Source organism: Mycobacterium szulgai, assembly GCF_002116635.1.
In the GTDB taxonomy this organism is placed as follows: Bacteria; Actinomycetota; Actinomycetes; order Mycobacteriales; family Mycobacteriaceae; genus Mycobacterium; species Mycobacterium szulgai.
Genome location: NZ_LQPW01000010.1, coordinates 57,672 through 151,962, shown reverse-complemented (window position 1 = coordinate 151,962; position 94,291 = coordinate 57,672). Strand labels below are relative to the sequence as shown.

Genomic DNA, 94,291 nt, shown 5'->3' with positions numbered 1-94,291 from the left:
CGGCGGGGTCGGCGGTGTCGGCGGCGCGGCGGCCGGCAAGTTCGGCGGCCACCAGGGCGCCGGTGGTGCCGGCGGAAACGGCGGCGTCGGCGGGCTCGGTGGCGACGGCGGGGTCGGTGCCGTCGGCGACTGGGACGTCAACAACGGCCTCGGCGGCACCGGCGGACACGGTGGTAATCCCGGGACCGGCGGCGTCGGCGGTGCCGGCGGCGCCGGCTTCACGACGGGTGCGGCCGGCGCCGCCGGCGCAGCCCCCACCGGCGGTGGCAATGGCGGCGCCGGTGGGATGGGCGCGGCCGGCGACTGGGATCACAACGGTGGCGTCGGCGGGACCGGCGGGCACGGCGGCGACGGCGGGGTGATCGGCAACGGCGGCGCCGGCGGGGCCGGCGGCCAGGGCGCCACCGGCACCACCGGAGCCGCTGGTGTGAACCAAGGTGACACCGGCGGTACCGGCAACCCCGGTGGCAAAGGCGGCAACGGCGGCGTCGGCGGCAACGGCGGAACGAATGCCGGCGACGGCGGCGCGGGTGGCGCCGGCGGTGTCGGTGGCACCGGCGGAGACGGCGGCAGCGGCGTCGACGGGGCCACCGGCCACGACGGTGGTGTCGACGCCGAGGACCACCCCTTCGCTCCTGGCAACGGCGGCAACGGCAGCGACGGCGGCATGGGCGGCACCGGTGGGATCGGTGGTGACGGCGGTGCCGGTGGATCCGCGACAGCACCCGCCGGCCACGCGGGTGCTCAGGGTGCCGGCGGGGTCGGCGGGACCGGCGGCAGCGGCGGCAAACCTGGTGACGGTGGGGCGGGCGGCGGCGGCCAAATCTCGTCGGACGTGCTTATCAGAAATGGTGGCGACGGCGGAAACGGCGGCAATGCGGGCGCAGCCGGCGGCGGCGGGGCCGGCGGCAGCGGATCGACCAACGGCGCCCTCGGCGCCGCCGGCACCACCAAGTACACCGGCGGCCAGGGCGGCGACGGTGGCGACGGGGCAGACGGATTCAACGAGGCCGGCGGCGTCGGTGGCACCGGCGGTATGGGTGGTCAGGGCGGCACCGGTTTGACCGGTTCGGCCGGCGGCGCGGGCGGCGCCGGCGGCGGCGGCGATATGGGACTGGTTGGCTCGGTTAGCGGATCAGGTGGAAACGGCGGCGTTGGCGGTATCGGCGGGGTCGGCGGCACGAGTATCGCCGGACCGGGCGGCACTGGCGGAAGTGGCGGCGCCGGGGGCGGCGGCGGCGACGTCGGAACCGGTGACGCCGGCGGCGACGGCGGTCTCGGCGGCGCGGGTGGCACCGGCGGCACCAGCATGAACGGACCCGGCGGAACCGGCGGGACCGGCGGGACCGGCGGCGGTGGCGGGATCGGCGATATCAACGAAATCGACCCAGATCAACCGGGCAGCAGCGGCGGTTCTGGCGGTGGCGGCGGCGCCGGCGGCACTGGTGGCAGCGGTTCTGCCGGCCAGGCCGCGGGCAGCGGCGGCACCGGCGGTACCGGCGGCACCGGCGGCTACGGACCCACCGGCCAGCCTGGCGTCGGGGGCATCGGCGGCATCGGCGGGACCGGTGGCACCGGTATCGGCGGCGGCGCGGCCGGGGCCGGCGGCACCGGCGGTGCCGGCGGCGCGGGTGGCGACGGCGGCGTGTTCGCCAGCAACGGCGGCGCCGGCGGTAGCGGCGGCACGGGCGGCACCGCTGGCGGCGATGCCGTCGGTGGCGCCGGTGGTACCGGTGGCGCCGGTGGCACCGGTGGTACGGCGGACGTATATGGGGGAAACCCTGGTGACCCCGGTCAGGCCGGCGCTAGCGGCGGCCCGGGCGTGGGTGGCGGCGGCGGCGCGGGCGGCGCTGGCGGCGGAGCCGGCCAACTCCCGCCGATTCAGCCGATTTAGTCGTACCCGTGCCGCATGTCCTCGACGATGCGGGGATTGTCCAAGGTCGACGGTTCGAGCGGCCGCGGCCGGACGTCGCTGGAGAACACCGTGGCCGCGTCGAGCACCCGCTGGTCCAGAAAGCGCAGCGGGGGAGCGTCAGCGGGCACGGTCGGCGCCGGGGCGGTGTCGCCGCGGCGGGCCAGCACGAAACCCCAGTCACCGAAGGTGGGCACGTGCACGTGGTACGGGGTGACCGCATAGCCGGCGGCCGCGACCGTAGACACCGTGCGCCAAAACGCCGTGGGCGTGGAGAACGGACTTCCCGACTGCACCACCATCAGCCCGCCGGGCGTCAGCGCCCCGGCGACCAAGCCATAGAACTCCGTCGAATACAGCCGGCCCAGTACCGGTGTGTCCGGATCGGGCAGGTCGACGATCACCGCATCGAAAGCGCCCGGCGCGTGCCGGCCGCGCAGCCAGCTCATCGCATCGTCGATCACGACGTGGACGCGCGGGTTGTCCAGCGAACCGCCGTTTGCCGGGCGCATGACGGTGCGGGCCAGCTCGATCACCACGGGATCCAACTCGACTTGGACGACCTGCTGGATCCCATTCTGCCGCAACAACTCTCGGGCGGCCAAGCCGTCGCCGCCGCCCAGCACCAGCACCGAATGCGCGCTTTTCCCGGGGGCGCCGCCGAGCGCGGGATAGACCAGGCTCTCGGTATACCGGAATTCGTCGCGGGTGGAGAACTGCAAACCCCCATCCAGATAGAGGCGCATGTCATTGTCGCGGCGGGTCACCACGATCTCCTGATAGGCCGAATGCCGATAGGCGATGATCGGATCGTTGTAGAGGTTTTGCCTGCTGGTGGTCTCGATGTCGTGGGCCTGCACCAACAGCGTGACAAGCACGGCCAGCGCCGCGCCCAGCGCGCACAACGCGGCGGCGAGCCGGCGGCGGGACACCGCGGGGCGCAACAAGAAGACCGCCACCACCGCCGCCGCCACCAGATTGACGATGCCGGTGGCCGCCGCGCCACGGATCATGCCCAGTTGCGGCAGCAGGACGAACGGCCAGGCCAGCCCGCCGACCAAAGCACCCAGATAGTCGGCTGCATTGAGGTTGGCCAGCGTGCGTCCGGTATCGGCGGCGCCGGATACCCGACCGCGCTGTAACAGCGTCATCAGCAGCGGTACCTCGGCACCGACCAGGCAACCGATCAGGGCGGTACTCAACACCAGCACCAGGGTGGACCCGTCGACGAACGCAAAGGCCACATACAGCGCCGCCGCCGACAAACCGCCGACGATGCCCAGCAGCGCCTCCACCGCGATGAAGGTGATGGCCGCCCGCACCAGCAACGGCTTCACCAGCAACGCGCCCAACCCCAGTGCGGCGATATAGCCTGCGACGATCAACGAGGTGGCCACGATGCCGCCGCCGTTCAAGCTGGTCGACAGGGTCAGCAGCGCCAGCTCATAGACGATGCCGCAGGCCGCACATGCGGCGACCGCGGCCAGCAGCACCGCCCGCCAGCGCCCGGAAGACTCGGTGGCCGGCGCCACCTCGACAGCGGTCACGACAGTGCGGCCGCGGTGACCCCTCCCACGGCCAGCAACATCGCGGCCGTGGCAAACGCGGCCGGATGCAGCTCCGGTTCCCCGACGTGCTCGTGGAAGTTGCCCGGCACCACGATCTGCAAGATGAACAGCGCCGCCCCCTGCAGCATGACGCCCACCGTGCCGTAGATCGCCACCCCGAGCAGACCCTGGCCCAGCTGGCTGGAGCTGGTGTAGATCGCGGCGATGATGACGGTGGCCAGCGCGGCGTACATGGCCGAGGCCAGGACGACGGCATTGGGCCGGCGCTCGATGAACACCAGCCGGCGCAGGTTCCCCGGAGTCAGCACGTCGACCATGAGGAAGCCGGCGATCAGGACCGCGATGCCCACCAGGAAATACAGGACCGTGGCGACCGCCCCGTGCAGAATCGGTGCGACGCTGACGGTGCCGAAATCGATGGCTGCTGTGTACATGGCTGGTCTCCTTTTGCGATACCTATTTGGTCCCGCCGGGTCCGCCGGGACTACCGCCCGAGCCGCCCGACGGGGACCCGGGTGTGAATCCGGGACCGAGGAAGATGAACGAGCCGTGGTTGTATCCCGCGCTCAAGCCTTCGACGCGGACGCTGCACGGATGGCTGCCGTCGGGTCCCACGATGACGATGTTGTCGCTGTAGCGCAGGTATTCGTTGTCGCCGCTGGACGCACGCGCCCGGGGGGCTTGGTATTTGGCCAGCGAGTCGGCCACCTGCTTGGGTGACCCCGTGCAGACGTAGCGTGTCCCGTTCACGTCCTGTGAGTACTCGTGATAGTGGGACGCGACATATGAGCCGATGTCCTTGTGCAGCAACAGCAATCCGGAAACCAACGAGACCAATGCCGCCCCGGCCAGCCCAAGGGCGATCCACAACAACCGGTTGCGGCTCATGGCTGCCACCGGCTCGCGGTATGAACCACCGTCCCACCGGACCCGCCCGCAGGCAGTGGATGGACATGCAGCGGGTAGAGATGCCAGGTCTGCCAGCGCCAGCCGGGGCCGTCGGGCACGGCGAACAGCGCGGTCAATGCGGCGTCATCGCCGGGGAACACGCCGCCGAGCCATCCCTTCTCTTGTGCACAGCGCCAGCGCAAGTGCTGGGCCAGGCGGCGAAACCTCGGCTCGTCACAATGCTCGGTATGAGATTGCAGGTGATAGCCGGGCCCTTCGCGACGCTCGGGCAAGCCCGCGTGACTCCCGACTGCGCAGGACACCTGTTCGGAAAAACATTCCGCGCCGTGCTCGACGGTGATGAGGTGCGATGCGCCCAGCACACCGAGCAACAGGGTGCCGCCGCCGGGGTGGTCCAGCCGGTAGGTGGCCAGTGGCCGCGGCGCGGGCTCGTTGAGTGCTAGTGCGAGCCGGGCTCCGGATACGTCAGCCGGAGTGACGGCAAGCTGATGAAGCGGCACCGGCGGTCCTAGGCAGAGGGCGCAGGGTAGACGGTGAGCTCGCCGGTCGACACCGACTTGCCCGTCGAGATCTCCCAGGGCATGCCGGGCGCCCAGCGTTCGAAGGACAGCAATAAGGACTCGTCGGCATCGGCGTAATCGACGAAGTCCATATCGCCACCGGCCGGCAGCCCCGTTTCGCCTTCGGTGGTGTACCCGGCGTGGCCGCGCTCCTGCTCGTGAAACGTCACGCCGTCCACGACGTGCTGGCCACCGGGCTGCAGCTCACCCAGATCCGTGCGTTTGACCCACATCGCGAGTTCGAGGCGCCCGTCGTCCTCTTCGACGCTGAACCAGAGCGGCTGATCGCCGCCTTCCAGCAGATGCTCCCACCACACGAAGGGCCCCTCGCGGTAGGTGACCGACCCGCGCACCACGTAGTCCACGCCGCCGTAGCTGACGATCGCGCCCGGCCCGAGTTGCCGGGGCCCGAATTGCGGTCCGAATGGCGACGAGGCGCTGGACGACAACGGGTCCTGGCGTCCCGACGGCTGGCCCGGTTGCTTGGGGCGGCGCAGCGCCACGACGAGGACGACGATGGACGCCAAGAACAACGCCAGGGCGGCTATGACCAGCAGTGTTCCCACGCATACCCCTTCGTACCGCGGCGAATGTGCGGTTTAAGGTAACAGCTTTCGATCGCGTGTCGTACCGGCTGCTGGCGGATGCAGCCGCTAGGCTATCGAACAGCTGTTCGGGTACCGGTTGTGAGGTGGGAGCTGCGGTGCGGGTGATGGGCGTTGATCCGGGGTTGACGCGATGCGGGCTGTCGCTGGTCGAGAGCGCGGGCGGGCGGCAGCTCATTGCGCTGGACGTCGACGTGGTGCGCACCCCCTCGGATGCCCCGCTGGCCGAGCGGCTATTGGCGATCAGCAACGCCGTCGACCACTGGCTGGATACTCACCACCCTGACGTGCTGGCCGTCGAGCGGGTGTTCTCCCAGCTCAATGTGACGACGGTGATGGGCACCGCCCAGGCCGGCGGCGTGGTCGCGCTGGCCGCGGCCAAGCGTGGCATCGATGTGCACTTCCATACACCCAGTGAGGTCAAGGCCGCGGTCACCGGCAACGGCGCCGCCGACAAGGCCCAGGTCACCGCGATGGTCACCAGAATCCTTGCGCTGCAAGCCAAACCGACCCCGGCCGACGCCGCCGACGCGCTGGCCCTGGCGATCTGTCACTGCTGGCGGGCGCCGACGATCGCCCGGCTGGCCAAGGCGCAAGCACTGGCGGCCCAGCAACGCCGGGCATACCAGGCCAAGCTCAAGGCCGCGCGATGATCGCCTCGGTCCGCGGTGAGGTGCTCGAGGTGGCCCTCGATCACGTGGTTATCGAGGCCGCCGGGGTCGGCTACCGGGTGAACGCGACGCCGTCGACGCTGGCGACGTTGCGGCAGGGCACCGAAGGCCGGTTGATCACCGCGATGATCGTGCGTGAAGATTCGCAGACGCTGTATGGGTTCTCCGATACCGAAACCCGTGACCTGTTCCTGACCTTGCTGTCGGTGTCCGGCGTCGGGCCGAGATTGGCCATGGCGACGCTGGCTGTACACGACGCCGCGGCGCTGCGTCAGGCGCTGGCCGACGGTGATGTCACCGCGCTGACCAGGGTGCCCGGCATCGGCAAGCGCGGTGCCGAGCGCATGGTCTTGGAGTTGCGCGACAAGGTTGGGGCGGTGGCCGCCGCCGGCGGCACGCCGGTGGTCAACGGGCATGCGGTGCGCAGCCCCGTGGTCGAGGCCCTCGTCGGACTCGGGTTCGCTGCCAAACAGGCCGAGGAGGCCACCGACAAGGTGCTCAGCGGCGACCACCAAAACGGGGAAGTGACGACGTCCAGCGCCCTGCGTGCTGCCCTGTCGTTGCTGGGCAAGTCGAAATGAGCGAGGAGCAACTCGATCGCGAAGTCTCGCCCGCGCTGACCGTCGGCGAGGGCGACATCGACGTCAGCCTGCGGCCCCGCTCGCTGCGCGAGTTCATCGGCCAGCCGCGGGTCCGCGAACAGCTCCAACTGGTCCTCGAGGGCGCGAAGAACCGTGGCAGCACGCCGGACCACATTCTGCTGTCCGGTCCACCTGGTTTGGGCAAGACATCGCTGGCGATGATCATCGCGGCCGAGCTGGGATCTTCGCTGCGGGTGACTTCGGGGCCCGCGTTGGAACGCGCCGGCGACCTGGCGGCGATGCTGTCCAATCTGGTCGAACACGACGTGCTGTTCATCGACGAGATTCACCGCATCGCGCGGCCCGCCGAGGAGATGCTGTACCTGGCGATGGAGGATTTCCGCGTCGACGTGGTCGTCGGCAAAGGCCCTGGGGCAACGTCGATTCCGCTGGAGGTGGCTCCGTTCACGCTGGTCGGCGCGACCACCCGGTCCGGCGCGCTGACCGGCCCGTTGCGCGACCGGTTCGGATTTACCGCGCACATGGATTTCTACGAGCCGGCCGAGCTGGAACGGGTGCTGGCGCGCTCCGCCGGGATCCTGGGCATCGAACTGGGCGCAGAGGCCGGCGCGGAGATCGCCCGGCGCTCACGGGGCACACCGCGAATCGCCAACCGGCTGCTGCGCCGGGTTCGTGACTTCGCCGAGGTGCGCGCCGACGGCATCATCACCCGCGACATCGCCAAGTCCGCGCTGGAGGTCTACGACGTCGACGAACTCGGCCTGGACCGGCTGGACCGGGCGGTGCTGACGGTGCTGACCCGCAGCTTCGGTGGCGGGCCGGTCGGAGTATCGACGCTGGCGGTGGCGGTAGGGGAGGAGGCCACCACCGTCGAGGAGGTGTGCGAACCGTTCCTGGTCCGCGCCGGTATGGTCGCCCGCACCCCCCGCGGCCGGGTGGCCACCGCCCTGGCCTGGACGCACCTGGGCATGACTCCACCCGTCGGAGCCACGCAACCGGGTCTCTTCGAGTAGGAGGACTGATGATCACCGCCGCCCTGGTGTTCGCCGCGCTGGCCGCACTCTTGCACGTCTACATCTTCGTCATGGAGTCGCTGACCTGGACGTCTGCGCGCACCCGCGCGACGTTTGGCACCACGCCCGAAGAGGCCGAGACAACCAAGCTGCTGGCGTTCAACCAGGGCTTTTACAACTTGTTTCTGGCGATCGTCACCGGCGCGGGGATCGTCGCGGTCGCGACGGCGCATCAGGGCGTGGGCGCCGCGCTGCTCTTGGCCGGCGTTGGATCGATGAGCGCGGCCGCGGTGGTCCTGCTGGTTTCCGCGCGGGACAAGGCGCGGGCCGCGATCACGCAGGGCACCTTTCCGGCGATCGCCGTCGTGCTGCTGGTGATCGGCCTGACGTCGTAACTGGCCTCCCCAGTCACACCTGTCACAGCCGTCACGCCGAGCGGGAACCTACTCGAACTGGAAACGCGATATCACCGGCGATATCGCGTCTCACCAAGCAGTCGTACGGAGGCCGTCGGTTACATCACCAGATCGGCCGGGTACCCAAGCCGGTACCAAACAAGGAGATTGCCATGAAACACACTGAAGACCGTCCTGGCCGGTTGCGTATGCCACGCTCCCGCGGCACCGTGATCGGAGTACTCCTCGTGATTCTCGGCGCCTGGGGGGCGCTTATTCCCTTCGTCGGTCCTAACTTCGACTTCGCATACACGCCTGGCCACGCATGGACCACGGCGCGCGGCTGGCTCGAGGTACTGCCCGGCGCCGCGACCGCCGTCGGCGGCCTGCTGCTCATCGTTTCGGGAAACCGCGCCAGCGCGATGCTCGGCGGTTGGCTGGCGGCTCTCGGTGGCGCCTGGTTCGTGGTCGGCGGCACGATCGCACCGCTGCTGAGCATCGGTTCGGTCGGCGACCCGGTCGCTGCCACCGCGCGCAAGCGCGCGGCACTGGAAATCGCTTATTTCTCCGGCCTCGGTGTGTTGATCGCATTCCTGAGTGGGGCGGTCCTGGCGCGGTTGGCCGTCCGGCTGGCGCGTGATGTCCGGGCGGTGGAACCCGCCGACTCGCGGGTGGCGCACGAGCCGGCTCCGCAGCCGTATATGGATGCGGCCGAGCCCGAGCCGGCTGCCGTCTCCTCCCAGGCACTCACTACGCCGCGTGGGGAGCAGTACCCGCCGGCGGCAGAGCCTGAGCCGCGGCACCGGGGCATGCCCTGGCGACACCGCGCCCACGTATAGCGGCGATCGGCGGTGCCGGCCTCGGGTCGGGTTAACCCGACCGACCGGCGCCGCCATTGGAACCGGGGTAGCCGACCAGGGCGAAGCCGCCCTGGCCGCCGGCGCCGGCGCTACCGCCGTTACCGCCATCTTGGCCGCCGAAGGGGTTATGGGCGCCGGGTCCTCCGACGCCGGGATCCGGGGGGAGACCGTTATTGCCGGCATGTCCGTTGGCGGGTATCAGGATGCCCTGTTCGTTAGGACTTACCGCGCCGCCGCCACCTCCGCCGCCGCCAATTCCGCCATCGGCCTCGCCGCTGCCGATGCCGCCGCCCCCGCCGTCGGCACCCGTGAGACCGACCGAGGCATCACCGCCGGCGCCACCCGTCCCGGCGATGGCGCCCGCGCCTCCCGCCGCGCCGCCTCCGCCGCCACCGCCACCATAGGCAGCCGTGGCGGCTGCGGCGCCGGCGCCGCCGCCGCCCCCTCCGCCGCCTCGGCCACCGGTTTCGCCAGAGGCAGCGCCGCCGCCACCGCCTCCACCGCCGTCGCCGCCGGCGGCGAGGGCGCCGGTGGTGGCACTGCCGGCCGGTCCGCCGGTGCCGCCGTCACCGCCTTGGCCGCCTGCGCCGCCGGAGGCACCGCCGCCTCCGCCATTGCCGCCCTGGCCGCCGGCGCCTCCGCCACCACCGCCGCCGCCCAGGCCGAGGGCGCCATCGGTGACGCCGCTCGCATTGGCGGCACCGAAGCCGCCGTTGCCGCCGTGGCCGCCCTGGCCGCCTTCGCCGCCCGTGGTGTTCCCGGCGCCCGGTGCCCCGCCGTCGCCGCCTGTGCCGCCGTTACCGCCCTGGCCGCCGTTCGAGCTGGCTGAGCCCGTGTCCGTATTGACGGCGCCCTTGCCGCCGTCACCGCCGGTCCCGCCGACCCCGCCTTTACCGCCGGCGCCGCCACCGGCCCCATCGATGCCGGCACCGCCGGTGCCGCCCGTGCCGCCGGCTCCGCCCAAGCCGCCTGAGCCACCATTGGTAGGAGTAGCACCGGAGATGAACGTGCCGTCGGCGCCGGTGCCACCCGTTCCGCCGTTGCCGCCGAGGCCGCCGTCGCCGCCGGTGCCGTTGGCGCCGGCTGCGCCGCCGTCGGTGATCGCTCCGGCCGCGCCGGCATCGCCGCCCGTGCCGCCCTGTCCGCCTTTCGCGCCTTGGCCGCCAGGCCGTCGGCGGTGGTGCCGGTGTTCTCGCCACCGGTGCCGCCGGTGCCACCGGTGCCGCCGGCCCCGCCGTCTCCGGCGGCCCCGCCGTGGTGGCCCAGCCCGTCGCCGGCCCCGCCCGTTCCGCCGGTTCCGCCGGCACCGCCGTGGCCGCCCTTATGGCCTTCGGTTGGTGTCGGGTCATTGTTGCCGTTGGCGCCGGTGCCCCCGTTGCCGCCGTCGCCGCCATGCCCGCCGGCGCCGCCCGTGCCATAGCTGCCGGCCGCGCCGCCGTCGGTGATCGCCCCGGCTGCTCCGGCGTCGCCGCCGGTGCCGCCTTGCCCGCCGGCTGCGCCATCGCCGCCGTCGGTGCCGATGTTGTTTCCGCCATTGCCGCCGGTACCGCCGTTGCCGCCGACGCCGCCCTGGCCGGCGGCCCCGCCGTGGTGGCCCAGCCCGTCGCCGGCCCCGCCGGTGCCGCCTTTGCCGCCGGCGCCGCCCTGAGCGCCTTGGCTGGCGTCGGCGGGAGCATCCGAATCGGCGGTGGAGATGCCGTTGCCGCCGTTGCCGCCGTTGCCGCCGTGGCCCCCGGCGCCGCCGGTGCCGTAGCTGCCGGCTGCGCCGCCGTCGGTTGTCGTACCGCCGGCGCCGGCGGCGCCGCCGGTGCCGCCTTGTCCGCCTTTGGCGCCATCGCCGTTGCTGCTGCTCGTGCCGCCGCCGTCGGCGGGGCCGCCCTGGCCACCGCTGCCGAGGTTGTTCCCGCCGTTGCCGCCCGTCCCACCGCTACCGCCGGTGCCGCCGGTACCGGCGGCACCGCCGTGGTGGCCCATGCCGTCGCCGGCCCCGCCGGTTCCGCCTTGGCCGCCGTCGCCGCCCATGCCGCCTTGTCCCGCGTCCATTGGAGCGGTTGAGTCGGGAGTGGAGGTGCCGGTGCCGCCGGTGCCGCCGTTGCCGCCGGTACCGCCGGCGCCGCCGGTGCCGTAGCTACCGGCCGCACCGCCATCGGTTGCGGCACCCGCCGCACCGGCGTCGCCGCCGGTGCCGCCCTGTCCACCTTTAGCGCCGTCGCCGCCGCTGGTGCCGGTGTTGTTGCCGCCGTTGCCGCCGGTGCCGCCCTGGCCGCCGTCTCCGCCCTGGCCGCCCGCACCGCCGTTGTGGCCCAGGCCGTCGCCGACCCCACCCTCGCCGCCTTTGCCGCCGGCTCCGCCCTTGCCGCCAAGATGGCCGCCGTCGGGCGACTTGGAATCACTGGTGCCGTCGATGCCGCTACCACCGGCCCCGCCATGGCCGCCGGTGCCGCCGGTACCGCCGGTGCCCATGGCGCCGGCCGCACCGCCGTCGGTTCCTGTCCCGCCGTGTCCGGCTTTGCCACCCATAGCGCCGTCGCCACCGTCGGCACCGTTGCCACCGCTGGTGCCCGTGTTAGAACCTCCATCGCCGCCGGTCCCGCCCTGGCCGCCCATGCCGCCTTGTCCACCGGCTCCGCCACCGACGCCGCCCACACCGGCTCCACCGGCGCCACCTTGGCCACCGGTGCCGCCTTGGCCGCCCAGCAGACCGTTGGTGGGCGTCACCGGGTCGCTAGTGCCCACCTGGCCGACGCCGCCCTGGCCGCCGGTGCCGCCGGTCCCGCCGACTCCGCCCGTGCCATTGCCGCCGGCATGCCCAGCGGACCCCAGGAAGCCGCCGGCGCCGCCACCGCCGCCGGCGCCGGCCGCCCCGCCGACCCCGCCTACTCCACCGGTCCCACCATCGGCGGCCACAGTCGCGCCGTCAGCGCCGTTGCCGCCATTACCGCCGGTGCCGGCGCCGAACCCGCCGTTTCCGCCGTTGCCGCCGCTCCCGCCGTTACCGGCGTGGTCACCGGAGGCACCGCCATCGCCGCCGTTGCCTCCGGTGCCGCCGCCGATGCCACCGGTGCCGCCTGCGCCGCCGGAGCCGCCGTCGCCGGCCTTGGTGTCCGGTTGCGCGGTGAGGCCGATGCCACCCCCGCCGCCCTGGCCGCCGTTGCCTCCCGTGCCGCCGCCGGAGCCACCGGTGCCGCCGCTGGCGCCATTGCCGCCCCAGCCGTCGAAGTGACCGTCGCCGCCGTCGCCGCCTGCGCCGCCTGCGGCAGCGACCACGCCATCGGTGGGGCCGCCGTTTCCGCCCTTGCCGCCGTTGCCGCCGCTGGAACTTTCGGCGAGGTGTCCGCCGCCCGCATCACCGCCCGCGCCGCCTGGCTGCGCCGCGCCGCCGTTGGCGCCCGCGCCGCCGTCGCTGCCATCGACTCCGTTGGGAGCTCCGCCGTTGACACCGGGGGTCCCTGCTGCCGCGGCCTGCTGCTGTGAGGGCGGTAGCGGCGTGGGGTTGTGAACAGCGGGGGCCGTCGTGCCTTGCCCCCCGGACCCGCCGTTGCCGCCATTGCCGTTGGTGCCGGCATTGCCGCCCGCGCCGCCGGCCCCGCCACTCCCGCCGGAGACGCCGTTGCCGCCGCTGCCGCCGTTGCCGCCATCGCCGTGGGCGGCGCCGTTGCCCCCAGACCCGCCGGACCCGCCAGACCCGCCATCACCGTTGTTGTTGGCAATATCGCCGTTAGCGCCGGTTCCGCCGTTGCCGCCGGCTCCTGCGTTGGCAAGGGCGCCGATAGTGCCGGAGTTGCCGCCGTTTCCGCCGGCCCCGCCGGCCCCGGCGTTGACGCTGCTGGTGCCGTTGACTCCGGCCCCTCCATTGCCACCGTTCCCGCCGGCACCGGCGTTGCCGGCCTTGGAGCTGGCATTGCCGCCGTTGCCGCCATTGCCGCCGTTTCCGCCGCCGGCACCGACTCCGCCGGCGCCGCCGTTACCGCCGTCGGCGGGCGTGTCACCGGTGCCGGCGTTGCCGCCGTTGCCGCCATTCCCGGCGTTCAGATTGTCGATACCGAAGCCACTGTTGCCGCCGGCACCCCCGTTGCCGCCACTGCCAGCGGTGCCGCCGATCGCGTTGCCGCCGTTTCCGCCGTCACCGCCGTTGCCGCTGGCCGCGCCGGCCCCACCGTCGCCGCCACGGCCTGCGGTGCCGCCGGTGCTGGCGTTGCCGCCCCTACCGCCGGTCCCGCCACCGGCGGAATTGCCGGTGAAGCTGGCGCCGTCGCCGCCATTGCCGCCGTTGCCGCCGTGGCCGTCGGTGCCGACGGTGCCGGCGTTGCCGCCATTGCCACCACGACCACCGGGGCCGTCGGCGGAGTGGTTGGTGGCCCCATTTCCGCCGTTGCCCCCGTTGCCGGCGTGACCAAGTAGCGCGGTCGCGGTTCCGCCGGTGCCGATGTTCCCGGCGTTGCCGCCGTTGCCGCCGTCGCCGCCGGCTCCGTTGGCGATGGTCGAGATGCCGTTGGCGCCGTTGCCACCGTTGCCGCCGTTGCCCGAGTTGCCGCCGGCCAGCCCATGAATTCCGGCATTGCCGCCGTTGCCGCCATAGCCGCCGTTAGAACCGTTGGCGCCCGGGACGGTGGCGCTGAGCCCGTTGCCGCCGTTGCCGCCGGTACCGCCGCTGCCCACCGACCCGCCGTTGCCGCCGTTGCCGCCATTGCCGGCGGTGGTGGTCGCTGCGGTGGCGTTGACACCGTTACCGCCGGCACCCCCGTTGCCCCCGCTGCTGGGTGTGTTGCCGTGGCTGCCGTTGGTGCCGCTGGCTCCGCCGCTGCCGCCGCTGCCCGCGCCGCCGCCCTGACCACCGACGCCGACCACTCCGGGGTTCCCGCCGTTGCCGCCGGCCCCACCATCGATGTTGGCGGCATCACCGTGCGCCCCGATCCCGCCGTCACCGGGGGTTCCGGCGTTACCGCCCGTCCCGCCGGCGCCGCCGGTGCCGTTGGTGCCGGCGAATCCCAGGCCTTGGGCGTGGCCGGCGTTGCCGCCGACACCGCCGGCACCACCGGTCCCGCCGTCGCCGCCGTTGCCGCCGATCCCGCCGGAACCGTTGCCGGTGACGTGGCTGCCGGTAGTACCCGTGCCGCCATGCCCGCCGGTCCCGCCAACACCGCCGGCACCACCGACTCCGCCGTCACCCCCGTTGCCGGCGATGGAGCCGCCCAAGCCGCCGGCGCCGCCGTTGCCGCCCAAACCACCGTTACCGCCATGGCCGCCGTCGATGCCGTTCAGTCCGGAATCACCGAGCAGGCCGGCCGCACCGGCACCACCGGCCCCGCCGGTGCCGCCGGTTCCGAAGTATCCGGCGTTGCCGCCGGGGCCTCCGTTGCCGCCGGGGACCAGGGGATTGAACGACGGCGCGCCGGGGGCGCCCGGACCGCCATTGCCCATCAACAATCCGCCATTGCCGCCCGCACCGCCCGTGGCACCGCTGTTGGGCAGAGCGATTCCGCCCGCCCCGCCGTCACCCACCAGCCCGGCGTTGCCACCGCGGCCGGGCGCGGTGGTCAGCGTGCCCGCCGCGCCGGGGCCCCCATTGCCGAACAACCAACCACCGGCACCGCCGGCTCCGTCATTGACCCCGGCCGCGCCGGCCGCGCCGTTTCCGATCAGGGCGCGTCCGGTGAGCGCCACGAACGGCGCATTGGCCACCGGGTTCACCACTGCGCCAACAGGACTGGCGAGCCAGGCCTGACCTAGCTGGTTGACCGGATCCACCAACAGCGACTGCGCCCCGCCGGCCGCCAAGCCGGCCAATGACACGTTGCTGGCTTCGGCGCCGGCGAATGCATTGCCGGCAGCGTTCAGGGTCTGCACAAACCGGCTATGAAAGGCCGCGGCCTGCGCACTGAGCCCTTGATAGTCCTGAGCGTGCGTGCCGAACAGTGCGGCTACCGCCGTCGAGATCTCATCTGCGGCAGCCGCGATCAGCGCAGTGGTCGGGGCCGCGGTCGCCGCGTTGGCCGCCCCGATCGTGGAACCGATCCCCGCCAAATCCGAAGCCGCCACCGCCAGCATCTGCGGGGAAGCGATCACGAAGGACACCGCGCACCTCACTATTCAGTTCGCGGCGACCTACCACCCCAGACCGCCGCGCCTTCCCCCGTGACTCGAAAGCGTATCGCGATTACGGATAAATAAGCGCGCGATTGATTCATGCGTTCGACGGGCGCTAGGTGGTTGTGACGGTTTCCTCCAGCGTCGCCAGTGACGCCGCGAGGTAGTCCTCTCCGAAGATGGGCATCGAGCCCACCCGATCCCGGAACTCCTGCGGCGTCGCGGTCCAGTCGTAGGTGAGGGTGACTTCCGTGCCGTCCCCGTTCGGAGCCAGGTCGTAGCGCCAGAACCAACCACCCGGAGCGTGGTTGCCGGCGTCGTCGAGTTGGCCGGGAATCCAGCCGATGGCCCGGGGCTCGTCGAAGACATTGACGAGGTTGTAGGTGACGTAGTCACCACCGGCCTGGGTGAGATACATGTTCATTGCGAAGATCTGGCCGGCGGCGGTGATCGGTTCGCTCGCAACGGCATCGCGGACCCAGTCGCCGGGCTCGGTGTTTTGATGGTGCACCGGGTCGGCCAGTACGGCGAAAATCGCCTCCGGCGTGGCCGCGATCGCGCGGGTGACGACGTAACGTTCGGGGCTCGTGGTCATGAGTTGCCTTACTTCTGCTGGCTGGCCGCGTAATCGTCGGGACGGTTCTTCTTCATCCAGGCGCGCAACGGCCAGGTCAGCGTCCACAGCACCGCATACACGGTGTAGTACATGGCTGCCGAGAGCAGCACGGCGACCAGCCACGCCGGATAGATCAGGATCAAGCAGAACTGCAGAAACTGTTTGACCACAACCGGATAGCCATCGGCCTCAGCCAGCAGGAAGCGCGGGCTCATGGCGGTCCGCATGCGCCGGCCGGCTGACGGCTCAACGCCGCTGGGGCCGGTGACCGGCGGTTGGCTGGTGCTCATGGGTGCATTCCTCGGCATTCAGCGGCCCGGTTATTCCGGGTGGTCGTCGACCTTGAAATCGAAGTTGACATCGCCGGCGTCGACGCTGGTGACGGTGACATTGACGCCGTACTTCTTGCTGCCGTCGGTGAGCTGGCACCGCAGCGTCGCGCCCTCAACGCCTTTCAAGTTGTCCGGGCAGGTGACCGCGTCGGGCCGTTGGCCTACCTGCTGGGTCAGTTTGTCGCTGATGATGCTCGCGACCTGGTTCTTGTCGACGGTCTCGACCATGTCGAACTTGACGTCGCTGCCGTTGACGCTGGTCACCGTGACGTTGACGTTGTACTTGGCGTCTTTGACCTTCATCTCGCAGTTGAGCTGCGCACCGACCTTTGCCGGCAGGTCACCCGGACACGTCACCGAATCCGGCTTGTTGCCGGCGGCGTCGGTCATCTTGGCGGTGATCTGGCCGATGACGTCGCTCTTGCTCACCGAATGGGCCGACGATCCGATGGAACACGAGCAAGCCCCGGCGCTGGCCATCAGGCCGACAGCGGCGCCGGAGACCAGCAATGTCCGAACGAACGAGTGAGCCATATCGCCTCCCGGGGCTTCCGACAACTGTGAATCGGCTGATAATGGCATGCCAACGGCTTGTTGTGAAAGCGATTCGGCGTAAAAGCGCCAAGGGTTGTCGGATCACCCGATGTTGCCGTAGCGGCGCAGCGCTTCGGCCCGCTCGGCGCCGTGGTCGACCATCGGCGTGGGATATCCGGATGGCTGCGGCCCCTTGCGGAGGTGGACGTCGGCGGCGTCGCGCAGCTCGGGAACCCAGCGGCGAATGTATTCGCCTGTGGGATCGAACTTTTGCCCCTGCGTAACGGGGTTGAATACCCGGAAGTACGGCGCGGCGTCGGTGCCGCACCCGGCCGACCACTGCCAGCCGTGCTGATTGTTGGCCATCTCGCCGTCGACGAGCTGATCGAGAAACCAGCGCGCCCCCCACTGCCACGGCAGGTGCAGGTCTTTGACCAGAAACGAGGCGACGATCATCCGCACCCGGTTGTGCATGAAACCGGTCTCACGGAGCTGACGCATCCCGGCGTCCACCAACGGGTATCCGGTTTCGCCGGCTTTCCAGGATTCGAAGCGGCGTTTGGCCTCGGCGCCCGTGTCGGTTTGGATGGCGTCGAAGTCGTGGTTCCAATTCCGCCACGCGCTGTCCGGCCAGTGATACAGCACCGCGGCGTAGAAATCACGAAAAGCCAACTCGCGCAGGTAATCTGAGTCTCCTTTGCGCCGCAGGTTCAGGTCGGCCACCATGGTTCTGGGGTGGATGGTGCCGAATTTCAAATGCGCCGACATCCGGCTGGTGCCCGCGAGGTCGGGGCGATTGCGGTCTTCGGCGTAGCGCTCGAGCCCGTCGGCGACAAAGCGGGCCCACTGCGAAAGTGCCGCCGCCGCACCGGCAGCCGCATCGAGTGGCACGCCGGGGTCGGGTATCGGGCAGGGTTTGATCTGCACGCCCGCCGGGTCGATCCAGCGGGCGGATTCGGCACTCGATTGTGCCGGTGCGCGCCAACCGGATTCGCGCCAGCGTCGGAAAAACGGAGTGAACACCCGGTAGGGGGTGTCGTCGTCTTTGGTGACGCGACCGGGGGAGACCAGATAGGGCGAGCCAGTAGCCACCAGCGGCACCGAACCCAACGCGGCGCGCACCTGTTCGTCGCGCCGTCGCCCGAACGGTGCGAAATCCTCCGTAATGTGTACCGCAGAGGCCTTAATGTGCTTGGCAATCTGGGGAATCCGGTCGTCCGGCCGGCCATGGGCCACCAACAGCCGGCCACTCAGTTCGTCGTTCAGATGCCGCAGCGAGTCTCCCAGGAATTGCAGCCGGCGCCGCCCCGATGACTCCTCCAGGCGCGGGTCGAGAACAAAGCAGGCCAGCACCTCGTCGCCGTCTGCGGCGGCAGCGGCCAGTGCCGGATGATCTGCCAACCGCAAATCACGCCGAAACCACAACAGGACGGGCATATTTGGGCGCTAGCGGTTGAGTCGCCAGATGTGGGTGGCCAATACAGTGGCAAAGGCGCACCACAAGGGGTACGGCAACAGTGCGCGCCCGGCTCGCGGGTCGGCTTCGGCGGCGCGCCTGGCCAGGTCGGCGCTGCTCACGGTCAGTGCCGCGGCGCCCAGCGCCGAGGCGCCCAATTTGTGAAAGCCGAAGAACAGCCAGCTCCAGCCGGCGTTGAGCACCAGATTTGCGCCCAGCGCCGCCGCGTAGCGGCGTGCCTTCGCGGGTTGTCCGTCGGTGCGAAACCGGTCGATGGTGACCGCGGAGGTGGCCGCGATGTCGGTGTACAGGCTGGTCCAAACCACCGGGAATACCACGCTGGGCGGTTGATACGAAGGCTTGCGAATCCGGCTGAACCAGGAGGCATCGCGCCGCGGGCTGGCTATGCTTCCGGTGCCCGCTGCCGCGGCCACGGCCAGCGCGGTGCCGGCTACCGTTTTGCTATCCATCGGATCCTCCGTTCGTTGAGTGTTCTTGTGGTGAAACCACTCTCGGGTCATTGGGCCACCAGATGCGGTCACCGATCAGGGCGAACAGCGCTGGGATGACCAGAGTGCGCACGACGAAGGTGTCGATCAGGATTCCCAGGCCGACGATGATGCCGAGTTGGGTCATCACGATCAGCGGCAATACTCCCAATACCCAGAACACGGCGGCCAAAACGATTCCGGCACTGGTGATGACGCCGCCGGTGGCCGAGACCGCTCGGACCATGCCCTCGCGGGCGCCCCGGCGGGCCGTCTCCTCGCGGGCACGGGTGACCAGGAAGATCGTGTAGTCCACCCCAAGAGCGGCCAGAAACAGAAATGCGAACAGCACAGTGCTGTTGTCCAGGGCCGGGAATCCGAAGACATGCACGCTGGCCCATCCGCCGAGACCCAGCGCGGCCAGGGCGCCCAGGATCGTGGCGGCCAGCAGGATCGGCGGTGCCAGCGCGGATCGCAGCAGCACATAAAGCACGACCAGGATGACGGCCAGAATCGCCGGGATCAGCAAGTGCCGGTCGTGCGCGGCGGCGTCGCGCACGTCGAGCCCCTGTGCGTCCGGGCCGCCCACCAGCGCGTCTGGGGTCACGCGCTTGGTCGAAAGGCGCAGCGCAGCAATGGTATTGAAGGCACGATCCGACGAGGGCGGGGCGTCGATCACCACCGACCACCTGGTCAGCGCCGCTTTGGACTGACCGGCATCGGTGACTGAGACGACGCCGGGGGTGGCGCCGATGGCCTGTCGCACTTGGACGGCCGCAGCCGTAGGGGCCACGACCAGCGTCGGGTTGGTAAGGCCGGCCGGGAAATGTGCGGCGACCACTTCGAACCCGGAGACCGAGTCGGCTTTGACCCGGAATTGTTCGGTCTGGGACAAGCCGATGCGAGTGCCCAGCAGGCCGCCGGCAAGTACCAGCAGAACCGTGACGGTGACCGCTGCTACCGCGGCCGGCCGGCGGGCCACCCTGGTCGCAATCGCATGCCAGAAGCCCGAATCCAGCGCTGCGCCGTCGCCGGGACGCGGGATGAAGGGCCAGAACAGTCGCCGCCCACACAGCGCCAGCAGCGGTGGCAGCGTGATCAGCACCGACAGGGCGGCGACGATCAGTCCGCACGCCGCAAGCACCCCCAGACTGCGGGTGCTCGGTGTCGAGGCGAAGACCAAAGTCAGCAGGGCCAGCACCACGGTGGCGTTGCTGGCCGCGATCGCCGGTGCGGCCATGCGCACCGCGCGGCGCAACGCTTCCCGGTGCTCGCTATGACGCCGAAGTTCTTGCCGGTAGCGCGAAATCAGCAACAGCGCGTAGTTGGTTCCCGCGCCGAACACCAACACGCTGGTGATCCCGGAAGTCGCGCCGTCGAAGCTCAGGCCCGTCAGCGATGCCACCGCGGTGCCGACCGACGTCGCGACCCGGTCGGCGAACGCGATCACCAACAGCGGAACCAGCCACAGCACGGGTGAGCGGTAGGTGGCGATCAGCAGCAGCGCCACCACCGACGCCGTCACGGCCAGCAAGGTGACGTTGGCGTCGCTGAACGCGTTGGCGATATCGGCGCCGAATGCCGGTCCACCGGTGACGTGTGCGCGCAGGCCGGGCGGCAGACCGGTGTTCGCGGCGCCGCGCAACGCGATGACGGCGTCGCTCAGCGCCAAACCGGACAGGTCGACGTTCAGCGCCACCGGTGCGATCGCGACCTTGCCGTCGGCGGAGACGACGATCGGCGGGGCCGGTGCAGGTGCGTACGCTTGCATCCGGGCGCGGGCTTGTTCGGTGGCGCCGAGATCCGCACTGTCAAGCGCGCCATTGTCACCGCGGCTGACCACCAGCAGCACCGGAGCCTGTGCACCGCCGGGAAACTGAGCGGCCAGCGCCTCGACCCTGGCCGAGTCGGAGTCGGCAGGCAGCGACACCGGCGCCTGGCTTGCCGCCGAATTCGCGCCCACCATCATCATGAAAGCGCCGGCCAGTAAGAATGCACCCAACGTGAGAAGCCAAGAGCGGCGGCCCGTCACCCCGGCGGCGAGTCCCTCCCACACCACCCGCCAAGCATTTCAGTTCCTGAAACATTAATCAACTGAAATGATGAGCCAAACGGGGTTATGCTGCACACCGCATGCACGCCGACGAGCATTCCTCCGGCCGCGAAGCGCTGGAGGCGCTGATATCGGCCGATCTGCGGGAGTTGTCTACAGAGTCCGACCAGATCGGCCGGCTTTTCGCGGTCTCGCATGACTTGCGCCCCACTGACTTTCGAGCGTTGCTGTACATCATGGTGGCTCAGAGTGCTGGGCAACCGATGACATCGGGGGACCTCAGCGAGCGGATGGGGCTGTCCGGAGCGGCTATCACCTATCTGGTGGATCGACTGATCGAGTCCGGCCATATCCGGCGTGATTCGCACCCCGACGACCGCCGCAAAGTCATCTTGCGTTACGCGGATACGGGACTGGCAACGGCCCGATCTTTCTTCACTCCGTTGGGTCGGCACACCCACGGTGCGCTGGCCGATCTCAGCGATGCCGATTTGGCCGCCGCGCACCGCGTGTTCGGCGCCCTCATTGTCGCGATGCGCCACTTCCAGATCGAGTTGGCCCCACCTGCGCCCTGAGTCCGCCCATGTCGTCGAATATTCGATTGTGCCAGCGGGCCAGCGGTTCGGGGGCCCACCAGTTCAGCCTGCCCAGCATATGCATGAAGCTGGGTACCAGCAGCATTCGCACCAGGGTCGCGTCCATCAAAATTGCGATTGTCAACCCTAATCCGAACATTCGCATGAACGAGACCCCGGCGGAGATCAGCGCCGCAAACGAGATCGACATCAGCAGGGCAGCGGCGCTGATCACGCGTCCGGTGCGGGCCAGGCCCAGTGCGATGCTTTCGTCGTTGTCGGCGGACGATCGCGGCGAAGCTAGCCAGTACTCGCGGATGCGGGAGAGCAGGAAAACCTCGTAGTCCATCGACAACCCGAATGCGATGCAGAACATGAGCACCGGGACGTTGGCGGCCAGCGTGCCGGTGGGCGTGGTGCCGGCGGCGTTGAGGTGCCCGTCCTGAAAGATCCACACCAGCGCGCCGAACGAGGCGGTGAGTGAAAGCACATTGAGTACAACGGCTTTGAGTGGTAGGACCACGCTGCCGGTGAGCAGGAAGAGCAGGATCAGCGTCGTCCCGGCGATGAAACCGAACACCCACGGCAGCCGCGAGGTGATGGCGCGGACACAATCGCGATTCGTCTGCGCCATTCCGATCATCAGGACTTCTCGCTGTTCAGGTAGCGCGACGGCATGCAAGCGGTCCAGCTGAAGCTCAGACGCCGCGGTGTACAGCGGCGCGGTGCTTTCCAGGGTCAGATAAGTGCTGCCGTCCTGCGCCGCAGGCTTCGGTTGTGACGGCGGCCCTAGGCGTTCACCGGCGACAAAGGTGCCGCTAGGCGACGACACCGCGGCGACATCTGCCACCCCGGACAGCGCAGCGGCGTATCTGGCGAGATCGGCCGCTGTGAGACCGGAGGTGTCGGGTATGACGATCTTCACCCGGGCTTCCGAGTTCATGCCGAAATCGCTGCGAATTCGATCGTTGACCGTGCGCGCCGAGGCGGATGCCGGCAGCACCCGGTCGTCGGGGTAGCCCCAACGCACACCGAGGAAAGGCAAACCCAGCGTGAGCAATAGGACGACGAGTATGAGAGCCACCGGGATCGCCCGCCGCATAACCTGTTTGGCCAGGCGATACCAGAAAGTATGTGCCGCGTGGCGGCGCGGTGGTCGCGAACGCCAGATGCTGAGCGCATCCAGCCGGTGGCCGAGTAGCACGATGGCGGTGGGCGCCACCGTCACTGCCGCCAGCGCGGCAAGGGCTACCACGGCAATTCCGGCGTAGGCGAAGGATTTTAGAAAGTACATCGGGAACAGTGCCGTCGCGAGCAGCGCCAGGGCCACCGTCATCGCCGAGAACAACACGGTGCGTCCCGCGGTGGTCATGGTCTGAAGCAACGCTTCGTCGGGATGGCTGCCGGCTGCCAGCTCATCGCGGTACCGGCTGATAATCAGCAAGGTGTAGTCGATCGCCAGGGCAAACCCAAGCGCCACCGCCACGTTCAACGCAAAAATGGAGACCGGGGTGAATAACGCGATGGCGCGCAGTAACGCAAGTGAACCCAGAATCGCGAAACCGCCGACGGCCATGGGTACCGCTGCTGCCAACAGCCCCCGGAAAACCCAGACGAGCGCGAGGAAGCTGAGTGGTATCGCGATGACTTCCATTCGCAGCAGATCCTTTTCGGTCTGCTCACTGACTTGGGTATACACCATCGCCGAGCCGCCGGCCACTACCGTGACGCCGTCCCGCTGGCCGACGAGCCGATGCGCCAAAGCCTGCGCACGTTTGGGGGCGGTGTTCTCATCGCCGTTGAGGACCGCGACAATCAGCGCGGATCTGCCATCCTTACTGAGCAATCCGGGAGTTGGTTGCGGCGACCCCCACGGCGCGGCTACCTGCGACACGAACGGGGATTGAGCCAGTTGTTGCACGATGCCGGTACCGACGGCGCGCGCGGTCATGCCCGTGGCGCCGCTGTCGCAACTGAGCAGTAGCATCAGCTCCATGTCGCCCTGATGAAAATTCTCGGCGAGTAGTCTTGCGGCGCGGGCGGATTCGGATGACGGATCCAGAAAACCCCCACCGGACAGACTGGCCGCAGCCGGGATGCCGAAGATCGCCGTGCCGACCATGAACGCGATGGCAATCGACATCATGCGTCGTGGCGCGTTGGTGCAGAGCCGAGCCAATCGCGCTAACATCTGCCCTCTCTGAGGGTGGATTCTCTGTTGCTGCCACTGTTGGACCGCGCGGTGCGGTTCAATCAGTTAAGTAAGTGAAACATTAATACTTTGAACGAAGCTGCGCCAGAGTGTTCGCGCGCAAGGTTCTATGCATCGCCTTTGAGCGCGGCAACCAATCCGTCAGGGTCGGCGACGGTAACGGTGAGCGCGGAGTGGTCCTTGAAACCGATCACTCGATGTATTGGCGGTACGAAATGAATGCACACCCCGGCGTTGGCGTTGGTGCCGAAGGTGAGCCCGTCGTCCACAAAGGACAACCGCGGGCCCACGGCGGTCCACCAGCGGTACGGCCCGGTGATATGTGCATCGGCCACGCTGGACAACGGCGCTTCAACGCGAAATGGTCCATACCGGGCAATGAACCGCCCGTCGGCGGTCAATCGCACGCCCTGCTCGCCCGGCCACCGAAACGGTAGCCACAACGGAGCCATGCGGGCGTCATAGCGATAGGGGAAATTCCTACCTGCCGCGTCTTGAACTCCCATCGCGTGGCTCCCATCCGTTTGTGCTGCCCATAGGAGGTTACCTGCGTGCTCGCCGATGGTTGGTGAAGGGCTTGCCGAAGCGATGGTAGTATATTTAAGTAAATTAAACATTCAAACATTTAACTAAAGCTCGCCGCCGCGCTATGCTGGGAACGCGGTAGGCACTCACGGAAGGAGACGGCGCTGCTTGGTTCGATTGTGTCGTTCATAGGTCATGTTGTCGACGCCGCGGGATCGGTGGTCGGTTACCGGCGGGGGACCGAGGAGCCCGATCACAGTGTCGAGAAGCTCACCGCCGGGGTAGAGATCCGGCATTACGGTGCACGTCTGGCGGCGCAGACGGTGGTCACCGCCGACGAAGAGGCGGCGCGCAACACCGGGTTTCGGCGGTTGGCCCGCTACATTTTCGGCGCCAACCGAAGCGAGGCGAAAATAGCGATGACGGCCCCAGTGGCCCAAGAAGCCGCAGGTGAAGACAAGTGGGTAATCCGGTTTTTCATGCCCTCGAACAAAACGCTGGAAACTTTGCCAGAACCTGTCGACGCAGAGGTCAACTTGGTCAGCGTGCCCGCGCAGACCATCGCGGTGCGCCGATTCAGCGGAAGCCGCAGCCGTCGCGCTGTGTCCGAACAGACTTCGAAACTGCTGAACACACTGCGCGAAACCGGGTTTGAGGTGATTGATAGGCCGGAAGCCTGGTTCTACGATCCGCCATGGACGGTTCCAATGCTGCGCCGCAACGAAATCGCGGTTCCGGTCAAGCCGAATCCGTAATGAGTGCCGCGACGTGGATGTCCGGTAGGCCGTGAGCTAGGAGCGGCACATGGCGGTCATTCTCGCGTACTGCTCGCCCGCGCTGGGGCATGTGTACCCGATGGCAGCCCTATTGTGTGAGCTGGCTACCCGCGGCCACCGGGTCCACGTGCGTACCCAGGCCGGTGAAGTCGCGGCGATGCGCGCAGTAGGGCTTTACGCCGAGGCCGTCGATCCCAGGATCGAGTCCATTACCGGAAGCGATTGGTTGGCGCGCAATGCGTTGGGCGTTCTTGAGATGTCCATCGACGTACTTTGCCGGCGTGCGGTGATCGAGGTGGACGACGTACGGCGCGCGATCGCACAAATTCGCCCCGCTGCGATCGTGGTGGACGCCAACTGTTGGGGCGCGATGTCGATGATCGAGTCGAGCGCCATTCCCTGGCTGGTGTTTTCACCGTTTACGCCGTACTTGCGGTCGCGTTGCGCACCTCCGTTCGGCCCCGGCTTGCGGCCACTTCCCGGCGTGCTCGGCGCGGTACGCGACGCCGCGGTGCGACCTGTCGTGAGGCACCTGTTCGACCGGCCGATGTTGCCCCCTGTCAACAACATTCGTAGCCGCTTGGAGGTGCCGGCGGTTCACTCTGTCGACGAGTTGATGCGCCGGGCACCGCTGCTGTTGGCGGTCGGCGGTGAACCCTTCGAGTACCCGCACCCCGACTGGGGCGACGCCGTGCACTTCATCGGTGCCTGCGTATTCGAACCGGCCGCGTCGACCGTGCCGGGCTGGCTGGACGAGATTGACCGGCCCCTCGTGCTGGTCAGTACGTCATCAATCGCCCAAGCAGACGCCAAACTGGGCCGGATCGCCATGGTTGCGTTGGCCGATGCGCCAGTTCACGTCGTTGCGACATTTCCGGCCGGGGTGCCGGCCGGTCTTCCGCAAACGCGCAATGCCACCGTGTGCCGGTTTCTTCCCCACGGGCCGGTACTTGATCGCGCCATTTGCGCGGTCACCCACGGGGGAATGGGGAGCACGGTCAAGGCACTGGATCGCGGCGTCCCGGTGTGTGTAGTGCCGTTTGCTCGCGATCAGGCCGAGGTCGCCCGCCGGGTGCAGGTCGCCGGTTGCGGAACCCGGTTGCCGGCCAACCGGCTCACGGCGGCGCGACTGCGCGCCGCGGTGCTCAGCTCGGCGGCGAGAGTTGACGGCGCCCGACGCGTCGCAGCCGGATTTGCGGCCACCGGCGGTGTCGGGCACGGCGCGGACCTGATCGAGCAGCGTTTGCTATCGGGGGTGGGTACAGCACTACCCGGTCGTATTCTGCCGCCCTCGCGACCGCGCCCCGTTCGTTGACGGCTTGGCGCCGTCGCTGCACAGCTGGTCTTCGAACGTGCCCATCGCCTCGATCATCGCCATGAACACGCGGTGAGCGGCGACTAGGTCCTTATCGGATAGATCGGCCATAGCCGCGCTGAGATGGCCACCCAACGGCTTGAAGAACGTGTGCGCCAGCGTCATACCGCTATCTTCGTAACGCAGCAGCCACTTGCGACGATCGTCCGGGTCAGGTTCGCGACGGATGTGGCCCGCTTCGATCATCCGGTCCACGAGGTAGGTGATAGCCGCTGGTGAGACGTCCATGCGCTGTCGTAGCTGAGCCAAAGTCAACGGTTCGCCAGCGGTCTCACTCACCATGATGTGCAGCAGGGCGTGAAAGTCGTTGCTGCTTACCTCGTTGAGACGCGCGTAGTGCCGGCCTACGCGATCCGAACGTGCGGTGATCGCCCGTATATCGGCCGACAGCTGCCGTTCAAGTTCCGCACGGGTGGGCGCTGGATCATTACCGCGGCGCTTGCTGACCTTTGGCGCATCCTTCATCAGAAACACCAGCCTATCTGCGCGCCGGCAACAGTCCTAATGCCGCCGGCCGGGTGTTGGTCGCAACACCGCCCCACCGTCGCCGCGCCAGCAGGATCCACGAGACCGCGGCCGCGGCAAAAGCAAGCGTTTGTGCGGTACCGATTCGGTTGGCCGGACAGCACACTCCTTCGACATAGCGACCGATGAATCCGCTTTTCGGCAACGGACCCACTCCGGCTCGAGCGCGTGCCCAGTCCTCCAGCGATGTCAGCGGGCAGGGCCAGTGCAGTGCAACGACACCGATGCCCCAGCACACACTGGGCAGGTGCAGCCAGAACGTACGCGGCCACCGCAACGCCAGGAAGCCGCCGCTGGGCAGATAAATGAGATAGCCGAAGTGGGCGCCGATGCTGGCGGCGACGACGGCGAAATATATCTTCCGCATCGCTGATTCAGGATAGCCGTTCAGGCCTGCCCGAGTCGCGCACACAGCGAACGTCGGCGCGCTCAGCGTCGCGCACGCAAGTGGTAGCGGCGTTCGGCATAGGCCATATCGTCGCGCCACAGCCGACGTGCGGCATAGCGCATCAGTGGTGTCACCAGAGGCGCCGCCTTGAGCGCAGCCCGAAATCCCGGGCGCGGCGAATGCGCGAAAGTCGCCTCGAGCACGGCAACGCTGGGCTTGCCATCCGGTCCGGGACCGATTGGGGTGGCGTGGGTTTCGACGACGCTGCCGCTGCCTTCGCCCTCGACGATTCGCATCACGATGGTGCGTGCGTCGGGGCAGGTGAATTCGGCGATCGTCGGCACTCCCAAGCGCCCGATGCGGAAGGTGACCGAGACCAGGAAGCGGTCATCGTCGGCGGTCGGAGTCGTGAGCACCTCGAGTCGGGTGAATGAGTGCGGGTGGAACCATCCGCCGTGCCAGGGGTCGAGGCGGTTGGCGATGATGTCGCACGGTTCGCAGATTCCGACCATGCGGGTGACGGCCGTCAGTTTGTGCGCGCCCGGGCGCGCCGCGATCACCGGCTTGTCCAGCGGTGCTTCCCCGCCGGCCGAGTCAAGGCGCACCCACGCCAACACGCCGTCGTCGAAACTGGGGAAGGGGCTCCATCCCAATCTGCACGTCTGGCCGTCCAAAGCCAACCCGTGCCAGCGGCAGAACAACACCCCTGCACGCACGACGCCGGTCGCAAGGTCGGCGCCCAGATGGGGGCAACTACCCGGACCCACTACCAGCCGACCGTGCCGGTCGCGCCAGGCGACGAGTTCGACGCCGGCCACTTGCGCGCCGACGGGACCGCTCGCCCGCACATCGCGGCTTGCCGCGAAGGCATACCAGTTCCCGGTGGGCCGGCGCTGTGACCGCTGCAGGGCGGCGTCAATGATGCTCGGCTGTGCGGCGCCGTAGGTGGGGCGCTGCTGCGACCATGATTCCCGCGAAACCACTTGCAGCGGCCAGTCTTTCGGCCAGCGCGCACGGATACGATCGCTAACGTTCATGTTATTGCCGTCGTCGTTGCCGGTCGGCGAGTGAGCGCAGCAGCGGCGACCGTCCGCGGGTGGGGACGGTGCACAGCTCGTGGCCGGCCAGCCCCCACCGCTTTAGTAGATGATTGGCTGCCGACCAGCCGGTGGTGGCCGCGCGTTCCATCAGTGCCACCGGCAGATCGATGCGAATGCCGTCGCCGGCCAGTGCCAGTCCAGGGTGTGGCGAAACGACGGTCGGACGCCGGGTGTAGGTCCCCGGTGTGAACAGGGGGCAGTCGCTGCGCCGCAGCACGCGCTGGTGAACAACCCGTGCCCTAGTGGTTTCTGGATACAGCTGATGCAGCCGGGCCATCGCGGCTTGACTCGTGGCTGCGGAACTTGTTGCATAAGAGTGTAATTCGATTACTGAACCGTGTTGGCTCTGTGACCAGTCGGCGGCTTCGCGTTCGTAGCGCTCCAAAACGCTGATGTTATCCAGCGGTGGATGGCCTGCGGTGCCTAGGAAGGCAGCCCGTCCGGAATCGACCGGCTGGTCCAGCCAAAGCCGATGCACCACGAACGACGGCGCCGTCCGCAATCGCCGTATCTGCGCACGCCACAGGTCGTTGCCCAGAGTCGGTGAGGCGGCGACTATTCGTTGCAGGCCGCCCACGTCGACGGCGAGCACCACCGCGTCCGCGTCCAGTCGACCACCGGAATCGGTATGGATGCCAAATGATTCGGTGACGTCGCCGGCTACCTGCAGCACCTGCTCGCCAAGCCGAAACCGAACGCCGCGCTCGCTGAGGTAGTCGCGCAGCGGGTTCCAAAGGCTGACATCGAAATTGGCGTTGGCGACGTCGAAAATCAGCCCCTCGGCAGAGCCCAGGAAATAGATGTGGAACATAGTGGCCAGCTCGCCGGCCGAGAGTTGCGACGGTTCGGCGAAGAAGCTGCGGGAGAACACCTCAAACGCGAGGTGGCGTGCCGACTCCGGAAAATTGATGCTCTTCAAGAAGGTCTCGGCGTCGATGTGGTCGAGCCGGTGATAGATGTCGGGCACCGAAACGGCGGCCAGCGGCGCCGCCGCGCCGGCGTCGATGCGAGCGAGGTCCGAGAGCCGAAACGTCGGGCTGCGCAGCGCGAACGCAAGGGCGTTCCACGGCGGAGTGCGGGGTAATCCGCGGAAACTGTCGCGCCGGCCGGCGCCGTCGATTAGGGGATAGTCGTCGACCGGCGTCAGCATCGACAGTCGCGGATCGATGCGTCGCAGCAAGGCGCGCAGGTTGTAGTACTGGCGGAAGAATGCGTGAAATCCGCGATTCATCGCCAGCGCGGTGCCGTCGTCGGTTTCTGTCCAGCCGCCTACGCGCCCACCTAGATACGGCTGGCTCTCCACGACTTCCACGTCGACGCCGCGTTCGGCGAGTCCGGTCGCTGCCGCAAGCCCGGCGATGCCAGCGCCGACGACCACCGCCCGCGGTCGCGACGTGAGTGCACGCGCGGTGGGCAGTCCGGGGGAGGCCGGGTGGTGCTGGCGGCGGCGGTCGGTCATCGCGGGGCCTCTCCGATAAAGGTGTGGACGATGTCCTTTTCCCAGCCTGGCATGGATTCGCTGCGCACTGAGGTGAATCCGGCGTCACTCATCCGCTGCCGTAGCCGTGCCGCGCCGTCGAAAGTCAAAACGCTGCGCCACAGGTGCCGGTACAGAGTGGTGCTACGGGTTCGCCACCAGCCTGCGGGAATGATGATGCCCCAGCACACGGCGTGCCAGACGCGGGTGGCGGCACGCGAATCGCGCACCGAATACTCGTGTAACGCCAACGTTGCGCCTGGCCGTAGCAGTGTGCGGAAAGTTCGAAGTTGACCGTCCGGGTCTGCCAGGTTGCGCAACAGATAGGCGGCCAGGATGCCGTCGAAGGGGCCGGTGATGCCATGTCGGTCGAGCTCCTCGATACGGGCGTGCACGAATCGCACCGAGGGCGGCCACGATTTCGCCTGTGCCGCAGTCAACATTCCGCGCGCGGCGTCGACGGCGATGATTTCGGCTTCGGGTGCGGCGGCCAGCAGCGCGGCCGTCGACGCACCGGTGCCGCAGCCCGCGTCGAGCAGCCGCAGCCCGCGCCCGCGTTCCGGCAGGCCCATGCGCTGCGTGGAGCGCCGCAAATTCGCGTGGTAGCCAGGATTAGCGCCCACCAACCGATCGTAGGCGGCCGCGCCGGCATCGAACGCATTCGGCACTTCACTGCGCGAAAGGCCTGTTCTATTCATCGCCGCCCGCTTACCCGCTGTCGCTCCCATAGCAGCAACACCGCGGTGACCATCGCGAAACCAAACAAGAAGTCTTCGATTGGAATGTCGAACGGAAAGCGCAGCGCGCTGGTCTGCCGCTCATCGTAGATGACGATGGGGGCGCTCAGTTTGGTCAACCAGCCATCCACGGGTATCTGGAAGCCCAGCACGATGAGCATGGATAACCAGTAAGCGGGCCGTCGAAACAAGCCGGTGTGCAATACCGCGAGTTCGAGTACGCACACTCCAAGCACCGCGGTAATCGCTGGAACGGTATACCCGAGCCCGGTCATCGCCGCTTGCTCCGATCCAGGATCACGGTGACCGCGTTGTAGGTAAGCAACGCGCACACCGGTATCACCACGAAGAAGCACAGCTCTTCGAGTGGAATCCGGGGCGGGATGCGCAAGCCGGTGATGTATCTGTCGTTGTACGTCCAGATCCGGGCGGCGATCGCCACCGCGTCCCAGACCAAGAACACGACCGCGACAGGTAGCACCGCCACCGCGGCCCGCTTGATTTGGCGATAGACGCCGCCGCCGAACATCTCCAGCGGGGCGGTGATCAGCAAGCACAACCCCAGCACGATCAAGTACTGCCAGCGATCGCTCACGCCGCGCCGACCTGTCGTCGCACCCGCCACGACCGCAGCAGTGCCCCGCCGGCGACCTGAAGTCGTCGCGTCGTCCCCACGGTAGCGCGGTGACTGAATACCGAAAAGTCGCTGTCCTCAATGCAATCCAAGATCTCTGAGTACAGGGTAAGCGCGGTGGCGACGCACGGTTGGGAGCGCGGTGCGAGCATGGCAATCCCATGCCTGGCGAATCGGTACGTCTGCCGGGTGATGTCGTGTTGAGCCGCTAACGCCGCCCGGACGCGCGAATCGGTGCGGCGGTGGTTGTGACACCACAGCATCAGTTCACGGTCCACGCCAAACGTGCCCAACTCGTCGGCCGGCAGGTAGATGCGGCCGCGCATCAGATCTTCATCGATATCGCGCAGGAAGTTGGTCAGCTGAAACGCGCGGCCCAGCGCGGCAGCGTACGGGGCGGCCTCGTCGGCGCCGGAGATCGTTCCCAGCACCGGAAGCATCTGCAGACCAATGACTTCCGCCGATCCGCGCATGTAGCGGTTGAGCGCGTCGCGGTCGGGATAGTCGGTGACGGTGAGGTCCATCCGCATCGAGGCAAGGAAGTCCTCGAACAGATCTGCGCTGATCCCGTAGCGGCGCACGGTGTGATCGACGGCGGCCAGGACCGGATCTTGACGGTGGTCGCCGCCGGCGAAAAACCGGTCGGACAGCTGCTGCAACCGTTCGGATCGGGTGGCGGCGTCCAGGTCCGGGTTGAACTCGTCGAGGATGTCGTCGGCATAACGGGCGAACGCGTACAGGGCGTGTACCGCCGGGCGCTGGTCGGGGGCCAGCAGCCGAGTCGCCAGGAAGTAGGTGCGGCCGTTTTCGGCCGCGATCTGCCGGCAGCGACGGTAGGCGCTGCGCAGGAGCGGGTCGGCTATTCCGGCGGCGTCGAATTCGTTGCGGATCATGGCAATCGGGCTTTCAGGTCGAGGCTGGCGGAGGACCGGTCGGGCGTGCCGGTGATGCGGTCGGCGGCCAGCCGGCCCGAGATCAGCGTGGTGGGCACCCCGACGCCAGGCACCGTCGATGACCCGGCCAGCACCGCGTTCTCGATACCGCGCACCAGATTCGCCGGCCGGAACGGCCCGGTCTGGGTAAAGGTGTGCGCCAAGGCGAACGGCGTGCCGGCCGTCATGCCCCGGTGGGCCCAATCGGCAGGCGTGTCGAGGTGCAGCACTTCGGCGTCGTCCAGGTGGGGCAACAGCCGCTCTCGCACCGTGTCGAGCATGCTTTGCGCGTAGGCCGGGCCGGTATCGGCCCAGTCGATATTTCCGCGGGACAGATTGGGCGCCGGGGCAAGCACGTAGAGCAGATCGCTGCCGGCCGGGGCCAGCGTCGGGTCGCTGGCCGTCGGCCGGGTCACCAGCAGCGAAGGGTCGCGCATGACTTGGCCCGCTTGGATGATGTCGGTGAACGTCTGCTCCCACTCAGAGCCGAAAAGTATTGTGTGGTGCGCTGTGTCGCGTGGCAGCGCCGAGCAACCGGCGTGCAACACCACCGCAGAAGGCGCTGCGCGCAGCGGCAGGATTCGTCGTGGTCGCCGGCCCAGCAGTTGATAGGTGTGCGGCAGTTCGGTGGTCAACACCACCGCATCGCAGGCGACGCGCTCGCCCTCGGCCGTGATCACCGCGGTCACCCGCGCACCGCTGCGGTCCAGGCGGGTTACCGTCGATCCGTAGCAGAAGCGGACCCCGGCGTCTTGGGCGGCGGCGGCCAATGCCTCCGGCAGGGCGCGCACGCCGCCGCGCGGAAAGTAGACGCCCGAAATGGTGTCCATGTAAGCGATCACCGCGTAGACGGCCAGTGCGTGTTGCGGCGCCACTCCGGCATACAGCGACTGGAAGGTGAAAACCCGCCGCAATTTGGCATCGCTGATGTGGCGCCGCACCATCGTGTCCCAACGACGGAATCCGCCGATGGCGGCGAGCCGGCCCAACTGGGGCGTCAGCATGGACAGCGGCGAGTCGAAGTTGGCGGAGATGAATCCGGCGAACTCCGTTTGGTACAGCCGTTGCAGCCAATCCCGCAGCGCGCGATAGCCGGCGGCCTCGCGCGGGCCGGCGAATTCCTCGATTGCTGCGGCCATCCGGTCTGCATCGCTGTGTACGTCGATGGAGCCGCCGTCGGCGAACAGGGCTCGGTAGGCCGGGTCGACGGGCAACAGATCCAAACGTTGAGAACTGCTTTCGCCGACGGCGGCGAACGCCTCGTCGATGAGATCCGGCATGGTCAGTACGGTCGGCCCGGTGTCTATCCGGTAGCCGGCTATGTCACGGCGGCCCGCCCGGCCGCCTGGCCACGCCTCGCGTTCCACCACGGTGACCTGACGGCCACGACCGGCGAGGTGCAGTGCTGCCGAAAGCCCTGCCAGCCCCGCGCCCACCACCACTACGTGGTCGGTTCGACCCCTTACCGTATGCATCAGCCGAACACCATCGCTTTCATGCGGCCCGCCGCGTGCAAGCGCCGGCCATGTCCGAAAGCGCTGTTGTGATCGCGCTGGGAATGCCGCTGGCGTCCAGAGCTTCTCGGGCGAGACCGATCCGATCGTCGATCATCCTTTCGATGTACTGCACGGCACCGGTGGCAAAGATCAAGCTCCGCCAGTGATCCACGGCGGCCTCGTCGAGCTGATCGCTGTTAATCAGCTGGCCGAATTGCCGCCGGGTCGATGCATCGGCCATCTCGTAAGCGGCGACGACCACGCTGGTCGCCTTGCGTTCCAGCAGGTCCCCTGCATTGGGTTTGCCAGTGGTCTCCGGGGAACCGAAGATGCCCAGAATGTCGTCGCGAAGCTGAAACGCCTCACCGACCGCGGTGCCGTACTCACCCAGTTTGAGCAGTGCGTGCTCGGCGCAACCGGCCATCGCCGCGCCGATCTCCAAAGGCCGACGCACGGTGTAGTTGCCGGATTTCTTGCGGGCCACCTCCAGCACGGATTCCATCGCGGGAAGGCTGCGCAAATCCATTGCCAGATCTGCGAATTGACCAACGGCGAGCTCGGTGCGCATTGCGTCGTAGCGAGGCCAGGCTCGCTGCAAATGGTGGCGTTTGAGCCCGCAGTCTCGCAGCATCTGTTCGGCCCAGATCAGGCACATGTCGCCCAGCAGGGTAGCGGCGGACTCCCCGAACCGGCGCGACGAGCCCGACAGCCCTCGCTGGCTGTGCCAGCGAGCGAATTGCACGTGGGCCGCAGCCCGTCCCCGGCGGGTGGGGGAGTCGTCCATGACGTCGTCCTGCAGCAGCGCGAAGCTGTGCAGCAACTCCAGGCTGGCGGTGGCCGACAAGGCCGCATCGCTGTGTGCTGCCCCGCAAAGCCAACCCAAGTACATGAACGTCGACCGCAGGCACTTGCCGTCTTTGACGAATTCCAACAGGATGTCGCCGGCCACGTCGACACCGCAGGCGCCCAGTGCATCGGCGGCACGGGCCGATACGAAGTCGGCGACCTCGGCCAGGACCGTCTGGCGCAGACTTGCACGCCACTTGTCGAATTCTTCGGTGGCCGGCCAGCGCAGTCCGGGGCGCGCGGGGTCCACCAGGCGGACCCTGGGAAACTCGCGCACTGCCACTTCGGATGCCTCCCTGGCGATATCGGGCAGTCGCCGACTCGATCGGCTGAGGTTCACGCGTGGTACCCCCTCCAGGAGAAAACAAACCACTGACGGGTGCTGCCGACACGAAGCAGCCCCGGCCGTGCCGGGCAATGAGCTTCAATTATTTAAACGTTAATTTACTGAATGAGTGTGCGGTACGCCAGTCCGGGTTCGGCAGGAATCTGGAGTACGTGTTTTACGCCTTGGCGGGATCGTGTCCACAACTCATCAACGAGAAGCGCCAGCCGTGTCTTCCACCACGCTGCTCGGGCGGCGCGCCAAATGACGCCGGGCATAGTGGACAACCTTGCGCATGTGCGCGTAATCGGCGTAGGTGAGTTCCGCCCGCTTGGTTCTCAGGATCTTCACGATACGACGGCCGCTGGCGTGGCCGGTCGACTCGCGGCCGCCGCGCTTCTGCCCAAACGGCGCGACTCGTCGGACTCAAGCCATTTCTCGAGCTCGAGCGGTGCCATGTTGACGCTCTCGCGGAATTGCGTCCATATGGTCGGCTTGTCGTCAGTCATCGGTGGGTGCTCGCCTCACTCTGCGTGCCGCAGCGCGCCGGGCTTGTGCACGGCGTCCGCGCCGGTCTTGCTACTGCGCACCCCATACTGCGGCTCGTCTTCAGACGCCCGCACCGTGCGCCCTGCCGCCCGAGTGTCAGCGGTGATCTTGGCTTCTACCACGCCTTCGACGGTCCTGCCGTGGCCTTTCCGCGTCACTTGGTCGACTTTGCGAAACGCCTTGTCGCTCAAGGTGATCACCACCAGACTGAGTCGGTTTTTTGCCATGCAGCCGCGCCGCGGTGGTGATATCGCGAGCGATGCCGTCGAATGCGAGTTTGCGTAGGGGAGCTAGCGCACTCCAAAAAATCTGCCCTCCCAGCCCGTAGGGCTGAAACAGCGCGCGCTGACGGTAGATCGAGCCGCCATCGCAGGGCAGTACGCTCAGCTCCAGCCATAGCCGTCCGGGCAGGGGAATGTCGGCTCGTAGCCGCAGCATCTTAGGCGCGTCGAGGTGCTCCACCCGCCACCAGTGCAGCGATTGTCCGTCGTGCAACCCGCCCTCAGCGGGTCGATGGGCGGCCCGCGATCGTACTTTGACCCAGCCGCGTAACGGCCACCCCCAGGGCAGCGATGACCAGGTGTCGTCGGCGGCCGCGACTTCGATGGCCCGCCACAGTGTTGCCGAGTCGGCAGCGGTGACGCGTTGCCGGTCATCTTCGTGCAGCGGCCCGCCGGCCCAGTCCGGGTCGGTGCGCAGCGGCTGCGATGGTGCTTTTTCTCCGTCGGCGCGTGAGAACCGGGTGCGCAGCCCTGTCTCCCGTACGTGAGTCAGCGCCAGCTCGACCGCGTCCTCGTAGTGGGTCAGTCCGCCGCTGGGATCGGGGATGTATTCGGCGATGTCACGGTCGGCGCACACCACATCGTTTTCCAGTGACTCCATCAACGATGTGGCGAGTTGGCGAGGGATCGGGGTGACGAACTCAACCCACCGTGCTGAGAGCCTCGGCGTCAGTACCGGTACCGGCAGCGCGAGTCGCCGCGGCAGCCGCGCGACGGCGGCATACTTACGGATCATCTCGGTATAGGTGAAGCGGTCCGGGCCGCCGATGTCGAAGGGCCGATTCACCTGCGCGTCCAGCGTTGCCGCCTCGACCAGGTAATACAGCACATCACGCACGGCAATCGGCTGTATGCGAGTACGTAGCCATCGCGGGGTGACCATGATCGGCAGGCGTTCGGTCAGATATCGCAACATCTCAAAGCTGGCCGAACCGGCTCCGATGATGGCTGCCGCGCGCAGCTCGACGGTCGGCACACCCGACTCCTGCAACAGCTGGCCCACCTCTTCGCGCGACGCCAAATGTTCAGAGAGCCGCTGGCCTTCGGGGATGATGCCTCCGACGTAGACGATGCGCGACAGCCCAGCCGCTTTGGCGGCCGTAGCGACGGTGCGAGCAGAACGCTGGTCGAATTCGACGAAGTCGGGCCTGAGCAAAGAGTGCACCAAGTAGTACAGGACTTCCCGGCCGTCAAGCGCCGTGCGGACGCTTTCGGCGTCGTCTACGTCGCCTGGACAGACTTCGACTTGGCTACGCCACGGCACGTCGTCGAATTTGGCGGGCGTGCGGGCAAATACCCGGACTGTGTGCCCGGCCGATAGGAGCTGTGGAATCAGCCGCATACCGAGGTAACCGGTGGCGCCGAATACGACGCACTTCATTGTCCGCTCCTTGCCGGGTTGTCGCTGGGGGCGGCCGTGTGAGCCGCGTGGCCCGCAGTGCGCCGCGCTTCTTTCATTTCGGCCTCGAACACGTGGCGCCGGCCACCGCACAGCGCGGACCGCACCTTTCGTTCGACTTGCTGGAAGCACCGGTAATAGCCGTCGTCGTAGTCCTCCACGACCTGAAAACTCCATCGCCCGGGCAAGACGTTGCGGCCAATCAATTCCGTGTTGATGTGTTCGGCCAACGCCCTTTGGGCGATGTCGCGCAGCTCGGCAACCGCTTCGTCCAAGAGCAGGTCCGCACGGCCGGTGAGCTGGTGGAAGCTGTAGAGGTGGCCGCGGGCCCGTTCAATGGTTTCCAGTGCTTCAGAGATTTTTCCGGTTGCTTGCACTGCGCCGTCGTCGACGCCGTCAGGGCGGCGACGACCGATGTTTTCCGGATTGTCCGAAGTCTGCATTGATCTACCTCCTCGGCCGCGGTGCCAGAGTATCGCCGGGCCAGTAACAACGAAAACTTAATTATTAAGTAACGATGATTTAGCGTAGCCTGGTACGTGAAAGCCACCCCGCGGAGCAACGTTGCTACGCAGTGGGTTTCATTTGCTCGCCGGCGGGAACACGGCGCACGTGAACCTTTCCAGCCTCGTCACCGTGCCGTTTCAATGGGGAGCCGCGATCCGGGGAAAGCGGTTCTTCCATCCGCTGGGCGTGCTGACCCAAGGATCGATTGAGCGCGTCGCCCCAGATGACCAGGGATTACCCATTCCCACCTCCGGCGTCGTCGCCCGTATTTCGAAAGCCGTCGGCACACCTGGTCCGATGCCCGATGCGATAGGACTCGCCCTCCGGGTGCCCGGTCCCGGCGACGCGACCAAGCCTTGGGACATGCTGCTGGTTTCGGCTGCCTCGGGTGCGATCGGTCGAGTTCTGGCCCTTCGGCCGGTCGGTTCGTGGACGTCACAGACCATGACGACGCTCATGCCGCTGCAGTATCACGGCAAACGATGGTGGCTGCGGGCGCGCATCACCACACCCGTCGACGGTCCAGGATTGTCTCTGGCTGCGGTCCGCGCCCGCATCTATGACGGCGGGATTGAGATGGAAGTCGACCAAGCTTGCGGCGCCGGGCATTTCGACCCGCTAGCTCACGTCAAGTTGACGAAGGTCACCTCGCCCGGGCTTGATGACGATGTGTCTTTCGACCCAGTCCTCAATACCCCGCCGGGTGTCAGCCTGTACCCGGATTGGCTGGCCGGCCTCCGCAAGAGCGCCTACGCACAGAGCCGGGAAGGTAGGGACGGGAGCTAGGGTGCAGTGGGCCCGGCCGATTGGCGGCCGGGCCCACTGCACGCACTCAAAGCTACTGGCGCGCCTTCTGGCGTGATTCCGCCGCCTTTGCGGCTCCGCGGGCCGACTCGGCCTCAGCTTCCCGCTTAGCGGCGTTGCGTTGCGCATCGGCCTTGTCCTGCTGAGCCTTTGCCTCCTGCGCCAACCGCTCGTTGCCGAACACCAAACCGACGACCTGCTTGATCGCACCCTTGACGCCCTCGACAATGCCGCTGACGGCTTCCAGGGGTCCACTCTTGTGTGCCATGTCTGCCTTTCGTTGCTTATCGGCGATACGGCGGAATTGTCCGCCCAGCTATCCCAATTCCCAATGCGCGTAGACCGGAAACCTCAGCAGGCCAGCGCATGCGGCCAAGTCGCCTCGAATAGCGGCTGGAACAGTACAGATGCCCGATCCAGTGACCGTCGCCTCAGTAAGCGTCCGACTGCCCGAATAAAAAGTCTGCCAATGGGGTACAGCCTTCGCTATGGAGGTGAAGGTGGCAGCTCGGCGACTCGCGCGGGCCGAGCGGAAGGTGGTGCGGTTGCAAAGGCGTATCTGGCTTGTTCAGCTCGCGCTGTGGCCGACCGGAATCGCAGCTGTGGCAATGGTGTTCGTTGGGGCGTGGGTCGTCTGGCGACGCAAGGCGGCAAACGCCGAGCAAATCTCCCCGGCTGAATCACCAGACGCGCCGGTTCAGCGGCCTGCGCCGCCAACCATGCCGGAGAGCAACTGACGCCGTTCGGCGAGCGCACCTTCGATTAGCTGCAGTGCTTCAGGGACCGATTCGACGACACGCATCCCGTGACCGTTGACGATACGCAGCAGTGGGCGCATGGCACTACCCGCGACAACGGTGCAGTGCAGCCCAACCGCGCGATGTTCACGATTGAGGGTGAGCAACTCCGAAAACCCCTCAACACCAAGGAAATCCAGTTGGCTGAGATCAAGTATCAGCGGAGCCTTGGAAAACCGGCGAATCTCTGTTCCAATCCGGGCTGCGTTCGTCGCGTCGATCTCTCCGTCACAACGCAGGACGGTGGCCAAACTGCGCGCGTAGACAAACAGCCGAGCCCCGGCGCAGTTGATTCCACCCCGGCAACGCGGGCGCTGGTCCTGATCCTCCGGTGTACCTAAGACATGCATTTCGATCGTGCCCATCAGGTGAGGGGTTATCAGCTGCGGACTCAACCTTGGTGTGAATTCTAGTCCCAGCCGGACGCGGCAAGCTGGCCAAACGAAACGGCCTTCCGATGGGCCGCGACTGGGACTCCAAGGCGTTCAACGGATTGCGGCCCGGGTGCGGTAGGCGGCCGGTCGCGAACTCTTCGCTTTATGGCCAATTCAATCTCCGGCGGCGCGCGTGAGCGGCTCAAGGTGGGGCGATTTACCCTGTCGCGTCAGCTCGAAGACGAACCGGCGGCGCGCCTGTATGACGTCGTCGATCAGCTGCAGGGCTTCAGGAACAGAATCGGCAACTGTCAGACCGTGATCGGTCACAATCCGCAGCAGCTGGCGCATCGCCGGCCCGGGGACCACGCTGCAGTACAGCCGGGCTCGTTGATGCTCGTCATTGACCGTCAGCAAAGCTCGAAACCCGTCAATAGCAAGGAATTTCAGATGGCTGAAGTCAACAATCAGCGGAGTCTTCAACCGCGCGAAACGGCGGATCTCCCGGGCGACGCGCTCGGCGTTGGACGCGTCGATTTCACCATCGACGCGCACCACCGTGGCGATGCTGCGCGCATATACATGCACTCGGGCTGGAGCGCAGTCGGCCGCGTAGCGGCAAGGGGATTCCGCTGACAAATCAGTACTGGGTGAGAAAGTCATGTTTGGGCCCATCAAATTTGGTGTGGGCACGAGAGTGACAGCTGTTGTACAACCGCTCCCGCGACTATCAGCTGTGAACTCAACCTAGTAAGCAGCGTAGTCCTCAACGGCCGCGATGAGAAAGAGACGATGGCTGTCTGCGGTGCCTGTGTGCGAGACTGAAACGGCAAGGCGCACAGATGTTTTCGATACCTGCGGCGTGAGCGTGACGACTGTGTTGGTTCGTTCCGTGGCTATATTGCGCCAATACCCTTCGTTCAATGACCTTCGGGGTCTCGCGCGTGGGAGTAACAACGCTGCGGTGGCGTTCCTTTACCCCGTCGCGATTGTTTGAGTGTGCCGAAAAGGGCGGTGGTGCGCGCGGCCCACTTTGCCGAAGTACCACATCTGGTGCACATGTCGTCGGTCGGGGCCTACGCGGCTGGTCGTTACGGACAGAAAGTTGACGAGTCGACGGCGGGCGTGCCGTCCTCCGCCTACAGCAGGGCCAAATCCGCGGTAGAGCAAATGCTTGACGGCTATCAACTCGATGAGCCCTACGGAGTGGGCATTACCCCGCTGCGTCCGGGTTTCATCCTGCAGCACAACGCCGCGGCGGGTCTGCGGCGTTACACCGTGCCGGCCTACGTCGACCCCGGGTGGTTGCGATGCTTACCCATCCTGCCGCTGGACCGCTCACTCAACGTGTCGATGGTGCACGCCGAAGACGTGGCCGACGCTTGCCTGAGGGCGATCGAGCGCCGCGCGCTAGGCCCGTTCAACCTCGCCGCTGAGCCCTCGGTGCGCCGCAACGACATTGCTGAGGCCCTGTCTGCCAAGCCCGTTCACCTGCCGTCGGGTGTGTTGGGGTCGCTGGTGCAGGCATCCTGGCGGGCCCGGGTGCAGCCGATCGACCGCGGCTGGCTGGACCCGGCTTTCTCGGTGCCGTTGTTGGGTACTGATCGCGCCCAGGCCGAGCTTGACTGGTCGCCGCGGTGATCGGCGCCGGAGGCTTTGACGGACTTCGTCAACGGGTTTGTGCGCCAAGTGGGCACCCGCAGCCTTGTCCTTCGTCCCCGGTCATTCGCCGGCGCTCTCGCGCGACCTATCCAAAGGACCGCTTACGGTGCGGCGGGTGCCCTGAACTTGGTACGCCCAAGCATGTGGCGCAACGCCGACTCGAGGTCGGGGTGGCGAAACCGATGCCCGGCGCGGTTCAACCGGGCCGGACTCACCCGCTGGCTGGCGCACGCGAGTTCGCGCGCGCCCTGGGCGCCGAGCAATAGCCGAGGACCCAGCGGCGGCACCGGCAAGACCGCGGGCCGGTGCAGCACCTGGGCTAGTGTGCGGGTGTAGTCGGCATTGCGAACCGGTTGCGGCGCAACTGCGTTCACCGGACCCGATAGCGAGCTGTCCCACAGCGCGCGGTGATAGATGTCGACCAGATCGTCGATACCGATCCAGGACAGCCACTGTTGGCCGTCACCCAGCCGGCCGCCGAGCCCAGCGCTGAACAGCGGACGCATCAGCCGTAGCGTGCCGCCGAGTGGGGATTGCACGATACCGGTGCGCACCCGCACCACCCGGGCCCCGGTCTGCTCTGCCGGGGTGGTCGCGTCCTCCCAATCGGCGACGACGTCGGCCAGAAAGCCGTCGCCGCGCTCACTGTCCTCGGTCAGGACTTCGTCGCCGCGGTCGTATCCGTAGTACCCGACCGCCGACGCCGAGATGAACACCTGCGTGGGTGCCACGAGTTCGGCCAGCCGCCGCGTCGGCCCAATTCTGCTGGCGCGGATGGCATTGCGGTGCTTGTCGTTGAATCGTCCGGCAATCGAGGCGCCGGCCAGGTGGATCACGGCATCGACGCCGGCGAGTAGATCCGGATCTGGAGCATCGGTGTTCCATCGTCGCTCGTCTTCGCTGCGTGGGTTGCCCCGGACCAGGCGGATGACGCGGTGGCCGCCGGTGCTCAGGAACGCCGCCAGCGCCGAACCGACCAGTCCCGACGAGCCCGTCACCGCGACCGTTGTCAGGGCCAGGCCATGTTCGGCCGCCAGCCGGTGGGCGGCAAGATCGTCGGCCAGCTGACGGTGCCGGTAGGCGAACATGGCGCGCAGCGCGAACCCGGGTACCGGCGTGTCCACCCGATCGATGACCCGAGTGCGGTTGTCGCCGGCGTCCTCGAACTCATGGGTATGCCGCCACCGCCCGACAATGCGGGGCGGCAGTGAGGACAGACCGTCGCTGCCGATGGTGTCGACGAAACGCCTTGGCGGATCATAAGAATCGGCCTGATGGTCGGCGACCCAGCGCATGCCGCCCGGAAACGCCAGCGTCGACCGGCCGTCCTTGAGCGATGCCGCCTCGGTGACCAACCGCATCGGCTGCCAGGGCGGCGACAGCCGGCGAAACGCTCCAGGACGAGCGTGCCAGGCGAATACCTCATCGAGTGGCGCATCGACCACGCTCACATACTGCAGCCCCATCAGCCCGACGTTACCGGTACGGGTCGGCTAGCGATCGGGCAACGCGTGCTCGACTATGGGCAGCCGGGGTTGCGGCTGTCGTTCGCCACGCTTTGCGGCCAGGTACACCTGCGCGGTTTCCTTGGCCACCGTCTGCCAATCGAAGTCGGCGGTCAGGCGCTCCCGGGCGGCGCGGGCGTGCCGTTGCGCGGCGGCCGGATCGTCGAGCACGGTGCGGACCGCGGCGGCCAGGGCGGCCACGTCGCGGGGCGGGCAGGAAACTCCGGTGACGCCGTTGATCACCGCTTCGCCCAGACCGCCGATGTTCGAGGTCACCAGCGGGGTGCCCGCGGCGGCGGCCTCCAGCGCGGCCAGCCCGAACGGCTCGTAGTGGCTGGGCAGGACGGCGGCGTCCACCCGGTGCAATGCCGCCATCAGCTCGGCATGCTCGAGGTGGCCGACGAACTGAGTTGCCTTGAATACCTTGTGCTTACGCGCCTGCTCGATGAGCCAGTCCTGTTGGGTGCCGCCGCCGGCCACGGTCAGCGTGGTGCCGGGATGCGTACGTCTGATCCGGGGCAGCGCGGCGATCGCGTCGTGTACCCCCTTCTCGTACTCCAGCCGTCCGACGTAGAGGAGCTCGGGGGAGCCGGTGCGTGGGCGACGGGCGGCGAACGGCCAGCGGCGTGCGTCGATCCCATTACGAATCACCGAGATCTCGGCCAGCCCCGGACCGAACAACTCAGTGATCTCGTCGCGCATCGACGCCGAACATGTGATGAGCGAATCGGATTCGCGCACCAGCCACGACTCGACGGCATGCACCTGACGGCTGATCGGCCCGCTCACCCACCCCGAATGCCGGCCGGCCTCCGTCGCGTGGATCGTGGAAACCATTGGCACGTCATAGAATTGGGACAGAGCAATAGCGGGATGGGCGACCAGCCAGTCGTGGGCATGCACCACCTCGGGGCGCCACGGGCGGTCGCTGCCATGCCGTTTCAGGGTCAGGCCCGCCCGCACCATGGCGTGGCCCATCGCCAGGGTCCAGGCCATCATGTCGTTGCCGAAGCTGAACTCGTGTGGATCCTGGGCGGCCGCGATCACCCGGACGCCCTCGCTGATCTCGTCGGAGGACGGGTGGGTACTGGGGTCGGTGCCCGTGGGCCGGCGCGACAGCACGACGACGTCGTGACCGGCAGCGGCCAGGGCGGTCGACAAGTGGTGCACATGCCGGCCCAGCCCGCCGATGACCACCGGCGGGTACTCCCACGACACCATCAAAATCTTCACCGGCGTAGCCCCCTGGCAAAACTAGGTCGCGAGCGTGCGCAGAATGCCGCCCAGAGCCGCGTGTCGGCGTGCCGACCCGCACGCTCGCGGGAAGAGGCGTTCACCGGGGAAGCCTTCTTGCGTCGAGAGCGCCGAAGAGGCCGTCGGCGCGGTTCCACCCTTCGGCCAGGCGCTGTGCGCTGTCGCGGCGGCCCGACGCCAGCGCCCCGGCGATCTCCCGGGTGGCGTGCGCGTGCAGATGGGCGCGATAACGGGCGTAGTCGGCCGCCGAGTCCTTACTCACCATGAACGGCCAGTCGCTGGAAACGGTGAGCAGTGTTTCGCGCAGAATCTGGTCGGCTACTTGATCGCGGGGTAGCGGTCCGTCCAGCGATGCCGTCTGCGCAAGAGCCTTGTCGACCGTGGTCAACGCCGTATCGACCACTTCATTGTTGAGCTGGACCAGATCGGCCACCTGGTCGCCGTTCCACACCTGCCAGTCCTTGCCCGAACCCCAAGAGCCGGGCGGCAATTCGACGGCCTCGCCGACGTATCCAGCGTTGAGCGCGTCGCGCAGCGTCCCCACCCGTATCCCGGCTGCGGGCAACGCGCGCAGCACCCGCTGCAGCCAGGTCGGGCCTTCGTACCACCAGTGACCGAACAGTTCGGTGTCGAAGGCGGCGACTACGTGAGCGGGCCGCCCGATGCGCTCGGACTCCGAGAGCAGCCGGTTGCGCACGACGTCGACGAAGTCGGCGACGTGAACGTCGACGGCGCGGTCGGCACGCTCGGGGTCGTAGGGCGCCTTGGCGTCCGACGCCACATTGCGCCCGGTGACCCGAGCCGGTTTGAGGCCGGTGAGGTGGTCGTAGGTGTGGAAATCGCGGTAGGCGGCGTGACCGGGATAGCCGGATTTAGGCGACCACACCCGGTAGCTGACCTGCAGGTCGCGCCCGAACGCCACCACGTCGCTGGCGCCCACCGGCCGGCCCAGCGCGGTGTCGCCGTGCAGTGACGGACCGTCGACCATGAAGTGGGAAATGCCGGCAGCCGCGTACTCGGTTTCCAGGCCCGGCGCGTAGGCGCATTCGGGAGCCCAGATACCGGTCGGGGTGTGCGCCAGCCGCTGCTGTGCATCGGCTAGACCTTCGCGCAGCGCGAATTCGCGCAGCCGCACGGTGAGCAACGGTTGGAACGGGTGAGCCAAGGGCCCGCCGAGCAGTTCCACGGTGCCGGCGTCGATCAGGCCGCGCAACAGCGGGCTGCCGCCGTGGCGCCACAGCGTGGCGAAGTCGTCGAGTGCCTGGCTGGCCTCGGCCCGCTCGCGAATTCCAAAGGCCCGCAATGCTTCTGGTGTGCAGGACGGATAGCCGGCCGATTTCGAGCGGGGTGCCGTCCGTACGGTGGCCGCCTCTTCGGCGCGCAGCCGCCAGTTGGCCAGCCAGTGGTGCATTCCGTCGAGGCAGTACGGGTCGTCCAGCTGGGCGTTGACCACCGGCGTCATACCTAGCGTGATGAGTCCGTGGCGGTCCTCGGCGGCCAGCGTCTGCAGCACCCGGAACAGCGGCAGGTAGGCCGCCGCCCACGACTGGTAGAGCCATTCCTCGCCGACCGGCCAGCGGCCGTGATGGGCCAGCCAGGGCAGGTGGGTATGCAGGACCAGGGTGAACAGCCCGGGCACCGGGGCTGGTCCGGAACTCGCCGTGCTCAAGGGCGCACCGCGATCGCAATGAGGTCCAAGCTCTCGTCGATATCGCGGCTGCTGATGTCGAAGTCGGCGGTGGTGACCGCCGCGACGTCGGCGGCCAGTTGGGGCGGCCAGGGCGCTCCCTCGTCGCTGGCCAGCGCCATTGCGATCTGCGCGTCGATGATCGAACCGCCGTGCCGCGCGTCCATCTCCCGCAACCGCGCGCCGTGAAACAGCCCGCTCATCGACACGTCGGTGAAGCCGCCGCCTACCAGGAGCTCGGTGAGCTCGTCGGCATTGAGTTCGCGGGTGTGGAAGGGGTTGATCGGGGTGTCGCGGCCGGGGGAGAAGGTGATCCGGTTGGGAGTGGACATCATCAGCACCCCGGCGGGCCTCAGTACCCGCGCGCACTCGCGCACGAACTGGCCCTGGTCCCACAGGTGCTCGATGACCTGAAAGTTCACCACGACGTCCACCGACGCGTCTGGCAGCGGCAGCTCGGCGAGGTTTGCCTGCATCACCTCGACCCGCGGGTAGCGGCTGCGCACGTGCGCCACTGCGGCGTCGTCGTAGTCGACCGCGACGACACGGCGGGCGACGCCGGCGATCAGATCGGCGCCGTAACCTTCGCCACAGCCGGCTTCGAGCACGTCCCGGCCGGCGCAGCGGGGTGCCAGCCGTTCGTAGACCACCTCGTGGCGGCGAAACCAGTAATTCTCGATGTCCAGGTCGGGAATGGTGCGCTCACCCGTCAGCGTCAGCACGGTATCGACGGCCCCCGAAGTATCGGCGGGCACGTCGTGGGGAACGTCGGGAACGAATGCGCTCATTGCTAAGGCAGGCTAACCCCTGGCACCCGATTCGCGAACCGGGCACCGGGTGCAGGGGAAGGAATGACCAGCACTACCCGCTATGGTGTGAGGGCAGTCTGCACAAAGTTACCGTCTAGTAACATCTCCGCGTGCGGTTGCGAATCGCGTGACCCAGGTCCGGCAGTCGAGCGCTGCGGACGCCTTCGAGGAGGACGAACCACAACCATGACGAACATCGTGGTGCTGATCAAGCAGGTCCCAGACACCTGGTCGGAGCGCAAGCTGACCGACGGCGACTACACGCTGGACCGCGAGGCCGCCGACGCGGTGCTGGACGAGATCAACGAGCGCGCTGTGGAAGAAGCGCTGCAAATCCGTGAGCGGGAGGGCGGAGAAGGGTCCGTCACTGTGCTGACCGCGGGCCCCGAGCGCGCCACCGAGGCAATCCGCAAGGCGCTGTCGATGGGCGCCGACAAGGCCGTCCACCTCAAGGACGACGGCATGCACGGTTCCGACGTCATCCAGACCGGATGGGCGCTGGCGCGCGCGCTTGGCACCATCGAAGGCACCGAGCTGGTGATCGCCGGCAACGAGGCCACCGACGGCGTGGGTGGCGCGGTGCCGGCCATCATCGCCGAGTACCTGGGCCTGCCGCAGCTCACCCACCTGCGCAAATTGTCTGTCGAGGGTGGCAAGGTCACCGGCGAGCGTGAGACCGACGACGGTGTCTTCATGCTCGAGGCAACGCTGCCCGCGGTGGTCAGCGTCAACGAGAAGATCAACGAGCCGCGCTTCCCGTCCTTCAAGGGCATCATGGCCGCCAAGAAGAAGGAAGTGACCGTGCTGACCTTGGCCGAGATCGGCGTCGAGGGCGACGAGGTCGGGCTGGCCAATGCGGGTTCGACGGTGCTGTCCTCGACACCCAAACCGCCCAAGACCGCGGGTGAGAAGGTCACCGACGAGGGCGAGGGCGGCAACCAGGTCGCTCAGTACCTGGTCAGTCAAAAGATCATCTAAACGAGCCCCCTAAGACGAGAAGAGCGAATAAACCATGGCTGAAGTACTGGTGCTCGTTGAGCACGCCGAAGGCGCGCTGAAGAAGGTCAGCGCCGAACTGATCACCGCCGCCCGGGTGCTGGGCGAGCCGTCCGCTGTGGTCGTGGGCTCCCCGGGCACGGCCGCCCCGCTGATCGACGGACTCAAGGCGGCTGGTGCCGCCAAGATCTACGTCGCCGAGTCCGACGTCGTCGACCAGTATCTGATCACTCCGGTCGTCGACGTCCTGGCATCCTTGGCCGAATCGGCGTCGCCGGCCGGCGTGCTGCTGGCGGCCTCCGCGGACGGCAAGGAGATCGCCGGCCGGCTCGCAGCCCGCATCGGATCGGGGCTCCTGGTCGACGTCGTCGAGGTGAAAGAGGGCGGGGTGGGCGTCCACTCCATCTTCGGAGGCGCGTTCACCGTCGACGCGCACGCTAATGGCGACACTCCGGTGATCACCGTTCGGGCCGGCGCCGTTGACGCCGAGCCGCAGGCCGGTGCAGGGGAGCAGGTGAACGTGGAGGTGCCAGCTCCCGCCGAGAACGCCACCAAGGTCACTTCGCGTGAGCCCGCGGTTGCCGGCGACCGGCCGGAGCTGACCGAAGCCACGGTCGTGGTGTCGGGTGGCCGCGGTGTGGGCAGTGCGGAGAACTTCAGCGTGGTCGAGGCGCTGGCCGACTCGCTGGGGGCGGCTGTGGGCGCTTCGCGCGCCGCGGTCGACTCCGGCTACTACCCGGGCCAGTTCCAGGTGGGCCAGACCGGTAAGACGGTGTCGCCGCAGCTCTACATCGCGCTGGGCATTTCCGGTGCCATCCAGCACCGCGCAGGCATGCAGACGTCCAAGACCATCGTCGCGGTCAACAAGGACGAAGAGGCGCCGATCTTCGAGATCGCCGACTACGGCGTGGTCGGTGACCTGTTCAAGGTGGCACCGCAGCTGACCGACGCGATCAAGGCCCGCAAGGGCTGAGTTTGTAGCCCTGCTGGCCGGTTAACCGGCCAGCAGGCCGTCGGTACCGGTGACGCCGGCTTGCCCATTTTCGCCGTTATTGGCGCCTGGCCCGGCGATGCCGCCGACGCCGCCGGACCCGCCGGTACCGCCTGCGCCGATCACCTGTGCGGCCCCGCCGTTGCCGCCATTGCCGCCATTGCCGCCGCTCAACCCATCCAGATAGGTTGTGCCACCGCCGCCACCGGCGCCGCCCGCGCCGCCATTGCCGTACAGCCCGCCGACTCCGCCGCTGCCGCCGTTACCGCCGTTACCGCCGGTGCCTTCGGCGCCACCCGGTTCATTGAGGCCATCTCCGCCGACCCCGCCATGCCCACCGATACCGCCGGTGCCGAAAAGCATTCCGCCCGCGCCGCCGGTGCCGCCCGCCCCGCCGCTCCCGCCGGCCGCGCTTCCGCTTTGCGCTCCGGCTCCGCCTGAGCCGCCAGATCCGCCAACTCCGAACAGCCCCGCGGCACCTCCGCTGCCGCCCGCGCCGCCGTTGCCGCCCGCAAAACCAGTGGTGGTTGTGCCTTTGCCGGTGTTGAATGTCGCGCTGCCGCCGACGCCGCCCTGCCCGCCCGAACCGGCGGTGCCGTATAGCCAACCGCCGCGACCACCGTCGCCGCCCTGGCCACCGTCACCTGCTGCCTGGTTGGCGCACAATCCGCCGGCACCACCGCCACCTCCGGCTCCGCCGGCACCGAGCAGCCCGGCGGCGCCGCCGGCTCCGCCGGCGCCGCCACTGCCGGCTGTCACGCCGATGACAAGTCCGCCGCCGGTGCCGCTGTAGGTTGCCGTCCCGCCGTCGCCTCCCTGGCCGCCGGCCCCGGCATTTCCGTACAGCCACCCGCCACCGCCGCCGTCACCGCCGGCGCCACCCTGGCCGCTGCGAGCGAGCCCGGTAAGCCCGCCGGTCCCGCCGGCGCCACCTTGTCCGCCGGCGCCGAACAATCCCGCCGCACCGCCGGCCCCGCCGGTGCCCCACAAACCGGCGGCTCCACCGGCACCGCCGGCCCCGCCATTGGACCCGTTGAAGCCGGTCGCGGCCGGCAGCGCCGCCCCTCCGGCGCCGCCGCTGCCGCCGTTGCCATACAGCCAGCCGCCGCTTCCGCCGGAACCGCCGGCCGCGCCGGGCCCGCCGGCGCCGCCGTTGCCGCCATTGCCGATCAATCCCGCGGCGCCGCCGGCTCCGCCGGCGACTCCAGCGTTCGTCCCGGGCGCGCCGTTACCGCCGTTGCCGTACAACAGCCCGCCGGCGCCGCCGGGCTGACCGGGACTGCTGCCATTGGCGCCGTTTCCGATCAGCGGCCGGTTCAGCAGTGTCTGGGTGGGCGCGTTGATCAGATCCAGCGCGCTTTGCAGTGGGGAAGTGTTGAGCGCCTCGGCAACGGCGTACTGTCCTGCGGCGCTGCTCAATGCGCGGACAAACTGCTGATGAAACGAGTTTGCTTGGGCACTGAGTCCCTGATATTGCAGGGCGTGGCTGCCAAACACCGCCACGATTGCCGTCGATATCTCGTCACCGCCGGCGGCCGCCAAGCCTGTGGTGGGGAGTGCTGCGGCCAGGTTGGCCGAGTTCAGCGTCGCTGCGACGTTTTCCAGATCCCTTGCCGCTACGCCCAGCAACTCCGGAACGGCTATCAGAAAAGACATCGGATCAGCGTATCGCCGTCTAGCCGGAGAAGAGGGGGTCTTCGCCGTCGCTCAGCACGTCTGGAATTGCCACCAGATACGACAACAGCGTCCTCCTGACCGTTCGTTATTGACGGATCGGCGGGGCGCCCTGTATCGCGAGCGCGGGTTTGTGGTCGTCGTTTGGCGTAACTGGCGCCAGCGCATCTGATCAGGGCAAGTATTCGGCGAATAGTGAGCCCGCATTCAACGCCCGGCAATGTTGGTATGAACGCCGCCGGTTGCTGCGATATCTAGTCATCTGACGTGCACCGACATGTCACAGCGTCGATGCCGGTTAGCTGACCGGCTGGGCCACGTTGTTTCCCATGAGCATCGCTTCTGTCCTCATACCCAGCGAGAAAACCCACGACGCGGTAACCGGGCGGTCTTCCGGACCGCACTATTCCCTCTTGCTTTCCACCGACCCATCGCTCATCGAGGCCGCACAGCGGCTGCGCTACGACGTCTTCAGCAGTACCCCGGGCTTTGCGTTACCGACGGCCAGCGACGGTCGCGACGTCGACCGGTTCGACGAATACTGCGACCATCTGCTGGTCCGCGACGACGACACCGGCGAGCTGGTCGGTTGCTATCGGATGTTGCCGCCGCCGGGCGCCATCGCCGCCGGGGGGCTCTACACCGCCACCGAGTTCGACGTGCGCGCGTTCGACCCGCTGCGGCCGTCGTTGGTGGAGATGGGCCGCGCGGTGGTTCGCGACGGCCACCGCAACGGCGGGGTGGTGCTGCTCATGTGGGCGGGCATCCTGGCCTACCTGGACCGCTGCGACTACGACTATGTGACCGGTTGCGTGTCGGTAGCGGTGCGCAGCGAGGCCGACGTACCGGGAAGCCAGATCCGCGGTGTGCGCGATTTCGTGCTGAGCCGCCACCCGGCGCAGTACCGGGTACGGCCCTATCGGCCCGTGTCCGTCGACGGCAGGGGACTGGGCGACATCGAGCCGCCTGCACGGCCGACGATTCCGCCGCTGATGCGCGGTTATCTCAGGTTGGGCGCCCGTGTCTGCGGCGAGCCCGCGCACGACCCGGATTTCGGCGTCGGCGACTTCTGCGTGCTGCTGGCAAAACGCGACGCCGACACCCGATATCTCAAGCGACTGCGCTCGGTATCGGCGGCGGCCGAGATGGCGGGCGGCGCGTCTCGATGACCAGCCCGGTGCGCGCTCCCGCAGCCCTCGGACACTCCTGGCTACCCCGCGCATCGTGTGACATCAATTGTGTGGGCATGGACGCCACACCCGCCTCCCGGCCGGTGCTGGTGGCGCTGCGGGTAGCGCTGCGCGTGGCGCTCGTGCTGTTGCTGGCACCGGGGGTGCCCCTGCTGGGGGTGCCGCTGCCCGGCCGCACCCACGCCCAGCGCGCCTACTGCAGACTGGTGCTGCGCTGCCTAGGTGTCCGAATCACCGTTTCGGGCAGTCCAATTCGTAATCTGCGTGGCGTACTGGTCGTGAGTAGCCACATGTCCTGGCTCGATGCGTTCGCCATCGGCGCGGTTTTGCCGGGGTCGTTTGTCGCCCGTGCCGATATGTTCACCGGACGCGCGACGGGGATCGTGGCGCGCATCCTGAAGATCATCCCGATTGAGAGGTCCAGTCTGCGACGGCTGCCCATCGTGGTCGAGACCGTCGCCCGCAGGCTGGTCGCCGGTCACACGGTGGTGGCTTTTCCCGAGGGCACGACATGGTGCGGTCGGGCCTACGGGAGCTTCTATCCGGCGATGTTTCAGGCCGCAATCGACGCCGGCCGACCCGTTCAGCCGTTGCGGTTGTCGTATCACCACGTCGACGGCAGCGTGTCGACCGCGCCGGCCTACATCGGCGACGACACCTTGTTGCGGTCGGTCTACCGGCTGCTGCGGGTGCGCCGCACGGTGGCCTGTTTGCGGGTGGAGTCGTTGCAGCTGCCGGGCGGCGATCGCCGGGACTTGGCCAGGCGCTGCCAGTCGGCAATACAGGCCGGTGAACCACGGCGGATAGGGCAGCACTCGAGGTTGATAGCGCCCGCGCTATCGCGTTCTGGGATTGGGTATCCAGGGCGCGACGGTGCCTTTGTGGCTGAAGTGGCTGATGGTGCAGCTTTCCCGCCCGCTCGCAAGTTTGGGGTCGCCTAGCCGGCCGGTATCGTGGGGCGGGTCATGGTCTACCTGGATCACGCTGCCACCACCCCGATGCACCCCGCGGCCGTCGAGGCGATGACGGCCGTCCTGGGTACCGTCGGCAATGCCTCGTCGCTGCACACTTCCGGGCGTACGGCGCGCCGGCGGATCGAGGAATCGCGGGAGCTGATCGCGGAAAAGCTGGGCGCGCGCCCATCCGAGGTGGTCTTCACCGCGGGCGGCACCGAGAGCGACAACCTAGCGCTCAAGGGGATCTACTGGGCGCGCCGCGACACAGCACCCGGCCGTCGGCGCATCGTCACCACTGAGGTGGAACACCACGCCGTGCTGGACGCGGTCAACTGGCTCGTCGAACATGAAGGCGCCCAGGTGACCTGGTTGCCCACCGCGGCCGACGGTTCGGTGTCGGCCACGGCGCTGCGCGAGACGCTGCAGGACCACGATGATGTCGCGCTGGTATCGGTGATGTGGGCCAACAACGAGGTGGGCACCATCATGCCCACCGTCGAGCTGGCCGCCGTCGCAGCCGAATTCGGCGTCCCCATGCACAGCGACGCCATTCAGGCGGTCGGACAGCTGCCGGTCGATTTCAGAGCCAGCGGACTGTCGGCGATGAGCGTGGCCGCACACAAGTTCGGTGGCCCGCCCGGCGTGGGCGCCTTGCTGCTGCGCCGCGATGTCGCCTGCGTGCCGATATTGCACGGCGGCGGTCAAGAACGCGATATCCGTTCCGGCACACCGGATGTCGCCGGTACAGTTGGGATGGCCGTCGCGGCCCAGATCGCAGTCGACGGGCTGGAGGTCAACAGCGCCCGGCTACGCGTGTTGCGGGACCGCCTGGTCGACGGTGTGCTCGCCGAAATCGGCGATGTTCGCCTCAACGGTGCTCACGATCCGTCCCCCGCAAGCGGGAGGTACCCCCAGCGGCTACCGGGCAACGCGCACTTCACTTTCCGCGGGTGCGAAGGCGATGCGCTGTTGATGTTGTTGGACGCCAACGGAATCGAATGTTCGACCGGCTCGGCCTGCACGGCCGGCGTCGCGCGGCCCTCGCATGTGTTGATCGCGATGGGCGCCGATCCCGCCAGCGCCCGCGGATCGCTGCGTCTTTCATTGGGGCACAACAGTGTTGACGCCGATGTCGACGCGGCTCTAGACGTGTTACCGGGTGCGGTGGCGCGTGCCAGGCGAGCCGCTCTGGCCGCCGCGGGGGCTCCGTAGGTGAAGGTTCTCGCCGCGATGAGCGGTGGTGTCGACTCGTCGGTCGCCGCCGCCCGGATGGTCGAAGCCGGTCACGACGTGGTCGGCGTGCATCTGGCGCTCTCCGCCGCACCGGGCACCCTGCGCACCGGGTCGCGCGGCTGCTGCTCCAAGGAAGACGCGGCAGACGCCCGCCGCGTTGCCGACGTGCTCGGCATCCCGTTCTATGTATGGGATTTCGCGGAAAAGTTTCAGCAGGATGTGATCGACGATTTCGTGTCGTCGTACGCCCGCGGCGAAACCCCCAATCCGTGCGTGCGGTGCAATCAGCAGATCAAGTTCTCGGCCCTGTCGGTGCGAGCGCTGGCGCTGGGTTTCGACTGCGTGGCAACCGGACACTATGCGCGGTTGTCCGGGGGGCGACTGCGCCGTGCCGTCGACCGTGACAAGGATCAGTCCTACGTGCTGGCGGTGCTGAGCGCTGAGCAGCTGCGGCACGCGGCGTTCCCGATCGGGGACACCCCCAAGCCGCAAATTCGCGCCGAGGCGGCCCGCCGCGGTCTGGCCGTCGCCGACAAGGCTGACAGCCACGACATTTGCTTCATTCCCTCGGGCAACACCCGCGCATTTCTGGGTGAACGCATCGGTGTGCGCCGCGGTGCCGTGGTCGATTCCGAGGGCGCGGTGCTCGCCGAGCACGACGGAGTGCACGGGTTCACCATCGGCCAGCGCAAAGGGCTGGGCATTGCCGGGCCCGGACCGGACGGCCGCCCACGCTACGTCACGCAGATCGACGCCGACACCGCAACAGTCCACGTGGGCGAGGCGGCCGAGCTCGACGTGCACGCGCTGACCGGGCGGGCGCCGATCTTCACCGCCGGAACCGCACCGGCAGGGCCCCTCGAGTGCGAAGTGCAGGTTCGGGCGCACGGTGAAACCGCCAGTGCCACAGCTGAATTGAGCGGCGCCGAACTCGCTGTGCGCTTACATGCCCCGCTTCGGGGCGTCGCGCGGGGCCAGACTGTGGTGCTTTACCGGCCGGATCCAGACGGCGACGAAGTGCTTGGCAGCGCCACCATCGCCGGCACCTCGCGGTTGGCCCGGGCCTGACCCGCGGACCGAGTCAGCCTGGCACGTTCGCGGCGATGTTCGTCATCACGATGTCAGACACCGATTGCGGGAAGCCGCAGTAGGTCACTTCGACCAACGCCACTGACAGGATCCGGTAGTCGCGGCCGCAATCGCCGGGGCGCATGTGCAGCGAGTCGCCGTCGGTTTTCCAGTGGCTGACGAACAGCCAGCCGCTGGAAGTGGCCGCGCAGTTGCCCACTGAGGTCACTAGGGCATTGAAGGCCCGACGGGCAGTGTCGGCATCGCGATAGGCTGCGGCACCTTCGGATATCAGGCGTCCGTCCGGCGGATCCTGAAACGTGGTCTTGTGAAACCCCGCAACGTCGGGACCGAAGGTCGCCGTTTCGGCGAAGATGAAGCGGCATTCCGGCGGCGCTGTCTCGGCCAGTGCGTCGATGTCCACCGGGTACCTGCCATCCATCGAGGGGATGATCGTCAAATGCTCACCGGCGCCGGTAATCGCGCGCATTCGCGACTGGTCCAATAGCAGCGCGCCGGTATCGAGCACGCCCAGCGGAGTGGCATCGTATGCCGGCAACGCCGCACCGCCCACCACCCGCGTGCAGGCAACCGCCAGCAACGTTGCGCAAGACAACAGCAACGGCCGTATCAGTCTCGCCATCTGCCACCCTTCCGCGGTCGAACCTACCCGTGCGGCCCGGGCGTAAACACCCCTGGGGACCCGCCAGTGATCTGACGTCGAATACGGTTGCCCGGTGAGTGTTTTCGCCCCTCATTTCGCGACAGCCACCGGTATCGGATCGTGGCCGGGCGTCGCCGCGCGGCCGGCGGCCGAAGTCGTGGTCGGTGAATTGGCGGGCGCGTTGGCCCATCTCGTGGAGTTGCCCGCCAGGGGAGTGGGCGCCGACATGCTGGGGCGAGCCGGTGCACTGCTGATCGACGTGGCCATCGACACGATGCCGCGCGGATACCGCGTCGTCGCCCGGCCCGGTGCGGTGACGCGGCGGGCGGTCAGCCTGCTTGACGAGGACATGGACGCGCTGGAGGAGGCCTGGGAAATCGCGGGCCTGCGCGGTTCCGGGCGGGTGGTCAAGGTGCAGGCTCCGGGGCCGGTCACGTTGGCGGCGGGCCTGGAGCTGGCCAACGGCCACCGGGCGATCACCGATCCCGGCGCCGTGCGTGACCTGGCCGCGTCGTTGGCCGAAGGCGTCGCGGCCCACCGTGCGGCGCTGGCGCGCCGTCTCGATACGCCGGTGGTGGTGCAGTTCGACGAGCCTTCGCTGCCGGCGGCGTTGGGCGGGCGGCTGAGCGGAGTCACCGAGCTCAGCCCGGTGGCACCGCTGGACGAGGCGGTGGCCGGCGCACTGCTCGACGCCTGTGTCCAGGCCGCGGGCGCGGACGTGGTGCTGCATGTCTGTGCGCCGGAACTGCCGTGGAACCTGTTGCAGCGCAGCGCTATTAGTGCGATTTCGGTGGATGCCGGCACGCTGCGGGCAGCGGATCTGGAAAGTATCGCGGAATTCGTCGAATCGGGCCGCACCGTGCTGCTGGGCGTAGTGGCTACCAGTGCCCCGGAGCGTCGCCCGTCGGCCGAAGAGGTGGCCGGTGCGGTGCTCGCGGTGACCGATCGGCTGGGATTCGGTCGCTCGGCGCTGGCCGGCCGGATCGGAGTCACCCCGACTTGCGGTCTGGCCGGCGCCACGTCGCAGTGGGCCCGCACCGCGATCGGACTGGCCCGCAAGGCCGCCGAAGGGTTGGCGGATTACGGTGACTGACAACTCGCGTTAGCCCGGATCCCCGTCCACGCCGGACTGCCCGCTGGCGCCTTGAGCGCCACTGTTGCCGGATAAGCCGTCGATGGATCCGTCGCCGCCGTTGCCGCCGTTACCGCCGAGGCCGCCGGCTTCGCCGTGGCCGGCGGCGCCGCCCAGGCCGCCGGCGCCCGAGTGGCCGAATAGTCCGCCCGCACCGGCGCTGCCGCCGTCGCCACCGTTGCCGCCGTCGCCGCCGGCTCCGCCGACACCACCGTCGCCACCGTTCCCGCCCACGTTGTCGATGACAGCGGGGTCGATCAGGCCGCCGCTGTTTCCGCCGGTGCCGCCCGCGCCGCCGCGGTCGCCGATTCCGCCGTTGCCACCCGCGCCGCCGGCGCCGCCCTCACCGCCGGTACCGAAAAGCAGTCCGCCCCGGCCGCCGCTACCTCCGGCACCGCCGGCACCGCCGGTGCCTCCGGACGCGCCGACACCGCCGACGCCCCCAGCACCGCCGGCCCCGCCGGCCGAGACGCCGGTTGCGGTGTTCGAGGCGATGCCGCCGGTACCACCGTTGCCACCGGTGGCGCCGAGGCCACCGGTGCCTCCGGCGCCACCGGCACCCCCGATGGAGATGCTTGCCGCATCGCCGGTCGTCGCGTTCCCCCCGTTGCCGCCATTGCCGCCGGCGCCGCCGGCACCCCCGGTCCCGCCGACACCGCCCGTGCCGCCGATCGCACCTGAATCGGTGGCGCCGAAGGCACTGGACTGACCGCCCCGCCCACCGTTGCCGCCGGGCGCCAAGGGTCCGCCCGCGCCCCCTGTACCCCCGGTGCCGCCGATGGCGCTCGTCCCGTCGGTCGTCGTCGAGCCGCTGCCGCCCTGGCCGCCGGTGCCGCCTTGCTGGCCGCTGACGGACCCGTCGGCGCCGGCTGTGCCATTAGCGCCATTTCCGCTCGTGTTGGAAGCGCCTGGGGTGCCGTTGCTGGCATGGGTGAAAGGCGGCTGGGCGGTCGGATTAGTCCCGGCCGCGCCCTGGGCACCGAATCCGCCCGCGCCACCGGCACCCCCGGTGCCAAAAAACAACCCGGCGTCACCGCCCGCGCCGCCACTGCCACCGGATTGGCCGGCTACCGACGCGTTGCCGCCCGAACCGCCATGCCCGCCGTCGCCGGTCAGCCACCCGCCGTTACCGCCCTTGCCGCCAGCCGCCCCGGCGCCTCCGGCCCCGCCGCTGCCCCCGTTACCCATCAGTCCAGCGCTGCCGCCGGCGCCGCCGACCTGCCCGGCGGCCGCACCGCTGCCGCCGCTGCCACCGTTGCCATACAAGAGCCCGCCAGGTTTGCCGGGCTGCCCCGGCGCGCCGTCGGCGCCGTTGCCGATCAGTGGGCGCCCCAGCAGCGCCAGGGTGGGCGCATTCACGGCGTTCAGTACCAGTTGTTGCAGCGTGGTGTTGGCGGCCTCGGCGGCCACATAGTGACCGACATCGGCGGTGAGGGCACGGACGAAGTGCTCGTGAAATGCTGCCGCCTGCGCCGCAACCCGCTGATACGACTGGGCGTACGCGTCGAACGTCGCCGCGATCGCCGTCGAAATCTCGTCGGCAGCGGCACTCAGTACCCGCGTCGTCGGGGCCGCCGCGGACGCATTGGCCGCGCTGACCGCCCAACCGATTCCGGCCAGATCATCGGCCGACGCCGCTAGCGCTTCGGGTGTCACGAGTAGATATGTCATTCTGCTCCCAACGCCACATCGATTTGCTGGACGGGCGGTATGGTAGCGCCCAGCCGTTAACCCGTCCGGGGATTCGGTCGCGTTCTAAGACGGTTCATGTTTCCGCGACGCCGAGGTCGGCGCTGTATGAAGGTCGGACCGCTTCGATAACCTGCCAGGGTGAGCTCACCCGAGGTATTGCACGAGTGGCAGGAACTGGCCGAGGAGGTGCGCGAACACCAATTCCGCTACTACGTGCGGGACGCGCCGATCATCACCGACGCGGAGTTCGACAAGCTTCTGCGCCGCCTGGAAGCGCTCGAAGAACAGCATCCCGAGCTGCGCACACCCGATTCGCCCACCCAGCTGGTCGGCGGTGCCGGCTTTGCGACCGACTTCGAATCGGCCGAGCACCTGGAGCGGATGCTCAGCCTCGACAATGCCTTCAGCTCAGCGGAACTCGGCGCCTGGGCCGGCCGCATCCACGCCGAAGTCGGTGACGCGGCGCACTATCTGTGCGAGCTGAAGATCGACGGCGTCGCACTGTCTTTGGTCTACCGGGACGGACGCCTCGCCCGCGCGGCCACTCGCGGCGACGGCCGCACCGGTGAGGACGTCACGCTGAACGCCCGCACGATCGACGACGTTCCGCAACGGCTCACCGGCAGTGCCGATTACCCCGTCCCCGAGATCCTCGAGGTGCGCGGCGAGGTCTTCTTCCGGGTGGCGGACTTCCAGGCGCTCAACGCGAGCCTGGTCGAGGCCGGCAAGGCGCCGTTCGCCAACCCCCGCAACAGTGCCGCGGGATCGCTGCGTCAAAAAGACCCGTCGGTAACCGCCCGTCGCAGGCTGCGGATGATCTGTCACGGGTTCGGTCACACCGAGGGCTTTCGCCCGGTTACCCAGCACGATGCCTATCTGGCGTTGAAGGACTGGGGCCTGCCGGTTTCCGAGCACACCACGGTGGTCGCCGACATGGCCGGGGTGCAGGAGCGCATCGACTACTGGGGCGAGCATCGCCATGAAGTCGCTCACGAGATCGACGGCGTGGTGGTCAAAGTCGACGAGGTGGCGCTGCAGCGCAGGCTGGGCTCCACGTCGCGGGCCCCGCGCTGGGCCATCGCCTACAAGTACCCGCCCGAGGAGGCCCAGACCAAGCTGCTCGACATCAAAGTCAATGTCGGTCGCACCGGACGGGTTACCCCGTTCGCGTTCATGACGCCGGTGAAGGTCGCCGGGTCGACGGTAGGGCAGGCCACTCTGCACAACGCCTCGGAGGTCAAACGCAAGGGCGTACTGATCGGCGACACCGTGGTGATCCGCAAGGCCGGCGACGTCATCCCCGAGGTGTTAGGACCCGTCGTCGACCTGCGCGACGGCTCGGAACGCGAATTCGTCATGCCCACAACGTGTCCCGAGTGCGGCACCACGTTGGCGCCGGAGAAGGAAGGCGACGCCGACATCCGCTGCCCGAATGCGCGCGGCTGCCCGGCTCAGTTGCGGGAGCGGGTATTTCATGTCGCCAGCCGCAACGCCCTTGACATCGAGGTGCTGGGTTATGAGGCGGGCGCGGCGCTACTACAGGCGCACGTCATCGACGACGAGGGCGACGTGTTCGGTCTCACCGAAGAAGATCTGTTGCGCACCGACCTTTTTCGCACCAAGGCCGGTGGGCTGTCCGCCAATGGCAAGCGGCTGCTGGCCAACCTCGACAAGGCCAAGGCCGCGCCACTGTGGCGGGTACTGGTGGCGCTGTCGATCCGGCACGTCGGGCCGACGGCCGCCCGCGCGCTGGCTACCGAATTCGGCAGCATCGACGCCATCGTCGACGCCTCCACCGAAGAGCTGGCCGCGGTCGAGGGTGTCGGTGCGACGATCGCCGCCGCGGTCACCGAATGGTTCACCGTCGACTGGCATCGCGAGATCGTTGAGAAATGGCGCGCTGCCGGAGTGCGGATGGCCGACGAGCGTGACGACAGCATCCCGCGCACCCTGGCCGGCTTGACAATCGTGGTCACCGGCTCGTTGACCGGGTTCTCCCGCGACGACGCCAAGGAGGCGATCGTGGCCCGCGGCGGTAAGGCGGCCGGCTCGGTGTCGAAGAAGACCTCTTATGTCGTGGCCGGTGATTCGCCGGGGTCCAAGTACGACAAGGCCGTTGAACTCGGGGTGACCATTCTCGATGAGGACGGTTTCCGCCGGCTCCTCGAGCAGGGGCCGCCCGAAGAACCCGCTGACAGCGAAGCGGCCGAAGTGCCATAGTGGGCGCTATGACACAGGCTGCCGACCGGTCCGCGGACTTGTCGCCGTGGTCGCCGCGCGAGGCCGAATTGCTCGCCGTGACTTTGCAGCTGCTGCAGGAGCACGGGTATGACCGGTTGACGGTCGACGCGGTGGCCAACACCGCGCGCGCCAGCAAGGCCACGGTGTACCGCCGCTGGCCGTCGAAAGCCGAGCTGGTATTGGCCGCATTCATCGAGGGGGTTCGGCAAGTAGCGGTCGTGCCCAACACGGGCACGCTGCGCGGTGACTTGCTCAAGCTGGGCGACATCTGCTGTCAGCAGGTACACCAACAGGCCGGCACCATCCGCGCCGTGCTCGTCGAGATATCCCGCCACCCCGCGCTCAACCAAGCCATGCAGCGCCAGTTCATCGATCAGCGCAAGGCCGTAATCCAGCATGTCCTTCGGCAAGCCGTCGAGCGCGGCGAGATTGCCGAGTCGGCCATCACCGACGATTTGTGGGACCTGCTGCCGGGGTATCTGATCTTCCGGGCCATCCTTCCCGAACGGCCACCTACCAGTCGCACGGTGCAAGCCCTCGTTGACGACTTCATCATCCCCGGCCTTACCCGCCGCACCGATTAGCCCGACTCCAAAGTGTACGGTGACGTCTCTTGTGCAGTACGGTTCAGTACCGTACTGTCATAGTCACTAACGTGATCGTGTCGCCCGCTCGTCGAAAGGTCAACGGGTGAACGGACTTTCAGTGAGATTTCGATGGCTGCCCTGGTGAAGCGAGGGTGGATGGCCCTCGTTGCGGTGATCGTCGTCGCGGCAGCGGGCTTCGCCATCTACCGGCTACACGGAATCTTCGGCTCCCAGAGCGACGCCGCCGGCAAAGGCGGCATCTCCAACGAGATCGTTCCGTTCAACCCCAAACAGGTAGTGCTGGAAGTCTTCGGCGCTCCCGGCGCCGTCGCGACCATCAACTATCTGGACGTCAACGCCCAACCCCAGCAAGTGCTCAACGCCCCGCTGCCCTGGTCGTTCACCATCACCACCACCGAGCCCGCCGTCGTCGGCAATGTGGTGGCGCAGGGCGACGGTGACACCCTGGGCTGCCGCATCACCGTCAACGGAGAGGTCAAGGACGAACGCACCGTGAACAAAGTCCGTGCCTACACCTTCTGCCTGGACAAGTCCGGATGAGCGAGCAGCAACCGTCGCGGATACCGCGCGCCATCCGCCGGCTCTCGGTGCCGATCCTGCTGTTCTGGGTGGCGCTGGCGGCCGTAACGAACGCCCTGGTGCCCCAACTGGAGGAAGTCGGCAAGACTCATAACGTCGCACTGATCGCGCCCGAGGCGCCGTCGCTGCAGGCGACCAAGCGCATCGGCCAGGTGTTCAAGGAGTTCGACACCGACAGCACGGCAATGGTTGTGCTGGAAGGCGATCAGCCGCTCGGCGCCGATGCCCACCGCTACTACGACGACTTGGTCCGCAAACTCGAGCAGGACCGCAAGCACGTCGAGCACGTGCAGGACTTCTGGGGCGACACCCTGACCGCCGCGGGATCGCAGAGCACCGACGGCAAGGCCGCCTACGTGCAATTGAACCTCGCAGGCAATCAGGGGTCCGCACTTGCCAACGAGTCCGTGGGTGCGGTGCGCGAGGTCATCGACCACACCAAGCCGCCGCCCGGGGTGAAGGTCTACGTCACCGGCGCGGCGCCGCTGATCTCCGATCAGTTCGACGTGGGCAGCAAGGGAACCGCGAAGGTCACCTCGATAACCGTCGGGGTGATCGCGCTGATGCTGCTATTCGTTTACCGGTCGTTTTTCACCATGTTGCTGGTATTGGTGACGGTCCTCATCGAGATGGCCGCCGCGCGCGGCATCGTCGCTGTGCTCGGTCACGGCGGGATCATCGGGCTCTCGACCTACTCGACGAATCTGCTCACGCTGCTCGTCATCGCCGCCGGAACCGACTACGCGATATTCCTCGTCGGCCGTTATCAAGAGGCACGCGGCGCCGGAGAAGAGCGAGATGCCGCGTACTACACCATGTTTCGCGGAACCGCCCACATTGTCTTGGGGTCGGGCTTGACCGTCGCCGGCGCCGTATTCTGTTTGAGCTTCACCCGGTTGCCGTATTTCCAAAGCCTGGGTGTGCCGGCCGCGCTGGGCATTCTCATTGCGCTGGTCGCCGCACTCACCCTGGCGCCGGCCATATTGACCTTGGGTGCCCGCGTCGGCGTGTTCGAACCCAAACGCAAGATGAGAACCCGCGGCTGGCGCCGGATCGGCACCGGCATCGTGCGCTGGCCCGGACCGGTTCTCGCGGTGGCATGCGCGCTGGCCTTCGTGGGTCTGCTGGCCCTGCCCGGCTACAAGACGAGCTATGACACGCGCCCATACATGCCTGCCAGCGCCCCGGCCAACGTCGGATACGCCGCGGCCGAACGGCACTTTTCCCGGTCTCGGCTGGAACCCGAATTGCTGATGATCGAGACGGATCACGACATGCGCAACCCGGCCGACATGATCATCCTCGATCGGGTGGCCAAGGCGGTCTTTCACATTCCGGGTATCGCCCAGGTGCAGTCGATCACCAGGCCATTGGGTACTCCGCTCACCCACAGCTCGCTCGCATTTCAGATCAGCGCGCAAAGCGCCAACCAGATCGAAAACCTTGGCTACCAACGGGATCGCGCGAACGACTTGCTCCGACAGGCAGGCGAGCTGTCGAATTCCATCAACATTCTCAAGCAGCAGTATGTCTTACAGCAGGAGCTGGCCGCCACTACCCATTCCGAGGCCGCGAGTTTCCACGACACCATCGCCACCATCAACGAGCTGAGGGACAAGATCGCCAATTTCGACGACTTCTTCCGGCCGATTCGTAGCTATTTCTATTGGGAGAAGCACTGTTTCGATATCCCGGTGTGCTTTGCGATCAGGTCGGTCCTCGACGCGCTCGACGGCGTCGATCAGCTCAGCCAGAAATTCGAAGACCTTACCGCCACCTTGGACCGGCTCGACGCGCTGCAACCCAAGCTGGTGGCCCTGATACCGCCCCAGATCGAAAGCCAGCAAACCAATCACGACTTGACCCTGGCGAACTACGCCACACTCTCGGGTATCTACGCTCAAACCGCCGCCGCTATCGAAAACGCGACGGCGCTGGGACGCGCGTTCGACGTGGCAAAGAACGACGACAGCTTCTACCTACCGCCGGAGGTCTTCAACAACCCCGACTTCAAACGCGGCCTGAAACTGTTCCTCTCACCCGACGGCAAGGCCGCCCGGATGATCATCACCCACGAAGGCGATCCCGCTACGCCAGAAGGCATTTCGCACATCGAGCCGATCCGCAAGGCCGCGCACGAAGCGGTGAAGGGGACGCCCATGGCCGGCGCGCAGATCTATCTCGGCGGTACCGCGGCCACCTACAAGGACATTCAGGAAGGTGCCAAGTACGACCTGATGATTGCCGGAATCGCGGCCCTGGCGCTGATCTTGCTGATCATGATGATGATCACGCGGAGTTTGGTTGCCGCCCTGGTCATCGTCGGTACCGTTGCGTTGTCGCTGGGCGCCTCCTTCGGGTTGTCGCTGCTGGTGTGGCAGTACCTGCTGGGCATTCAGCTGTACTGGGTGGTGCTGGCGCTGGCCGTGATCCTGCTATTGGCCGTCGGGTCGGATTACAACCTGTTGTTGATCTCCCGGTTCAAAGAGGAAATCGGCGCCGGCCTCAATACCGGCATCATCCGTGCCATGGCGGGATCCGGTTCTGTGGTGACGTCTGCGGGCCTGGTCTTCGCGGTGACGATGTGTGCCTTCGTGTTCAGTGGTTTTCAGGTGCTCGGTCAGATCGGCACGACGATCGGTCTTGGTCTGTTGTTCGACACGCTGATCGTGCGTTCGTTCATGACGCCGTCCATAGCCGCACTGCTCGGGCGCTGGTTCTGGTGGCCGCAACGCGTGCGGCCCCGTCCGGCCAGCACCATGCTGCGTCCGTACGGGCCGCGTCCGGCGGTGCGTCAGCTGCTGCTGTGGGAAGACGACGACCCGGTGGCCGGGCCGGCGACCTCAGTACCGCGCTAGCGCAGCATGGTCGCGACGATGCCGGCCAGATAGCCCAGCCGGGCCACCTCCGACGGCCGGAATTCCGGGCCGGGACGCCCCAGCACCACCGCGGTGTGCGGATCGCCCAACGGCGCGGCGACCATAGTGGTGTTCATGTCGCGCCAGGCCTGCGGCACCCACTCGGCGCCCCCGTCCAGCGACACGGCCCGCTCGATGGGCAGCCAGGGCGCAGAATCGGCCCGGGTCTCCGGCGCGCCCGGGCTGCCGGCCAGCCGCAGCAGCTCTCCGTCGGAGCTGCGCAACACCGTGCACCAGCTCACCCGCAGGATTCTGGGCGCATGGTCGGCCAGCACCTGCAGCTTGGACGCATTGTCGTGGGCCGCGGCGACGTGGTCGAGCAGTTCCAGTTCACGGTGTGCCTCCAGCAGACCGGTATGCGGTCGCACGCTGTCTACCTGCACACCGGGTAGCGCCTCGGCTGCGGTAATCAAGGTGTCGGGCATCGCTCCGTGGGGCAGCTCGACCACCAGGTCGTCAATCGCGTATCCACCGCTGCGCTCGACCACGTCCAGCGACAGGATGTCGGCGCCCACCGATCCGAGCGCGACCGCCAGCGCCCCCAGGCGCCCTGGTCGGTCCTCGAGCTCGATGCGCAACAGATACGAAGGCACGGGCTTCACTGTTACACAGCAAGGCAGGTGTGGCATTTCGGCCGGGTCCGGGTGGACCGGGCCACTTCGTCACATTGGTACCAATTGTCACAGATCGCCAGCCCATGATGCGCTGCGGAACCTGATATCACCAATCAAGCGGCCGCGGCTTGACATAGGAGCAATGCGCTATCTCGTTCGCGGGTTGGTCATGCCGAGACTTCGCGATGCTGCAGTAACGGGTGTGACTGGCGGGGCCCGGCCTGGTCTCACGGCGCGAAGTCGCCGGGCTAGGCTTTTCGCTCGTGTCCCAGATCTCCCGCGACGAGGTCGCGCACCTGGCCCGGCTTGCCCGGCTGGCGCTGACCGATACCGAGCTGGACAGCTTCGCCGGCCAGCTCGACGCCATCTTGACCCACGTCAGCCAGATTCAGGCCGTCGACGTCACCGGGGTCGAAGCCACCGACAACCCGCTTAAGGACGTAAACGTCACGCGCCCGGACGAGACTGCGCCGTGCCTGACCCAGCAGCAGGCGCTGGCCGCCGCGCCCGAAGCCGTCGACGGCCGCTTCGCCGTCCCGCAGATCCTCGGGGAGAGCCAGTGACCGATATCATCCGAGAAGATGCCGCCACGCTGGCCGCCAAGATCGCCGCCAAAGAAATCTCGTCGGTCGAACTCACCCAGGCCTGCCTGGACCAAATCGAAGCAACCGACGACCGGTATCACGCCTTCCTGCATGTGGCGGGGGAGCAAGCATTGTCGGCCGCTGCCGCCGTCGACAAGGCGGTGGCCGCCCGCGAGCAGCTGCCGTCGCCGCTGGCCGGGGTGCCGCTGGCGCTCAAGGACGTCTTCACCACCATCGACATGCCCACCACCTGCGGTTCCAAAATCCTGGAGGGTTGGCAGTCACCCTATGACGCCACCCTGACCACTCGACTGCGCGCGGCCGGGATCCCGATCCTGGGCAAGACCAACATGGACGAGTTCGCGATGGGCTCGTCGACCGAAAACTCCGCCTACGGCCCGACCCGCAACCCATGGAATGTCGATCGGGTGCCCGGCGGTTCCGGCGGTGGCAGCGCGGCGGCACTAGCCGCCTTCCAGGCGCCGCTGGCCATCGGGTCCGACACGGGCGGATCCATCCGTCAGCCGGCGGCGCTCACGGCGACCGTCGGCGTCAAACCCACCTATGGCACCGTCTCCCGCTACGGGCTGGTGGCCTGCGCGTCGTCGCTGGACCAGGGCGGTCCCTGTGCGCGCACCGTCCTGGACACAGCCCTGCTGCATCAGGTGATCGCGGGCCATGACCCGCGCGACTCGACTTCCATAGACGCGCCGGTGCCCGATGTGGTCGCTGCCGCGAAGGCAGGCGGTGACCTCACCGGCGTTCGCGTCGGCGTGGTCCGTCAGCTGCACAGCGGCGAGGGCTACCAGCCGGGCGTGCTCGCCTCGTTCGAGGCCGCGGTCGAGCAGCTCAAGGCCCTCGGTGCCCAGGTGAGCGAAGTGGATTGTCCGCACTTCGATTACGCGCTGGCCGCCTACTACCTGATCCTGCCGTCGGAGGTGTCGAGCAACCTGGCGCGCTTCGACGCCATGCGCTACGGGTTGCGGGTCGGCGACGACGGCACCCACAGCGCCGAAGAGGTGATGGCGATGACGCGGGCCGCGGGTTTCGGTCCAGAAGTCAAGCGGCGCATCATGATTGGCGCCTACGCACTGTCGGCCGGCTACTACGACGCCTACTACAACCAGGCTCAGAAGGTGCGCACGCTGATCGCCCGCGACCTCGACGAGGCTTACCAATCCGTGGACGTACTGGTATCACCCGCCACGCCGACCACCGCGTTCGGGCTGGGCGAAAAGGTCGACGATCCGCTGGCGATGTACCTGTTCGACCTGTGCACGCTGCCGCTGAACCTGGCCGGCCACTGCGGCATGTCGGTGCCGTCGGGGCTGTCGCCGGACGACGGGCTGCCAGTCGGCCTGCAGATCATGGCTCCCGCACTGGCCGACGACCGCCTGTACCGGGTGGGCGCGGCTTATGAGGCCGCCCGCGGACCGCTGCCGACCGCGGTCTAACCGCGAGTGCCCCCGATTCCGCGCAAGCAGGGCAAGATAAGGGAATGCGGATCGGAGTTCTCACCGGAGGCGGCGATTGCCCCGGCCTCAACGCTGTTATCCGGGCGGTGGTACGCACCTGCGATGCCCGGTACGGCTCGTCGGTGGTCGGATTTCAGGACGGGTGGCGCGGTTTGCTGGAGAACCGGCGCATGCAGCTGCGCAACGACGATCGCAACGACCGGCTGCTGGCCAAGGGCGGAACGATGCTGGGCACCGCCCGCACCCACCCGGACAAGCTGCGGGCCGGGCTGGATCAGATCAAACAGACGCTCGACGACAACGGCATCGACGTACTGATCCCGATCGGCGGCGAGGGCACGCTGACGGCTGCGCACTGGCTGTCCGAAGAAAACGTTCCCGTGGTCGGCGTGCCGAAGACGATCGACAACGATATCGATTGCACCGACGTGACTTTCGGACACGACACGGCACTGACGGTGGCCACCGAGGCCATCGACCGGTTGCACAGCACCGCCGAATCCCATCAGCGGGTGATGCTGGTGGAGGTGATGGGCAGACACGCCGGCTGGATCGCGCTGAACTCCGGGCTGGCTTCGGGCGCGCACATGACGCTCATCCCCGAGCAGCCCTTCGACATCGAAGAGGTGTGCCGGCTGGTCAAACAGCGCTTCCAGCGCGGCGATTCGCATTTCATCTGTGTGGTCGCCGAGGGCGCCAAGCCGATCCCTGGCACGATTGCGTTGCGCGAGGGCGGCATCGACGAGTTCGGCCACGAGCGGTTCACCGGGGTTGCAGCGCAGCTCGGATACGAGGTGGAAAAGCGCATCAATAAGGAGGTGCGGGTGACGGTGCTGGGGCACGTCCAGCGCGGCGGCACTCCGACCGCCTATGACCGGGTGCTGGCCACCAGGTTCGGCGTCAATGCCGCCGACGCCGCGCACGCCGGTGAATACGGTCAGATGGTGTCGCTGCGCGGTCAGGACATCGGCCGGGTAGCGCTGGCCGACGCGGTGCGCCAGCTCAAGCTGGTGCCGCCGAGCCGCTATGACGACGCCGCCGCGTTCTTCGGCTAGGCCTCCGACGCCAGCAGTTCCGATGTGTGCCGCGGTTGCGCCGGTGGCGGGACCGGACGTGGTCTACTGCGAACCTGTTGCGGCCACCAGAACCAGCGACCCAACAGCGCCGCGATCGATGGGGTCATGAACGAGCGCACCACCAGCGTGTCGAACAGCAGGCCCATTCCGATGGTGCTGCCGACCTGAGCCAGGATGATCAGCGCGCTGGCTCCCATGGTGATCATGGTGAACGCGAAGACCAGTCCGGCCGAGGTTACGACGGCGCCCGTGCCCGCCATCGACCGGATGATGCCGGTCTTGATGCCCGCGTGAATTTCCTCTTTGAACCGCGCTACCAGCAGCAGGTTGTAGTCGGATCCCACGGCTAGCAGGATGATCACGGACATGGCCAGGATCATCCAATGCAGATCGATGCCCAAGATGTACTGCCAGATGAGCACTGACAGACCGAACGAGGTCCCGAGTGAAAGCAGGACCGTCCCGACGATGACCGCCGCGGCAACTACCGCACGTGTCAGGATCAGCATGACGACGAAGATCAGGATCAGCGCGCCCACCCCGGCGATCAGCAGGTCGTAGGTGGAGCCCTCTTTCATGTCTTTGGCGGTGGCCGCCGTTCCAGCGATATAGATCCGGGCATTTTCCAGGGGCGTGCCCTTGATGGCCTCGAAAGCGGCGTTGCGGATCGCGTTGACGTGGCCGATGCCCTCGGTGCTGGCGGGGTCTCCGAGGTGAGAAATGATGAACCGCACCGCTTTTCCGTCCGGTGAGATGAACATGTCCATGCCCCGTTTGAAGTCGGGATTGTCGAACACCTCCGGGGGCAGATAGAACGAGTCGTCGTTCTTGGATCTATCGAAGGCCTGGCCCATCGCGTTGCCTTTGCCGCTCATCGCGGCGGCCTGGTCTTGCAGTCCGGCCATCGTGCTGTGCATCGACAACGTCATGGTGTGCATCGACTTCATCATCGAGATCATCGGAGTCATCAGTTTCAGCATCTCGGGCATGACCGCGTCGAGTTTGTCCATCTTGGGGACCAGGTCGCCGATTGCGTCGCTGAGCGTGTCGACGCCGTCCAGGGTGTCGAACACCGAACGCAGTGCCGCACATACCGGGATGTCGAAACAGTGCTTCTCCCAATAGAAATAGCTGCGGACGGGCCGGAAGAAATCGTCGAAATCCGAGATGTGGTCTCGTAGTTCGTTGACCTGGGTAACCATGGTCTTGGTCAGCGTGACGATGTCGTGGGTGACGCCGGTGAGCTCCCTCATGATCCCGATCATCGTTTCCATCGTGGCGATCATGGTCTCCATCTGGTCGGCCATCACCAGCATGTCGTCCATTTGGGCCTGCATGTAGTCCCGCGTCAACTCCTGTCCGACGCCTTGCATGCCCATCTGATAGGGGATGGAAGTGTGGTCGATCGGGGTCCCCAGTGGCCGGGTGATGCTCTGCACCCGCGCGATGCCGGGAGTGTGAAAGACATTGCGCGCTATGTGTTCAATGATCAGCATGTTCGCGGAGTTGCGCAGGTCCTGATCGGTTTGCACCATCAGAATTTCCGGATTCATCCGCGCCTGGGAAAAATGCCGGTCGGCGGCCTGGAAACCCTGCATCGCGATTATGTTGTCGGGCATGTACTTTCGGTCGTTGAAGCTGGTTCGGTAGCCCGGCAACGCGATGAGCCCGACTAATGCCAGGGCGCAAGCCGCAGCCAGGATAGGCCCGGGCCAGCGGACCACCGCCGTCCCCACCCGTCGCCAACCACGCGTTCGCGCAGCACGTTTGGGCTCGAACAGTTTGAACCGGCTGCCGACCACCAGCATCGCCGGCGCCATCGTCAGCGATGCCAGCACCGCCACCATGATGCCGATCGCCAGCGGAACGCCGAGCGTCTGAAAATAGGGCAGCCGGGTGAAGTGCAGGCAGTACGTCGCACCGGCGATGGTGAGACCGGAACCGAGAATGACGTGCGCGGTACCGCGATACATGGTGTAGAAGGCGGTTTCGCGGTCTTCGCCGGCGTTGCGTGCCTCGTGGTAGCGGCCCAGAACGAAGATCGCGTAGTCGGTGCCCGCCGCGATGCCCAACATGGTCAACAGGTTCACCGAGAACGTCGACAACCCGATCAGGTCGTAGTGCCCTAGCGCGGCCACCACGCCGCGGGCGGCCGAGATTTCCACCATCACCATCACCAACACCAGCCCGACCGTGACGACCGAGCGGTAGACGATGAACAAGCTGACCAAGATGACCAGCATCGTGATCGCGGTGACCAACTTCAGGCTTTTGTCCCCGACCTGGTGTTGATCGGCGATCAGCGCGGCGCCACCGGTGACATACACGTGCAGGCCCGGCGGCAGCGGAGTGCTGGCGACGATCCGGCGGACCGCGGCGATGGAATCGTTGGCCCGCGCTTCACCTTGGTTGCCGGCAAGATTCAGCTGGACGTAGGTGGCTTTGCCGTCGGGGCTTTGCGCGCCGGCAGCTGTCAGCGGGTCACCCCAGAAATCCTGAATGTGCTCGATATCGGATTTGTCAGCCCGCAGCTTTTTGATCAACTCGGCGTAGTAGCGATGGGCCTCATCGCCAAGGGGCTGGTCGCTTTCGAGCACGATCATCGCCGACGAGTCGGAGTCAGACTCCTTGAAGACATGCCCGATGTGCTTCATGGCCTGCATCGAGGGAGCATCTGCAGGGCTCAACGACACCGAGTGCTCCTGGCCTACATCTTCCAGCGCGGGGACCGCGACGTTGAGCAGCACGGTTAGCGCAATCCAGCCCAGCAGCAGTGGAAGTGCGAATGTGCGAATGAACCGGGGAATTCTCATGCCGATTTCACCTGGCAGAAGGTGAAGGCGTCGACGCCTTGCGCGGACTTCTCGTCTTTGACCTTGCCGTCGACTGTGATGCGACAGCCGATCGTGTGGCCGTCGCCCTGGGCCAGCAGGATTGGACTGGTCGCCGGCGCCGTCGTAGTGAGTGTCAGCGTCCAGGGCAGCGGGGCTTGTTTGACGCTCTGCGGATTCGCCGACAGGTCAAGGTAATTGATGGTCGCCAAAGCGCCCGGTGGCCCGAACACCTCGTAGGTCACCCGCTTGGGGTTGAACGGTGGCGGGTCCTTGGCAATACCGGACCCTTCCCGGGTGATCTCGTTGTCCGAGCCGAAAATCCCGTGCATCCGGTGGATCACGAAACCCCCTAGCGTCAACGCCACCAAAACCAGCAGCGGTAGCCAGTACCGCCTCACCCTCGTCATCATGAGAGCCCTGCCTCGTAGTGTTTTTCAGCGGGAAGGATGTCCGAATCACGTTGCAGGAGGACGGGGTTTTCGCTTGGCAGTCAGATGTGCTGTTACCATGTCGGCGATTTCACGGGCCCACTGCTGCCATGTCAGGCCGTCGGGCAACCACGGTGACATCGCGGCGCGGTGCGTCCCGGCCGCAACCACGGTGCGAAAGGCGACGTTGAGCGCCGTCGTGGGATCGGGGTGGCGGATTTGCGGCCGGTGAATCGTCGCGGCATCGACGAAGCGCTGCTGCAAGTCAGTGACAGTGCGCATGCCCTGCTCGGGAGGGTCGGCCCTACGCCCGCTGGCCAGCAGGACGGGAATGAGCCGGCCGCTTCGGTTCAGGGTTTCGGCCAACGCCGTGGTGAAGGCGTCGATGACACCACCCAACGATGGCTCGGCCTGTTCGAATGCCGCGGCGACGGCCACTTCCAGTCGCTCTGCCAGCGCTAGCTTTACGGCGTCGATCAACTGCTCTTTACTTGCGAATCGTCGGTAGACGCCGCCGACGGACACTCCGGCGTGATTGGCGACGCGCGCGATCGTGAGCTTTTCCAGCCCCTCGCTGACCAAAACCTCTTCGGCTGAGGCGAGTAGCCGCTGTAGTGCGGCGCGGCTGCGGGCCTGCTGGGGTGGTCGCGGCGCTGAATCGAACCCGGATTGAGCCGATCGGTCAGCGGTTGGCGGCGCGGGCAGGGGTGCATTTCGCACTGCTGGGTCCTTCCCGCCTGGCGTAAGGCACGGGAAAATCGTTCTGGCACTGGCTGTTTGCCGTCTCGTCCAGAACCATGCCGGTAAACAAGAATGCGAATTTCTATTCGCATATTACGTCGGCGACACTGCCGGCTCAATACCCGATTTGGTTACCGCTGCCGAACCTGCGGGTTTCCTATGAGGAAACGTCACGAAGTTTCCGGCGAGACAAACCGGGTAACGCGATGACACATGAACAACCGCGATCCATATCGCGTGGCAGCTCCGCAATCCTTACCGCCCTCTCCCGCGGCACCGGGCCCGCCGACGCCGCGGCCACGCTGGCGAGATAGGCGTGTTCGCCAGCAAGTCGACGTCGCGACCGTGCCGCGGCGGGTCCAGCAGCTCAGCAATCCCGCCTACCAACGGCAGGCCGTGGCGACGGGCGGGCCGGCCACCGCTCCGGTCCGGCGGGTGGCGACGCCCGCGTCCACCGGACCGGAGCAAATCGCGTCCGGTGGAACGCCCGATTTCGACGCGAGCCCGACCGGGGGGGCCGGCAAGTTCGACTGGCGGCGGCTGTTGGCGCGCATCAGGGAAATCCGTTCCCGGCCGAGCCGCGACGAGCTGTACCTGCACTGGCTGCAGGACCGGGCCTCCAGACCGGTAGGCAACGCATATCCGCTTGCAGTTCTCAACCTGAAAGGCGGCGTGGGCAAGACCACCGTCGTCGAAGCGCTCGGGTCCACCCTTGCCGAGGTCCGCAACGACGGCGTCATCGCCATCGACCTCGATACCGGCGATCTCGCCGAACGGCACGGGCGCCGCCACCAGATCAACATGGGCGGCACCCTCGCCGACGGCTCGGTTCCCCAGTATCTAGACGAGCGCGCGCACGCATACCGCAACGGTTCGGGGCTGGACGTGTTGGGACTGCCCAAGTACTCGCCCAGTGAATGGCGGCGCGAGCACGACGACTTCATCACCGGGCTGTCCAAACTGGGAAAGAGCTACTCGGTCCTGCTGATTGACTGCCTGAAGTCGGTGAACTCGGGTGTGATGCGGGCCGTCCTGGTCGAGTCCCGTGCCCTCGTCATCGTCAGCAGTGCATCGGTCGACGCGCTGCGAAAGACCCGGACCACGCTGAACATGTTGCGCGACAACGGATATCAGCGATTGCTGGAATCGACGGTGCTGGTGGTCAACCGCACCGACCGGGCCAGGCTGAAAGCCGCGGCCAGCACCGAACTTGCCCAGCTGTCCGGTCGGGTTGGGGCCGTGCTCATGTTGCCCTTCGATCGCCATGTGCGCGAGGGCGCCGAGATCGTTCTGCAGCGGCTGAGCCGCAAGAGCAGGCGCCGCTATCTGGAGCTTGCTGCGGTGCTGATCGATCTGGCCACCAGCAGCGCCTTGGATCGAGATGCCGTCGCGGAGATCGGAGCGTATCCGCGTTCCGGTTGAACCCCGGATGGCTCGAAATTGTCGAATAGCTGAATTCCGCGTGGCGCACAGAGTCGTGTCCTGGGGGTTTGCGGAATTCAAGTGGTTGGCTGGGTTTTCGGCGCCGCCGAATCGGCTATACCGGTGGGTATGAGTGACCGCGGTCGCTTGAGCAGAGACATTCAGCAGTTCGCTCCATCGGGGGAGCGGCCCAACTGGCGCGGTAGATCGGACTGGACGTCCACCACGGTGCCCGAGATTCATCGCGCACCGGTCTACCGCCAGCCTCCCGAGCCGCAATCGCCCTTCGCGCCGACGCCGTCGGCGCTGCGGGCGCGGATGCCGGTGGTCTGGCCGGAGCGGGTCCCGGGTGGCACCGCACTGGACGGTTTGACCCAGGAGGAGGCCGACGACGTCCCCCGGTCGGGCTGGCGTGAGCTGGTATCCCGCGTCACCGGCAGGGACGTCGGCTCGGTCAAGGGCCGCGAGCTTGAGCTGCGCGGCCGCATCCGCGCCCCGCTCGGAAGTGCGTTTCCCATAGCCGTGCTCAACCTCAAAGGCGGAGTCGGCAAGACCACGGTGGTCGAGGCACTTGCCTCCACTTTCGCCGAGGCGCGTGACGATCGGGTTATCGCCGTCGACCTCGACGGCGGGGATCTATCCGAACGCCACGGTCGGCGCAGCCGGCTGAGCATGTTCGACCTGCTCAACGACTATTCGGTCACCCGGTATCCAGACGTGCGGGCGCATACGTACATGAACAGCTCGGGGCTGGAAGTCCTCGGTCCGCCCGACTATGCGCACACGAATTGGCGAGCGGAGCGGCCCGACGTCGTCAAGACGTTCTCGATACTGCGCAAGCACTACTCGGTGGTGGTGGTGGACTGTGTCAAGGCGCTCAAGTCCAGTTTGATGGAAGCGGTACTGCCGGAATCGCAAGCTCTGGTGGTGGTGACGGGCACCTCGATCGACGCGATCAGAAAGACCAGGATCACGCTGGAGTGGTTGCGTAACAACGGATATCAGAAGTTGGTCGCGTCAACGGTACTGGCGATCAACCACACCGCGCCGGGCGGTCTCGACATCTTGTCCTGCAAAGAACTCGAGGAAGTGTCGGCTCAGGTGGCCGCTACCGTGGTGCTGCCGTTCGATCGGCACGTTCAGCTGGGCAAAGAGATCGGCCTGGACCGGCTGAGCCGGAAGAGCCGGCGCTGCTATCTGGAGCTGGCCGCTGCGCTGGCTGACCTGTTTCCCGGCAATCACCTCGAGCGTCACCTGCGCGTAGTCGACGGGCACTCCCCATCGCGGTAACGCCGACCCGCTTCGCGCGGCGCCCGTCCAGTCCGTCGGCCTCGCGATCACCATTAGGATCGAGCCCATGAGTCTTGCTGCGGGCGCTGACCTGCTGGATTACGACGAAGTCATGGCGCGCTTTGATCCGGTACTCGGCCTTGAGGTGCACGTCGAATTATCCACCGTGACGAAAATGTTCTGCGGCTGCGCAACCGCGTTCGGCGCCGAACCCAATACCCAGGTATGTCCGGTGTGTCTGGGTCTGCCCGGTTCATTGCCCGTGCTCAACGAGGTCGCGGTGGAATCGGCGATCCGCATCGGCCTCGCGCTGAACTGTGAAATCGTGCCGTGGTGCCGCTTTGCGCGAAAGAACTACTTCTACCCCGACATGCCGAAGAACTACCAGATATCGCAGTACGACGAGCCCATCGCCATCAACGGCTACCTCGAAGCTCCCCTGGAAGACGGCACCACCTGGCGGGTGGAGATCGAACGGGCGCACATGGAGGAAGACACCGGCAAGCTCACCCACATCGGCAGTGAGACAGGCCGGATCCACGGCGCGACGACGTCGCTGATCGACTACAACCGCGCCGGCGTGCCGCTGATCGAAATCGTCACCAAGCCCATCGTGGGAGCCGGAGAACGCGCACCGCAGGTCGCCCGGGCCTACGTGACGGCATTGCGAGACCTGTTGCGTGTCTTGGACGTATCCGACGTCCGGATGGACCAGGGGTCGATGCGCTGTGACGCCAACGTGTCGCTGATGCCAACCGGCACAACAGAATTCGGCACCCGCACCGAGACCAAGAACGTCAACTCGCTGAAAAGCGTCGAAGTGGCCGTCCGCTACGAAATGCAGCGCCAGGCCGCGGTTTTGGAGTCCGGCGGCCAGATCATCCAGGAAACCAGACACTTTCACGAGGCCGGCTACACCAGCCCCGGCCGGGCCAAGGAAACCGCCCAGGACTACCGGTATTTCCCGGAACCCGACCTAGAGCCCGTCGCGCCCAGCCGCGAGCTGGTCGACCGGCTGCGTGCCACCATCCCGGAGCTACCGTGGTTGAGCCGCAAGAGGATTCAACAAGATTGGGGTATCTCCGATGAGGTGATGCGCGATCTGGTCAACGCTGGGGCGGTCGAATTGGTGACGGCCACCATCGGGCACGGCGCACCCAGCAAGGACGCCCGCTCCTGGTGGGGAAACTTCCTGGTGCAGAAGGCAAATGAGGCCGGCGTCCAACTCGACGAGCTGTCCATCACCCCTGCGCAGGTCGCCGCGGTGATCGCGCTGGTCGAGGAGGGCAAGTTGTCCAACAAGCTGGCGCGCGAGGTCGTCGAGGGTGTGCTGGCCGGCGAAGGTGAGCCCGAGCAGGTGATGACCGCTCGCGGCCTGGCGCTGGTCCGCGACGACTCGCTGACCCAAGCCGCCGTCGATGAAGCCTTGGCCGCCAATCCCGATGTGGCAGAAAAGATCCGCGGCGGCAAGGTGGCTGCTGCGGGCGCCATCGTGGGGGCGGTGATGAAGGCGACGCGCGGGCAGGCCGACGCGGCGCGCGTGCGCGAACTCGTCCTGGCGGCGTGCGGGCAGAGCTAGTGCTGGATCGGCTGACGGGGATCTTGAACGCCCCGGTGCTCGTCGCGACAACTCAGGCCGACGGTGAGCTCTCGGGCTGCCTGGTCGGTTTCGCCACCCAGGCCAGCATCCACCCGGCGAGGTTTCTGGTCGGGTTGTCTCAGGCCAACCACACCTTCAAGGTTGCGAGCCAATCGCAGCATTTGGCGGTGCACGTCTTGTCGCGCCGGAACCTGAGCTTGGCCGGGCTCTTCGGCGGCCAAACCGGTGATGAGATCAACAAGTTCGATCACTGCAGGTGGCACAGCGGACCAGAAGGCATGCCGATTCTCGACGAAGCGCCGGCCTGGCTGGTGGGCAAGACGGTGCAGCGAATCGATCTCGGGGACCACCTGGGATACCTGCTGGAGCCCGTTGAGGCGTGGTTTGCCGACGACCTAGACGACCTGATTCACCTCTGCGACGTCATCGAGATCGAACCGGGCCACGAGCCGTAACTCCGTTCTGCACACAACGACGCCGTTCGGACTCATCATGGTGATGTGATCGATGAATCGTTCGACGACTTGATGGACATGCTGGACACTCCGGTGTACGTGGTGACCACTCAGGCCGACGGTCAACCGTCGGCTTGTGTGGTTACCTTCGCCACCCGGACGAGCGTGCAGCCACCCAGTTTCATGGTCAGCCTGCCCATAAGCAGCCACACCGTGCAGGTCGCGAGCCGGTCCGACTATCTGGTGGTGCACGCACTACCACGGGACAAGCAGGTGCTCGCCCAACTCTTCAGCGGCCAATCCGATGACCAGACCAGCCAATTCGCTCAATGTGCCTGGCGCGCTGGTCCGATGGGAATGCCGATTCTCGACGACGCGGCTGCGTGGTTACTCGGTAAAGCGGTGAGCCGAAGCGAGGTCGGGGATCATGTGGCCTACCTGTTGGAGCCCGTAGCGGTGTGGGCTCCCGAGTCGGAGGAAGAACTGCTTTACCTCTCAGATATGGACGAGGAATTTGAGCCGGGCCAGGAGGCGCCGCAGCGGCTCTACAACAAGGAGCGCGCGCAGGCGGCGCGCGGATACGGCATGAGGTTCACGCTCGACGTGCCGTAGGTGTTCGGCCAACCACGATGCCGCGAGAAAGGTGCTATCGCAGGCGATATCACGTTCGCGAGTTGGGTATGCCGCGGCGCCGTGGTGTTGGTGTGACGGCTGTGACCAACAGGTCTGTTACGTCTTGTCGTCGTTGTTCCGCGGGAAGCCGCCACCCTGCGGGAACAGCGGGAACACCACGTCGTCGAGTTTCTCGGCGTCACCGGCGGTTCGGTTGACCGTCGCCCCCCACACGTTGCCGTCCGGCGACATCCGCAACGCCCAGGCATGGGCGTGAGTGTCCTTGCGGACCACATCGGGCTCACCGGTGACCGCACCGGTCGACGGGGCGAGTCGGACCGCCACCGTCAGCTTGGTGTTGATCAGGTTGACCAGCACCGTGCCGTCCATGGCCGCACAGCCGGCCACGCCGGGCTTGTCCGGCCAGGTCCACACCGTGGACACCTCGGATTTCTTGGTGATGCGCTGCAGGCGGTCCGCGGTCGGCGTCCGGTCGGCGACATACAACGACCCGTCGACCGGATCGCTGCACAGGCCGCCGCCCGACCCGATTCCGGACAGCGCCGTCGTCGGCGGCGCCTGCCCAATGGTGGTGGGCTGTTCGATGCGCAGCACCTTGCCGGCCAGCGATTTGGGGTCGGCGGCCATCGCCGGGTTGCCCGCATCGCCGGTGAGCACGACCAGTGTGGTGGGGCTGGTGAAGATCAGCGCGCCGGTATTGCCGGTAGCGCCCTTGGGAATTCCGGTCAGGATGTCCTTCGGGACGTCGCCGTCGGCGATCCGGATGACCCGGTTGTCGGTGGGCGTGCTGACGTAGGCGTACATCAGCCGGTCCTGCGAGTACGTCGGCGACAACACGATGTCCATCAAGCCCCCGTCGCCGGACGGGTCGACCGGGATGACCAGCTTAACCTTCGGCTCGGCGCTGACGGAGATCTCCTTGACAGCGCCAGTGGTGCGCTCGGCGACCAGCGCGGTCTTGCTATCGATGCCCATGATCAGTCCGCTGGTGCTCTCTAGGCACCCCTGCATGACCCCGGGCGCCGGGCAGGCTTTGGGGAACGGCGTCGGCGGCAACGGCGGCGGCGGGGGAGGCGTCGAACTGGGCTGGGGCTTGAGTTCGGGGTTGGTGGTGAACGGCTGCGATTGGGCGTCGTTGAAGCGCGCGCAGCCGGTCGATACCAGCATCACCGCACACAGCGCAGCGAGCCCGGATCGAACCGAGCGCCTTATCCGCATGATCGACAGGCTACCTGTCGGTACCGGCGCCACACGTCGCGAAGTGGGCTAAGCAGCCGATTGTCGAGCGGAAGTCATAAGCGGGCACACCCGGCGACGGCGGCGACGGCGGCCGCGGCGGCGGTGGTGGTGGTGGCGGCGGTGGCGGCGGGGTCTCCAGCACCGGCGCCGGGCTCGCCGGCGGCAGTGGAGGCCACGGCGGCGGGGGTCTCTGACAACCACCGCGCAAGCCGGTCGTAGCGGCCCATCGGAACCATTCGGCGGGCGAACTGCGGATTTAACAGGCGGAAGCGCCGCTCAAATCCCCGATTCAGGCGAAAATGCCCTTACCCTGACACCCGTGACCAGTTCGAGTGACTCACATTGGCAGCGGCCGGGCGATTCCCCCGGCCCATCCGCCGGGCGGCCGGTCTCGGCAAGCCTGGTCGACCCCGAAGAGGACTTGACTCCGGCCAGGTTTTCCAGCGACTTCGGCAGCACCGGCACCGGAACCACCACGGTGATCCCGCCGTACGACCCGGCTAACTCCACCGCAGCCAGCGCGGTGTACAACATGCTCGACGCCCAGGAGCCGTTGCCATACGTCCAGCCGCAGGCCGCCGGGCGGCAGATTCCGGCCGCGCCCGCCGCCATCGACATCGACGAAGAGGAAGACCGCCTACGGGCCGCGGGCCGGCGCGGTACCCAGAATTTCGGTCTGCTCATCCTGCGGATCGGCCTGGGTGTGGTGCTGGTCGCCCATGGGCTGCAGAAGGTTTTCGGCTGGTGGGACGGCCAGGGCCTGACCGGTTTCCGGCACTCGTTGTCCGACATCGGCTACCAGCATGCCGACATCCTCGCCTACGTCAGCGCCGGCGGTGAGATCGTCGCTGGAGTGTTACTGGTGCTGGGGCTGTTCACCCCGTTGGCGGCCGCAGGGGCACTGGCCTTCCTCATCAATGGCCTGCTGGCCAGCATGTCGGCCCAGCATTCGCACCCCTTTGCCTACTTCCTGCCGAATGGGCACGAGTACCAGATCACGCTGGTTGTGATGGCCGTCGCTGTCATCCTGAGCGGTCCGGGCCGCTACGGTCTCGACGCGCGCCGCGGCTGGGCGCACCGGCCGTTCATCGGGTCATTCGTCGCGCTGCTTGTCGGCATCGCGGCTGGTGTCGCCGTCTGGGTGTTCCTCAACGGCGTCAATCCGCTCGCCTGACCTGGCCCTTTCACCGATAAGGGTTAGGCACCCGCCCGGCACTGGCCTCGGCCAGCTGCGGCAGCGTTGCGAAGGTCACCGCAGGCAGCCGCACTTCTGCGCCGCTCTTGAGCCGGGCGCGTGCCCAGGAGCCGCGGTGAAACCGCAGGCCGTCGATGTCCTCCCAGGCCACCGCCCGGCTGCCCAGCAGTGTTCGCACGGCCACGCCCTGATCGTCGGCGACCGTGCGCAGCCGCACGATCATCGCCGACAACAGCAGCGGAATCACCAGCAGCGGGGCACTCACCGGCCAGGTCAGGACGGGCACCAGCAGCCCCAGGGTCAAAAAGCCGACCGCTAAGTGTGCCATCGGCGACACCTTGATCACTACCGGCGCTTGAGTAGCCACCCTCGCATCATCGCATCGCCGCGATTCGAGCAGTCGCGGCATCGCGTGTGCGCTGATGGCGGCCGTCGACTGCGTGTCGTCGCCCTGGACGCACACCGAATGGTGTGTCCGAGTACGCCCCGGATTTGACGGCTGAGCTGTGCGAAGACTACCGTCGGACGCTATGAATACCGCCGGAAAGCCCGGAATGCTCGTAGTAATTTGTCGGCGCGTTGGTGCCTGACTAGCATTTCAAGCTATCCAGCCCAACGCGCAACCCTCGTGCAGCAAGAGCTGACGGGGGTTTTTTCTTGCCCAGGAACCCCAGGACCCACAAGGACGTGAAGAGGACACTGTGAGCGCTCCCACGAAGTCATCCAGCGAGCCGCAGGCAAACGGCGCGCCGAAAGCGGTGAAGCCCGCCGCGACGGCCGCGACACAGCCGAAACGCGTTGCGCCCGAGCAACTTACCGGTGCCCAGTCGGTCATCCGGTCGCTGGAGGAGCTCGACGTCGACATTATCTTCGGCATTCCCGGCGGCGCCGTACTCCCGGTGTATGACCCGCTGTTCGACTCGCAGAAGCTGCGCCATGTGCTGGTCCGCCACGAGCAGGGCGCCGGCCACGCCGCCAGCGGCTACGCGCACGCCACCGGCAAGGTGGGGGTGTGCATGGCCACCTCGGGTCCCGGTGCGACCAACCTGGTCACGCCGCTTGCTGACGCGCAGATGGACTCCATCCCGGTGGTCGCCATCACCGGCCAGGTCGGCCGCGGGCTGATCGGCACCGACGCCTTCCAGGAAGCCGACATCTCCGGCATCACCATGCCGATCACCAAGCACAACTTCCTGGTCCGCTCCGGCGACGAGATTCCCCGCGTGATCGCCGAGGCGTTCCACATCGCGGCGTCCGGCCGGCCGGGCGCGGTGCTCGTCGACATCCCCAAGGACGTCTTGCAGGGCCAATGCACCTTCAGCTGGCCGCCGCGGATGGACCTGCCCGGCTACAAGCCCAACACCAAGCCACACAACCGGCAGGTGCGCGAGGCTGCCAAGCTGATCGCAACCGCGCGCAAGCCGGTGCTGTACGTCGGCGGCGGCGTCATCCGCGGCGAGGCCACCGACAAGCTGCTCGACCTGGCCGAACTGACCGGCATCCCGGTGGTCACCACGCTGATGGCGCGCGGCGCCTTCCCCGATAGCCACCCACAGAACATGGGCATGCCCGGCATGCACGGCACGGTGTCGGCGGTGGCCGCGCTGCAGCGCAGCGACCTGCTGATCGCCCTTGGCACCCGCTTCGACGACCGGGTGACCGGCAAGCTCGAATCGTTCGCTCCGGAGGCCAAGGTCATCCACGCCGATATCGACCCGGCCGAGATCGGCAAGAACCGCCACGCGGACGTGCCCATCGTGGGCGACGTCAAGGCCGTCATCACCGACCTCATCGCGATGCTGCGGCACTACGAGATCCCCGGCAACATCGACATGACCGAGTGGTGGGAGTACCTCGAAGGCGTTCGGAAGACCTATCCGCTGAGCTACGGGCCGCAGAGCGACGGGAGCCTGGGCCCGGAATATGTGATCGAGAAGCTCGGTCAGATCGCCGGCCCGGACGCCATTTATGTTGCCGGCGTTGGCCAGCACCAGATGTGGGCGGCGCAGTTCATCAAGTACGAAAAGCCGCGCACCTGGCTGAATTCCGGCGGGCTTGGCACCATGGGGTTCGCCATCCCGGCGGCCATGGGCGCCAAGATCGCGCTGCCCGATACCGAGGTGTGGGCAATCGACGGCGACGGTTGCTTCCAGATGACCAACCAGGAACTGGCCACCTGCGCCATCGAGGGCATCCCGATCAAGGTGGCGCTGATCAACAACGGCAACCTGGGCATGGTGCGGCAGTGGCAGACCCTGTTCTACGAAGAGCGCTACTCCCAGACCGACCTGGCCACCCACTCGCACCGCATACCGGACTTCGTCAAGCTGGCCGAGGCGCTGGGTTGCGTCGGATTGCGTTGCGAGCGTGAGGAAGACGTGGAAGACGTCATCAACCAGGCTCGGGCGATCAACGACCGCCCGGTGGTGATCGACTTCATCGTCGGCGCCGACGCCCAGGTGTGGCCGATGGTCGCCGCCGGCACCAGCAACGACGAGATCCAGGCCGCACGCGGGATCCGTCCGCTGTTCGACGACATAAGCGAGGGGCACGCCTGATGTATCCGAAGACGCACACGCTTTCGGTGCTGGTCGAAGACAAGCCCGGCGTTCTCGCGCGGGTGGCGGCGTTGTTCTCCCGGCGCGGCTTCAACATCGAGTCGCTGGCGGTGGGCGCCACCGAGCAGAAGGACATGTCGCGGATGACCATCGTCGTCTCCTGCGAGGAAACCCCTCTCGAACAGGTCACCAAACAGCTCAACAAACTGATCAACGTCATCAAGATCGTCGAGCAGGATGAGGACAACTCGGTGTCCCGGGAATTGGCACTGATCAAGGTGCGGGCCGACGCCGGCACCCGCAGCCAGGTGATCGAAGCGGTAAACCTGTTCCGCGCCAACGTCATTGACGTTTCCCCGGAGTCGCTCACCGTCGAGGCCACCGGTAACCACGGCAAGCTCGAGGCGCTGCTGCGGGTATTGGAGCCCTTCGGTATCCGCGAAATCGCCCAGTCCGGAATGGTGTCGCTGTCCCGCGGACCGCGCGGCATAGCCACCGCCAAATAACACACAAGGAGAAATTTCACCGTGGCATTAGAGATGTTCTACGACGACGACGCAGACCTGTCGATCATCCAGGGCCGCAAGGTCGGCGTGATCGGCTACGGCAGCCAGGGGCACGCGCACTCACTGAGCCTGCGCGACTCCGGTGTGCAGGTGCGCGTCGGGCTGAAGGAGGGCTCGAAGTCGCGGGCCAAGGTCGAAGAGCAGGGCCTGGAGGTCGATACCCCCGCCGAGGTTGCCAAGTGGGCCGACGTGATCATGCTGCTGGCTCCCGACACCGCACAGGCCGAGATCTTCACCAATGACATCGAGCCCAACCTCAACGAGGGTGACGCACTGTTCTTCGGGCACGGCCTCAATATCCACTTCGATCTGATCAAGCCGCCGGCCAACGTCACCGTCGCGATGGTCGCGCCGAAGGGTCCCGGGCATTTGGTGCGGCGCCAGTTCGTCGACGGCAAGGGCGTGCCCGCGCTGATCGCGGTCGACCAGGACCCGACCGGGGAGGGCCAGGCGCTCGCCTTGTCGTATGCCAAGGCGATCGGTGGCACCCGCGCCGGCGTCATCAAGACCACCTTCAAGGACGAGACCGAAACCGACCTGTTCGGCGAGCAGGCCGTGTTGTGTGGTGGCACAGAGGAATTGGTGAAGACCGGTTTCGATGTCATGGTCGAGGCGGGCTACCCGCCGGAGATGGCGTACTTCGAGGTGCTGCACGAGCTCAAGCTGATCGTCGACTTGATGTACGAGGGTGGTATCGCGCGGATGAACTACTCGGTGTCTGACACCGCGGAGTTCGGCGGATACCTGTCGGGCCCGCGGGTCATCGACGCCGACACCAAGGAAAGGATGCGCGGAATCCTGCGCGACATCCAGGACGGGACCTTCGTCAAGAAGCTGGTCGCCAATGTCGAGGGTGGGAACAAGCAGCTCGAGGATCTGCGCAAGGAGAACGCCGAGCACCCCATCGAGGTCACCGGTAAGAAGCTGCGCGACCTGATGAGCTGGGTCGACCGCCCCATCACCGAAACCGCTTAGCCGAGGTGGCCGCGAAACTGTAGTTGGCGCGGGGCTTTTCGGCGTGTCGTCGCGCCAACTACAGTGTCGCGGTGCCTTCGGCGACCCGCACCACCCGACGGGCGAGGTGGTCCAGCGCGTCGGCCGTCGCCGAGTCGAACTCTTCGATGTTGTCGTGCGTCGACACCAGGCTGACCCCATACGGGTTACCGTCGACGAACTTCAACGGGTCGGTGTATCCCGGCGCCACGATAATGCCGCCGAAATGCATCAAGGTGACGTAGAGCGTCAGCAGCGTGGTCTCCTGGCCACCGTGCAGGGTGTTGGATGACGTGAAGGCCGCGTACACCTTGTCGGCGAGCTTGCCTTCGGCCCACAGCCCGCCCAGCGAGTCGAGGAAGTCTCGCAATTGCGAAGCAACAGAGCCGAACCGGGTGGGCGATCCGAAGATCACCGCGTCGGCCCACACGATGTCGTCGGCGGTCGCTGCCGGGAGATCTTTGGTCGCTTCGTAATTCGCGGTCCATGCGGGATTGTGCGCGAACGACGACGGGTCACGGGTTTCGGCGACGTGGCGCACCCGCACTTCGGCGCCCGCCGCCTCGGCCGCTGCGGCCACTCGTCGAGCCATGGTGGTGCCGTGGCCGGTGGCCGAGTAGTAGATGATCGCAAGTTTGGTCATGGGGTCAGCTTAGGCAGTTCGGCAATGCCGAACTCGTTGCGCAACAACGTCCGGGCTGCGTAATAGCCGGCCATACCGTGCACGCCGGCACCTGGCGGCGTGGCCGCCGAACACAGGTAGACCTTGGGAATCGGTGTGCGCCAAGGGTTTAGCCGTGGAGTAGGGCCCAAGGTTGCGCGCAACACCGAGGCTCCGCCCACCGCGATGTCGCCGCCGACGTAGTTTGCGTTGTGCTCGGCCATCCGCGCGGCGGGCACACTGCGCGAGGCCACCACGACGTCGCGGAAACCCGGCGCGAAGCGCTCGAACACCCCGATCACCGATTCGGTGGCATCGAGCGTGGATCCGGACGGCACATGGGCATACGTCCACAGCGGCCGCCGCCCGTCGGAGTCGATTCGGCCTGGATCGGCGAGGTGCGGCGAGGATGCGAGCACCATCGGCCAATCGGCATGGCGCCCCGCGGCGATGTCGGCCTCGGCGCGTGCCATCTGCTCGCGGGTGCCGCCGAGGTGCAGCGTCGGCGCGCGCTGCAATCGCGCATCCGACCACGGAATCTCATCGTTGAGCACAAAGTCCACCTTTGCCACCCCGGGACCAAAGGTGTAGCGGCGCAACGCCTTAGCGTAACCAGCCGGAAGCGCGTCGCGGTAGATGCCCAACAGCGCGGTCGGTGCCGTGTCGAAGGCCACCACGCCGCTTGGCGGATCGGCGATTTCGACACCAGACGTCAGCTCGCCGCCGTGGGCGCGCAGATCCGCGATCAGTGCATCGGTGATCATTTGGGTCCCGCCCACCGGAATCGGCCAGCCGACCGAGTGGCCGAGCGTCGCCAGCATCAGTCCGGCGCCCGCCGACGCCAGGGATGGCATTCGCGAAATCACGTGGGCGGCGACGCCGGTGAACAAGGCACGAGCATCCGCGCCGGCCAGCGCCCCCCATGCCGGAGTGCCTTGGGTCAGCATCCGCAACCCAAGACGCATTACCGGCAGCAACGATCTAGGCACCGACCGCTTGTCGCCGAGCAGGAACGCCACCACCGCTTCGGAGTCGGCCGCCAACGGCCCCAGCAGGCGCCGCCAGGGTCCGCCGTCATCCAACTCGGCACAGGTGCGCTGCAGATCCCGATAGGCGACGGCCGCGGGCCGGCCCGGCAGCGGGTTGGCGTACGAGATCTCCGGCACGGCCAGCGTCACGCCGCGCGCGGGCAGATCGAACTCGGCGAAAAAGGGCGACGCCAGCGCCAGCGGGTGCACCGCCGAGCACACGTCGTGTAAGACTCCGGAAAATTCGAAGTCGGCTTGGCTGCGGGCGCCGCCACCAAAGGTGGGCTGGGCTTCGACGACCTGCACTTTCAGCCCGGCTCGGGCACAGATTACGGCCGTAGCGAGGCCATTGGGCCCGCTGCCGACGACGGTCAAGTCCACCCCACGATTACAGCTGACTGAGCGGCCGACGGCGACCCGCCGCTACGCTGTTCGCGTGAACCTGCCTGTTGTGTTAATCGCCGACAAACTTGCCCAATCAACGGTTGCTGCCCTGGGAGACCAGGTTGAGGTGCGCTGGGTAGACGGGCCCGACCGGGAAAAGCTGCTGGCTGCGGTGCCTGAGGCCGACGCGCTGCTGGTGCGGTCGGCTACCACCGTGGACGCTGAGGTGCTGGCCGCGGCACCCAAACTGAAGATCGTCGCCCGCGCCGGCGTCGGGCTGGACAACGTCGACGTTGACGCCGCCACCGCCCGCGGTGTGCTGGTGGTCAACGCCCCGACGTCCAACATCCACAGCGCCGCAGAGCACGCCATCGCGCTGCTGTTGGCCGCGTCCCGGCAGATCGCGGCAGCCGATGCCTCGCTGCGTGAGCACACCTGGAAGCGCTCGTCGTTCTCCGGCACCGAGATCTTCGGCAAGACCGTCGGCGTGGTTGGACTGGGCCGAATCGGGCAGCTGGTCGCGCAGCGCATCGCCGCCTTCGGCGCCCACATCGTCGCCTACGACCCCTATGTGTCGTCGGCTCGGGCGGCGCAGCTGGGCATCGAACTGCTGCCGTTGGACGACCTGCTGGCCCGCGCCGATTTCATCTCCGTGCATCTGCCCAAGACCCCGGAGACGGCGGGCTTGATCGACAAGGAGGCACTGGCCAAGACCAAGCCCGGCGTCATCGTCGTCAACGCCGCGCGCGGCGGTTTGGTGGACGAGGCGGCGCTGGCCGAGGCGATCAACAGCGGCCACGTCCGGGCGGCCGGTCTCGACGTCTTCGCCAGCGAACCCTGCACGGACAGCCCGTTGTTCGAGCTGCCCCAGGTGGTCGTCACGCCGCATCTAGGGGCGTCCACGGTCGAGGCCCAGGACCGCGCCGGCACCGATGTCGCCGAGAGCGTACGGCTGGCGCTGGCCGGGGAGTTCGTTCCGGACGCGGTCAACGTCGGCGGTGGCGTGGTCAACGAAGAGGTGGCGCCCTGGCTGGATCTGGCGCGCAAGCTCGGGGTACTGGTTGCCGCGCTGTCCGACGAACTGCCGGTGTCGTTGTCGGTGCAGGTGCGTGGTGAGCTGGCCGCCGAAGAGGTCGAGGTGCTGAAGCTTTCGGCGCTGCGCGGCCTGTTCTCGGCGGTGATCGAGGACGCGGTGACGTTTGTCAACGCGCCGGCACTGGCCGCCGAACGTGGCGTGACGGCCGAAATCGCGAAGGCCACCGAAAGCCCCAACCACCGCAGCATGGTCGACGTGCGCGCCGTCGCGTCGGACGGTTCGGTCATCAATGTCGCGGGCACCCTGTCCGGGCCGCAATTGGTCGAGAAGATCGTGCAGATCAACGGTCGCAGCTACGACCTGCGTGCCCAGGGCGTCAATCTGGTGATCAATTACGCCGACCAGCCCGGCGCGCTCGGCAAGATCGGCACCTTGCTGGGTACGGCCGGGGTGAACATCCAGGCTGCACAGCTCTCCGAGGACACCGAGGGCCCGAGTGCCACCGTTGTGCTGCGGCTGGATCAGGACGTGCCCGAGGATGTGCGGTCGTCGATCGCGGCGGCAGTGGGCGCCAACAAGCTTGAGGTGGTTGACTTTTCGTGAGGCAGTGTTCATGAAATTAGCGGTGATCGGCGGCGACGGCATCGGCCCGGAAGTCATCGCCCAAGCGATCAAAGTTCTCGACGCGGTGCTACCCGGTGTAGAGAAAACCGAATACGACTTGGGCGCACGGCGTTTCCACGCCACCGGTGAGGTGCTCCCGGAGTCGGTGGTCCCCGAACTTCGTGAGCACGACGCGATCCTGCTCGGGGCGATCGGCGACCCCTCGGTGCCCAGTGGCGTCCTGGAGCGGGGTCTGTTGTTACGGCTGCGCTTCGAGCTGGATCACCACATCAATCTGCGGCCCGGCCGGCTGTATCCGGGCGTTAAAAGCCCCCTGGCCGGTGACCCCAAGATCGACTTCGTGGTGGTGCGCGAAGGCACCGAAGGCCCGTACACCGGCAACGGCGGTGCGATTCGCGTCGGCACTCCGAACGAGGTGGCCACCGAGGTCAGCGTGAACACGGCGTTCGGCGTCCGGCGAGTGGTCCAGGACGCCTTCGAGCGGGCCCAGCAGCGTCGCAAGCACCTCACGCTGGTGCACAAGAACAATGTGCTCACGTTCGCCGGATCGTTGTGGTGGCGGACGGTGCAAGAGGTGGGCGAGAAGTACCCCGAGGTCGAGGTGGCCTATCAACACGTCGACGCGGCCACCATCCACCTGGTCACCGACCCCGGCCGCTTCGACGTGATCGTCACCGACAACCTGTTCGGCGACATCATCACCGACCTGGCCGCGGCGGTGTGCGGCGGTATCGGCTTGGCGGCCAGCGGAAATATCGATGCGACCCGGACCAACCCGTCGATGTTCGAGCCGGTGCACGGCAGCGCGCCCGACATCGCCGGTCAGGGCATCGCCGACCCGACCGCTGCGATCATGTCGGTGGCGTTGTTGCTTGCCCATCTCGGTGAGCAGGATGCGGCGGCCCGGGTGGATCGGGCCGTCGAGGCTTACTTGGCAACTCGCGGGAGCGAACGGCTTGCCACCGGCGATGTCGGCGAACGGATTGCCGCCGCGCTCTAGTCTCCAGGCCCGGCGGTAACAGGCGGGTCGGCACCAAGGGCACCGCTGCCAGCGGGAACAAGCCGCACAGCCCCCAGGCCAGCGGGTAGGCGGCCGCGGTGATCAGCGCACCGAACAGCGGCGGTCCCGCCGCGGCCGCAAGCCGCTGCGTGGTGTTCTGGGTGCCCAGCGCCCGTCCGCTCCAGAACGGCCCGGCGTACTCGGTGATCGCGGTCGCTTCCAAGCCGTTGTCGAGCACCGCGATGACCGAAATAGCGACCATGAGCGCCACGTCGTAACGCGAACCCTGGTTGTCGACGAGCGCCAGCAAAAACAGGTTCACGGCGGCAGCGATCGCGATGATGCGAACCGGTCGCATGCGTGAGCCGACCCGGTCGGACCAGCGTCCGACGGCGATGCGGCCCACGGCGCCGAGCAGCTGCGAGATCGTCACCAAACCGCCGGCAGCCGCCACCGACCAGCGGTGGTGGTTCATCAGCCAGACCAGCATGAACGTCACGGTCACCGTCTGCGGCATCATCAGCAGCGCCGAAACCACGTGAATCCGCCACAACACCGACGAGCCGCGATAGGGACTGGCCAACTCCTCGACGCTGGCCGACTTCCGTGACTTGCGTGGTGGGTCGACGACGCCGATGACGCTGACCACCGCCGCAAGCGTGCATGCGACCGCGGGGAACATCAGCCCCGCGTGCGGGCTTCGTTCGGCAAGTTCGGGAATCACCAACGCGCCCAGGGCGATTCCCAGCGGCTGGGCGGTCTGGCGAACACCCATCGCCAGGCCGCGCTGGTGCGGCGGGAACCAGCCCGACACCAGCCGGCCTCCGGCACTGTTGCAGCTGGCCGCGGCCATGCCGCCGAGGAACAGGAATACGCCCATCAACAGCAGCGAATGAACTGACGCCGCGGCGTAGGTCGCGGCGGCGGTGAGGGCCGAGCCCACGGCCATGACCATCCGCTCGCCGACCCGATCCAGCACATAGCCCCAGCCGACCAGCGTGACCACCATGCCCCAGCTGGGCATCGACGACAGCAAACTGGCTTCGGTCAGTGAGGTGCCGCGCACCACTTTCAGTGCGGGGATCAAGAATGCGACGCCGTTGATGAACAGGAATGAGCTTGCCGTGACCAGCAGCGAAACGACCACGATCGACCAGCGTGCTCGCGCGGTGATCGGGTCTTTCGACATCCACCCATGCTCGCACGCTGTACACGCAGCTGCTTACTCGCGCGAACGAACGCTCGTTAGCCCGGGTACCCGCAGGCCGATCGGCACAAAGGGCACCGCAGCCAGCGGAAACAGGCCGCACAGCGCGAAAGCCAGCGGATATCCTGCCGAATCGATTACCGCGCCGAACATCGGTGGCCCAGCCAGCGTCATCACCCGCTGCGTGGTGTTCTGGACGCCCAGCGCGCGCCCGCTCCAGAACTCGCCGGCGAATTCGGTGATCGCCGTGGCCTCGAGCCCGTTGTCCATCACGGTGATGATCGACACCGAGACCATGAGGACCACGGCCAGCAGCGGGTTCAAGACATCGGCGAAAGCCAGCATCAGCATGGTCACGCTGGTGCCGAGGGCGACCACCCGGATGGGCCGCATCCGCGAACCGATGCGGTCCGACCACCGGCCGGCCGCGACGCGGCTGCCGGCGCTGAGCAGTTGAGTGATGATTACCAGCGCTCCGGCGGTTCGAACCGCCCATCCGTGGTTCTTGGTCAGCCAAACCAGCATGAACGTGACCGTCATCGACTGTGGCATCACCATCAGCGCTGAAAGAGCGTGGATGCGCATCAGCACTGCGCTACCACGGTAGGGGTTGACGAGCTCCTCTTCGCTGGCCGCGGCGCGCGGCTTGTGTGCCGGGTCACGCACGAACAGCGCTCCGATTACCGCCGACGCCGCACAAGCGAATGCCGGGAACAGCAAGCCCACGCTCGGACCATGTTCGGCAAGACGCGGAATCATGAACGCGGCCATGGCGATTCCCAGCGGCTGCGCGGTCTGACGGACTCCCATCGCCAACCCGCGCTGGTCGGCGGGAAACCAGCCGGCGACCAGCCGGCCGCAGGCGGGGTTGCAGCTGGCCGCGCTCATGCCACCGAGAAACAGGAATGCGCCCATGGCCACCAGCGAGTGGACCGACGCGGCAGCGAAGGTGGCCACTGCGGTCATGGCCGAACCGGTGACGAGCACGATCCGCTCGCCGACCCGGTCGGCCACATAGCCCCAGGCGATCAGCGTCACTACCATGCCCAGACTCGGCATCGCGGCCAGCAGACCCGTCTGCGACAACGGAGTTGCACGCGCGGCCTCCAATGCGGGGATCAGGAAGGGAACCGCGTTGATGAACGAAAACGCACTGGCAGTCACCACCAGCGCAATGCCGACCATCGACCAGCGCGTGGCCGCACTGATCTGCTCGGTCGGCATCCAGCCATGCTTGCACACTTTTCTGTTGCCAGGAGTTTCCGCGAAGTTCACTATCGCGGCGTCGGCCCCGGACAGCGCAAGGTTGATAGCGCATGCGCTATCGCTCTTGCGGTTTGGGTATGCAGACTCTCGGCGGGGCCGGCCATGCGCCCACAAGATAGGCTGACCCGAATGCGCCTTGGTCGAATCGCCAGCCCAGACGGTGTCGCCTTTGTCAGCATCGAAGGCGAATTGGACAGCCCCGGCGAACTGATCGCGCGCGAGATCGCCGAGCACCCGTTCGGCACGCCGACGTTCACCGGCCGCTCATGGCCGCTGGCCGACGTCCGCCTCCTGGCGCCGATATTGGCCAGCAAGGTCGTCTGCGTCGGCAAGAACTACGCCGACCACATCGCTGAGATGGGCGCCGTCACCGGCCCAGCCCCGGCGGATCCGGTGATTTTCATGAAGCCCAACACCGCGATCATCGGGCCCAATGTGCCGATTCGATTGCCCGCCAACGCATCACCGGTGCACTTCGAGGGAGAGCTGGCGATAGTGATCGGCCGGGCGTGCAAAGACGTTCCGGCCGCCCAAGCCGCCGACAACATTCTCGGTTACACGATCGGCAACGATGTGTCGGCCCGCGATCAGCAGAAGTCCGATGGCCAGTGGACGCGGGCCAAGGGACATGACACCTTCTGTCCGGTCGGGCCGTGGATCGTCACCGACCTCGAGCCGGCCGATCTCGAATTGCGCACCGAGGTCAACGGCGAGGTCAAACAACACAGCCGCACCTCGCTGATGATCCACGATGTCGGCGCCATCGTGGAATGGATCACCGCCGTAATGACCTTGCTGCCCGGCGATCTCATACTCACCGGAACACCCGCCGGCGTCGGCCCCATCGAGGATGGCGACACGGTCTCCATCACCATCGAGGGAATCGGCACCCTTACCAATCCCGTTGTCCGCAAAGGAAAGTCGTGACACAAGCCGCTCCCGTCCGGGTTCGATTCTGCCCGTCGCCCACCGGCACCCCGCACGTCGGGATGGTCCGCACCGCGCTGTTCAACTGGGCGTATGCCCGCCACACCGGCGGCACTTTCGTCTTCCGCATAGAGGACACCGACGCCGAGCGTGACAGCGAGGAAAGCTATGCCGCGCTGCTGGATGCGTTGCGCTGGCTCGGGCTGAATTGGGACGAGGGCCCCGAGGTGGGCGGGCCCTACGGCCCGTACCGGCAATCGCAGCGCAGCGATCTCTACCGTGACGTGGTGGACCGGCTGCTCGCGGCGGGGGAGGCCTACTATGCCTTCTCGACGCCCGAGGAGGTCGAGGCACGTCACATCGCCGCGGGTCGCAACCCCAAACTGGGCTACGACAACTTCGACCGGCAGCTGACCGACTCGCAGCGCGCCGCCTACCTCGCCGAGGGGCGCAAGCCGGTGGTGCGGCTGCGCATGCCCGACGCGGATCTCAGCTGGAACGACCTGGTCCGCGGGCCCACCACGTTCGCGGCGGGATCGGTACCGGATTTCGCGTTGACCCGCGCCAGCGCAGACCCGTTATACACCTTGGTCAATCCCTGCGACGACGCGCTGATGAAGATTACCCACGTACTGCGCGGCGAGGACCTGCTGCCGTCCACCCCGCGGCAGCTGGCTCTATATCAGGCGCTGATCCGCATCGGGGTAACCGACCGAATTCCGGAATTCGCCCATCTTCCAACGGTATTGGGGGAGGGGACCAAGAAACTCTCCAAGCGGGACCCGCAGTCGAACCTGTTCGCCCATCGCGATCGCGGCTTCATCCCCGAAGGGTTGCTGAATTACCTCGCGCTGCTTGGCTGGGCGATCGCCGACGACCATGACCTGTTCAGCCTCGACGAGATGGTGGCCGCGTTCGACGTCGCCGACGTCAACTCGAACCCGGCCCGCTTCGACCAGAAGAAGGCCGACGCGCTCAACGCCGAACACATCCGGATGCTCGACGCCGCCGATTTCGCCGGCAGACTGCGGGCCTACCTGGACACTCACGGCCATCACGTGGAGCTCAGCGACGCGGAGTTCGCTGCTGCCGCCGAGCTGGTGCAGACCCGCATCGTCGTGTTGGGCGACGCGTGGGACCTGCTGAAGTTTCTCAACGACGAACAGTATGCGATCGACCCCAAGGCCGCGGCCAAGGAGTTGGGTCCCGAAGCTGGGCCGGTGCTCGACGCGGCGGTCGCAGCGCTGGAAGGTGTGACGGACTGGACCACCGCGCATATCGAGGGCGCTCTCAAGCCCGCGCTGATCGAGGACCTGGGCCTCAAACCCCGCAAGGCGTTCGGCCCCATCCGGGTGGCCGCCACCGGGACGACGATCAGCCCCCCGCTGTTCGAATCGCTGGAGCTGCTCGGCCGTGACCGCAGCTTGCGGCGGCTGCGGGCCGCGCGCGACGACGCTGCCTGAATCTTTGGTAGTGTGCACAGCGACTTCAAAAGGCCGACAACGGCCGGCAGAGCTGATTTGTGGGATGGGTGATAACCCCAAACAAGCTCTGACCAGCGGTTTTAGGCAGCCATGGGGTATGGTGTAATTGGCAACACAGCTGATTCTGGTTCAGCCATTCTAGGTTCGAGTCCTGGTACCCCAGCAAAGTCCCACCGACGCCAAGCAGATGTTCAGTGATTAGGTGGGCTTCCCTGCGTCAGCTATGCTGACAGCTCGGATCGGTTCTGGCCCCGTCGTCTAGCGGCCTAGGACGCCGCCCTCTCACGGCGGTAGCGTGGGTTCGAATCCCATCGGGGCTACAAAATCAGTTACCGGTCCCCTGCACCGCGGGGGCCGTGGTGCCGCCCACCGGCATGCTCGGTAACCCCAGCTTGCGGTGGTCCCACGAGCGGGTGCGCCGGCTCACGATGCGCACGCCGACGCGCTTGTTCATCATCTGGTCGACCATGGGCTTGAGCTCGTCGCTGTAGGGGCCGGTGTAGCGCTCCCACACACTGACCCCGACCCGGTGCAGCGCGTCGGGATCGTCGACGATCTCCGCGACGCCCTCGAAGGAAACCCCGCGCAGCGTGTCGTAGGTGTTGCCGTCCTCAAGCAGAAAACTCACCCGAGGATCGCGTTTGAGGTTCACCGCCTTCTGGGACTTGGCTTTGGTCTCCAGCCAGATTTCATCGTCCACGACGGCGTACCACATCGCCGTCAAATGCGGTTGGCCGTCGGGGCCGACGGTGGCCAGGGTGCCGGTACGGCTCCAGTTGACGAAGTCAGCGATTTCGGCCTCGGACATGACGATGTC

Annotated in this window: 84 protein-coding genes, 2 tRNA genes and 4 pseudogenes (1 of these 90 running past the window's edge); 40 read left to right on the top strand and 50 right to left on the bottom strand. The window is 67.2% G+C overall.

Features of this window, described 5'->3' with window-relative positions:
* A pseudogene (locus tag AWC27_RS32570) lies at nucleotides 1-1,894 on the top strand (PE family protein); the annotation flags it as partial.
* On the opposite strand, the gene AWC27_RS02765 reads toward AWC27_RS32570, so the two are convergent.
* The 5 genes from AWC27_RS02765 to AWC27_RS02745 are packed head-to-tail and all read right to left on the bottom strand — an operon-like array spanning nucleotide 1,891 to nucleotide 5,515.
* Nucleotides 1,891-3,459, bottom strand: a complete 1,569-nt coding sequence (locus tag AWC27_RS02765; protein WP_085669081.1) for a polyamine aminopropyltransferase — start codon at nucleotides 3,457-3,459, stop codon at nucleotides 1,891-1,893. The pseudogene AWC27_RS32570 and the gene AWC27_RS02765 overlap by 4 nt on opposite strands.
* Nucleotides 3,456-3,914, bottom strand: a complete 459-nt coding sequence (locus tag AWC27_RS02760) for a DUF350 domain-containing protein (RefSeq protein WP_085669080.1) — start codon at nucleotides 3,912-3,914, stop codon at nucleotides 3,456-3,458. Before AWC27_RS02760 ends, AWC27_RS02765 begins: the two co-directional genes overlap by 4 nt.
* A gap of 22 nt (nucleotides 3,915-3,936) precedes the next feature.
* Nucleotides 3,937-4,368 (bottom strand): DUF4247 domain-containing protein, encoded by a 432-nt coding sequence (locus AWC27_RS02755; RefSeq protein ID WP_085669079.1) that lies wholly within the window; start codon nucleotides 4,366-4,368, stop codon nucleotides 3,937-3,939.
* Nucleotides 4,365-4,889 carry a DUF2617 family protein gene (locus AWC27_RS02750; RefSeq protein ID WP_085669078.1) on the bottom strand — a complete coding sequence of 175 codons (525 nt, stop codon included), beginning with the start codon at nucleotides 4,887-4,889 and terminating at the stop codon, nucleotides 4,365-4,367. The genes AWC27_RS02755 and AWC27_RS02750 overlap by 4 nt, the downstream gene beginning before the upstream one ends.
* A gap of 8 nt (nucleotides 4,890-4,897) precedes the next feature.
* Entirely contained in the window at nucleotides 4,898-5,515 is a 618-nt protein-coding gene (locus tag AWC27_RS02745; RefSeq protein WP_085669077.1) for a DUF4178 domain-containing protein, read from the bottom strand.
* 137 nt (nucleotides 5,516-5,652) lie between these two features.
* Between AWC27_RS02745 and ruvC the strand changes: the two genes are divergently transcribed.
* The 5 genes from ruvC to AWC27_RS02720 all read left to right on the top strand — a co-directional run bounded on the left by ruvC (nucleotide 5,653) and on the right by AWC27_RS02720 (nucleotide 9,074).
* Nucleotides 5,653-6,207 carry a crossover junction endodeoxyribonuclease RuvC gene (gene ruvC, locus AWC27_RS02740; protein ID WP_085669096.1) on the top strand — a complete coding sequence of 185 codons (555 nt, stop codon included), beginning with the start codon at nucleotides 5,653-5,655 and terminating at the stop codon, nucleotides 6,205-6,207.
* Nucleotides 6,204-6,806 carry a Holliday junction branch migration protein RuvA gene (gene ruvA / locus AWC27_RS02735; RefSeq protein ID WP_085669076.1) on the top strand — a complete coding sequence of 201 codons (603 nt, stop codon included), beginning with the start codon at nucleotides 6,204-6,206 and terminating at the stop codon, nucleotides 6,804-6,806. The genes ruvC and ruvA overlap by 4 nt, the downstream gene beginning before the upstream one ends.
* Nucleotides 6,803-7,840 (top strand): Holliday junction branch migration DNA helicase RuvB, encoded by a 1,038-nt coding sequence (gene ruvB, locus AWC27_RS02730; RefSeq protein ID WP_085669075.1) that lies wholly within the window; start codon nucleotides 6,803-6,805, stop codon nucleotides 7,838-7,840. Before ruvA ends, ruvB begins: the two co-directional genes overlap by 4 nt.
* A gap of 8 nt (nucleotides 7,841-7,848) precedes the next feature.
* Nucleotides 7,849-8,235: a DUF1304 domain-containing protein gene (locus AWC27_RS02725; RefSeq protein WP_085669074.1), complete on the top strand. Its 387-nt coding sequence runs from the start codon at nucleotides 7,849-7,851 to the stop codon at nucleotides 8,233-8,235.
* A 173-nt stretch (nucleotides 8,236-8,408) separates the two neighbouring features.
* Nucleotides 8,409-9,074 carry a hypothetical protein gene (locus AWC27_RS02720; protein ID WP_085669073.1) on the top strand — a complete coding sequence of 222 codons (666 nt, stop codon included), beginning with the start codon at nucleotides 8,409-8,411 and terminating at the stop codon, nucleotides 9,072-9,074.
* 243 nt (nucleotides 9,075-9,317) lie between these two features.
* Here the strand turns inward: AWC27_RS02720 and AWC27_RS32565 are convergent, their stop codons facing one another.
* The 7 genes from AWC27_RS32565 to AWC27_RS02685 form a co-directional block, all read right to left on the bottom strand.
* The gene (locus AWC27_RS32565) at nucleotides 9,318-15,170 is read right to left on the bottom strand and encodes a PE family protein (protein WP_211281538.1); all 5,853 of its coding nucleotides are present in this window, start codon (nucleotides 15,168-15,170) and stop codon (nucleotides 9,318-9,320) included.
* A 127-nt stretch (nucleotides 15,171-15,297) separates the two neighbouring features.
* Nucleotides 15,298-15,777 carry an SRPBCC family protein gene (locus AWC27_RS02710; RefSeq protein WP_085669072.1) on the bottom strand — a complete coding sequence of 160 codons (480 nt, stop codon included), beginning with the start codon at nucleotides 15,775-15,777 and terminating at the stop codon, nucleotides 15,298-15,300.
* An 8-nt stretch (nucleotides 15,778-15,785) separates the two neighbouring features.
* Entirely contained in the window at nucleotides 15,786-16,088 is a 303-nt protein-coding gene (locus tag AWC27_RS02705) for a hypothetical protein (RefSeq protein WP_085669071.1), read from the bottom strand.
* Between the two features lie 30 nt (nucleotides 16,089-16,118).
* Nucleotides 16,119-16,664 (bottom strand): anti-apoptotic protein, encoded by a 546-nt coding sequence (locus tag AWC27_RS02700; RefSeq protein WP_085669070.1) that lies wholly within the window; start codon nucleotides 16,662-16,664, stop codon nucleotides 16,119-16,121.
* 102 nt (nucleotides 16,665-16,766) lie between these two features.
* Nucleotides 16,767-18,101, bottom strand: coding sequence for a cryptochrome/photolyase family protein (locus tag AWC27_RS02695; RefSeq protein ID WP_085669069.1), 1,335 nt, complete (start codon nucleotides 18,099-18,101; stop codon nucleotides 16,767-16,769).
* A 9-nt stretch (nucleotides 18,102-18,110) separates the two neighbouring features.
* Nucleotides 18,111-18,590, bottom strand: a complete 480-nt coding sequence (locus AWC27_RS02690; protein ID WP_085669068.1) for a TspO/MBR family protein — start codon at nucleotides 18,588-18,590, stop codon at nucleotides 18,111-18,113.
* Nucleotides 18,583-20,667 carry an MMPL family transporter gene (locus AWC27_RS02685; protein ID WP_085669067.1) on the bottom strand — a complete coding sequence of 695 codons (2,085 nt, stop codon included), beginning with the start codon at nucleotides 20,665-20,667 and terminating at the stop codon, nucleotides 18,583-18,585. The genes AWC27_RS02690 and AWC27_RS02685 overlap by 8 nt, the downstream gene beginning before the upstream one ends.
* 74 nt (nucleotides 20,668-20,741) lie before the next feature.
* On the opposite strand from AWC27_RS02685, the gene AWC27_RS02680 reads away from it, so the two are divergent.
* The gene (locus AWC27_RS02680; protein WP_085669066.1) at nucleotides 20,742-21,236 is read left to right on the top strand and encodes a MarR family winged helix-turn-helix transcriptional regulator; all 495 of its coding nucleotides are present in this window, start codon (nucleotides 20,742-20,744) and stop codon (nucleotides 21,234-21,236) included.
* Here AWC27_RS02680 and AWC27_RS02675 read toward each other — a convergent pair.
* Together AWC27_RS02675 and AWC27_RS02670 are read right to left on the bottom strand one after the other, a co-directional pair.
* Nucleotides 21,184-23,427, bottom strand: coding sequence for an MMPL family transporter (locus tag AWC27_RS02675; protein WP_085669065.1), 2,244 nt, complete (start codon nucleotides 23,425-23,427; stop codon nucleotides 21,184-21,186). The two genes, AWC27_RS02680 and AWC27_RS02675, sit on opposite strands and share 53 nt — an antisense overlap.
* Before the next feature lie 128 nt (nucleotides 23,428-23,555).
* Nucleotides 23,556-23,954, bottom strand: a complete 399-nt coding sequence (locus tag AWC27_RS02670; RefSeq protein ID WP_085669064.1) for a hypothetical protein — start codon at nucleotides 23,952-23,954, stop codon at nucleotides 23,556-23,558.
* A 183-nt stretch (nucleotides 23,955-24,137) separates the two neighbouring features.
* On the opposite strand from AWC27_RS02670, the gene AWC27_RS02665 reads away from it, so the two are divergent.
* Nucleotides 24,138-24,728 (top strand): SOUL family heme-binding protein, encoded by a 591-nt coding sequence (locus AWC27_RS02665; protein ID WP_085669063.1) that lies wholly within the window; start codon nucleotides 24,138-24,140, stop codon nucleotides 24,726-24,728.
* 49 nt (nucleotides 24,729-24,777) lie between these two features.
* Nucleotides 24,778-26,064, top strand: a complete 1,287-nt coding sequence (locus AWC27_RS02660) for a glycosyltransferase (RefSeq protein ID WP_085669062.1) — start codon at nucleotides 24,778-24,780, stop codon at nucleotides 26,062-26,064.
* Here the strand turns inward: AWC27_RS02660 and AWC27_RS02655 are convergent.
* The 14 genes and pseudogenes from AWC27_RS02655 to AWC27_RS02590 form a co-directional block, all read right to left on the bottom strand.
* Nucleotides 26,017-26,589: a MarR family winged helix-turn-helix transcriptional regulator gene (locus AWC27_RS02655; protein ID WP_085669095.1), complete on the bottom strand. Its 573-nt coding sequence runs from the start codon at nucleotides 26,587-26,589 to the stop codon at nucleotides 26,017-26,019. The genes AWC27_RS02660 and AWC27_RS02655 overlap by 48 nt on opposite strands.
* Before the next feature lie 13 nt (nucleotides 26,590-26,602).
* Nucleotides 26,603-27,016 (bottom strand): DUF2784 domain-containing protein, encoded by a 414-nt coding sequence (locus tag AWC27_RS02650; RefSeq protein WP_085669061.1) that lies wholly within the window; start codon nucleotides 27,014-27,016, stop codon nucleotides 26,603-26,605.
* A 62-nt stretch (nucleotides 27,017-27,078) separates the two neighbouring features.
* Nucleotides 27,079-28,074, bottom strand: coding sequence for a Rieske (2Fe-2S) protein (locus tag AWC27_RS02645; protein WP_085669060.1), 996 nt, complete (start codon nucleotides 28,072-28,074; stop codon nucleotides 27,079-27,081).
* Between the two features lies 1 nt (nucleotide 28,075).
* Nucleotides 28,076-29,596 carry an FAD-dependent oxidoreductase gene (locus AWC27_RS02640; RefSeq protein WP_085669059.1) on the bottom strand — a complete coding sequence of 507 codons (1,521 nt, stop codon included), beginning with the start codon at nucleotides 29,594-29,596 and terminating at the stop codon, nucleotides 28,076-28,078.
* Nucleotides 29,593-30,312: a class I SAM-dependent methyltransferase gene (locus tag AWC27_RS02635; protein ID WP_085669058.1), complete on the bottom strand. Its 720-nt coding sequence runs from the start codon at nucleotides 30,310-30,312 to the stop codon at nucleotides 29,593-29,595. The genes AWC27_RS02640 and AWC27_RS02635 overlap by 4 nt, the downstream gene beginning before the upstream one ends.
* Entirely contained in the window at nucleotides 30,309-30,626 is a 318-nt protein-coding gene (locus tag AWC27_RS02630; protein ID WP_085669057.1) for a lycopene cyclase domain-containing protein, read from the bottom strand. Before AWC27_RS02630 ends, AWC27_RS02635 begins: the two co-directional genes overlap by 4 nt.
* Nucleotides 30,623-30,946, bottom strand: coding sequence for a lycopene cyclase domain-containing protein (locus AWC27_RS02625; RefSeq protein ID WP_085669056.1), 324 nt, complete (start codon nucleotides 30,944-30,946; stop codon nucleotides 30,623-30,625). The genes AWC27_RS02630 and AWC27_RS02625 overlap by 4 nt, the downstream gene beginning before the upstream one ends.
* A complete protein-coding gene (locus AWC27_RS02620) occupies nucleotides 30,943-31,878 on the bottom strand; it encodes a phytoene/squalene synthase family protein (RefSeq protein WP_085669055.1) in 936 nt (311 codons plus the stop codon). Before AWC27_RS02620 ends, AWC27_RS02625 begins: the two co-directional genes overlap by 4 nt.
* Complete coding sequence (gene crtI / locus AWC27_RS02615) at nucleotides 31,875-33,392, bottom strand: phytoene desaturase family protein (protein WP_085669054.1); 1,518 nt, start codon at nucleotides 33,390-33,392, stop codon at nucleotides 31,875-31,877. Before crtI ends, AWC27_RS02620 begins: the two co-directional genes overlap by 4 nt.
* 19 nt (nucleotides 33,393-33,411) lie before the next feature.
* Nucleotides 33,412-34,512, bottom strand: a complete 1,101-nt coding sequence (locus AWC27_RS02610) for a polyprenyl synthetase family protein (protein ID WP_245846803.1) — start codon at nucleotides 34,510-34,512, stop codon at nucleotides 33,412-33,414.
* Nucleotides 34,513-34,794: 282 nt separating this feature from the next.
* Nucleotides 34,795-35,042, bottom strand: a pseudogene (locus AWC27_RS02605) (DUF3140 domain-containing protein).
* 66 nt (nucleotides 35,043-35,108) lie between these two features.
* Nucleotides 35,109-35,324 carry a hypervirulence associated TUDOR domain-containing protein gene (locus AWC27_RS02600; protein WP_085669053.1) on the bottom strand — a complete coding sequence of 72 codons (216 nt, stop codon included), beginning with the start codon at nucleotides 35,322-35,324 and terminating at the stop codon, nucleotides 35,109-35,111.
* Nucleotides 35,230-36,795 (bottom strand): DUF2867 domain-containing protein, encoded by a 1,566-nt coding sequence (locus tag AWC27_RS02595; RefSeq protein ID WP_085669052.1) that lies wholly within the window; start codon nucleotides 36,793-36,795, stop codon nucleotides 35,230-35,232. Before AWC27_RS02595 ends, AWC27_RS02600 begins: the two co-directional genes overlap by 95 nt.
* A complete protein-coding gene (locus AWC27_RS02590) occupies nucleotides 36,792-37,256 on the bottom strand; it encodes a hypothetical protein (protein WP_085669051.1) in 465 nt (154 codons plus the stop codon). Before AWC27_RS02590 ends, AWC27_RS02595 begins: the two co-directional genes overlap by 4 nt.
* A gap of 169 nt (nucleotides 37,257-37,425) precedes the next feature.
* Between AWC27_RS02590 and AWC27_RS02585 the strand changes: the two genes are divergently transcribed.
* Nucleotides 37,426-38,106 carry a phosphodiesterase gene (locus AWC27_RS02585; RefSeq protein ID WP_085669050.1) on the top strand — a complete coding sequence of 227 codons (681 nt, stop codon included), beginning with the start codon at nucleotides 37,426-37,428 and terminating at the stop codon, nucleotides 38,104-38,106.
* 52 nt (nucleotides 38,107-38,158) lie between these two features.
* On the opposite strand, the gene mbp1 is transcribed toward AWC27_RS02585, so the two are convergent.
* From mbp1 to AWC27_RS02565, 3 genes are all read right to left on the bottom strand, one after another.
* The gene (gene mbp1 / locus AWC27_RS02580) at nucleotides 38,159-38,392 is read right to left on the bottom strand and encodes a microaggregate-binding protein 1 (protein ID WP_085669049.1); all 234 of its coding nucleotides are present in this window, start codon (nucleotides 38,390-38,392) and stop codon (nucleotides 38,159-38,161) included.
* Between the two features lie 429 nt (nucleotides 38,393-38,821).
* On the bottom strand, nucleotides 38,822-39,286 hold the full coding sequence (locus AWC27_RS02570; protein ID WP_245846798.1) for an STAS domain-containing protein: 465 nt from the start codon (nucleotides 39,284-39,286) through the stop codon (nucleotides 38,822-38,824).
* Nucleotides 39,287-39,469: 183 nt separating this feature from the next.
* Nucleotides 39,470-39,853 (bottom strand): STAS domain-containing protein, encoded by a 384-nt coding sequence (locus AWC27_RS02565; protein ID WP_245846796.1) that lies wholly within the window; start codon nucleotides 39,851-39,853, stop codon nucleotides 39,470-39,472.
* A 441-nt stretch (nucleotides 39,854-40,294) separates the two neighbouring features.
* On the opposite strand from AWC27_RS02565, the gene AWC27_RS02560 reads away from it, so the two are divergent.
* Complete coding sequence (locus tag AWC27_RS02560; protein WP_245846794.1) at nucleotides 40,295-40,936, top strand: NAD-dependent epimerase/dehydratase family protein; 642 nt, start codon at nucleotides 40,295-40,297, stop codon at nucleotides 40,934-40,936.
* 122 nt (nucleotides 40,937-41,058) lie between these two features.
* Here AWC27_RS02560 and AWC27_RS02555 read toward each other — a convergent pair whose 3' ends face one another.
* The 4 genes from AWC27_RS02555 to AWC27_RS02540 form a co-directional block, all read right to left on the bottom strand.
* Entirely contained in the window at nucleotides 41,059-42,423 is a 1,365-nt protein-coding gene (locus AWC27_RS02555) for a TIGR01777 family oxidoreductase (RefSeq protein ID WP_085669046.1), read from the bottom strand.
* 27 nt (nucleotides 42,424-42,450) lie between these two features.
* Nucleotides 42,451-43,695, bottom strand: coding sequence for a glycosyltransferase family 4 protein (locus tag AWC27_RS02550; RefSeq protein ID WP_085669045.1), 1,245 nt, complete (start codon nucleotides 43,693-43,695; stop codon nucleotides 42,451-42,453).
* Between the two features lie 100 nt (nucleotides 43,696-43,795).
* The gene (locus AWC27_RS02545) at nucleotides 43,796-45,385 is read right to left on the bottom strand and encodes a 1,4-alpha-glucan branching protein domain-containing protein (protein WP_139836721.1); all 1,590 of its coding nucleotides are present in this window, start codon (nucleotides 45,383-45,385) and stop codon (nucleotides 43,796-43,798) included.
* Nucleotides 45,382-46,191 (bottom strand): class I SAM-dependent methyltransferase, encoded by an 810-nt coding sequence (locus tag AWC27_RS02540; RefSeq protein ID WP_085669043.1) that lies wholly within the window; start codon nucleotides 46,189-46,191, stop codon nucleotides 45,382-45,384. Before AWC27_RS02540 ends, AWC27_RS02545 begins: the two co-directional genes overlap by 4 nt.
* A gap of 207 nt (nucleotides 46,192-46,398) precedes the next feature.
* Between AWC27_RS02540 and AWC27_RS02535 the strand changes: the two genes are divergently transcribed.
* Both AWC27_RS02535 and AWC27_RS02530 read left to right on the top strand, forming a co-directional pair.
* A complete protein-coding gene (locus AWC27_RS02535; RefSeq protein ID WP_085669042.1) occupies nucleotides 46,399-47,190 on the top strand; it encodes an electron transfer flavoprotein subunit beta/FixA family protein in 792 nt (263 codons plus the stop codon).
* Between the two features lie 34 nt (nucleotides 47,191-47,224).
* Entirely contained in the window at nucleotides 47,225-48,181 is a 957-nt protein-coding gene (locus tag AWC27_RS02530) for an electron transfer flavoprotein subunit alpha/FixB family protein (RefSeq protein WP_085669041.1), read from the top strand.
* A 21-nt stretch (nucleotides 48,182-48,202) separates the two neighbouring features.
* Here AWC27_RS02530 and AWC27_RS02525 read toward each other — a convergent pair whose 3' ends face one another.
* On the bottom strand, nucleotides 48,203-49,855 hold the full coding sequence (locus tag AWC27_RS02525) for a PE family protein (RefSeq protein ID WP_085669040.1): 1,653 nt from the start codon (nucleotides 49,853-49,855) through the stop codon (nucleotides 48,203-48,205).
* A 347-nt stretch (nucleotides 49,856-50,202) separates the two neighbouring features.
* On the opposite strand from AWC27_RS02525, the gene AWC27_RS02520 reads away from it, so the two are divergent.
* The 4 genes and pseudogenes from AWC27_RS02520 (at nucleotide 50,203) to mnmA (ending at nucleotide 54,320) form a co-directional block, all read left to right on the top strand.
* The gene (locus tag AWC27_RS02520) at nucleotides 50,203-51,042 is read left to right on the top strand and encodes a GNAT family N-acetyltransferase (RefSeq protein ID WP_085669039.1); all 840 of its coding nucleotides are present in this window, start codon (nucleotides 50,203-50,205) and stop codon (nucleotides 51,040-51,042) included.
* Nucleotides 51,043-51,050: 8 nt separating this feature from the next.
* Nucleotides 51,051-51,902: pseudogene (locus AWC27_RS02515) on the top strand (lysophospholipid acyltransferase family protein); the annotation flags it as partial.
* 126 nt (nucleotides 51,903-52,028) lie between these two features.
* Nucleotides 52,029-53,231 (top strand): cysteine desulfurase family protein, encoded by a 1,203-nt coding sequence (locus AWC27_RS02510; RefSeq protein ID WP_085669037.1) that lies wholly within the window; start codon nucleotides 52,029-52,031, stop codon nucleotides 53,229-53,231.
* Nucleotides 53,232-54,320 carry a tRNA 2-thiouridine(34) synthase MnmA gene (gene mnmA / locus AWC27_RS02505; RefSeq protein ID WP_085669036.1) on the top strand — a complete coding sequence of 363 codons (1,089 nt, stop codon included), beginning with the start codon at nucleotides 53,232-53,234 and terminating at the stop codon, nucleotides 54,318-54,320.
* A 13-nt stretch (nucleotides 54,321-54,333) separates the two neighbouring features.
* Here mnmA and AWC27_RS02500 read toward each other — a convergent pair whose 3' ends face one another.
* On the bottom strand, nucleotides 54,334-54,963 hold the full coding sequence (locus AWC27_RS02500) for a sensor domain-containing protein (RefSeq protein WP_085669035.1): 630 nt from the start codon (nucleotides 54,961-54,963) through the stop codon (nucleotides 54,334-54,336).
* 94 nt (nucleotides 54,964-55,057) lie between these two features.
* Between AWC27_RS02500 and AWC27_RS02495 the strand changes: the two genes are divergently transcribed.
* Nucleotides 55,058-56,077 carry a uroporphyrinogen decarboxylase/cobalamine-independent methonine synthase family protein gene (locus tag AWC27_RS02495; protein ID WP_085669034.1) on the top strand — a complete coding sequence of 340 codons (1,020 nt, stop codon included), beginning with the start codon at nucleotides 55,058-55,060 and terminating at the stop codon, nucleotides 56,075-56,077.
* A 9-nt stretch (nucleotides 56,078-56,086) separates the two neighbouring features.
* On the opposite strand, the gene AWC27_RS02490 is transcribed toward AWC27_RS02495, so the two are convergent.
* Entirely contained in the window at nucleotides 56,087-57,787 is a 1,701-nt protein-coding gene (locus AWC27_RS02490) for a PE family protein (protein ID WP_085669033.1), read from the bottom strand.
* Nucleotides 57,788-57,946: 159 nt separating this feature from the next.
* Here AWC27_RS02490 and ligA point away from each other — a divergent pair, with 159 nt between their 5' ends.
* The 4 genes from ligA to AWC27_RS02470 all read left to right on the top strand — a co-directional run bounded on the left by ligA (nucleotide 57,947) and on the right by AWC27_RS02470 (nucleotide 64,094).
* The gene (gene ligA, locus AWC27_RS02485; RefSeq protein ID WP_085669032.1) at nucleotides 57,947-60,028 is read left to right on the top strand and encodes an NAD-dependent DNA ligase LigA; all 2,082 of its coding nucleotides are present in this window, start codon (nucleotides 57,947-57,949) and stop codon (nucleotides 60,026-60,028) included.
* A complete protein-coding gene (locus AWC27_RS02480; RefSeq protein WP_139836720.1) occupies nucleotides 60,025-60,633 on the top strand; it encodes a TetR/AcrR family transcriptional regulator in 609 nt (202 codons plus the stop codon). Before ligA ends, AWC27_RS02480 begins: the two co-directional genes overlap by 4 nt.
* 132 nt (nucleotides 60,634-60,765) lie before the next feature.
* Complete coding sequence (locus AWC27_RS02475) at nucleotides 60,766-61,197, top strand: MmpS family transport accessory protein (protein ID WP_211281537.1); 432 nt, start codon at nucleotides 60,766-60,768, stop codon at nucleotides 61,195-61,197.
* Complete coding sequence (locus AWC27_RS02470) at nucleotides 61,194-64,094, top strand: MMPL/RND family transporter (protein WP_085669029.1); 2,901 nt, start codon at nucleotides 61,194-61,196, stop codon at nucleotides 64,092-64,094. Before AWC27_RS02475 ends, AWC27_RS02470 begins: the two co-directional genes overlap by 4 nt.
* Here AWC27_RS02470 and AWC27_RS02465 read toward each other — a convergent pair.
* Nucleotides 64,091-64,747 carry an ACT domain-containing protein gene (locus AWC27_RS02465; RefSeq protein ID WP_139836719.1) on the bottom strand — a complete coding sequence of 219 codons (657 nt, stop codon included), beginning with the start codon at nucleotides 64,745-64,747 and terminating at the stop codon, nucleotides 64,091-64,093. The two genes, AWC27_RS02470 and AWC27_RS02465, sit on opposite strands and share 4 nt — an antisense overlap.
* Nucleotides 64,748-65,031: 284 nt before the next feature.
* Between AWC27_RS02465 and gatC the strand changes: the two genes are divergently transcribed.
* From gatC to AWC27_RS02450, 3 genes are read left to right on the top strand one after another with little or no spacing between them, the layout of a single operon-like run.
* The gene (gatC, locus tag AWC27_RS02460; RefSeq protein WP_083112064.1) at nucleotides 65,032-65,331 is read left to right on the top strand and encodes an Asp-tRNA(Asn)/Glu-tRNA(Gln) amidotransferase subunit GatC; all 300 of its coding nucleotides are present in this window, start codon (nucleotides 65,032-65,034) and stop codon (nucleotides 65,329-65,331) included.
* A complete protein-coding gene (gene gatA, locus AWC27_RS02455) occupies nucleotides 65,328-66,806 on the top strand; it encodes an Asp-tRNA(Asn)/Glu-tRNA(Gln) amidotransferase subunit GatA (RefSeq protein ID WP_085669027.1) in 1,479 nt (492 codons plus the stop codon). Before gatC ends, gatA begins: the two co-directional genes overlap by 4 nt.
* A 44-nt stretch (nucleotides 66,807-66,850) precedes the next feature.
* Nucleotides 66,851-67,882 carry an ATP-dependent 6-phosphofructokinase gene (locus AWC27_RS02450; protein WP_083112066.1) on the top strand — a complete coding sequence of 344 codons (1,032 nt, stop codon included), beginning with the start codon at nucleotides 66,851-66,853 and terminating at the stop codon, nucleotides 67,880-67,882.
* Here the strand turns inward: AWC27_RS02450 and AWC27_RS02445 are convergent.
* The 3 genes from AWC27_RS02445 to AWC27_RS02435 are packed head-to-tail and all read right to left on the bottom strand — an operon-like array spanning nucleotide 67,879 to nucleotide 71,885.
* Nucleotides 67,879-70,716: an MMPL/RND family transporter gene (locus tag AWC27_RS02445; protein WP_085669026.1), complete on the bottom strand. Its 2,838-nt coding sequence runs from the start codon at nucleotides 70,714-70,716 to the stop codon at nucleotides 67,879-67,881. The genes AWC27_RS02450 and AWC27_RS02445 overlap by 4 nt on opposite strands.
* Entirely contained in the window at nucleotides 70,713-71,147 is a 435-nt protein-coding gene (locus AWC27_RS02440; protein WP_085669025.1) for an MmpS family transport accessory protein, read from the bottom strand. The genes AWC27_RS02445 and AWC27_RS02440 overlap by 4 nt, the downstream gene beginning before the upstream one ends.
* A 45-nt stretch (nucleotides 71,148-71,192) precedes the next feature.
* Nucleotides 71,193-71,885 (bottom strand): TetR/AcrR family transcriptional regulator, encoded by a 693-nt coding sequence (locus tag AWC27_RS02435; protein WP_169726694.1) that lies wholly within the window; start codon nucleotides 71,883-71,885, stop codon nucleotides 71,193-71,195.
* A gap of 366 nt (nucleotides 71,886-72,251) precedes the next feature.
* Between AWC27_RS02435 and AWC27_RS02430 the strand changes: the two genes are divergently transcribed.
* From AWC27_RS02430 to AWC27_RS02410, 5 genes are all read left to right on the top strand, one after another.
* On the top strand, nucleotides 72,252-73,328 hold the full coding sequence (locus AWC27_RS02430; protein WP_245846793.1) for a MinD/ParA family ATP-binding protein: 1,077 nt from the start codon (nucleotides 72,252-72,254) through the stop codon (nucleotides 73,326-73,328).
* 129 nt (nucleotides 73,329-73,457) lie between these two features.
* Nucleotides 73,458-74,618, top strand: a complete 1,161-nt coding sequence (locus tag AWC27_RS02425) for a MinD/ParA family ATP-binding protein (RefSeq protein ID WP_085669092.1) — start codon at nucleotides 73,458-73,460, stop codon at nucleotides 74,616-74,618.
* Between the two features lie 67 nt (nucleotides 74,619-74,685).
* Complete coding sequence (gene gatB, locus AWC27_RS02420; RefSeq protein ID WP_085669022.1) at nucleotides 74,686-76,197, top strand: Asp-tRNA(Asn)/Glu-tRNA(Gln) amidotransferase subunit GatB; 1,512 nt, start codon at nucleotides 74,686-74,688, stop codon at nucleotides 76,195-76,197.
* Entirely contained in the window at nucleotides 76,182-76,673 is a 492-nt protein-coding gene (locus tag AWC27_RS02415; protein WP_085669021.1) for a flavin reductase family protein, read from the top strand. Before gatB ends, AWC27_RS02415 begins: the two co-directional genes overlap by 16 nt.
* 72 nt (nucleotides 76,674-76,745) lie before the next feature.
* The gene (locus AWC27_RS02410; RefSeq protein WP_085669091.1) at nucleotides 76,746-77,285 is read left to right on the top strand and encodes a flavin reductase family protein; all 540 of its coding nucleotides are present in this window, start codon (nucleotides 76,746-76,748) and stop codon (nucleotides 77,283-77,285) included.
* A gap of 117 nt (nucleotides 77,286-77,402) precedes the next feature.
* Here AWC27_RS02410 and AWC27_RS02405 read toward each other — a convergent pair whose 3' ends face one another.
* Both AWC27_RS02405 and AWC27_RS29835 read right to left on the bottom strand, forming a co-directional pair.
* Entirely contained in the window at nucleotides 77,403-78,524 is a 1,122-nt protein-coding gene (locus tag AWC27_RS02405) for a PQQ-dependent sugar dehydrogenase (protein ID WP_085669090.1), read from the bottom strand.
* Nucleotides 78,525-78,598: 74 nt separating this feature from the next.
* Nucleotides 78,599-78,772, bottom strand: a complete 174-nt coding sequence (locus AWC27_RS29835) for a hypothetical protein (RefSeq protein ID WP_169726693.1) — start codon at nucleotides 78,770-78,772, stop codon at nucleotides 78,599-78,601.
* A gap of 92 nt (nucleotides 78,773-78,864) precedes the next feature.
* Between AWC27_RS29835 and AWC27_RS02395 the strand changes: the two genes are divergently transcribed.
* Entirely contained in the window at nucleotides 78,865-79,719 is an 855-nt protein-coding gene (locus AWC27_RS02395; protein ID WP_085669019.1) for a DoxX family protein, read from the top strand.
* A 10-nt stretch (nucleotides 79,720-79,729) separates the two neighbouring features.
* On the opposite strand, the gene AWC27_RS02390 is transcribed toward AWC27_RS02395, so the two are convergent.
* Nucleotides 79,730-80,107, bottom strand: a complete 378-nt coding sequence (locus AWC27_RS02390) for a PH domain-containing protein (RefSeq protein ID WP_245846792.1) — start codon at nucleotides 80,105-80,107, stop codon at nucleotides 79,730-79,732.
* Nucleotides 80,108-80,441: 334 nt separating this feature from the next.
* Between AWC27_RS02390 and AWC27_RS02385 the strand changes: the two genes are divergently transcribed.
* The 3 genes from AWC27_RS02385 to ilvC are packed head-to-tail and all read left to right on the top strand — an operon-like array spanning nucleotide 80,442 to nucleotide 83,839.
* On the top strand, nucleotides 80,442-82,298 hold the full coding sequence (locus AWC27_RS02385) for an acetolactate synthase large subunit (RefSeq protein WP_085669018.1): 1,857 nt from the start codon (nucleotides 80,442-80,444) through the stop codon (nucleotides 82,296-82,298).
* Complete coding sequence (ilvN, locus tag AWC27_RS02380; RefSeq protein ID WP_085669017.1) at nucleotides 82,298-82,804, top strand: acetolactate synthase small subunit; 507 nt, start codon at nucleotides 82,298-82,300, stop codon at nucleotides 82,802-82,804. Before AWC27_RS02385 ends, ilvN begins: the two co-directional genes overlap by 1 nt.
* Nucleotides 82,805-82,837: 33 nt before the next feature.
* The gene (ilvC, locus tag AWC27_RS02375) at nucleotides 82,838-83,839 is read left to right on the top strand and encodes a ketol-acid reductoisomerase (RefSeq protein WP_211281540.1); all 1,002 of its coding nucleotides are present in this window, start codon (nucleotides 82,838-82,840) and stop codon (nucleotides 83,837-83,839) included.
* Between the two features lie 58 nt (nucleotides 83,840-83,897).
* On the opposite strand, the gene wrbA is transcribed toward ilvC, so the two are convergent.
* On the bottom strand, nucleotides 83,898-84,500 hold the full coding sequence (gene wrbA / locus AWC27_RS02370; protein ID WP_085669015.1) for an NAD(P)H:quinone oxidoreductase: 603 nt from the start codon (nucleotides 84,498-84,500) through the stop codon (nucleotides 83,898-83,900).
* On the bottom strand, nucleotides 84,497-85,927 hold the full coding sequence (locus AWC27_RS02365; RefSeq protein WP_085669014.1) for a phytoene desaturase family protein: 1,431 nt from the start codon (nucleotides 85,925-85,927) through the stop codon (nucleotides 84,497-84,499). Before AWC27_RS02365 ends, wrbA begins: the two co-directional genes overlap by 4 nt.
* Before the next feature lie 55 nt (nucleotides 85,928-85,982).
* Between AWC27_RS02365 and serA the strand changes: the two genes are divergently transcribed.
* Both serA and AWC27_RS02355 read left to right on the top strand, forming a co-directional pair.
* A complete protein-coding gene (serA, locus tag AWC27_RS02360) occupies nucleotides 85,983-87,569 on the top strand; it encodes a phosphoglycerate dehydrogenase (RefSeq protein WP_085669013.1) in 1,587 nt (528 codons plus the stop codon).
* Nucleotides 87,570-87,579: 10 nt separating this feature from the next.
* On the top strand, nucleotides 87,580-88,590 hold the full coding sequence (locus AWC27_RS02355; protein WP_085669012.1) for a 3-isopropylmalate dehydrogenase: 1,011 nt from the start codon (nucleotides 87,580-87,582) through the stop codon (nucleotides 88,588-88,590).
* A 133-nt stretch (nucleotides 88,591-88,723) separates the two neighbouring features.
* Here the strand turns inward: AWC27_RS02355 and AWC27_RS02350 are convergent.
* Both AWC27_RS02350 and AWC27_RS02345 read right to left on the bottom strand, forming a co-directional pair.
* A pseudogene (locus AWC27_RS02350) lies at nucleotides 88,724-89,779 on the bottom strand (MFS transporter); the annotation flags it as partial.
* Nucleotides 89,780-89,812: 33 nt separating this feature from the next.
* Nucleotides 89,813-91,021, bottom strand: coding sequence for an MFS transporter (locus tag AWC27_RS02345; protein ID WP_085669088.1), 1,209 nt, complete (start codon nucleotides 91,019-91,021; stop codon nucleotides 89,813-89,815).
* Nucleotides 91,022-91,192: 171 nt separating this feature from the next.
* Between AWC27_RS02345 and AWC27_RS02340 the strand changes: the two genes are divergently transcribed.
* The 4 genes from AWC27_RS02340 (at nucleotide 91,193) to AWC27_RS02325 (ending at nucleotide 93,794) form a co-directional block, all read left to right on the top strand.
* Nucleotides 91,193-91,990: a fumarylacetoacetate hydrolase family protein gene (locus AWC27_RS02340; RefSeq protein ID WP_085669011.1), complete on the top strand. Its 798-nt coding sequence runs from the start codon at nucleotides 91,193-91,195 to the stop codon at nucleotides 91,988-91,990.
* The gene (gene gltX / locus AWC27_RS02335; RefSeq protein ID WP_085669010.1) at nucleotides 91,987-93,453 is read left to right on the top strand and encodes a glutamate--tRNA ligase; all 1,467 of its coding nucleotides are present in this window, start codon (nucleotides 91,987-91,989) and stop codon (nucleotides 93,451-93,453) included. Before AWC27_RS02340 ends, gltX begins: the two co-directional genes overlap by 4 nt.
* Before the next feature lie 112 nt (nucleotides 93,454-93,565).
* A tRNA-Gln gene (locus AWC27_RS02330) sits at nucleotides 93,566-93,637 on the top strand.
* An 84-nt stretch (nucleotides 93,638-93,721) separates the two neighbouring features.
* A tRNA-Glu gene (locus AWC27_RS02325) sits at nucleotides 93,722-93,794 on the top strand.
* A 5-nt stretch (nucleotides 93,795-93,799) separates the two neighbouring features.
* On the opposite strand, the gene AWC27_RS02320 is transcribed toward AWC27_RS02325, so the two are convergent.
* On the bottom strand, nucleotides 93,800-94,291 hold the 3' portion of the coding sequence (locus AWC27_RS02320) for a PPOX class F420-dependent oxidoreductase (protein ID WP_085669009.1). It continues 21 nt past the right edge of the window; the window shows 492 of its 513 coding nt (coding positions 22-513); its start codon lies off the right edge, out of view — the gene reads right to left on this strand; it ends in the stop codon at nucleotides 93,800-93,802.

Coding starts and splice junctions, on each gene's coding strand:
- ilvN (WP_085669017.1), top strand. CDS start 82,298: ATGTATCCGAAGACGCACACGCTTTCGGTGCTGGTCGAAGACAAGCCC.
- AWC27_RS02540 (WP_085669043.1), bottom strand. CDS start 46,191: ATGAGCGCATTCGTTCCCGACGTTCCCCACGACGTGCCCGCCGATACT.
- AWC27_RS02650 (WP_085669061.1), bottom strand. CDS start 27,016: ATGCGGAAGATATATTTCGCCGTCGTCGCCGCCAGCATCGGCGCCCAC.
- ilvC (WP_211281540.1), top strand. CDS start 82,838: ATGTTCTACGACGACGACGCAGACCTGTCGATCATCCAGGGCCGCAAG.
- AWC27_RS02570 (WP_245846798.1), bottom strand. CDS start 39,286: ATGGGCACGATCGAAATGCATGTCTTAGGTACACCGGAGGATCAGGAC.
- AWC27_RS02760 (WP_085669080.1), bottom strand. CDS start 3,914: ATGTACACAGCAGCCATCGATTTCGGCACCGTCAGCGTCGCACCGATT.
- AWC27_RS02425 (WP_085669092.1), top strand. CDS start 73,458: ATGAGTGACCGCGGTCGCTTGAGCAGAGACATTCAGCAGTTCGCTCCA.
- AWC27_RS02475 (WP_211281537.1), top strand. CDS start 60,766: ATGGCTGCCCTGGTGAAGCGAGGGTGGATGGCCCTCGTTGCGGTGATC.
- AWC27_RS02710 (WP_085669072.1), bottom strand. CDS start 15,777: ATGACCACGAGCCCCGAACGTTACGTCGTCACCCGCGCGATCGCGGCC.
- AWC27_RS02520 (WP_085669039.1), top strand. CDS start 50,203: ATGAGCATCGCTTCTGTCCTCATACCCAGCGAGAAAACCCACGACGCG.
- AWC27_RS02670 (WP_085669064.1), bottom strand. CDS start 23,954: ATGGGAGTTCAAGACGCGGCAGGTAGGAATTTCCCCTATCGCTATGAC.
- crtI (WP_085669054.1), bottom strand. CDS start 33,392: ATGCATACGGTAAGGGGTCGAACCGACCACGTAGTGGTGGTGGGCGCG.
- AWC27_RS02355 (WP_085669012.1), top strand. CDS start 87,580: ATGAAATTAGCGGTGATCGGCGGCGACGGCATCGGCCCGGAAGTCATC.
- AWC27_RS29835 (WP_169726693.1), bottom strand. CDS start 78,772: ATGGGCCGCTACGACCGGCTTGCGCGGTGGTTGTCAGAGACCCCCGCC.
- AWC27_RS02510 (WP_085669037.1), top strand. CDS start 52,029: ATGGTCTACCTGGATCACGCTGCCACCACCCCGATGCACCCCGCGGCC.
- AWC27_RS02535 (WP_085669042.1), top strand. CDS start 46,399: ATGACGAACATCGTGGTGCTGATCAAGCAGGTCCCAGACACCTGGTCG.
- wrbA (WP_085669015.1), bottom strand. CDS start 84,500: ATGACCAAACTTGCGATCATCTACTACTCGGCCACCGGCCACGGCACC.
- AWC27_RS02700 (WP_085669070.1), bottom strand. CDS start 16,664: ATGGCTCACTCGTTCGTTCGGACATTGCTGGTCTCCGGCGCCGCTGTC.
- AWC27_RS02410 (WP_085669091.1), top strand. CDS start 76,746: ATGGACATGCTGGACACTCCGGTGTACGTGGTGACCACTCAGGCCGAC.
- AWC27_RS02755 (WP_085669079.1), bottom strand. CDS start 4,368: ATGAGCCGCAACCGGTTGTTGTGGATCGCCCTTGGGCTGGCCGGGGCG.
- gatB (WP_085669022.1), top strand. CDS start 74,686: ATGAGTCTTGCTGCGGGCGCTGACCTGCTGGATTACGACGAAGTCATG.
- AWC27_RS02470 (WP_085669029.1), top strand. CDS start 61,194: ATGAGCGAGCAGCAACCGTCGCGGATACCGCGCGCCATCCGCCGGCTC.
- AWC27_RS02340 (WP_085669011.1), top strand. CDS start 91,193: ATGCGCCTTGGTCGAATCGCCAGCCCAGACGGTGTCGCCTTTGTCAGC.
- AWC27_RS02530 (WP_085669041.1), top strand. CDS start 47,225: ATGGCTGAAGTACTGGTGCTCGTTGAGCACGCCGAAGGCGCGCTGAAG.
- AWC27_RS02635 (WP_085669058.1), bottom strand. CDS start 30,312: ATGAATAGAACAGGCCTTTCGCGCAGTGAAGTGCCGAATGCGTTCGAT.
- AWC27_RS02345 (WP_085669088.1), bottom strand. CDS start 91,021: ATGCCGACCGAGCAGATCAGTGCGGCCACGCGCTGGTCGATGGTCGGC.
- AWC27_RS02725 (WP_085669074.1), top strand. CDS start 7,849: ATGATCACCGCCGCCCTGGTGTTCGCCGCGCTGGCCGCACTCTTGCAC.
- AWC27_RS02445 (WP_085669026.1), bottom strand. CDS start 70,716: ATGAGAATTCCCCGGTTCATTCGCACATTCGCACTTCCACTGCTGCTG.
- ruvB (WP_085669075.1), top strand. CDS start 6,803: ATGAGCGAGGAGCAACTCGATCGCGAAGTCTCGCCCGCGCTGACCGTC.
- AWC27_RS02630 (WP_085669057.1), bottom strand. CDS start 30,626: ATGACCGGGCTCGGGTATACCGTTCCAGCGATTACCGCGGTGCTTGGA.
- AWC27_RS02660 (WP_085669062.1), top strand. CDS start 24,778: ATGGCGGTCATTCTCGCGTACTGCTCGCCCGCGCTGGGGCATGTGTAC.
- AWC27_RS02525 (WP_085669040.1), bottom strand. CDS start 49,855: ATGTCTTTTCTGATAGCCGTTCCGGAGTTGCTGGGCGTAGCGGCAAGG.
- AWC27_RS02690 (WP_085669068.1), bottom strand. CDS start 18,590: ATGGATAGCAAAACGGTAGCCGGCACCGCGCTGGCCGTGGCCGCGGCA.
- AWC27_RS02655 (WP_085669095.1), bottom strand. CDS start 26,589: ATGAAGGATGCGCCAAAGGTCAGCAAGCGCCGCGGTAATGATCCAGCG.
- AWC27_RS02500 (WP_085669035.1), bottom strand. CDS start 54,963: ATGGCGAGACTGATACGGCCGTTGCTGTTGTCTTGCGCAACGTTGCTG.
- AWC27_RS02620 (WP_085669055.1), bottom strand. CDS start 31,878: ATGATCCGCAACGAATTCGACGCCGCCGGAATAGCCGACCCGCTCCTG.
- AWC27_RS02555 (WP_085669046.1), bottom strand. CDS start 42,423: ATGGGGCTGCAGTATGTGAGCGTGGTCGATGCGCCACTCGATGAGGTA.
- AWC27_RS02405 (WP_085669090.1), bottom strand. CDS start 78,524: ATGCGGATAAGGCGCTCGGTTCGATCCGGGCTCGCTGCGCTGTGTGCG.
- AWC27_RS02450 (WP_083112066.1), top strand. CDS start 66,851: ATGCGGATCGGAGTTCTCACCGGAGGCGGCGATTGCCCCGGCCTCAAC.
- mbp1 (WP_085669049.1), bottom strand. CDS start 38,392: ATGGCACACAAGAGTGGACCCCTGGAAGCCGTCAGCGGCATTGTCGAG.
- AWC27_RS02645 (WP_085669060.1), bottom strand. CDS start 28,074: ATGAACGTTAGCGATCGTATCCGTGCGCGCTGGCCGAAAGACTGGCCG.
- AWC27_RS02640 (WP_085669059.1), bottom strand. CDS start 29,596: ATGACCGACCGCCGCCGCCAGCACCACCCGGCCTCCCCCGGACTGCCC.
- AWC27_RS02680 (WP_085669066.1), top strand. CDS start 20,742: ATGCACGCCGACGAGCATTCCTCCGGCCGCGAAGCGCTGGAGGCGCTG.
- AWC27_RS02595 (WP_085669052.1), bottom strand. CDS start 36,795: ATGAAGTGCGTCGTATTCGGCGCCACCGGTTACCTCGGTATGCGGCTG.
- AWC27_RS02440 (WP_085669025.1), bottom strand. CDS start 71,147: ATGATGACGAGGGTGAGGCGGTACTGGCTACCGCTGCTGGTTTTGGTG.
- AWC27_RS02490 (WP_085669033.1), bottom strand. CDS start 57,787: ATGACATATCTACTCGTGACACCCGAAGCGCTAGCGGCGTCGGCCGAT.
- AWC27_RS02590 (WP_085669051.1), bottom strand. CDS start 37,256: ATGCAGACTTCGGACAATCCGGAAAACATCGGTCGTCGCCGCCCTGAC.
- ruvA (WP_085669076.1), top strand. CDS start 6,204: ATGATCGCCTCGGTCCGCGGTGAGGTGCTCGAGGTGGCCCTCGATCAC.
- AWC27_RS02675 (WP_085669065.1), bottom strand. CDS start 23,427: ATGTTAGCGCGATTGGCTCGGCTCTGCACCAACGCGCCACGACGCATG.
- AWC27_RS02705 (WP_085669071.1), bottom strand. CDS start 16,088: ATGAGCACCAGCCAACCGCCGGTCACCGGCCCCAGCGGCGTTGAGCCG.
- AWC27_RS02695 (WP_085669069.1), bottom strand. CDS start 18,101: ATGCCCGTCCTGTTGTGGTTTCGGCGTGATTTGCGGTTGGCAGATCAT.
- AWC27_RS02720 (WP_085669073.1), top strand. CDS start 8,409: ATGAAACACACTGAAGACCGTCCTGGCCGGTTGCGTATGCCACGCTCC.